The 97,940-nt window shown below is 34.7% G+C and carries 94 protein-coding genes and 2 pseudogenes (1 of these 96 only partly in view); 45 read left to right on the top strand and 51 right to left on the bottom strand.

All coding sequences use genetic code 11. The annotated features are described in order from the left end of the window. Positions 1 to 271 precede the first annotated feature (271 nt). Complete coding sequence (locus tag DRF58_RS01480) at positions 272 to 562, bottom strand: hypothetical protein (protein ID WP_185144525.1); 291 nt, start codon at positions 560 to 562, stop codon at positions 272 to 274. A 463-nt stretch (positions 563 to 1,025) separates the two neighbouring features. Between DRF58_RS01480 and DRF58_RS01475 the strand changes: the two genes are divergently transcribed. The 3 genes from DRF58_RS01475 to DRF58_RS18665 all read left to right on the top strand — a co-directional run bounded on the left by DRF58_RS01475 (position 1,026) and on the right by DRF58_RS18665 (position 3,468). Continuing rightward, the gene (locus DRF58_RS01475; protein ID WP_116031992.1) at positions 1,026 to 2,513 is read left to right on the top strand and encodes a succinate CoA transferase; all 1,488 of its coding nucleotides are present in this window, start codon (positions 1,026 to 1,028) and stop codon (positions 2,511 to 2,513) included. A gap of 161 nt (positions 2,514 to 2,674) precedes the next feature. Beyond that, positions 2,675 to 2,893, top strand: a complete 219-nt coding sequence (locus tag DRF58_RS18670) for a hypothetical protein (RefSeq protein ID WP_245955340.1) — start codon at positions 2,675 to 2,677, stop codon at positions 2,891 to 2,893. A gap of 299 nt (positions 2,894 to 3,192) precedes the next feature. Then, positions 3,193 to 3,468 carry a hypothetical protein gene (locus DRF58_RS18665; RefSeq protein WP_245955339.1) on the top strand — a complete coding sequence of 92 codons (276 nt, stop codon included), beginning with the start codon at positions 3,193 to 3,195 and terminating at the stop codon, positions 3,466 to 3,468. A gap of 73 nt (positions 3,469 to 3,541) precedes the next feature. Here DRF58_RS18665 and fabV read toward each other — a convergent pair whose 3' ends face one another. After that, the gene (gene fabV / locus DRF58_RS01465) at positions 3,542 to 4,744 is read right to left on the bottom strand and encodes an enoyl-ACP reductase FabV (protein ID WP_116031990.1); all 1,203 of its coding nucleotides are present in this window, start codon (positions 4,742 to 4,744) and stop codon (positions 3,542 to 3,544) included. A gap of 304 nt (positions 4,745 to 5,048) precedes the next feature. Here fabV and DRF58_RS01460 point away from each other — a divergent pair, with 304 nt between their 5' ends. Further along, positions 5,049 to 5,435: a glycoside hydrolase family protein gene (locus DRF58_RS01460; protein WP_116031988.1), complete on the top strand. Its 387-nt coding sequence runs from the start codon at positions 5,049 to 5,051 to the stop codon at positions 5,433 to 5,435. Continuing rightward, positions 5,407 to 6,471 carry a glycoside hydrolase family 28 protein gene (locus tag DRF58_RS01455; RefSeq protein ID WP_123902344.1) on the top strand — a complete coding sequence of 355 codons (1,065 nt, stop codon included), beginning with the start codon at positions 5,407 to 5,409 and terminating at the stop codon, positions 6,469 to 6,471. The genes DRF58_RS01460 and DRF58_RS01455 overlap by 29 nt, the downstream gene beginning before the upstream one ends. Before the next feature lie 186 nt (positions 6,472 to 6,657). Here the strand turns inward: DRF58_RS01455 and DRF58_RS01450 are convergent, their stop codons facing one another. The 6 genes from DRF58_RS01450 to DRF58_RS01425 all read right to left on the bottom strand — a co-directional run bounded on the left by DRF58_RS01450 (position 6,658) and on the right by DRF58_RS01425 (position 17,517). Beyond that, on the bottom strand, positions 6,658 to 8,760 hold the full coding sequence (locus DRF58_RS01450; protein WP_116031982.1) for a type IA DNA topoisomerase: 2,103 nt from the start codon (positions 8,758 to 8,760) through the stop codon (positions 6,658 to 6,660). 291 nt (positions 8,761 to 9,051) lie between these two features. Further along, positions 9,052 to 10,341, bottom strand: a complete 1,290-nt coding sequence (locus DRF58_RS01445; RefSeq protein WP_116032023.1) for a TolC family protein — start codon at positions 10,339 to 10,341, stop codon at positions 9,052 to 9,054. Between the two features lie 112 nt (positions 10,342 to 10,453). After that, on the bottom strand, positions 10,454 to 12,883 hold the full coding sequence (locus DRF58_RS01440; RefSeq protein ID WP_116031980.1) for an ABC transporter permease: 2,430 nt from the start codon (positions 12,881 to 12,883) through the stop codon (positions 10,454 to 10,456). Positions 12,884 to 12,945: 62 nt separating this feature from the next. Continuing rightward, on the bottom strand, positions 12,946 to 15,360 hold the full coding sequence (locus DRF58_RS01435) for an ABC transporter permease (protein ID WP_116032021.1): 2,415 nt from the start codon (positions 15,358 to 15,360) through the stop codon (positions 12,946 to 12,948). A gap of 92 nt (positions 15,361 to 15,452) precedes the next feature. After that, a complete protein-coding gene (locus DRF58_RS01430) occupies positions 15,453 to 16,175 on the bottom strand; it encodes an ABC transporter ATP-binding protein (protein ID WP_116031979.1) in 723 nt (240 codons plus the stop codon). A 100-nt stretch (positions 16,176 to 16,275) separates the two neighbouring features. Then, a complete protein-coding gene (locus DRF58_RS01425; RefSeq protein ID WP_116031976.1) occupies positions 16,276 to 17,517 on the bottom strand; it encodes an efflux RND transporter periplasmic adaptor subunit in 1,242 nt (413 codons plus the stop codon). A gap of 259 nt (positions 17,518 to 17,776) precedes the next feature. Between DRF58_RS01425 and DRF58_RS01420 the strand changes: the two genes are divergently transcribed. Both DRF58_RS01420 and DRF58_RS01415 read left to right on the top strand, forming a co-directional pair. Beyond that, positions 17,777 to 19,120: a sigma-54-dependent transcriptional regulator gene (locus DRF58_RS01420; RefSeq protein WP_116031974.1), complete on the top strand. Its 1,344-nt coding sequence runs from the start codon at positions 17,777 to 17,779 to the stop codon at positions 19,118 to 19,120. A gap of 52 nt (positions 19,121 to 19,172) precedes the next feature. Further along, the gene (locus DRF58_RS01415) at positions 19,173 to 20,489 is read left to right on the top strand and encodes a sensor histidine kinase (protein ID WP_116031972.1); all 1,317 of its coding nucleotides are present in this window, start codon (positions 19,173 to 19,175) and stop codon (positions 20,487 to 20,489) included. 4 nt (positions 20,490 to 20,493) lie between these two features. Here DRF58_RS01415 and DRF58_RS01410 read toward each other — a convergent pair whose 3' ends face one another. The 5 genes from DRF58_RS01410 to DRF58_RS01390 all read right to left on the bottom strand — a co-directional run bounded on the left by DRF58_RS01410 (position 20,494) and on the right by DRF58_RS01390 (position 24,610). Further along, positions 20,494 to 21,237, bottom strand: coding sequence for a DUF2490 domain-containing protein (locus tag DRF58_RS01410; RefSeq protein ID WP_157966693.1), 744 nt, complete (start codon positions 21,235 to 21,237; stop codon positions 20,494 to 20,496). Positions 21,238 to 21,250: 13 nt separating this feature from the next. After that, positions 21,251 to 21,697 carry a PepSY-like domain-containing protein gene (locus tag DRF58_RS01405; RefSeq protein ID WP_116031967.1) on the bottom strand — a complete coding sequence of 149 codons (447 nt, stop codon included), beginning with the start codon at positions 21,695 to 21,697 and terminating at the stop codon, positions 21,251 to 21,253. 53 nt (positions 21,698 to 21,750) lie between these two features. Further along, entirely contained in the window at positions 21,751 to 22,560 is an 810-nt protein-coding gene (locus tag DRF58_RS01400; RefSeq protein ID WP_116031964.1) for an HAEPLYID family protein, read from the bottom strand. Between the two features lie 98 nt (positions 22,561 to 22,658). Beyond that, positions 22,659 to 23,936 (bottom strand): sensor histidine kinase, encoded by a 1,278-nt coding sequence (locus tag DRF58_RS01395; RefSeq protein ID WP_116031961.1) that lies wholly within the window; start codon positions 23,934 to 23,936, stop codon positions 22,659 to 22,661. Continuing rightward, a complete protein-coding gene (locus tag DRF58_RS01390) occupies positions 23,933 to 24,610 on the bottom strand; it encodes a response regulator transcription factor (RefSeq protein WP_116031960.1) in 678 nt (225 codons plus the stop codon). Before DRF58_RS01390 ends, DRF58_RS01395 begins: the two co-directional genes overlap by 4 nt. 133 nt (positions 24,611 to 24,743) lie before the next feature. On the opposite strand from DRF58_RS01390, the gene DRF58_RS01385 reads away from it, so the two are divergent. After that, complete coding sequence (locus tag DRF58_RS01385) at positions 24,744 to 25,583, top strand: restriction endonuclease (protein ID WP_116031957.1); 840 nt, start codon at positions 24,744 to 24,746, stop codon at positions 25,581 to 25,583. 59 nt (positions 25,584 to 25,642) lie between these two features. Here the strand turns inward: DRF58_RS01385 and DRF58_RS01380 are convergent, their stop codons facing one another. Together DRF58_RS01380 and DRF58_RS18325 are read right to left on the bottom strand one after the other, a co-directional pair. Further along, on the bottom strand, positions 25,643 to 26,176 hold the full coding sequence (locus DRF58_RS01380; RefSeq protein ID WP_116031956.1) for a DUF4136 domain-containing protein: 534 nt from the start codon (positions 26,174 to 26,176) through the stop codon (positions 25,643 to 25,645). A gap of 57 nt (positions 26,177 to 26,233) precedes the next feature. Continuing rightward, on the bottom strand, positions 26,234 to 26,410 hold the full coding sequence (locus DRF58_RS18325) for a DUF5522 domain-containing protein (protein WP_157966692.1): 177 nt from the start codon (positions 26,408 to 26,410) through the stop codon (positions 26,234 to 26,236). 40 nt (positions 26,411 to 26,450) lie between these two features. On the opposite strand from DRF58_RS18325, the gene DRF58_RS01375 reads away from it, so the two are divergent. The 15 genes from DRF58_RS01375 to hisIE all read left to right on the top strand — a co-directional run bounded on the left by DRF58_RS01375 (position 26,451) and on the right by hisIE (position 41,725). Further along, complete coding sequence (locus DRF58_RS01375; RefSeq protein WP_116032019.1) at positions 26,451 to 26,777, top strand: hypothetical protein; 327 nt, start codon at positions 26,451 to 26,453, stop codon at positions 26,775 to 26,777. A gap of 136 nt (positions 26,778 to 26,913) precedes the next feature. Beyond that, positions 26,914 to 28,893 (top strand): KUP/HAK/KT family potassium transporter, encoded by a 1,980-nt coding sequence (locus DRF58_RS01370; protein WP_116031953.1) that lies wholly within the window; start codon positions 26,914 to 26,916, stop codon positions 28,891 to 28,893. A 27-nt stretch (positions 28,894 to 28,920) separates the two neighbouring features. After that, positions 28,921 to 29,400: a Fur family transcriptional regulator gene (locus DRF58_RS01365; RefSeq protein WP_116031951.1), complete on the top strand. Its 480-nt coding sequence runs from the start codon at positions 28,921 to 28,923 to the stop codon at positions 29,398 to 29,400. Further along, positions 29,400 to 31,148, top strand: coding sequence for an OstA-like protein (locus DRF58_RS01360; RefSeq protein ID WP_116031949.1), 1,749 nt, complete (start codon positions 29,400 to 29,402; stop codon positions 31,146 to 31,148). The genes DRF58_RS01365 and DRF58_RS01360 overlap by 1 nt, the downstream gene beginning before the upstream one ends. A gap of 264 nt (positions 31,149 to 31,412) precedes the next feature. Beyond that, entirely contained in the window at positions 31,413 to 32,597 is a 1,185-nt protein-coding gene (locus tag DRF58_RS01355) for an aspartate aminotransferase family protein (protein ID WP_116031947.1), read from the top strand. A 444-nt stretch (positions 32,598 to 33,041) separates the two neighbouring features. Continuing rightward, positions 33,042 to 33,428 carry an START-like domain-containing protein gene (locus DRF58_RS01345; RefSeq protein WP_072997762.1) on the top strand — a complete coding sequence of 129 codons (387 nt, stop codon included), beginning with the start codon at positions 33,042 to 33,044 and terminating at the stop codon, positions 33,426 to 33,428. Positions 33,429 to 33,475: 47 nt separating this feature from the next. After that, the gene (locus tag DRF58_RS01340) at positions 33,476 to 34,282 is read left to right on the top strand and encodes an aminotransferase class IV (RefSeq protein WP_116031943.1); all 807 of its coding nucleotides are present in this window, start codon (positions 33,476 to 33,478) and stop codon (positions 34,280 to 34,282) included. Positions 34,283 to 34,512: 230 nt separating this feature from the next. Beyond that, positions 34,513 to 35,370 carry an ATP phosphoribosyltransferase gene (gene hisG / locus DRF58_RS01335; RefSeq protein WP_116031942.1) on the top strand — a complete coding sequence of 286 codons (858 nt, stop codon included), beginning with the start codon at positions 34,513 to 34,515 and terminating at the stop codon, positions 35,368 to 35,370. Further along, positions 35,370 to 36,662 carry a histidinol dehydrogenase gene (gene hisD / locus DRF58_RS01330; RefSeq protein ID WP_116032016.1) on the top strand — a complete coding sequence of 431 codons (1,293 nt, stop codon included), beginning with the start codon at positions 35,370 to 35,372 and terminating at the stop codon, positions 36,660 to 36,662. The genes hisG and hisD overlap by 1 nt, the downstream gene beginning before the upstream one ends. Next, positions 36,652 to 37,686: a histidinol-phosphate transaminase gene (hisC, locus tag DRF58_RS01325; protein ID WP_116031939.1), complete on the top strand. Its 1,035-nt coding sequence runs from the start codon at positions 36,652 to 36,654 to the stop codon at positions 37,684 to 37,686. The genes hisD and hisC overlap by 11 nt, the downstream gene beginning before the upstream one ends. Before the next feature lie 2 nt (positions 37,687 to 37,688). Continuing rightward, on the top strand, positions 37,689 to 38,822 hold the full coding sequence (gene hisB, locus DRF58_RS01320; RefSeq protein WP_116031936.1) for a bifunctional histidinol-phosphatase/imidazoleglycerol-phosphate dehydratase HisB: 1,134 nt from the start codon (positions 37,689 to 37,691) through the stop codon (positions 38,820 to 38,822). 97 nt (positions 38,823 to 38,919) lie between these two features. Next, a complete protein-coding gene (gene hisH / locus DRF58_RS01315) occupies positions 38,920 to 39,501 on the top strand; it encodes an imidazole glycerol phosphate synthase subunit HisH (protein ID WP_116031933.1) in 582 nt (193 codons plus the stop codon). A 171-nt stretch (positions 39,502 to 39,672) separates the two neighbouring features. After that, positions 39,673 to 40,389: a 1-(5-phosphoribosyl)-5-[(5-phosphoribosylamino)methylideneamino]imidazole-4-carboxamide isomerase gene (hisA, locus tag DRF58_RS01310; RefSeq protein WP_116031931.1), complete on the top strand. Its 717-nt coding sequence runs from the start codon at positions 39,673 to 39,675 to the stop codon at positions 40,387 to 40,389. Next, positions 40,389 to 41,141: an imidazole glycerol phosphate synthase subunit HisF gene (gene hisF, locus DRF58_RS01305; RefSeq protein WP_116031928.1), complete on the top strand. Its 753-nt coding sequence runs from the start codon at positions 40,389 to 40,391 to the stop codon at positions 41,139 to 41,141. Before hisA ends, hisF begins: the two co-directional genes overlap by 1 nt. Further along, entirely contained in the window at positions 41,138 to 41,725 is a 588-nt protein-coding gene (hisIE, locus tag DRF58_RS01300) for a bifunctional phosphoribosyl-AMP cyclohydrolase/phosphoribosyl-ATP diphosphatase HisIE (RefSeq protein ID WP_116031926.1), read from the top strand. Before hisF ends, hisIE begins: the two co-directional genes overlap by 4 nt. 45 nt (positions 41,726 to 41,770) lie before the next feature. Here the strand turns inward: hisIE and DRF58_RS01295 are convergent, their stop codons facing one another. Both DRF58_RS01295 and pdxH read right to left on the bottom strand, forming a co-directional pair. Next, a complete protein-coding gene (locus tag DRF58_RS01295) occupies positions 41,771 to 42,352 on the bottom strand; it encodes an N-acetylmuramoyl-L-alanine amidase family protein (RefSeq protein ID WP_116031923.1) in 582 nt (193 codons plus the stop codon). A gap of 88 nt (positions 42,353 to 42,440) precedes the next feature. Next, positions 42,441 to 43,091 carry a pyridoxamine 5'-phosphate oxidase gene (gene pdxH / locus DRF58_RS01290; protein ID WP_116032014.1) on the bottom strand — a complete coding sequence of 217 codons (651 nt, stop codon included), beginning with the start codon at positions 43,089 to 43,091 and terminating at the stop codon, positions 42,441 to 42,443. Between the two features lie 330 nt (positions 43,092 to 43,421). On the opposite strand from pdxH, the gene DRF58_RS01285 reads away from it, so the two are divergent. Continuing rightward, entirely contained in the window at positions 43,422 to 43,970 is a 549-nt protein-coding gene (locus DRF58_RS01285; RefSeq protein ID WP_116031920.1) for a YqgE/AlgH family protein, read from the top strand. Positions 43,971 to 44,022: 52 nt separating this feature from the next. On the opposite strand, the gene DRF58_RS01280 is transcribed toward DRF58_RS01285, so the two are convergent. From DRF58_RS01280 to DRF58_RS01265, 4 genes are all read right to left on the bottom strand, one after another. Next, positions 44,023 to 44,202, bottom strand: coding sequence for a hypothetical protein (locus DRF58_RS01280; protein WP_116031918.1), 180 nt, complete (start codon positions 44,200 to 44,202; stop codon positions 44,023 to 44,025). Positions 44,203 to 44,211: 9 nt separating this feature from the next. Then, positions 44,212 to 44,706 (bottom strand): Smr/MutS family protein, encoded by a 495-nt coding sequence (locus DRF58_RS01275; protein WP_116031916.1) that lies wholly within the window; start codon positions 44,704 to 44,706, stop codon positions 44,212 to 44,214. Positions 44,707 to 44,779: 73 nt separating this feature from the next. Continuing rightward, positions 44,780 to 45,277 (bottom strand): metallophosphoesterase family protein, encoded by a 498-nt coding sequence (locus DRF58_RS01270; protein WP_116031914.1) that lies wholly within the window; start codon positions 45,275 to 45,277, stop codon positions 44,780 to 44,782. 19 nt (positions 45,278 to 45,296) lie between these two features. Next, a complete protein-coding gene (locus DRF58_RS01265) occupies positions 45,297 to 45,599 on the bottom strand; it encodes a hypothetical protein (RefSeq protein ID WP_116031911.1) in 303 nt (100 codons plus the stop codon). A gap of 81 nt (positions 45,600 to 45,680) precedes the next feature. Between DRF58_RS01265 and truA the strand changes: the two genes are divergently transcribed. From truA to DRF58_RS19080, 4 genes and pseudogenes are all read left to right on the top strand, one after another. Further along, positions 45,681 to 46,415, top strand: a complete 735-nt coding sequence (gene truA, locus DRF58_RS01260) for a tRNA pseudouridine(38-40) synthase TruA (RefSeq protein ID WP_116031910.1) — start codon at positions 45,681 to 45,683, stop codon at positions 46,413 to 46,415. A gap of 98 nt (positions 46,416 to 46,513) precedes the next feature. After that, a complete protein-coding gene (locus DRF58_RS01255) occupies positions 46,514 to 48,256 on the top strand; it encodes an ABC transporter ATP-binding protein (protein WP_116031907.1) in 1,743 nt (580 codons plus the stop codon). 54 nt (positions 48,257 to 48,310) lie between these two features. Next, positions 48,311 to 48,547 carry a hypothetical protein gene (locus DRF58_RS01250; RefSeq protein ID WP_116031906.1) on the top strand — a complete coding sequence of 79 codons (237 nt, stop codon included), beginning with the start codon at positions 48,311 to 48,313 and terminating at the stop codon, positions 48,545 to 48,547. 32 nt (positions 48,548 to 48,579) lie between these two features. Continuing rightward, a pseudogene (locus tag DRF58_RS19080) lies at positions 48,580 to 48,855 on the top strand (type II toxin-antitoxin system RelE/ParE family toxin); the annotation flags it as partial. A 3-nt stretch (positions 48,856 to 48,858) separates the two neighbouring features. Here the strand turns inward: DRF58_RS19080 and DRF58_RS01240 are convergent. From DRF58_RS01240 to DRF58_RS01175, 13 genes and pseudogenes are all read right to left on the bottom strand, one after another. Further along, positions 48,859 to 49,683, bottom strand: a complete 825-nt coding sequence (locus DRF58_RS01240) for a flavin reductase family protein (protein ID WP_116031903.1) — start codon at positions 49,681 to 49,683, stop codon at positions 48,859 to 48,861. Between the two features lie 85 nt (positions 49,684 to 49,768). Beyond that, a complete protein-coding gene (locus tag DRF58_RS01235; RefSeq protein ID WP_089769025.1) occupies positions 49,769 to 50,182 on the bottom strand; it encodes a GxxExxY protein in 414 nt (137 codons plus the stop codon). Positions 50,183 to 50,351: 169 nt separating this feature from the next. Continuing rightward, positions 50,352 to 51,605: a fumarylacetoacetase gene (gene fahA, locus DRF58_RS01230; RefSeq protein ID WP_116031902.1), complete on the bottom strand. Its 1,254-nt coding sequence runs from the start codon at positions 51,603 to 51,605 to the stop codon at positions 50,352 to 50,354. Positions 51,606 to 51,756: 151 nt separating this feature from the next. Continuing rightward, a pseudogene (locus DRF58_RS01225) lies at positions 51,757 to 53,205 on the bottom strand (IS1182 family transposase). Between the two features lie 35 nt (positions 53,206 to 53,240). Continuing rightward, complete coding sequence (locus DRF58_RS01220) at positions 53,241 to 54,041, bottom strand: lysophospholipid acyltransferase family protein (protein WP_116031899.1); 801 nt, start codon at positions 54,039 to 54,041, stop codon at positions 53,241 to 53,243. A gap of 43 nt (positions 54,042 to 54,084) precedes the next feature. Then, positions 54,085 to 54,714: an NUDIX hydrolase gene (locus DRF58_RS01215; protein ID WP_116031898.1), complete on the bottom strand. Its 630-nt coding sequence runs from the start codon at positions 54,712 to 54,714 to the stop codon at positions 54,085 to 54,087. Between the two features lie 384 nt (positions 54,715 to 55,098). After that, positions 55,099 to 55,950 (bottom strand): carboxypeptidase-like regulatory domain-containing protein, encoded by an 852-nt coding sequence (locus DRF58_RS01210; protein WP_116031895.1) that lies wholly within the window; start codon positions 55,948 to 55,950, stop codon positions 55,099 to 55,101. A gap of 88 nt (positions 55,951 to 56,038) precedes the next feature. Then, a complete protein-coding gene (locus DRF58_RS01205) occupies positions 56,039 to 57,400 on the bottom strand; it encodes a TolC family protein (protein ID WP_116031893.1) in 1,362 nt (453 codons plus the stop codon). 51 nt (positions 57,401 to 57,451) lie between these two features. Beyond that, the gene (locus DRF58_RS01200; RefSeq protein ID WP_116031891.1) at positions 57,452 to 59,611 is read right to left on the bottom strand and encodes a peptidase domain-containing ABC transporter; all 2,160 of its coding nucleotides are present in this window, start codon (positions 59,609 to 59,611) and stop codon (positions 57,452 to 57,454) included. Further along, positions 59,611 to 60,690, bottom strand: a complete 1,080-nt coding sequence (locus tag DRF58_RS01195) for an HlyD family secretion protein (protein WP_116031889.1) — start codon at positions 60,688 to 60,690, stop codon at positions 59,611 to 59,613. Before DRF58_RS01195 ends, DRF58_RS01200 begins: the two co-directional genes overlap by 1 nt. Before the next feature lie 213 nt (positions 60,691 to 60,903). Next, positions 60,904 to 61,242 carry a CPBP family glutamic-type intramembrane protease gene (locus DRF58_RS19075; protein WP_394338491.1) on the bottom strand — a complete coding sequence of 113 codons (339 nt, stop codon included), beginning with the start codon at positions 61,240 to 61,242 and terminating at the stop codon, positions 60,904 to 60,906. Positions 61,243 to 61,443: 201 nt separating this feature from the next. Continuing rightward, positions 61,444 to 61,593 (bottom strand): bacteriocin, encoded by a 150-nt coding sequence (locus tag DRF58_RS01180; protein WP_116031883.1) that lies wholly within the window; start codon positions 61,591 to 61,593, stop codon positions 61,444 to 61,446. A gap of 12 nt (positions 61,594 to 61,605) precedes the next feature. Then, positions 61,606 to 61,767 (bottom strand): lactobin A/cerein 7B family class IIb bacteriocin, encoded by a 162-nt coding sequence (locus tag DRF58_RS01175; protein ID WP_116031881.1) that lies wholly within the window; start codon positions 61,765 to 61,767, stop codon positions 61,606 to 61,608. Between the two features lie 247 nt (positions 61,768 to 62,014). On the opposite strand from DRF58_RS01175, the gene DRF58_RS01170 reads away from it, so the two are divergent. The 6 genes from DRF58_RS01170 (at position 62,015) to DRF58_RS01145 (ending at position 67,622) form a co-directional block, all read left to right on the top strand. After that, positions 62,015 to 62,353 carry a helix-turn-helix transcriptional regulator gene (locus DRF58_RS01170; protein ID WP_157966691.1) on the top strand — a complete coding sequence of 113 codons (339 nt, stop codon included), beginning with the start codon at positions 62,015 to 62,017 and terminating at the stop codon, positions 62,351 to 62,353. A 79-nt stretch (positions 62,354 to 62,432) separates the two neighbouring features. Next, on the top strand, positions 62,433 to 62,816 hold the full coding sequence (locus DRF58_RS01165; protein WP_116031876.1) for an HU family DNA-binding protein: 384 nt from the start codon (positions 62,433 to 62,435) through the stop codon (positions 62,814 to 62,816). 226 nt (positions 62,817 to 63,042) lie between these two features. Next, on the top strand, positions 63,043 to 63,732 hold the full coding sequence (locus DRF58_RS01160; protein ID WP_116032012.1) for an ABC transporter ATP-binding protein: 690 nt from the start codon (positions 63,043 to 63,045) through the stop codon (positions 63,730 to 63,732). A gap of 95 nt (positions 63,733 to 63,827) precedes the next feature. Beyond that, positions 63,828 to 65,057: an ABC transporter permease gene (locus DRF58_RS01155; protein ID WP_116031874.1), complete on the top strand. Its 1,230-nt coding sequence runs from the start codon at positions 63,828 to 63,830 to the stop codon at positions 65,055 to 65,057. A 66-nt stretch (positions 65,058 to 65,123) separates the two neighbouring features. Continuing rightward, positions 65,124 to 66,392, top strand: coding sequence for an ABC transporter permease (locus tag DRF58_RS01150; protein WP_185144524.1), 1,269 nt, complete (start codon positions 65,124 to 65,126; stop codon positions 66,390 to 66,392). Positions 66,393 to 66,425: 33 nt separating this feature from the next. Continuing rightward, positions 66,426 to 67,622: an efflux RND transporter periplasmic adaptor subunit gene (locus DRF58_RS01145; protein ID WP_116031870.1), complete on the top strand. Its 1,197-nt coding sequence runs from the start codon at positions 66,426 to 66,428 to the stop codon at positions 67,620 to 67,622. Between the two features lie 165 nt (positions 67,623 to 67,787). Here the strand turns inward: DRF58_RS01145 and DRF58_RS01140 are convergent, their stop codons facing one another. From DRF58_RS01140 to dapF, 3 genes are read right to left on the bottom strand one after another with little or no spacing between them, the layout of a single operon-like run. After that, positions 67,788 to 70,373, bottom strand: coding sequence for a TonB-dependent receptor domain-containing protein (locus DRF58_RS01140; protein ID WP_116031867.1), 2,586 nt, complete (start codon positions 70,371 to 70,373; stop codon positions 67,788 to 67,790). Between the two features lie 30 nt (positions 70,374 to 70,403). Beyond that, positions 70,404 to 71,429, bottom strand: coding sequence for an endolytic transglycosylase MltG (gene mltG / locus DRF58_RS01135; RefSeq protein WP_116031865.1), 1,026 nt, complete (start codon positions 71,427 to 71,429; stop codon positions 70,404 to 70,406). Between the two features lie 12 nt (positions 71,430 to 71,441). Continuing rightward, positions 71,442 to 72,215, bottom strand: a complete 774-nt coding sequence (dapF, locus tag DRF58_RS01130; protein WP_116031863.1) for a diaminopimelate epimerase — start codon at positions 72,213 to 72,215, stop codon at positions 71,442 to 71,444. Between the two features lie 213 nt (positions 72,216 to 72,428). On the opposite strand from dapF, the gene DRF58_RS01125 reads away from it, so the two are divergent. Further along, complete coding sequence (locus DRF58_RS01125; RefSeq protein WP_116031861.1) at positions 72,429 to 72,986, top strand: RNA polymerase sigma factor; 558 nt, start codon at positions 72,429 to 72,431, stop codon at positions 72,984 to 72,986. Between the two features lie 15 nt (positions 72,987 to 73,001). Next, positions 73,002 to 73,856, top strand: coding sequence for a lipoyl synthase (lipA, locus tag DRF58_RS01120; RefSeq protein WP_116031858.1), 855 nt, complete (start codon positions 73,002 to 73,004; stop codon positions 73,854 to 73,856). Positions 73,857 to 73,891: 35 nt separating this feature from the next. Here lipA and DRF58_RS01115 read toward each other — a convergent pair whose 3' ends face one another. Further along, positions 73,892 to 74,080: a hypothetical protein gene (locus DRF58_RS01115; protein ID WP_116031857.1), complete on the bottom strand. Its 189-nt coding sequence runs from the start codon at positions 74,078 to 74,080 to the stop codon at positions 73,892 to 73,894. A gap of 176 nt (positions 74,081 to 74,256) precedes the next feature. Between DRF58_RS01115 and DRF58_RS01110 the strand changes: the two genes are divergently transcribed. Then, positions 74,257 to 75,600, top strand: coding sequence for an ammonium transporter (locus DRF58_RS01110; protein WP_116031854.1), 1,344 nt, complete (start codon positions 74,257 to 74,259; stop codon positions 75,598 to 75,600). A 318-nt stretch (positions 75,601 to 75,918) separates the two neighbouring features. After that, positions 75,919 to 77,250 (top strand): hydroxymethylglutaryl-CoA synthase family protein, encoded by a 1,332-nt coding sequence (locus DRF58_RS01105; RefSeq protein ID WP_116031853.1) that lies wholly within the window; start codon positions 75,919 to 75,921, stop codon positions 77,248 to 77,250. A gap of 202 nt (positions 77,251 to 77,452) precedes the next feature. Here the strand turns inward: DRF58_RS01105 and DRF58_RS01100 are convergent, their stop codons facing one another. Then, the gene (locus DRF58_RS01100) at positions 77,453 to 78,370 is read right to left on the bottom strand and encodes a helix-turn-helix domain-containing protein (RefSeq protein ID WP_116031851.1); all 918 of its coding nucleotides are present in this window, start codon (positions 78,368 to 78,370) and stop codon (positions 77,453 to 77,455) included. A 211-nt stretch (positions 78,371 to 78,581) separates the two neighbouring features. Between DRF58_RS01100 and DRF58_RS01095 the strand changes: the two genes are divergently transcribed. From DRF58_RS01095 to DRF58_RS01085, 3 genes are all read left to right on the top strand, one after another. Continuing rightward, positions 78,582 to 80,111 carry an aldehyde dehydrogenase family protein gene (locus tag DRF58_RS01095; protein WP_116031849.1) on the top strand — a complete coding sequence of 510 codons (1,530 nt, stop codon included), beginning with the start codon at positions 78,582 to 78,584 and terminating at the stop codon, positions 80,109 to 80,111. A gap of 76 nt (positions 80,112 to 80,187) precedes the next feature. Next, positions 80,188 to 81,222, top strand: a complete 1,035-nt coding sequence (gene adhP / locus DRF58_RS01090) for an alcohol dehydrogenase AdhP (protein WP_116031846.1) — start codon at positions 80,188 to 80,190, stop codon at positions 81,220 to 81,222. A 341-nt stretch (positions 81,223 to 81,563) separates the two neighbouring features. After that, positions 81,564 to 81,953 carry a DUF779 domain-containing protein gene (locus DRF58_RS01085; protein ID WP_116031844.1) on the top strand — a complete coding sequence of 130 codons (390 nt, stop codon included), beginning with the start codon at positions 81,564 to 81,566 and terminating at the stop codon, positions 81,951 to 81,953. A 24-nt stretch (positions 81,954 to 81,977) separates the two neighbouring features. Here DRF58_RS01085 and DRF58_RS01080 read toward each other — a convergent pair whose 3' ends face one another. Continuing rightward, on the bottom strand, positions 81,978 to 83,192 hold the full coding sequence (locus DRF58_RS01080; protein ID WP_116031842.1) for a dicarboxylate/amino acid:cation symporter: 1,215 nt from the start codon (positions 83,190 to 83,192) through the stop codon (positions 81,978 to 81,980). Between the two features lie 156 nt (positions 83,193 to 83,348). Here DRF58_RS01080 and DRF58_RS01075 point away from each other — a divergent pair, with 156 nt between their 5' ends. Then, a complete protein-coding gene (locus DRF58_RS01075) occupies positions 83,349 to 84,599 on the top strand; it encodes a CinA family nicotinamide mononucleotide deamidase-related protein (protein WP_116031840.1) in 1,251 nt (416 codons plus the stop codon). A gap of 55 nt (positions 84,600 to 84,654) precedes the next feature. Here DRF58_RS01075 and DRF58_RS01070 read toward each other — a convergent pair whose 3' ends face one another. Genes DRF58_RS01070 through DRF58_RS01040 form a run of 7 tightly spaced genes read right to left on the bottom strand, consistent with a single transcriptional unit; the run spans position 84,655 to position 90,225 of the window. Beyond that, positions 84,655 to 85,398: a dienelactone hydrolase family protein gene (locus DRF58_RS01070; protein WP_116031837.1), complete on the bottom strand. Its 744-nt coding sequence runs from the start codon at positions 85,396 to 85,398 to the stop codon at positions 84,655 to 84,657. A gap of 12 nt (positions 85,399 to 85,410) precedes the next feature. Then, entirely contained in the window at positions 85,411 to 86,583 is a 1,173-nt protein-coding gene (locus tag DRF58_RS01065) for an MFS transporter (protein ID WP_206605207.1), read from the bottom strand. Between the two features lie 3 nt (positions 86,584 to 86,586). Further along, positions 86,587 to 87,531, bottom strand: coding sequence for an aldo/keto reductase (locus DRF58_RS01060; RefSeq protein ID WP_116031834.1), 945 nt, complete (start codon positions 87,529 to 87,531; stop codon positions 86,587 to 86,589). A gap of 15 nt (positions 87,532 to 87,546) precedes the next feature. After that, complete coding sequence (locus tag DRF58_RS01055) at positions 87,547 to 88,542, bottom strand: alpha/beta fold hydrolase (RefSeq protein WP_116031832.1); 996 nt, start codon at positions 88,540 to 88,542, stop codon at positions 87,547 to 87,549. A gap of 17 nt (positions 88,543 to 88,559) precedes the next feature. Further along, the gene (locus DRF58_RS01050; RefSeq protein WP_116031830.1) at positions 88,560 to 88,946 is read right to left on the bottom strand and encodes a DoxX family protein; all 387 of its coding nucleotides are present in this window, start codon (positions 88,944 to 88,946) and stop codon (positions 88,560 to 88,562) included. Between the two features lie 2 nt (positions 88,947 to 88,948). Next, complete coding sequence (locus DRF58_RS01045) at positions 88,949 to 89,242, bottom strand: DUF3861 domain-containing protein (RefSeq protein WP_245955337.1); 294 nt, start codon at positions 89,240 to 89,242, stop codon at positions 88,949 to 88,951. Continuing rightward, positions 89,242 to 90,225, bottom strand: a complete 984-nt coding sequence (locus DRF58_RS01040) for an aldo/keto reductase (protein ID WP_116031828.1) — start codon at positions 90,223 to 90,225, stop codon at positions 89,242 to 89,244. The genes DRF58_RS01045 and DRF58_RS01040 overlap by 1 nt, the downstream gene beginning before the upstream one ends. Before the next feature lie 118 nt (positions 90,226 to 90,343). On the opposite strand from DRF58_RS01040, the gene DRF58_RS01035 reads away from it, so the two are divergent. Then, positions 90,344 to 91,204: an AraC family transcriptional regulator gene (locus tag DRF58_RS01035; RefSeq protein WP_116031825.1), complete on the top strand. Its 861-nt coding sequence runs from the start codon at positions 90,344 to 90,346 to the stop codon at positions 91,202 to 91,204. Between the two features lie 140 nt (positions 91,205 to 91,344). Here the strand turns inward: DRF58_RS01035 and DRF58_RS01030 are convergent, their stop codons facing one another. Beyond that, positions 91,345 to 92,022 carry a DUF4304 domain-containing protein gene (locus DRF58_RS01030; RefSeq protein WP_116031823.1) on the bottom strand — a complete coding sequence of 226 codons (678 nt, stop codon included), beginning with the start codon at positions 92,020 to 92,022 and terminating at the stop codon, positions 91,345 to 91,347. Positions 92,023 to 92,038: 16 nt separating this feature from the next. Beyond that, a complete protein-coding gene (locus DRF58_RS01025; RefSeq protein WP_116031821.1) occupies positions 92,039 to 93,619 on the bottom strand; it encodes a sodium:solute symporter in 1,581 nt (526 codons plus the stop codon). Positions 93,620 to 93,741: 122 nt separating this feature from the next. Here DRF58_RS01025 and DRF58_RS01020 point away from each other — a divergent pair, with 122 nt between their 5' ends. Beyond that, a complete protein-coding gene (locus DRF58_RS01020) occupies positions 93,742 to 94,314 on the top strand; it encodes a YceI family protein (protein ID WP_116031818.1) in 573 nt (190 codons plus the stop codon). A gap of 50 nt (positions 94,315 to 94,364) precedes the next feature. Here DRF58_RS01020 and DRF58_RS01015 read toward each other — a convergent pair whose 3' ends face one another. Together DRF58_RS01015 and DRF58_RS01010 are read right to left on the bottom strand one after the other, a co-directional pair. Next, a complete protein-coding gene (locus DRF58_RS01015; protein ID WP_379883728.1) occupies positions 94,365 to 95,576 on the bottom strand; it encodes an MFS transporter in 1,212 nt (403 codons plus the stop codon). A gap of 117 nt (positions 95,577 to 95,693) precedes the next feature. Next, a complete protein-coding gene (locus DRF58_RS01010; RefSeq protein WP_116032001.1) occupies positions 95,694 to 97,220 on the bottom strand; it encodes a trypsin-like peptidase domain-containing protein in 1,527 nt (508 codons plus the stop codon). A 246-nt stretch (positions 97,221 to 97,466) separates the two neighbouring features. Between DRF58_RS01010 and DRF58_RS01005 the strand changes: the two genes are divergently transcribed. Further along, on the top strand, positions 97,467 to 97,940 hold the 5' portion of the coding sequence (locus DRF58_RS01005) for a hypothetical protein (protein ID WP_116031817.1). The gene runs 6 nt beyond the window's last position; only the first 474 of its 480 coding nucleotides appear in the window; its start codon is at positions 97,467 to 97,469; the stop codon falls past the right edge of the window.

Below are 97,940 nucleotides of genomic sequence, written 5' to 3'. Positions count from 1 at the left end.
ATAACAGCATTAACTTTCATTCAGTTTGTAAATGTTTTTGTTTTCAATAGAAAAATGAATAGACTTAAAATTGAATTAATTTAATAATGCACTACGAGTTAATATGTATAAAACTAGCTTAGAATTACTGAAATATTTTTCTTTTAGATTATATCTTTTTCTAATGTATTTTAAAATGAAAAAGGGAATGAGTGATATAATAGAAAAAAACAGAAAAAAAATGAAAAGTAATATAATTACTACAGTATGGTATTCATTTAAGCCAGTCATCTTAACTTCCCGCAAACGGACTTCCAAAAATTCCAACTGCTAATTCTATCCAAGTTAAAACAAGAACAGTTAATGTAATTCCAATCAAAATTAATCTACTTTTTGTTGTTTTGAATTTTTCCAAAATCAAATTAATTATAAATGCTGTTCCGAAAAGTATAACTCCAACAGCAACAAAATCGATTAGTGACCAATTCCAACTTTTAGAAAATTGCATTGCTATCATTGGAATACATAACAAAACTAATGGAATCGAAAATAGAACGATGCTTCTTTGGTTTTTAGTAATCATAATTTTAAATTTCAATAATAAAGAACTTTGAATTGCAAAGTAAAATATAATTTTTCAAATCTCAAAGAAAATCTGTGATTTTTATCATTTTGATTGCAAAATAAAGGATATGTGATAATCATCATTAATTATAAGATTGATTTTTAATTAAATTTGTGTGAGTTAAATAATCAGTCTTAGCACTGTCTTAAAATGGGTTTGTAAGATCGGGAAAGATTGTTGTTATTGGGTTTTTATAGGATTTATGCAACAATTATATTATTGATGAATTCTAAAAGTCTTTTAGTTTTGAGGTTGTAATTGTATTTTCTAAATTTAGATGTGCTAAAATCAGTGTTTAACACGTGTTTTTAAAAGAAAATAAAAACTTTATATCTTCATGAAAATTGAGATTTAGGATTTATGTTATTGCATTCTTGCTAAAGTCCAATTATAAAATTGATATTAAAAAAATTAAAATTAAATGTTAGAAAGAATACGATTAGAAAGTCTACGCCAAAAAGTGACTAGTGTTGAAAATGCTGTTAACATTATAAAGGACGGAATGGTTGTAGGGTCCAGCGGTTTTACAAAAGCTGGGGATAGTAAAGCTATTTTACCTGCTTTGGCTGAGAGAGGAAAAAATGAAAATTTCAAGATCACATTAATGACCGGCGCTTCTTTGGGGCATGGGACAGATGGTAAATTAGCGGAAGCTAATGTTTTGAAAAAAAGGATGCCTTTCCAAGTAGATCCGATTTTACGAAATAAAATAAACACTGGAGAGATTCTATTCATAGACCAGCACTTAAGTGAAAGTGCAGAACTCTTACATACCAAAAACTTGCTTAGTCTGGATGTTGCTGTTATAGAAGCGGCTTATATAGAGCGAGATGGAAGTATAGTTCCTACAACTTCTGTGGGTAACTCCGTTACTTTTGCAACAATGGCAAAAAAAGTCATAATAGAGATCAATACAGAAGTTCCAGAATCTGTTTATGGTATTCATGATATTTACCAGGCAGAAGATTATCCTTTCAGAAATGTAATTCCAATTGTTGCGCCATGGAACAAAATTGGAAGAAAAAGTATTCCTGTAGATCCCAATAAGATAGAAGCAATTGTTTTTACAAATCTAAAAGATAGCCCTGCTGATATTGCTGAGCCAGACGCTAAAACTACAGCAATTGCTGACCATCTTCTTAGGTTCTTTGAAAATGAGGTGCAGCTGGGAAGACTTACAGATCGTTTGTTGCCCTTGCAAGCTGGGATCGGCAAAGTTGCAAATGCTGTTCTTACAGGATTTAAGAAAAGTAATTTTTATGATTTGACAATGTTTTCCGAAGTATTACAAGACAGTACGTTCGATTTGATAGATGCTGGAAAATTAAGTTTTGCTTCTGCATCTTCTATAACAGTGTCTAAAGAATGCTATGATCGGGTTTTTGACAATTTGGCGCATTACAAAGATAAGTTTGTTCTCAGACCTCAGAATATTTCCAATACACCAGGGCTGATAAGACGTCTAGGGGTTATTGCTATTAATACGGCGATAGAATTCGATATTTATGGAAATGTTAATTCAACACATATTTCTGGTACCAAGATTATGAATGGAATTGGAGGTTCGGGAGACTTTGCACGTAATGCTTACCTAAGTATTTTTGTAACGCAGGCAGCTTCCAAAGAAAATAAAATTTCTCATGTTTTACCAATGGTTTCTCATACAGATCATACAGAACATGATGTAGACATTGTGGTTACAGATATTGGGTTGGCAGATTTAAGAGGTCTTGCTCCAAGAGAGAGGGCTCAGAAAATAATAGATAATTGTGTTCATCCGGATTATAGAGAGGAGCTTCAGTCTTATTTTGATAGGGCTTGTGAGAGAGGAGGGCATACTCCACATCTATTAGAAGAGAGTTTTAGCTGGCATTTGAGACTTTCGGAAACTGGAAGTATGAAAAAATAGCTACATTGATTTTGCGACAATGACACAAAAAAACCACTAAATCGAATATGATTAAGTGGTTTTTCTTATGTTTAGCTATTTAAATAGTCATAATTTGGAATTGGAAACTTAAAACTTGTTTAATTTTTGTATATTTGAGATAGTATGAAAATCTTGGTGGTTTGAAATCAATATATAATTTAATCAAGGAAAAAATTCGGCAACATCCAAAGATTCAACTATCTATTTTGGCTGATTCCAATCCTTGGAAAAGGAGTCATTATATTATTCTTGCTGAGATTATCAAAGAAGAATTAGCTCAAAGAGAAGAATTGAAGGCGGAGAGGAAATTTGAGTTAGGAACCAGTATTTCCCACATTACCTTGCAACGTTTTTTTTGAAAGCGATTATGATTATAAACGCATAATGACCTCAGGTTTCTAAAAACCCTAGACAAAATCTGTATTTTTTTAGGTTTTAATAGTCTCAATGCTTTTGTAACAAAAGTTAAAGATGAAGATCTTTATAATGAATCTGTATTTGGAGAAGAATTTACAACAGATATTATTTACAGATATTGCAAGACTAATTTTGAGTTTTTAAAATTTTTTCCAATTTCAAGAATAGATATTTTTGACGAACTTATATTTTCAGAATCTCCCGGAGCAACAATTATAGTTCAGAACTTTGCGATAGAAATTTGAAGCTTCATACAAAAAATAACCGCTCCAATTTTGAGATTTTTGACCTTGACGTTATATCAGATGAGCCTGATAAGATTGTTGTAAAAACACAAGAATTTTGGAATCTTGTTTTTGTAGTTGAAAATTCTGATGAAGAATATTTGGTGAATGAGCTCAATACCCAAATCTATTTCATCAAGAATATCAATAATACGTGGAAAATTTGGGATAATTATAATCCTAACTCTAGATTAGTTAATAACGTAATAGCAAAAAAGAGGCTGCCCTTTTGAGACAGCCTCTTTTGTTATTATTAATGACAGAAAAATCTATCATCTATCAGTCTATTATCTCTTATTCTAAAACCTAAGCTTCAATACTTGTAACTTGTACGTTCTCGTTAGCATCTTTTTCATAATCGATTCCGTCAATTTCGAATCCAAATAAGTTGAAGAACTCTTTTCTGTAACCTTCAATATCACTGATTTCAGAAAGGTTTTCAGTAGTAATCTCATTCCATAACTTCGCCACTTCTGCCTGAACGTCATCTGCCATTTCCCAATCATCCACACGGATTCTGCCAGCTTCATCCAAAGCAACTTCTCCGTTTTCAGTGTATAATCTGTCTGCGAAAAGTCTCTGCATTTGCTCGATAGTTCCTTCGTGAGTTCCTTTCGCTTTCATCACTTTATAAAGTAGAGAAATATATAATGGAACAACAGGAATTGCAGAACTAGACTGTGTTACCAAAGCTTTGTTCACAGAAACATAAGAAACGCCATTAAGGTCTTTCAATAAGTCATTCAAAACAGTAACAGTTGCTTCAAGGTCATTTTTCGCCTGTCCGATTGTTCCGTTTCTGTAGATTGGGAAAGTCAATTCTGGGCCGATGTAAGAATAAGCCACAGTCTTAACACCTTCTGCTAAAACGCCAGCAGCTTTCAATTCTTCTATCCAGAATTTCCAATCTTCACCACCCATTACAGCAATAGTGTTAGGAATATCCACGTCGTTTTCAACCGGAGCAATAGTTACATCGGAAACTACACCTGTATGAAAATCTACAGTTTTGTTGGTATAAGGCTGTCCAATTGGTTTTAAAACAGATGCGTGCGCTACACCAGTTTTTGGATGTGTTCTTCTAGGAGAAGCCAAACTGTAAACCACCAAATCAACCTGACCAAGGTCTTTCTTAATCAACTCGATTGTTTCTTTTTTAACTTCGTCAGAAAATGCATCGCCATTAATACTTTTTGCGTATAAACCGGCAGCGTGGGCTTCTTTTTCAAAAGCTGCAGAATTATACCAGCCTGCAGTTCCCATTTTTCCTTCAGAAGCTGGTTTTTCGAAGAAAACTCCGATTGTGGCGGCATCTGAACCAAAAGCGGCAGTAATTCTAGAAGACAAACCAAAACCTGTAGAAGCACCTATTACTAATACTTTTTTAGGTCCGTTTTTGATTTCGCCTTTCGACTTAACATATTCTATCTGATTTTTAACTGCCTGTAGCGCTCCGTCCGGATGAGCTGTCAAACAAATAAATCCTCTTGTTCTAGGTTGAATAATCATTGTTGAAATTATTTTTAGCATTGCAAATTAAAGAAATTTGAATCAAATATTAAGAATTATCTGTAAAAAAGAGTATTCTGATTTTTAGTTTTCTTAGGATTAATAATACTTTCCGAGAGTAGTTATTTTTATTTTGCGCAATCGATTGCATGATTCATTATTTTGATTAATTTTACCTGCATTCGGAATTGTAATAAGTATGTTTCTATAATGTATTTCTGTAAAATTCTGTTTTTTTTATTAAGCAACAATTTAATTTAACCAATAGATTTAAAATCAATCAAAAGAACTCATATCAATAACAATGAAAAAACTTTTAATAGGTATCGCATTTTCTGTGACAGCAATAGTTTCTTCTCAGAAAAATGACATTAATTACTACATCCAGAAAGCACCCTTCAAATTTGGAGAAATGGTTTTGCCAACAATCTCTCAAAAGGATTATAACTTCAAGGATTTCGGAGGTGTGGGAGACGGAAAAACCTTGAATACAAAAGCATTCGAAAAAGCGATTGCTACGATTGCTCAAAACGGTGGCGGAAGACTGATTGTTCCAGCAGGAACTTGGTTAACTGGATCAATCGAATTAAAAAGTAAAATCGATTTTCACGTTGAGGAAGGTGCGATTGTGCAGTTCAGCAGTGATATCAAACAAATTTCCTTTGAGAGAAACTTCTGCTGGAAAATTTGAAGTGACGGCGCCAATCTGGGGAAATAATTTAAAAGATGTTTCTTTTACAGGAAAAGGAATTTTTGATGGCGCGGGCGAAGCTTGGAGACCTGTGAAAAAATTCAAAATAACGGATGCACAATGGAAGGAATTACTTGCAAAACAAGGCAGCGTCCTAAGTGATGATGGGAAAATCTGGTGGCCAAGTGCAGCTGCAAAAAATGGCGAAGAATTAGCAAAAGTGATTACGAAAACACCAGGCGCAACAATAGATATGTATGAGCAAATTCATCATTTCTTAAGGCCAATGATGTTCACTTTATCTAAAGTGACGAATCTTTTGATTGATGGACCAACTTTCCGAAACTCACCGAAGTTTGTTATCAATCCAAAACAAATCACCAATCTTGTCATCAGAAATACAACGGTTTACAATCCGAAATGGGCTCAAAATGGTGACGGAATTGATATCAGTGCTTCGAAAAACGTGATTATTTACAACACAAAAGTAAACGCAAGCGATGACGGAATTTGTATGAAATCCAGCGGAACTCCGAAAAATGGCGAAGCTAATTTACAAAACGTCATCATCGCAGAATGTACTGTGAATGAAGGTCACGGCGGTTTTGTAATCGGTAGTAATACGGACGGTGGAATGAAAAATATCTACGTTACGAACTGTACTTTTGATGGAACAGATATCGGAATCCGTGTGAAAAGCAACTCGGGAAGAGGTGGCGATGTGAGTCAAATTTTCATCGATAATATCGAGATGAAAAATATTATTAAGGAAGCAGTTTTATTTGATACGTTCTATGCGGATGCGCCTGTTGGAAGCACAAAAGAAAGCGAAGCGGCGCAGCATACGGGAGACAAAGTGCCTTACTTTCACGATTTTTACGTAAGTAATGTGAATTGTTCTTCGTCCGAAACCGCTTTTAATTTCAGTGGACTTCCTGAGAAATTGATTGAAAATCTTTTCTTTAAAAACGTGAATATCACAAGTAAAAAGGAATTGTTGGCAAGAATGCACAGAATATCGTTTTTGAAAATGTGAAAATCAATCAATCTATAGATTATAAAGTTGACAGCAGTTTGAAAAAAGCAATTGTTGTGAAGTAGATTATTTCTCGCTGATTTAGCGAATTTTGCAGATTCATCAGCCTAATCTGTAAAATCTGCGAGAGTAAAACGATTCAACCCTTTCAGAGTTTGAAACTCTGGAAGGGTTTTATTTTATTAGCTATTTTATGCTAATTGAAAAATCTTCATTCATAATCAAAACACCTTCTTCCTGATTTCCAGTAAAACCTTTCAGTTTGGAAGTTTTACTTTTCAGAATCAAATCCTGAAGTTGTTTTTCTGATATTTTTTTTCCGAATATCTCAAACGGAACTTTGAAACCACAACCTTTATAATCGGAACATCCAACTGCGGTTTTACCTTTCATTAGATTATTGGATTTACATTTAGGACATTGGGTTTCTTTCCAAATAATTTCGGTTTTGACTCTCGGTTTTTTTTCTTTTGGAGCAGGTTTTTCTTCTTCGAAATTAATGACTTTTCCTTTTCCGCTGATGACTTTTTGAGTCAAATCCGTCACCATTTCTATCAATTCTTCTTTGAATTGGTTGGCTTCGTATTCGCCTTTTTCAATTTTTCTCAATTTTGATTCCCATTCTCCTGTGAGTTCTGGGCTTTTGAGAACTTCGTCTTCTATTGTATCAATCAAATCTACACCAATGGAAGTAGCAAAAATGTTCTTCTTTTTTCGTTCGATGTATTTTCTTCGGAACAAAGTTTCGATGATGTTTGCTCGTGTTGATGGTCTTCCGATTCCGTTATTTTTCAACATTTCGCGCAATTCTTCATCTTCCACTTGTTTTCCCGCAGTTTCCATTGCTCTTAGCAAAGTCGCTTCTGTGTAAGGTTTTGGAGGCGAAGTTTTTCCTTGATGAATCAAAGGTTCGTGGTCGCCTTTTTCTCCAACAAAGAATTCAGGAATAGTTTGTTCCTCGTCCTTATCTTTTTCGTCTTTCTCCGATTGGTCTTTTTTGTCTTTGGCATAAATAATTCGCCAGCCCGGTTCCAGAATTTGTTTTCCAGAAGCTTTGAAAGGAATCGTTCCAACCTGACCTTCTACCAAGGTATTGGAGATTTTACATTCAGGGTAAAAAACGGCGATGAACCGTCTCGCTACCAAATCGTAAACTAACTTTTCTTCTCTTGTTAAATTAGAGGAAGGCGGAATCTCGGTTGGAATAATCGCGTGGTGGTCGGTTACTTTGGTATCATCAAATACTGCTTTCGTTTTTGGAATCGGCTGCGTCAGCAACGGTGCTGTAAACTCCGAATAAATGGTCATACTTGTAAGGATCCCGGGAATTTTTGGGTAAAGACTTTCGGACAAGTAAGTGGTATCAACTCTTGGGTAAGTTGTATATTTTTTCTCGTAAAGACTTTGGATATAATTCAAAGTTTGCTCTGCAGAGAAACCATATTTTTTGTTAGCTTCTACCTGAAGTCCCGTCAAATCAAACAATCTCGGATTCTTTTCTTTTCCTTCTTTGATCTCGAAAGAGACAATCTCAAACTGATTTTGTTTAAGATATTCTAAACCTTTTTCTGCTTTTTCCAGAGATTTTAACCGGTCAATTGAAGCACTGAAAAGCACTTCCCGATATTTGGTTTTGAGTTCCCAATAGTCTTCCTGCGTAAAAGCATCAATCTCTTTCTGACGTTGAACAAGCATTGCCAAAGTTGGTGTCTGAACGCGTCCAATTGATAAAACGCCTTTGTTTCCTCCAAATCTTTTCGTGAATAATCTCGTTGCATTAATTCCTAAAAGCCAATCTCCAATTGCTCTTGCATTGCCCGCCAAATAAAGATTTTTGTAATCATCTGCAGGTTTCAGATTTTCAAAACCTTCTTTGATCGAATCTTCGGTCAAGGACGAAATCCATAACCTTTTCATTGGTTTGTCGCATTTAGCTTTCTGCAACACCCAACGTTGAATCAATTCTCCTTCTTGCCCAGCATCGCCACAATTAATGACCTCATCACATTCCTGAACCAATTTTTCTATGGTTTGAAATTGTTTCTCAACACCATTGTTATCTATCAGTTTGATTCCGAAGTTTTTGGGAATAATTGGGAGAAAAATTAAATCCCAAGATTTGTAATGCTCGGCGTAATCGTGTGGTTCTTTTAAAGTACAAAGATGACCAAAAGTCCAAGTCACGCAATAACCGTTTCCCTCCATATAACCGCTTTTGGGAGTTGTAGCACCCAAAACTTTGGCTATATCACGGGCAACGCTTGGTTTTTCGGCAATACAAAGTTTCATTGATTCTTTTGCTTTTGAAAGGGGAGCAAAGTTGCGGAAAAATTTAAAATCAGAAAAGTTGTTTTTTTGAAAATAAGTTAATTAATAATTCTAATAAAACGCAAAGAGCGCAAAGTTTTTTTGTCATTATTGGAAATAATTTGAAGGTTCGCAAAGGCGTAAAACTCAGCAAAGAGAAACAAAAATTATAAAAAGTAAGTTTGACAAAGTGGTTTGACTAAACTAAATAAAAAAATCCTTCCGAGCTTTTAAGCTCTAGAAGGATTCGTGAGAAAATAATAATGTATTTTTTTAAAAACCAGCTTCAAAAACTTTGAGTAATTCGGTTTGCTGGACAACGTCGTTTTTGCTGTTGATTAGGTTATAATTTGCTTGTAACCAACCATTTCTAACGACAAAAAAGGTATAAGCGTCCATTAACCCTTCTTTGTATTTTTCTTCGGATTTTTGGAATGATAATTTTTGGTTTTCGAAATTGGCTTCCAAAAGATTGTACTTTTCTTGGGCATTCAGGAATTGTGCTTTGATAGAATTGATGCTTTGAGTCAAATTATTAATCATAATATCTTTGTCGTAATTGGAATTGATGACATTCAGTTTGGCAATCTCAACATTGTTTTTCACCTGTAGTTTGTTGAGAATCGGAATATTGAGACCAAATCCTAACTGTTGGTTTTTGTTGGTTTTGATTTGGTCTGAGAAATTGGCAGTCGCAGGTTGTCCCAAAATCTTGGTGTAAAAACTTGACCAAGTGTAAGAACCGTTCAAGGTAGGCAGATATGCCGATTTTGCAAGCTCAACATTTTTTTGCTGAGCTTTGATTTCTGCCAAAGTCGTTTGATAAGCGGGATTTTTCTCCAAAAGATTTTGGATGAAATTAGCATCATTGAAATTTGAGCTCCCCAAATTTTCCTCGGTCATTGTAAAATCCAAAGTGTCTTTTGTAATCGCCAGCGCATTCAGAAGATTAATTTTGGAAAGGTCTCGTGAATTTTTTGCCGAAACCCATTGTTCCTGCATTGTTCCAAGATTGGCTTTGATGTCATAGATATCACTTTTCGGACGATTCCCAATTTCTACTTCTTTTTCGGTACGTTTGATTTGGTCTTCGATTCCTGAAAGTTGCGTTTCCAAAACTTCCAACCAACTTTTGCTATTCTGATAAGTGAAAAACATTGTGATGACATTCAGTTTGACTTCATTCTGAGCCTGTTTCATTTTGAAAATCGAACTTTCCTTATTGATTTTGGACAACGAAATATTGAGATAATTTCTCCAGTTCATCAACTCCCAATTGGCTTGTGCAAAGAGATTATCAGTTTGTGTATTGATTGCTTCCCGCTGATTATTTTGCTGATTGATACCATTTCCGAAATTATAATTGTGATTGATTCCAGCATCAATAGACGGCAACAACATTCCTTTGGAAGCCGAAATCTGTCTGTCATTTTTCTGAATATTAACCGCAGATTGTTTAATTAGCGGATGATTGGACGATGCATAATCCAGACAATCTTTGAGTGTCCAACTTTGCTGAGCCGGGAAAAGATTGATTAAAAATATAAAGAAGAGTTTTTTCATTTTTTTGAATTTTGTTTGGATGATGGATGTGGGAAGTTGGAAGATTTTAATATTATATTTTAAATAATTTCCGAATTGCAAACCTTCCAGCTTCCTTCACCCAGCTCCCAGCTTACTCGTATTTCAGATATTTAACAAGGTTGATTTTGGTTGCTCGGTAAGCTTTGAAACTCACGACTAAGAATGTTAAAATCAATAATAAAAACAAACTCAAAACGTAAGGCCAAATCGGCATATCGATCCTGTAAGCGAAGTCTTTCAGCCATTCGTTCATCGCATAATAACCAAATGGAATACTGATGAAAACTGCAATTACACAAATCAATAAAAACCTTTTGGTTAAATCCCAGACAATTGTTCTTTCGTCTGCTCCCAAAGTTTTTTTGATGGCAACATCTTTCAATTTTTGTTCGATTAATAAGGATGACAAAGCGAATAATCCTAACAATGCAATGACCAAAACCACAATATTTAAAGTTGTGAAAAGCGTCTGCTGTTTCTGGAATCTTTCATAAGTTTTGGCAAATTGTTTGTTAACAAAATTGCCATTAAAAGGATAACCAGGTTCCACTTCTGTTTCCCAATACTTTTTAATTGTTTCGACATTTTCATTGATATGATCTCCAGATAATTTGATTTGCAGATTCGTCATCTGATTTTTTGCCCAATTTCTACTGTAATTGAAGAAAATAACCGGTTGCACCTTATCTTGAACGCCGGCATAGTAGAAATCTTTCACAACCCCAACAATTTCCATACGTTTATGTTTGTCGTCCATCCCGCTGGAGAGTTCTTTGCCTAATGCCTGTTTAGGATTCCAACCTAATGCTTTAACCAAAGCTTCGTTTACTACGATTGATTTTGCGGTATCGGAAGTTAATTTTGGATTAAGGTCTCTTCCAGCTACAAACTTTATTTTGTAGAAATCAAAATAATTAAAATCAATAGCTCCGACACCTGCGCCTGTACTTTTTGTAGAATCTTTGACATATCTAGCTCCTGATGTACTGCTAACACCATTTCCCATTGTCTGCGCTGAAGATGTGATATCAATAACGCCAGGAAATTGTTTGATCTTAGATTTTTGCAATTCGAATTTTCTGACATTAAAATTTTTATCTATATAATTGGTTTTATTAAAATTGATCTGAAATACTTGATCTCCCTGGAAACCAAGATCTTTCTTCATCATATAGTTAACCTGCGTATTGATAATCAGTGAGCAAATGATAAAAAACGATGAAATAATAAGCTGTAAAGTGAGAATCGAGTTACGCAACCAAACGCCCTGTTTACTTCTTGCAAAATTCCCTTTCAGAGTATTGATAGGTTTAAAATTAGAAAGATAAATCGCCGGAATACTTCCTGAAATCACCGAAAAAATGACTAACAAAAAACCCGTATAGATAAAAACACTGGCATTATCCAAAGTTATTTCTTTACCCAAAAACTTGTTATAAGAAGGCAGGATCATCTCAACAATTGCAAAAGCTAATATGTAAGCCACCAAGCAAAGCAAAAATATTTCTAATAAAAACTGTATAATGAGAGCCATTTTAGAACTTCCTATAACTTTCCTTACTCCAACTTCTTTGGCTCTTTGGGATGATTGTGCAATTTTTAGGTTAATCAAATTGATGCAAGACAAAATCAAAAGTAAGACTGAAAGCGACAATAATATTTGTAATGACTTTTTATCTCCCTTATCAATCCCGCTTGACTTTGCATCCAGTTTTATGTCCTTGATATTTGTAAGCCAGGCTTTGGTGTCATAATCAATGCTCCAACCATATTTTTTAGCACTGATTTTCTCGTGATCAGACTGCATTTTGGACAACTTCGCCTCTAATTGATGGATATCCGTTCCCGGTTTCAGCTTGAAAAAACCTATGTAGCTGTAATTTGTCCACTGTTCTTTATTATCATTGATAAACGGTTGTCTGATAAGATATCCTGGACGAAAAACAGTTTTTTGATCTTTGTTCGGTAATTTGTAAATAGCCTGCACCACAAATTTTTTACCGTCGCTATCGGTAGTAATCGTTTTACCAATCGATTGCAAATAACTATCACCAAAAAGCTGTTTGGCAATATCTTCTGAAATGGCGATGGAATTATCATCAACAAAAATATTTTCATAAGAACCCACTAATTTTTCAAACTGTAAGACCTTAAAAAAATCTTCTGTTACAAAAATGGGATTGGTAAAAGTAGAACGTCCATCAGCTAACAGCTTTTGTTTATAATCCATCCAATTATTGATTACTGAATAGTTTTCTATCTCTGGAAATTTGATTTTAGCATTGATTAAAAATGGATAATTCACGACTGGATTGTATGCATCTTTATCCACCTGAAATTCTACCATATAGATATTTTCCTTATTCGGAATCCATTGTTCGTAAGATTTCTCATCTTGCCAATGAATAAATATCAACAGAAAAACGCACAACCCAACACTCAATCCCAAAATATTGATGATTGTGGAAAGCCAATTTTTTTTATAATTGATGATTGCTATTTTGAGCCAATTCTTTATCATAATGGTTAATTATTAGTTGTAAATGGTTAGCTAATCATTGATAATTAACCATTAATAATTGATTACTCGTATTTGAGATATTTCACAAGATTCACTTTTGTTGCTTGATAAGCTTTAATACTCACAACAGCGAATGTCAAAATCAATAATAAAATCAAACTGAGGACGAATGGAAAAATCGGCATATCAATTCGGTAAGCGAAATCTTTCAGCCATTCATTCATAAGATAGTAACTTATTGGAATACTTATGAGAACCGCAATCGTCGTTATCCAAAGGAATTGTTTCGTTAATCCAACAATCAAAGTTCCGTCTGATGCGCCTAAAGTTTTTCTGATGGCGACATCTTTCAGTTTCTGCTCAATCATCAATGATGATAAAGCGAATAGTCCGAGCAATGCTACCATTAAAACCATTGCATTCAGAATCGTAAACAAAGTCTGCTGTTTCTGATATTTCACAAAACTTTCAGCAAATTTTTTATCTATAAAATAAGAATCAAAAGGATAACCCGGTTCTACATTATTCTGCCAATAGGTTTTGATTCTTTTCAGAGTCCCGTCAATATCATCTGCTTTTAATTTCAACTGGATATTATAAACATCGTATCGTTTCCATTCTGTTTCCCTGTAATGGAAAAACACGATAGGTTCCACAGCTTTTCTGGGATTCAGGATATTAAAATCTTTTACAATTCCTACAATATGATAAGGTTTATTGTCAAATCCCGGACGGAATTCGTTCTTGAAAGCTTGGTCATCTGTCCATCCAAATTTGTTCACAAAAGCCTCATTGACCAAAACATTAGCGATAGTGTCAGATGCGAGATTCGGGTCTAGCCAACGTCCTTTTTTCAATTTGACATTCATAAACTGAAGGTAATTGTAATCCATAGAACCGTGCTGAGCGAAAATACTTTTGTCCATATAATCCATATTGGAATTGCTGAATCTGCCACTTCCCGGAACAGCTTCTCCATAAGAAACCGCCTCAACACCTTGGATTTTTCTCATCTCATTTTTGATACGTTCGTATTTTAACCAAGGTTTTGCATCATTCTCACTGAAATTAATTAACAAAACTTGCTTTCCACTATAACCAAGATCTTTGTCCATCATATATTTCACCTGATTATTGACAATCAAACCTCCAATGATGAAGAATGATGAAATGATGAGTTGTAAAGTCAAAATTCCGTTTCTTAACCAAACGCCGTGTTTGCTTCTGGCGAAATTTCCTTTCAAAGTTTCAATAGCTTTGAAGTTGGCGAGATAAGTTGCCGGAATCAATCCCGAAATCAACGTAACCGCCAAAACCATAGCAAATGAATAATAGTAAATATGCCAGTCATTCATCACGATTTCCTTATTATAGAACTTGTTGAAACTTGGCAAAAGCAATTCTGTTAAAGCTAAAGACAGAAGATAGGAAGCAAAACAAATCACAAAAGTTTCCAATAAAAACTGAAGAACAAGATTTGACTTTGTGCTTCCAATCGCTTTTCTTATGCCTATTTCTTTAGCTCTTTGAGAAGCCTGAGCTGTTTTCAGATTAATAAAATTAATAGCTGACAAAACAACAATCAGAACAGAAAGCGTGAAGAGAATCATCATCGTTTTGAAATCTCCAGTTCCAAACCAAGATGCTTTGGCGTGTAGTTTAATCTCATCAATTGGTGTAAACAAACTTCCTGTTGGACCATATAATTCCAAATATTTTTCAGGAGTTACACCATCATCTTTTGCATCTCTTTTTGCTCTAAATAAAAAGATATTGTCGTAGAATTTCTGTTGTAAAGCTTCCACATCTGTTCCCGGTTTTAGCAAAAAGAAACATCCGTAATTGAAATTTCCCCATTGTTCTCTATCATTTTTCATCTGCTCAAAAGGTGCGATGATAAATTCTGGTTTTATCTGGCTATTTTCGGTCGGCAATTCATAAACTGCGGTTACAACAAAACTTTTATTATTGATTTTCACAGTTTCTCCTGCGACATTGGTTTTCCCGAAGAGATTTTTGGCCGCTTTTGTGGAAAGCGCAATCACTTTATCGCCTTTCAATGCCTCTTTATAACTTCCTGAAACCAATTTGAACGGGAAGAAATTGAAAAAACTTTCAGAAGCGGACATCCCGTCCTGTTGATAAACCGTTTTGTATTTCGTAGTCATTTTATAACCCATTCCTGAGCCGTTGAACAACACATAATCTTTAACTTCGGGAATCACTTTTACAGCGCGTTCCGCCATTGGAACAGAAATATTATTTCCATAAGTATTTTCTGCCTTGTTATGAGTTTGGAAAGCGTAGATATTTTCCTTCTTCGGATTCCATTTTTCGTAGGATTCTTCATCATTCCAATGCATCAGAATGAGCATAAATCCGGTCAAACCAATCGTTAATCCAAACAGATTGATAATCGTGGAAAGCCAGTTTTTTTTATAATTGATGAAGGCAATTTTGAGCCAGTTGTTTAGCATAATTGTTGATTTTGGGTTGATTGTTGTTAGTTGATTGTTGTTAGTTTTGAGAATCTCCATCAACTAACAACCGACAACCATCAACTAAATTTTTACTCAAAGTTTTTTGCGTCTGCTTTTTCGAAGACATCTTTTCTTTGAGAAGAATGTTCCTCGCTGAAAATCTCGCCGTCTTTCATATTCACAATTCTGGAAGCGTAACCCGCATCATAAGAAGAGTGCGTTACCATTGCAATCGTAGAACCTTCTCTGTGAAGTTCTGCCAAAAGATTCATTACTTCGTTTCCGTTGGAACTGTCTAGATTTCCAGTTGGCTCATCGGCAAGAATTAATTTTGGTCTTGTTACCAAAGCTCTTGCAACCGCCGCTCTCTGTTGTTGACCTCCGGAAAGTTGCTGTGGATAATGTTTTGCTCTGTGAGCGATGTTAATTTTCTCCATAATTTCTTCCACTCTTCTTTTTCTTTCCGAGGAAGAAATACCGTTATAAATCAATGGCAATTCGATGTTTTCATAAACCGTTAATTCGTCAATCAAATTAAAATTCTGGAAAATGAAACCGATGTTTTTCTTTCTGATGTCTGATTTTTTCTTCTCAGAAGTTCCGATGGTTTCTGTTGATTCAAATTGATAAGAACCTGAAGAAGCGCTGTCCAGCAAACCAAGAATATTAAGAAAAGTCGATTTCCCACAACCTGAAGGTCCCATTATTGCAACAAATTCGCCTTCTTTGATTTGCAGACTTACATTGTTAAGCGCGTTAGTTTGAACATCTTCGGTTTTATAGATTTTTGAAAGGTTGGTGATGTTTATCATAATTAGTTGATTGTTTTTAGTTGTTGGTTGATAGTTCTTAGCCTATTATAAATTAGTAATTGAATTAAATTTTCTGTCTAATGTCTATTATCTATCCAGTCTATTTTCTAATATCTAAAATTTCATATTTTTTCAATTCAGAATAATCTGAAGTAATGACCGATTCGCCTTGTTTCAATCCAGAAGTCACTTCATAATAAAGAGGATTTTCTCTTCCCAGACTGATGTTTCGTTTTTCAGCTTTGTTATTTTTCACTACAAAAATCCATTTTCCATTGGTGTCTTTGTAGAAATTCCCTTTCGGAATCATCATACTTTGTGTGTCGGCAGACAATTTCAATTTTACCCCGAAAGTCATTCCGATTTTAAGATTTTCAATTTTTGCATCAATGAAATTTAATTCAACTGAAAACTGTCCGTCTTTCACTTCCGGAAGGATTTTCGTGATAATCACTTCGTATTCTTTTCCATTGTTATCCAGACTTCCTTTGATTCCGTTGGTTAATTTATTGATGTAATATTCATCAACTTTTGCAACCAACTTGTAACCGCCCATCAAATCGATTTTTCCGATGCTTTCTCCAGTCGTCAAATTTTGTCCAAGCGAAATATTGAATGATGACAACCTTCCAGAAGCAGGCGACATTATCAGGAAATTATTTTTGTTGGAACGAAGGAAATTCAAACTTTTTTCCATTTGATTAATGGAATTATTAATCGCTGCGAACTGAGAATTTCTAGAAATTTTCTCATTAGAAGCCCCTTTTTCTACGATTTGTTTTCTGTCTTTTTGATAATTCAAATTCTGAAGTGCAATATCATAATCGGTTTTCTTTCCAATTTCCGCATCGTACAATCTTTTTTGAAGATTAAAACTTTGCAACGCCGTATTATAATCATTCTGAGACTGTAACAGTTCTTTATCCTGATTAAATTCTTGATTTTTAAATTCCAAAAGCGAACTTCTCATCTGGCTGATCTGTTGCATAATTCCTGTTTCCTGATTCAGATAATTGAATTCCGTATTTGGATTATAAACTCTTGCGATTGGTTGTCCTTTAGTTAACATTTGTCCATCTTCCGCAAAAATTTCTTTTACAGCACCGCCTTCCAAAACATTTACAAGAGAAGAATTAAGAGATTGCGTCTGCGCAGTTACCATCAACATATCTTCGAATTTTCCATTGGTTACTTCATCAATCGTAATATCTTCCGATTTTACATTATAAGTTTTTTTCTGCTTGAGGAAATACCATCCAAAAACCAAAACTGCTGCCGCGGAAGCAACAATGATTAAGACAAATTTTAGTTTAGATTTCTTTTTTACTATTTTCGTATCCATATTTAGATAACTATTTTACTTACAGACAATTACACAATGCAAGTGCCACAAATTTATAATCTTGTAACTCTCTGTAAATGTGATCAAATATCAATTTATTAATTTTAAAACTGTTCATTATCGGACACTTTTTGTGCGAAAACGAACAAATTTAGTTGATGGTTGTCGGTTGTTAGTTGATTGTTTTTAAATTTTTTCTAAAATGCTACAATCACAACCATCAACCAAAAACTGTCAACCGACAACCAAATAAAAAGAAATGCGAAAAAAAGAAGCTCATATTTTAATTGTGGATGATGACGAGGACATTTTGTTTTCGGCGAGAGTTTGGCTTAAGAAATTTTTCACGGAAGTCAGTTGTCTCAGTCAGCCCAAAAATATTTTGAAATTTTTATCCGAACAACAAGTTGACACGGTTCTTTTGGATATGAATTTCCGAAAAGGTTTTGAAAACGGACAAGACGGTTTGTATTGGATGCAGGAAATCAAAACTTTAGAACCTCAGCTTCCGATTATTCTGATGACTGCTTATGGAGAAGTGGAATTGGCTGTTGAGGCGTTAAAAAATGGCGCTTCCGATTTTATTCTAAAACCTTGGAATAACGAAAAATTATATGCTTCCGTCAATCTCGCAGTTGATGTTTCGAGGAAAAACAAAAAGCTGAATCAGTGGGAAAATGTCAGTATCAAAACCAATCAATATCAGCTTGAAACAAAATCTCCTGCAATGCAGGAAGTGATGGACCAAATTGAACGAGTTTCCGCCACCGACGCTAATGTTCTGCTTTTGGGAGAAAACGGAACCGGAAAATATGTTTTAGCAGAAAACATTCACGAACTGTCTGAAAGGAAAAACCAACCTTTTGTTCATATCGATTTGGGAAGTCTTTCGGAAAATCTTTTTGAAGCTGAATTATTTGGTTATAAAAAAGGAGCATTTACAGATGCACATCAGGATTATGCCGGAAAAATCGAAAACGCTGAAAACGGAACGGTTTTCCTTGACGAAATCGGGAATCTTCCGCTTCATCTTCAAACCAAATTATTGAGTTTGATTCAAAATAGAAAATTGTCCAGAATTGGAGAAAGCAAAGAGCGACTATTGGATGTGAGATTTATTTTTGCAACCAATGAAAACCTTAAAAAAGCCGTTTCTGAAAACCGTTTCCGAAAAGATTTATACTATAGAATCAATACGGTTGAGTTGAATATTCCAAGTTTGAGAGAACGAATTGAAGATATTTCAAATTTAGCTGATTATTTTTTGGAAAAATACAAACAGAAATATCACAAACCTGATTTGGTTTTAAATGAAGTTTTAATTTCAGAATTAACACATTATTCTTGGCCGGGAAATATCCGTGAACTTGACCATTGCATCGAAAGAAGCGTGATTCTTTCCAACGAGAAAAATCTTAAATTGCTGATGCCTCAGGATGAAGAATCCGAGAAAACAATCGTCAATCTAAACATCGAAGAAATGGAAGAAATCCTGATTAAAAAAGCATTGAAAAAACATCGAGGAAATATTTCTTTGGCAGCGGAAGATTTGGGATTATCGAGAGCAGCATTGTACAGAAGAATGGAAAAATTTGAATTATGATTTGGTTGTTCGTTGATAGTTTTTGGTTGATGGATTTTTAAATAATTAATTGATGAATTCGAGTCGTTTTGTTTGGTTGATTTTTATTTTGCTTGCGATTGTCAGTGGAATTTTTGCGTTTGATTTTTATTCTCAAAACAAATGGATTAATTGCACTTTATTTTCATTGGTAAGTTTGGTGTGCATTATTTTGGCGCAAACTTCGGCTTTATCATACATTCAGAAAACGGAAAAACTGCTTTTGGCGATTCAGAAAAAGGATTTTTCATTATTTCCTAAAACTGAAGAAAATACGTTGGTCGATAATGCGGTAAAACTTTATTATCAAAGCAAAGAAGAACATCTTTCGCTGTCTTCCTACAAACTTTTGTATGAGGAAATCCTGAATCAATTAGAAATCGGATTGATGATTTTGACAGAAAAAAATAATCATTGGGACGTTTTTTACGTGAATCCTGTTTTCTTAGAAATTCTAGAAATTCCAAAATATAACTCTTGGAATCTCTACGAAAATAAAGCGCCAGATTTTTACAAAATCATCGAACAGACAAACTACGAAAACTCTCAGGAATTTTTTGATATTTCAATTAATGAAAATGCGAAACAATCGTTTTCTCTCAGAACGAAAAAAGTTCAGAATGCGAAACATCGTTTCTGCATCATCAGTTTAGAATCGGTTCAGAAAATTATCGAACAAAAAGAAAAACTAGCTTGGAACAATCTGATGAAAGTGATTTCTCACGAACTTCTGAATACTTTAACGCCTGTCAATAGTTTGATTCAGAATCTAGAATACATTGCAAATCAGGAAATTATCGAAAAAGAAGACCAACAGGATATGAAGGAAAGTCTGATGATTATCAATTCAAAATCGAAACAACTGCTGAATTTTGTGGATGATTACAGACAAGTTGCCGAACTTCCAAAACCAGTTTTCAAAACCATTTCTTTGACGAATATTGTAGAATCTGCTCTTAATTTCCTCAAACCAGAATTTGAAAAAAATCATATTACGATTATCAACTCTTTGGAAAATCATATAATTTCTGCTGATGAAAAGATGATTGAACGTTGTTTAATCAATCTTTATCTCAACGCCATTTATGCCGTTTCTGACAATGTGGAAAGAACGATTAAAACCGAAATTAAAACTCAAAACAAACGAATTGTTTTGATTGTAGAAGACAACGGAGTCGGCATCCAAAAGGAAATTCAGGATAAGATTTTTCTTCCGTTTTTTACGACGAGAAGTAATGGCTCTGGAATTGGCTTGACATTGAGTAAAAGTATCATCGAAGCGCATAAGGGTTATCTCAATTATAAACCTTTGGAACAAGGAAGTCGATTTGAAATTTGGTTTGTGGAATGAATTACTAATCTTTATGTTTCCCAATAAAAACTATGTCCAAAGCAAGATAACTCACATCGTATGGATGATTTCTACCCACTAGATTATTCATATAACCAATATCAAAAGTGACAGACGAGTTTTTGGGAGTCACCGAATAATAGGCTAAAAACCGACTTTCGTGGTATTGCATGTCACTCCATTCTTTTGAAACTGCACCTTTTTCTGTTGAAAATAATTGTTCCGAACTCAAAATCAATTTTTTGGATGCGTCTTGATTTAAATCTATACTTAATTGCAACCGAAACCTACTTCTAAATGCAAAAGACTCTGCATCTTCCAAACTTTTTGGGGCGAAAAACTTTCTAAATTCTTGTCTAAAAGTTGGTGTGATTTTGAATTTCTCACCTTTAAAAGCATAAGACAATCTACCGTACAACCTTATTTCCTGCTGATCAATAGTTTTTCTATTTTCAGAATTTTGTACTTTTTGATCTCTTAAACTTAAAGCAAATGAATATTGCAAATTGTTTTTCAACTGATGATAAAATTCTTGATTGAGGACCAAAATCGCAGGTTTTCCTATAAAATCAAGAGCATTTTCACTCGTTCTTCCCATTCCGAAATAAGTCATAGACTCCCAATTTTCATTCATTTTTTGTTTAAACCCTGCAGCAAACCAGCTCGCCGTTTTGGCGTGTCCCAAACCTGGCGCACTGATCTGTGCAGAAAGGTTGAAGTCAAAAAATAGTAAAATTATAACACTCAAAAAACATCTCATCTTAATCTTCTTTTTTCTGTAAAATTCTTCCTTGACTGTCAAAAACAATTTTCCATTCGATTGAATGATTTTTCAGTTCGGCTTTGTAAATCGTTTTCCCGTTTTTGAAAATTCTTTTTACGTCATCTACTTTGTAACCCGCATAATACTTGTTAATAGTTGCTAAAACAGTTTTTGGAAGTTTATTTTTGGAGATTTCTTCATCATGCCTAACCATTTTTCCATCTCTGGAATAGAGAATCTTGTGGTCATCACCTAAGAATCTAGTTTCAAATTCCACTTCATAAAGGTTACCTTTGATCTCCCAATCGATATCCGAAGCTTTTGGGAAGTTTTTTTGGAACTGGTTTAAAATAACCGATGGAACTTCATTCTGATGAATATCCTGCGCTGAAATGTGATTAAAACTTAAACATAAAACACTGATTGTTAAAATTAAATTTTTCATAATTTAAATTTTATATTGCTAATATCTAAAACGATTTGGGAAACATTTGGGAATCAAGGTTCATAAATCAATCTAAAGAAAGAAGAATTATTCTGTTGATCATGATTCATAGGAATTCCTGTGACTACTCCAACTGCAAAATGAGAATTCATCTTGATTTTAACTTGCGGTCGTAAAGTCACCACCATTTTCCCGTGACTGATTTCTTTATTTACTTCCACACCAATAAAATGACTTGTATTGGGAAGTGTGTACATCACAGAACTGTTGATTTCCCAATCCACAGGAGTTCCACTTTCGCCAAATTGATGTTGGATTTTTGGATATGCGTACACCAAAGTATGAATACTAGAACCCCATCTTTTTGCCGCAACAAAAAACGGACTGTACGTTAATCCCGTAATAAATTTCCCTTTCCCATAATTTTTAAAATCATTAAACTCCAAAACCTGTGTATAACCGATTGCTAAAGAAGTTTTGGCCTTTTCTGAAACAAAAAAAGAATACTGCGCCGAAAATCTGATTCCATCCAAACGGTTTCCGGGAATTTGTTCTTTTGCAGTCCCGTTTTTCGGACTGAAAAATGAAAAATCGGTTTCCACTTCCAGACCTAATCGATTGATGGGAGCAAATTCATATTCCGCCAAATATCCGTTTTCTCTGTAATTTTTAGTGCTTGCAAAATCGGCTCCGATGTTGAATTCTTTTTCACCTTTTCTCGCACCGAGATCTCTCACCAAATCTTGAAAAATAGGTTCTGCGTGAGAAACTTTTACGGGTTTAGATGAAGTTTGTGACATTGCTAAAAAGCATCCCAAAAATTGAATGGTTCCGAATATTAAAATCTGTTTCAGTGTTTTCATACTGCAAATCAACAGTACGAATCGGGAAAATTTTGGGAAGAAATCTGGAAAGAGGTGGGAATTCGGTTTTTGAACTAAAAAGTAATTTTTCCTAACTTCTAAAACTTCACTTTAAACTCGTGCATCTCTCCTTTAAATTCATACGAAACAGAAAATTCATACAACTCGGCAATCGCTTTTACAATCGCCAGTCCTAAACCTGTTCCTGACTGATTTTCTTTATTTTTCTGGAACCTAGTAAAAATTTTTTCCTGTGCTAAAGATTGAAGATTTCCTGTGTTTTTTACCGTTAAATAATGTTCAGAAATTTCAACTACCACTTTTCCGTTTTTGATGTTGTGGAAAATAGCGTTTCGCAAAAGATTAGAAACGATGATATTCATTAACACTGAATCGGCATTGACAGAAAGTTGGGCATTTTCTTGCGATGAAATTTTAACTTCTTTAAAATCAGCAATATCTTCAAGATCGTTGATGTTTTTTGCAACGATTTCGTTTAGCGAAATTTCCTTATTGTCAAAAAACTGCTTGTTTTCAATCTTGGTTAATAGTAAAAGTGATTTATTAAGTCGAACCAGCCTTTCGATAATTTCCAGAATTTCCGCAATTTTTTCTGCCTGATTTTCGCTAAAATTTTCCCTTTCCATCAACAGTTCAAGCTTACTGATGGCGATGGCTAAAGGAGTCTGAAGTTCGTGTGAAGCGTTTCCGATGAATTCTTTTTGTTGCTCGTACGTCTTTTCGCTGTAATTCAAAAGTGTGGTCACGGCTTCCTGTAAATCTGCAAATTCTTTGGTTTTTGTTTCTGCTTTCGGGAACGTTTTTCCTGCTCCGAGTCGGTAATTTTTTAATTCATGAAGCAATTCATAGAACGGTTTCCATAATTTTTGAAGTACCAAATTGTTAATCACTAAAATACTGAAAATCAAAAGCACATACAATCCTGCGGCGTCCCAGAGAAGTTCTTTCACAAGATCGTCTTCTTCAACCATATTGTTGAAAATTTTCAGTTCGTAAAAATTTCCATTCTGCTCAAAAACGGTTGTTAAAACCCGTACAGGTTCCAGTTCAGGAGCTTCGTCATCGGCATCCTGGGCATAAATTTCGGTGTCTTCGTAGGTGTCTTTAAAATTCAGCGCTTCATTTTTGCTGATAGGATTTACCGAAAAAAAACCTTCATCAAATGTTTTCTGCTGCAAAATCGTGGAATCTTTTTCCGCTCTGGAAACAATCTGCCGCTTGTAATTTTCGAGCTCTTCATCTACGCTGTCCTTAATTTCGTCGAGCATATTAAAATAAAACACGACCGACCAAAGACTTACGATAAGCAATAGCCACGACATGAGGTGGAGAAGAGATCGGTTGAGGAGTTTCATTTTTCTTTCAGTTTGTAGCCGATTCCGTAGATGGCTTCGATTTCGATTTCAGCGTCGCTTTGCTGAAGTTTTTTTCTTAAATTTTTAATCTGATAATAAATAAAATCAAAATTATCTGCCTGATCGATATTGTCGCCCCAAACATGCTCCGCCAAAGCAGTTTTCGTTACCAAACGGTTTTTGTTGAGCAGGAAATAATTCAAAATATCAAACTCTTTTCTGTTGAGTGCAAGATTTTCTCCGTTTACCGTCAATCTACGTTCTGTAAGATCCATTTCAAGATTGGAAATGATGATTGAATCTTTCCCATCGAGATTTTTTCTGCGCAGAACGGCTTTTATTCTGGCGTTGAGTTCGGCATTATGAAAGGGCTTTGTTAAATAATCATCGGCTCCTAGTTCAAGACCTTTCAATTTGTCATCCAGAGAATCTTTTGCGGAAATAATAATGACGTTTTCAGATTTGCCCAAATCTTTCAATTGCTGTAAAAGCTGAAGCCCGTTTCCGCCGGGAAGCATGATGTCGAGTAGGATACAGTCGTAATTATACATCCCGATTTTTTCGCTTGCAGAAACAAAATCTTCGGCAGTTTCAATAAGATACTGCTCTTGAACCAGCGAATCACAAATCGATTTTAAAAGCTCTTTTTCGTCTTCAACAACAAGGATTTTCATGCAACAAATGTAGAGAATGATTCTGGAAAGAGGTGGGAATCTATTAATAAGTTAACTAGTAATAAAACTTTTTTTATTTTTACTAAGTCCCTTAAGCTATAATTAGGACATAGAGTAAAATTTCACATATCATATGAAAATCAAAAATAATGCTGGCGAAACGGTAGAATTTGAAATTGGAAAACTAGAAAGTTCTCTTAGAAATTCTGGTGCGAACAATCATTCTATCAAAAAAGTACTCCAAAATATTTTACCAAATTGCTTTGACGGAATCACGACGAGAGAGTTGTATAAAATGGCGTTTGATGAGTTGAAAAAAATATCAAATTCTGCCGCTGCAAGATACAGCCTAAAAAAAGCTTTGCTGGAATTGGGACCTGCGGGATTTTATTTTGAGCAATGGATTTCGAGAGTTTTTCAAAACATCGGTTACAAAACAGAAACGGGACAATTGATAAAAGGACATTCGGTGACTCACGAAGCGGATGTTATTGCTAAAAAAGATGATAAAACTTATTGGGTAGAATGCAAATTCCGAAATGCAGAAGACACGAAAATCTCCGTCACAACGCCAATGTATGTTCTATCGAGAATCAAAGATATTTCTAATATTCAGTATAATCTTTTCGGAACAAAAACCGAATTTACAGACGGTTGGCTGATTACTAATACTTATTTTACTAAAGATTCTGTTGCTTTTTCAGAATATTATGGATTAAGATTATTGTCTTGGGATTTTCCTGTGAATAAGTCGATTAAAAATCTGGTTGACCAAAATGCACTATATCCGATTACTTGTCTTACAACTTTGGACGGAAAACAAAAACAAAAATTATTGGAGAACAAATGTGTATTGGTAAAAGAATTATTTAATAATCAGAATTTATTGAATGTTTTGGAACTCAATCAAGAAAAGAAATCAGAAGTTATGAAAGAAGCAAAAGAACTGATGACAACGAAAATATCAGAATAAAAAAACCGCAGAAAATTCTACGGTTTTATCTTTTTTCTATCAGTCTATTAGTCTAAAAACTATTTCCCTTTTTGCGGTGGATAATTAGCCATTATCTCAGCCACAACTTGCGGGATTTGTTTTTGTTTTGACTTTGGAGAATCTACAGAAATTCCACTTCCTGTACCTTGCCAAACCAATTTTTGAGTTTTTGCATCGATGATGTCAATCACGATTGTTCCGCTGTTATAGTTGTTGGTCCAAGTATTTCCCATACCGAAGCCTCCACCCCAGCCCCAAGGTCTTCCCCAGCCGAAACCGCCTCCGTAAGAAGTGGTAATGTCCTGAACTTTTTTGTGAGATGCTTTTACATTGATAATCAAATCAGGATTCTGAGCAGAAGTTAAACCTTTTGCCTGAACTTGTTTTGACAATTCATTCAAAACTCTGTCTTTGTCAAGGTCGTTCATTTTCAAATCGTCGGTTCTTAGCAAATACGTTTTGTAGTTTGCAAAATTTGCTGTTGCAGAATAATCCGATTTCACTTGGAAAGGGCTACAAGAAGTCATTCCCAAAGAAACTGCCGCTAGTAATATGAAGAAATATTTTTTCATAATGTAGATTTTAATATTTTTAAAGAACTATGGAATCGCAATGCGATTTCATTTTATTTAATTTTTTGATTTTTTAATAAAAGTATCCGTCTTTTTATCATAACCATAAGGGCAATGTCTGCATCCGCTTTTACAGCAATAACCACGTTTCAAATGGAATTTTTCTGTAAAAACTTTATAACCTTGTTCGTTATAATAAAAGTCTTCATTCTCTTTGATGTCATTTAGTTTCATAAGTTAAAAACTATACCAAAATTTTTATCTTTGATTTATGATAATTATTGTTTGTCAAAGATTACTCAAAAATACTAAAATTTCGGGGATAACACTATTTCCGTTTATATTGCTGAGAGAAAAAGATTACAGACAAAATAGAATCTTAATCAATCACGAAAAAATCCATATCCGTCAGCAAATGGAATTGTTGATTATTCCTTTTTACATTTGGTATCTTTCAGAATATTATATCAAATATTTGAAATACAAAAATCCACATCTCGCTTACCGGAATATCAGCTTTGAACGAGAAGCTTACGATAATGACCAAAACTTGGATTATTTGAAAAAAAGAAAATTTTGGAGCTTCATCAATTATCTCTAAAATCAATATGAGAAACGATTACGAAGATGAATTCCAGAATTACTATTTTCTCGAATATTACATTTTCATCAAAAAAATTTCTCAATCTGTAAAATAATCTAAATTTGCAGAATTATTTTCACAATAAGACTTTATTATGTCGCAAGATAGCAGCGGTCATTTTGACCTCAAAAAACTTTCCGCAGTTGGCGTTTTAGTTTCATTAGGAATCGTTTTCGGAGACATCGGAACCTCACCGTTGTACGTAATGAAAGCCATCATCAACGCAGGAAGAGAAGGAGGAATTATTTCTGAAGAATACATAGAAGGTTCATTGTCTTGTATCATTTGGACATTGACTCTACAAACTACAATCAAATATGTTATTATCGCTCTCAGAGCTGATAACAAAGGTGAAGGTGGAATCTTGTCGCTTTATTCTTTGGTCAAACGATTCAAGAAAAAATGGCTTTATATTGTTGCCATAATCGGAGCTGCAACTTTGGTTGCTGACAGTATCATCACACCATCAATGACCGTTATTTCTGCGATTGAAGGTTTAGAATTGGTAACACATAAACCACCTGTTGTTCCTATAACATTGATTATACTAATTATCATTTTTGTCGTTCAGCAATTTGGAACCAGTTTTATCGGAAAGTTTTTCGGCCCCATTATGGTACTTTGGTTTCTTGTTTTAGGTGGATTTGGATTGGTTCATTTGATAGATCATCCTTTGGTTTTAAAAGCTTTCAATCCTTATTATGCAGTTAAATTAATTTATAGTTCGCCTAGCGCAATCATTATTCTTGGTGCGGTGTTCCTTTGTACAACAGGTGCGGAAGCATTGTATTCTGATCTTGGACATTGCGGAATCAAGAATATCCGAGTGAGCTGGATTTTTGTAAAAGCAATGCTGATTCTTAATTACTTAGGTCAGGGTGCTTGGCTTTTGAATAATTATCACGAAGTTTTCCAAGGAAAAAATCCATTCTTCGGTATTATGCCAGAATGGTTTATAATTCCTGCTGTTGTTTTGGCGACCGCTGCGGCAATCATTGCAAGTCAGGCTGTAATCACAGGAGCTTTCACAATGTTCTCAGAAGCAATGTCGCTCAACTTCTGGCCCAATCAAGAAATCGAATATCCTTCAGGAATCAAAGGTCAAATGTACATTCCGAAAATTAACTGGGGACTTTTGTTACTTTGTTTCATCGTCGTTATTTACTTTAAAGAATCGAGCAAAATGGAAGCTGCTTATGGACTTTCCATTACAGTTACGATGTTGATGACAACCATTCTTTTGATTTTCTGGTTCTTAAAATCTAGAACAAAAAAAATCTACATTGCATTATTCGCTTTGATTTATCTCGTGATAGAAGGTGGGTTTTTCAGTGCCAACATTATCAAATTCTTTGATGGTGGTTGGATGTCTGTTTTATTAGCCGGCTTTATCGGAGTTTGTATGTACGCCTGGTACAACGGTAGAATCATCAAAACGACTTTCATCAAGTTTGTAAAACTGGAAAAATATATTTCTACGATTAAGGATATGAAGTTGGATGAAACGATTCCGAAGTATGCGACCAATCTTGCTTTCATCAGTCGTGCAAAGAGAGACGACGAAGTGGAATCGAAAATTATTTATTCAATAATTCGTGCACAACCTAAAAGAGCCGATCATTATTTTATTTTAAATATTGTCAATCAGGAAGATCCTTACAGTTTCAAATATCATGTGGAAGAGGTTTTGCCTGGAACAATTTATAAAATCAGTTTCTTACTTGGATTCAAGAGAGATAGAAGAATCAATGATTATTTCCAGCAGATTCTAAACGAAATGATGGAAGAAGGTACTATCCCGTCAAGAAGTTCACATCCATCTTTGAGAGCACACAACATTCCGCCAGATTTGAAATTTGTGATTATTGATAATGTTTATATTAATGACTTCTTGTTGACAATCCGAGACAAAATCATTCTTAATATTTATAATTTTGTTAAAAAACTGGGAAGTAATGATTTCACCGCTTATGGTGTTGCAAGTCATAACGTTGTTGTAGAGTCGGCTCCGTTGCTTGACCAAAAAATTAAAATAGAGAAGATAGAAAAAGTGGAAAATCATCATCACGATTAATCCCAAAAAAATCGCTATTTTTGTACTATGGATACGAAACAAAAAGAGTTGAATATCGCAACTATAAAAGACGTTTTAAGACAATATCTTCAGGATAAAGGTTTCCGCAACACGCCGGAACGTTACACTATTCTTGAAGAAATTTATAATATGGAGCACCACTTCAATGTGGATGACCTTTATCTATTGATGATGCAAAAAAAATATCACGTAAGTAAGGCAACGATTTACAATACGATTGAGATTTTCTTGGATGCAGGCTTAATTAGAAAGCACCAATTCGGGGAAAAAACTTTGAGTACATCTTCTTATGAAAAGTCTTATTTTGATAAGCAGCACGACCATTTGGTAATTTACAAAACTGATTCTGACAAAGAAATTGAAGAAATTATAGAATTTTGCGATCCCAGAATCCAAGGTATCAAAGACTCAATAGAAAAAGCATTTGGCGTAAGTATTGATACGCACTCTTTGTACTTCTACGGACACAAGAAGTCTGAAAATTAATGAAGAAATCCTTTTTTGTAGTTCTACTTCTAATTTTTGTTAGACTATTTTCTCAGGTCACACCGCCAGCCCAAAATCCGGGATTGGTAAAAGACCCTTTTTTCAAAAATCAAAATACTCAAACACAGCCTTCTAAAAAAGTAATTAATAAACATGCTGATACTTTCGGTATCAAAGAAGATAAATATGAAGGTAATCCGGTGTTCTCTGGAAATGTTGTTTTTGAACATCAAGGTTCTGTTCTTACAGCCAATGAAGTTGTTTTTTATCAAAAAGAAAATTTCTTGAAAGCCATCGGAAATGTTGTTCTTACAACTGCCGACGGAAACAGAATCACCGCCGAAGAAATGGAATACGATGGAAATACAGAACGTGGAATCGCAAGAAAAAATGTAGTCCTCACCGATCCGAAACAAACCATCAAAACAGAAACTCTTTATTACGACAAGATCCCAAATACTGCTTATTTCAACAGTGGAGGAACGATTTATAGTAATGACGGAAGTGTGATGTACACCAAATCGGCGACTTATTATCTCAATACAAAAATGATTGATTTCATTGGCCGCTCCAATATCGAAACGGATAAGTACACCATCGTCAGCGACAATATCAAAACCAATCAAAACACCAATGTTTCAGATTTCTTTGGGCCAACAACAATCCGAAGTAAAGAAAATCCAAGAAACTATGTTTACACAGAATTAGGAACTCATAATTCCAAAACTGGCGAATCTTTCCTTAACAAAAACTCCAGAATCCATTATAACGACAAAGTTCTTACTGGCGATAAATTGTACTACAACCGAAATACAGGCTTCGGAAAAGGAACAGGCAATGTAATGTTGGACGACCCGAGGCAGAATCGTTTCATAAAAGGTGGTTACGGCGAAATCTACGAGAAAAAAGATTCTGCCATGATTACAGACAAACCTTATGCTGTAAAAATCCTAAGCAAAGATTCGGCTTATATCTCGGCAGAAAAATTCTTGACATTTCAGAAACCCGATTCTATTGATAAGCTCAAAAAAAAGAGTTTTTTACGCGCTTTCAGAAAAGTGAGGATTTTCAAAACAAACATGCAAGGTCGTGCAGATTCTCTCAGTTTTAACGAGACCGATGGTGAGATGCACTTGATGAGAAAACCAATTCTCTGGATGGGCGTAAAACAGATAACCGGAGACGAAATAAGAGTTTACAGCAATCCCGAAAAAGAAGTTACAGACTCTATAAGAGTCATCGGAAATGCCTTCGCCATCAGCAAAGCAGACTCTCTGAATTTGAAAGACGAGTTCAATCAAATCAAAGGAAAATTAATGATTGTTTATCTAACGAATAATGCTATAGACAGCGCCAAAACCGTTGGTAATGCACAAGCCATTACATATGCAGATGATACCAATCAAAAAACGAAAGAAGTCACCAGAATTGGCGTTGCACTTTCCACGTGTGGTGAGATTGTGGCCGATTTTCTAGAACGTCGTTTGGAAATAGTTTCTTGTAACATTGGCGCCAATACAGACACTTATCCAATGAGCAAAATCTCAAAACAAGACCGTTTCTTCAAAGATTTCAATTGGAACACCAAAGACCGTCTACAGAAAATGAGCGACATTTTCCTCGATACACCTAATTATCCCGAAATTGTTTATGATTCGGACAATTCTCTTTTTGATAAAGCTGAAGCCGAACGTAAAAAACTCGAAGAAAAGAACAAACCAAAAACGCCGGTTCGGGTTAAAAAGTAAATTTCTGTCATATTGATCGGAGTAAAATATGGGCGCCTTTATCCGCCTTCCACTCCCGCTTTTTTCTGTCATTGCGAACGAACCGAAGCCATCTGTAGAACTTTTGTTCATCGCAATGTCAGAAAAAGAGCTCCGTTCAAGTCGGGGCGCGCTTCGCCAAGATAGAAATTTTTGTCATTTCATTCAACCGAAAGTCAAAAATTACCGAAATTTGTACTTATAAAGCTCTAACAACGCTACCAAAAATCATTAACAATACTTCTAATGGATTTAAAAAATAATTTTTTCAACTACCAAGCCCAAACAACACCTTTCGCCTCAGGTTTCGAAGTCGAAAAAGCAGAAGGAAGTTACATCTATGGAAAAGACGGAAAAGCTTATCTAGATTTTGTAGCAGGCGTTTCCGCTAACACGCTTGGACATTCTCATCCAAAAGTCGTTAATGCTATCAAAGAGCAAACTGACAAATATCTTCACGTAATGGTTTACGGCGAATATGCGCAGGAAAAACCTGTTGAACTTTGCAGACTTTTGGCAGAAGCTACTCCCGAGCCTTTGGAAGTGACTTATCTTGTGAATTCCGGAGCAGAAGCCATTGACGGAAGTTTGAAACTGGCAAAACGTTACACTGGAAGAGAAGAAATCATCGCATTCAAAGAGGCTTATCACGGGAATACGCACGGCGCACTTTCTGTTGCAGGAAATGAAATTCATAAAAGAGAATTTCGTCCGTTGCTTCCAATGGTCAACTTCATTGAATTCAATAATGAAAATGATTTTGATAAAATTACAGAGAAAACCGCTTGTGTGATTGTAGAAACTATTCAAGGTGCGGCGGGTTTTATTATGCCGAAAGACAATTATTTCATCAATCTAAAAAAACGTTGTGAAGAAGTTGGTGCATTGTTGATTTTGGATGAGATTCAGCCTGGGTTTGGAAGAACCGGAAAACTATTTGCTTTTGAACATTTCGGGATTGCTCCTGACATTCTCGTGATGGGAAAAGGAATGGGCGGCGGTGTTCCAGTTGGCGCATTTATGAGTTCTAAGGAAATTATGTCAAGCCTCTCACACTCGCCGAAGTTGGGACATATTACAACGTTTGGAGGAAATCCATTAATTGCTGCTGCTTCACACGCTACTTTGAAAGAAGTTTTGGAAAGTGGACTGATGAACGAAACAGATAAAAAGGAAAAACTTTTCAAAGAACTACTCGTCCATCCGAAAATCAAAAATATCAATGGAAAAGGATTGATGCTGGCTGTGAATCTTGGAACACCTGACATTACAATAAAAACTATTTCAAAATGTATGGAAAAGGGATTAATTGTTTTTTTACAATTATATAGAAATGAATATCTGAGAATCTCTCCTCCACTTACAATCTCAGAAGACGAAATCCGAAAAGGTTGCGCGATTATTTTAGAAGCTTTGAATGAAGTTGAATAATTTTTGAATACAAAGCGTACTGAAATTTTTTGATAACTAAATGTTTTAAGTTCACAAAGGCGCTTCGCTTAAAGAAGAATTTATTATACACTTTGTCATTCTGTAGGAATCTAAACTTCGTTGTCGAGATTCCTACGGAATGACAAATTTCGTTTTTAGAGTAACCCTTGTTTTTTTTTGCAGAAACTGCAGCCCGACTTGAGCGGAAATCCTTTTTTGCTTGGACTCTAGTTTTATTTTTACTGAAATCGTCTGCAAAAAAGATTGGGAGTGGAAGGTGGATTAAGCTGCCATAATAATTGCAAAGTTTAGTATTCATCAATGGTCTAAAATCAACTAATAAAAATCATATTTATTTTCTATAAAAATTTTGAATTTCCATAGACATTTTCATTTGGAAATAAAAAATTAATTTATATATTGCGCCACAATTAGAATTAGAATATGGCGAAAACGAAAGTGCAGTATGAATACAATATGCATTGTCTCTCGGAGATTTTGTATGAGTATTTGGCAAGTGCAGAAGGATTATCAGAGTGGTTTGCAGACGACGTTGTAGAGCGTGGTGACGATTTCTTTTTCAGCTGGGGCGGTGGTCCTGCTGAGAGAGCTACACTTATCCGTTACAAGCCTGAAAGTTTTGTGAGATTCCGTTGGGAAGAAGACGAAGGAACTAAATATTTCTTCGAGCTTTCTATCGTTATCGACGAAATTACAGACGACCTTTCTCTTAATATTACTGACTTTTGTGAGGATGGTGATGAGGAAGAAAACAGACTCTATTGGGAAAACCTGATAGAAAATTTACAGATAAAATTAGGTGCAGCTTAATATTTTTAGATGAACGATTTTATCGTTCATTATTTTTTTATACTACAATGCAAAAATTAGTTTATACCGAAGATAATCTCCAACTCATCAACCGTTCTTTTCTTTATGGTGATTCGGTTTGGGTTTCGTTCTTTGTCAGAAACGGACAACTCATAATGGCAGAAGAATCCTATTTTTTCCTAATGGCATCGATGAGGAAAATGAGGCTGAATATCCCATTAAGTTACACTCTAGAATTCTTTCAGGAATTGTTCCAAAGAGAAGTTCTTGACCAAGGAATCCAGAACGGAATTATCCAACTGATGGCTTACAGAAAACAGGAAGATAAACCTCTTCCCAAATCTGAAACGGCTTTCTATTTTGAAATCGAAGAATCCAATGACATCCTTGACATCAAAGGAAATATCGAATTGGATTTGATTAAGGAAATCAATGTGAATGCTAATCTTTTAAGTAACATCCGAGTTCATTCCGCGGAGAATATCTATGCGGAAATCTATGCGAAAGAAAATGATTTGGATGACGTCATTCTTCTAAATCCGAACAAGAAAATCGCAAGAAGTATTTTCGGAAATCTTTTATTTCTTCAAGAGAATGTGATTAAAATTCCTAAGCAAACGGAAGGCGCATACATTTCGCCTTTGATGGAAAACTTTGTCACTTTTATTCATAAAAATAAATTGGCAGAAATTGAAGAAGCAGAAATCATCGCTTTCGAATCTCAAAAAGCTGAAGAAATCCTGAGAATCTCTGATGAAAAGGGCGTTCATTCGGTTTCTAAAATCAGAAATAAATCGTTTGAAAATACGAGATTTTCCGAAATGGTTACTCAATGGAAAAATAGTTTTCTGTAATTATTTCAAAAAAAAATCTAAATTATTTAAAAATTAGTTCTACATTTGTCCCAACAAAAAAGCAAGAAATGTCTATACAACTTATGCATCATCATCATCATTTTCACGTCCAGGCGGGAAGGTAGTGATATGTCATAACTTCAAAATAATATTAACCGTCTGAGTAATCAGACGGTTTTTTGTTTTCCAATTTTCCATTGTTTACTCAGGCTTTATCTATAAAATCAAAAATGAGTAAACTAAGATTAGCCATTCAAAAAAACGGAAGACTGAGCGAAAAGTCTCTGAAACTTCTGGAAGAATGTGGCATCAAAATCTCCAACGGAACTAGAAAACTGAAATCTGTCTCCTCTAATTTTCCTTTAGAAATTCTTTTTCTTCGCGATGACGATATTCCGCAATATGTGGAGCAAGGCGTTGCTGACATTGGTATTATAGGTCTTAATGAAGTCTTAGAACAAAAGAAAAACATTGCAGTAGTCCAGAAACTGGGTTTTGCTCAGTGCAGATTGTCTCTGGCAATTCCGAAAGAAGAAACTTATAGCGGAATTCAATATTTCGAAAATAAAAAAGTGGCAACTTCTTATCCCGAGATTCTTTCAAGCTTTTTCAAAGAAAAAAACATCAATGTACAAATCGAAAAAATTGGTGGAAGCGTAGAAATTGCTCCTGGAATTGGTCTTTCAGATGGCATTTTCGACATCATCAGCACTGGTTCTACTCTGCTGACTAATGGTTTGAAAGAAGTAGAAACTGTTTTGGAAAGCGAAGCCGTTTTGATTTCCAGCGAGAATTTGTCGAATGAAAATCAAGAAATTCTAAAGAAACTTTTATTCAGGATTAACGCTGTAAAAGAAGCTTCCGAAAGTAAATATATTCTCTTGAATGCACCAAATGAAAACCTCGAAAAAATCATCAATCTTTTACCTGGGATGAAATCTCCAACTGTTCTTCCTCTAGCTGAAAACGGTTGGTCATCAATCCATTCAGTTATCAAAGAAGATAAATTTTGGGACGTGATTGAGAATCTGAAAAAAGAAGGCGCACAAGGAATCTTGGTTTTAGAAATTGAAAAAATGATATTATGATGAAGCAGTTTAATTATCCTAAAGTTTCTGAATGGAAATCGCTTTGTGAAAGACCTTTGCAAAATCAAGAAAATCTTGAAAGTCAGATTAAAGAAGTTTTTTCTGAAGTTAAAAATAATGGAGACAAAGCGTTGAAGTTTTTCACAGAAAAATTCGACAACGTCATTTTAAATGATTTAAAAGTTTCAGAAATCGAAGTTGATGAAGCAAACAATTTAGTTCCCGATGAATTAAAATCAGCTATAAAATTGGCTTCTGAAAATATTAGAAAATTTCACAGTTCTCAACAAGAAGAGAAAAAAATCATCGAGACAACCGAAGGTGTTTTCTGCTGGCGAGAAAACCGAGCAATTGAAAATATTGGGATTTATATTCCTGGCGGAACGGCGCCTTTGTTTTCTACAGTTTTGATGTTGGGAATTCCCGCGACTATTGCAGGTTGTAAAAACATTTCGCTGTGTTCGCCTCCCGATAAAAACGGAAAAATTAATCCAGCGATTTTGTTCACAGCAAACTTAATTGGAATTAAAAATATTTTCAAAGTTGGTGGAAGTCAAGCGATTGCAGCTTTGACTTTTGGAACAGAAACCATTCCGAAAGTAGATAAGATTTTTGGACCTGGGAATCAATATGTGACAACTGCGAAACAATTGGCTCTTAACTACAATGTTGCTATCGATATTCCAGCTGGCCCAAGTGAAGTTTTGATTATTGCGGATGAAACTTCTGTTCCAGAGTTTGTTGCTTCAGATTTGCTTTCCCAAGCCGAACACGGAACTGATTCTCAGGTGATTTTACTAAGTAATTCTGATAAAATCATTAAAGAATTTAATATTGAAATTGAGAAACAACTTGCAGAATTACCACGAAAAGAAATAGCTAAAATCGCCTTAAAAAACAGCAAATCAATTTTGTTAAGTTCCATCGATGAAGCTATTAATTTTTCAAATTATTACGCACCAGAACATTTGATTTTAGCAATCGAAAATGCTGAAAGTTTCACCAACAAAATCACCAATGCGGGTTCTGTTTTTCTAGGAAATTACAGTCCTGAAAGTGCGGGCGACTATGCTTCCGGAACCAATCACACTTTGCCGACCAATGGTTTTGCCAAAAATTACAGCGGTGTTTCTCTGGACAGTTTTGTTAAGAAAATCACGTTTCAAAATATCACAAAAACTGGAATTAAAAATCTTGGACAAACCATTGAAGTAATGGCAGAAGCCGAAGAATTAATTGCTCATAAAAATGCCGTTTCAATCCGATTAAAATATTTAGAAAATGACAATTAATATAAAAAACTTAGTTCGAAAAAATATTTTGAGCTTGAACCCATATTCTTCCGCTAGAGATGAGTTTGAAGGTGAAAACGGAATTTTTCTAGATGCGAATGAAAATCCTTTCGGAGAACTGAATCGTTATCCTGATCCTTATCAAAGAAAAATAAAACAGAAATTGAGTGAGCTCAATCAAATTCCAACTGAAAATATTTTTCTCGGAAACGGAAGCGACGAAGTGATTGATTTGGCTTTCAGAATATTTTGTGAACCAAAAAAAGATAAGGTTTTGACATTTTTGCCAACTTATGGGATGTACGAAGTTTCTGCCAATATCAATGATGTAGAATTAATCAATCTTGATTTGACCGAGGATTTTCAAATCAATTTGGAAAATTTGAAACCTTATTTTAATGACGAAAATTTGAAAATAATTTTCATTTGTTCGCCCAATAATCCGACGGGAAATTCGATCAAAAATATAAAATACATTCTGGAAAACTTCAACGGAATTGTCTTTATTGATGAAGCCTACATCGATTTTAGTCCAGAAGAAAGTTTCAGAAATCAAATCAAAAATTATCCAAATCTTATTGTCAGCCAAACATTCAGCAAAGCTTGGGGAATGGCTTCTGTGCGAGTTGGAATTGCTTATGCTTCCGAAGAAATCATTAAATTTTACAATAAAGTAAAACCGCCTTACAATATCAGTCAACTTAATCAAGATGCAATTCTAAACACACTTAATGATGAAAATATAAATCAGGTTTCAGAAAATATAAAAATCATTTTAGAGGAGAAAAAAAGCTTAATTCAAAACTTAGAAAAACTGGACTTGGTTAAGAAAATCTTCCCTTCAGATGCCAATTTCATTTTGATTGCAGTTGACAATGCAGATTCAGTTTATCAAGAATTAGTTAAGAAAAAAGTGATTATTAGAAACCGAAATTCGGTTATAAAAAACTGTTTGAGAATTACGGTCGGTTCTCCAGAAGAAAATCAAAAATTGATAGAAACACTCCAAACAATCAAAATTTAAAAATGAAAAAATTACTATTTATAGACCGCGACGGAACTTTGGTTCTTGAGCCCGAAGATTATCAGGTTGATTCTTTTCAAAAACTGAAATTCTATCCACAAGTCTTGACTTATCTTTCAAAAATCGCGAAAGAATTGGATTACGAATTTGTAATGGTGACTAATCAAGACGGTTTGGGAACTGATTCTCATCCTGAAGAAAATTTTTGGCCAATTCAGAATTTCATTATCGAAACGTTTGAAAATGAAGGTGTGAAATTCGAAGATATTTTCATTGATAAAACTTTTGCAAAAGATAATGCGCCAACCAGAAAACCAAATATAGGTTTGCTGACAAAATATTTCGATAAAGACATTTATGATTTAGAAAATTCATTCGTGATTGGTGACAGAATTACTGATGTGAAATTGGCGAAAAACCTTAATTCAAAAGCAATTTTTATTAGTAATGATGAAAATCTGGGCGCAGATGAGATTTTGGAAAATGATGATTTGGATAGTGTAATTGCTCTCGGAACAACTTCTTGGAAAGAAATTTATGAATTCCTGAAACTCGAAAACAGAACTTCAGAAATTATCCGAAATACCAACGAAACCAAAATTAAAATCAATCTGAATCTGGACGGAACAGGAAAATCCAATATTGATACAGGAATTGCATTCTTCGACCATATGCTCGACCAAATTGCGAAACACGGTCAAATGGATTTGGAAATCAAGGTTGACGGAGATTTGGAAGTTGATGAACATCACACGATTGAAGATACAGGAATTGCATTGGGCGAAGCTTTTTATCAGGCTTTAGGAAACAAATTGGGAATCGAGCGTTACGCTTTTGTTTTACCAATGGACGATTGTCTGGCACAGGTTGCTTTGGATTTTGGCGGACGAAATTGGATCGTTTGGGATGCAGAATTCAAACGAGAAATGATTGGAAAAATGCCAACCGAAATGTTCTTTCATTTCTTTAAATCTTTTTCAGATTCAGCGAAAGCAAATCTCAATATCAAAGCCGAAGGCGACAATGAACATCACAAAATAGAATCGATTTTTAAAGCGTTTGCAAAATGTTTAAAATCCGCAGTGAAGAGTGATTCGGAAAAAATGATTTTACCGTCAACAAAAGGAATGTTGTAGGAGACAATTAGATAATAGACGGATAGATGATGGACGTTGAATCTGGCATATATTATCTATCAGTCTATTATCTATCATCTTATTTTAAAAAAAAAATATGAAAACTGTCATTATAGATTATAAAGCAGGAAATGTTCAAAGTCTTCTGTTCGCAATAGAAAGATTGGGATTTTCTGCCAAACTCACCAATAATTTTGATGAAATTTCTAAAGCTGACAAAGTCATTTTCCCCGGAGTTGGAGAAGCTTCTTTTGCAATGAATTCTCTCAAAGAAACAGAATTAGATTTGCTAATTCCCGAACTAAAACAACCGCTTTTGGGCATTTGTCTTGGAATGCAATTGTTGTGCAAAGATTCGGAAGAAGGCAACACAAAAGCTTTGGGAATTTTTGATGTTTCGGTCAAAAAATTTCCAAATTCGGTTTTGGTTCCGCAGATTGGCTGGAATCAGATTTATGATTTGAAGTCGGATTTGTTTAAAGATATTCCCGAACAAAGTTATATGTATCTCGTTCACAGTTATTACGCTGAGAAAAATGAAAATACAATTGCCACAACAGACTATTCCGAGTCTTACAGCACAGCTTTGCAGAAAGATAATTTTTTCGGCGTTCAATTTCACCCGGAAAAAAGTGGTGTTTTCGGAAGTAAAATATTAGAAAACTTTTTAAAATTATGATTGATTTGAACCACAAAAGACACAAAAGGAAAAATTAAAATAAAAGCTTTTCAAAAGAAAACAAAATTTCAAATAAACCTATTTTGAACTTTTGAACAACTAAAAAATATAAAAATATTTTGTGCCTTTTGTGGTTAAAAGCTATTAATTCATTAAAAATAAAAATAGAAAATGAGAATTATCCCTGCAATAGATATCATCAACGGAGAGTGCGTTCGGCTTTCCAAAGGCGATTACAATCAGAAAACGATTTATAATCCCAACGTTTTAGAAGTCGCGAAAAACTTCGAAGATAACGGAGTACAATTTCTGCATTTGGTAGATTTGGACGGTGCAAAACAAAACCGAATCATCAATCATAAAATCTTAGAAAAAATCTCTTCTGAAACCAATTTAATCATAGATTTTGGAGGCGGCTTAAAATCCGAAGAAGATATCAAAATCGCTTTTGAAAGTGGCGCAAAACAAGTGACTTTGGGAAGCGTTGCCATTAAAAATCCAGAATTATTTTTAATAACTTTAGAAAAATATGGTTCAGAAAAAATTATTTTGGGAGCAGATGCAAGGCAAGAAAAAATTGCTGTTTCGGGTTGGCTAGAAGAAAGCGAAACCAATATTTATAATTTCATCAAAGAAAAAACAGAAAACGGAATCCTATATGTTATCTCCACAGATATTGAGAAAGACGGAATGTTGGAAGGCCCTTCTTTCGATTTATATGAAAAAATAATTGGCGAAAATCCTGATATTAAACTAATTGCTTCCGGTGGAATTACTTCTACTAATGATTTGTTTCAATTAAAATCTTTGGGTTGCGAAGGTGCAATTATCGGGAAAGCTTTGTATGAAAACCGAATCACGTTTAACGATTTAAAACCATTTCTCTAATGTTAGCAAAAAGAATCATTCCTTGTCTCGACATCAAAAACGGAGAAACGGTAAAAGGCGTTAATTTTTTGGATTTGAAAGAAGTAGGAAATCCTGTGGAAATGGCTATCAAGTATTCTAATCAAGGTGCAGACGAATTGGTTTTTCTGGACATTTCTGCAACCGAAGAACGTCGGAAAACCTTGATTCCGTTGGTTAGAGATATTGCGAAACACATCAATATTCCGTTTACGGTTGGAGGCGGAATTATTGCGCTTGAAAATGTGGAAGAACTTCTGAAAAACGGCGCTGATAAAATCACGATTAATTCGGCGGCGTTGTCCAATCCCAATCTAGTAACCGAAGTTGCCAAACGTTTTGGTTCGCAATGTATGGTTGTAGCGATTGACACAAAACTGGTTGAAAATCAAAACAAAATTTTCAGTAACGGCGGAAAAATCGAGACTGAAAAAGAATTGTTCTCTTGGGCAAAAGAAGTTGAAAATCTCGGAGCAGGCGAAATCCTCTTAACCTCGATGAATACAGACGGAACGAAAGCTGGATTCGCCATTGAAATCACAAAACAACTTGCAGAATTGGTGAACATTCCTGTGATTGCTTCCGGAGGTGCGGGAACAATGAAACATTTTAAAGATGTTTTTACAGAAACCAAAGCGACCGGAGCTTTGGCGGCGAGTATTTTTCATTTCAATGAAATCGCAATTCCGGAACTTAAAAATTATTTAAAATCTAAAAACTTATCAATACGATGACTATAAAATTTGATAAAAATACAGGCTTAGTTCCCGTTATTATTCAGGATTATCTCAACTTAAAAGTACTTATGTTGGGATATATGAATCAAGACGCTTTTGACAAAACTTTGCAGGAAAAACGAGTCACTTTCTTTTCCCGTTCCAAAAACCGTCTCTGGACAAAAGGTGAAACTTCGGGAAATTTTTTGGAATTAATTGATTGGAAATTAGATTGTGATAACGATACGATTCTCATCAAAGCGAAACCGCTTGGACCAACTTGTCACAAAGGAACGACGACTTGTTTTGCAGAAGAAACGGACAAAGGTTTTTTGTATGAATTACAGCAAACAATTTCTGATAAAATTGATAATAATGATGAGAATTCTTACACCAATTCTCTATTTAAAAGTGGTATCAATAAAGTAGCGCAAAAAGTGGGCGAAGAAGCTGTGGAACTGGTCATTGAAGCGAAAGATAATAATGACGAATTGTTTTTAAATGAAGCCGCAGATTTGCTTTATCATTATTTGATTTTGTTGAAGGCCAAAGGTTTTACAATTGAAGATGTTGAGAAAATTTTAAAATCCAGAAGTAAATAAAAAAACCAGCAAAATTGCTGGTTTTCGTCTATTTTATTTGGATAATTAATGTTCATTAATTACACTTAATATTTTTTCTGCCGTTTCCGTTTGTCCCTTTTCGCTGGCAAGATAATCTCTCTCGTCAGGATTATTGATAAATCCCAATTCCAACAAAACAGTTGGCGTTTTGGACTCTCTCAAAATATGGAGATTTGCCGTTTTCACTTTAGAATTTTGAAATTTTTCTGAAAACTTGTTTGCCAATTTTTTTGAGGATTCATTGTCTTGGAAGAAAACTTCAAATCCTTTCATCTCTGTACTTTGTCTCGGTGAGTTGTTAAGGTGTAGAGAAATAGCATAATCAGGTTTTAACTCATTGATTTTTCCTGTTCTCTGAGATAATGACGGATAACTATCATCATCTCTGGTCAATATGATTTCGAGATTTTGATTTTGGTTTAAGGCTTTGATTTTTTTAGCGATATTAAGAACAATCTCTTTTTCAGAAATCCCATTTCGGTTCGCTCCAAAATCACTTCCGCCGTGACCAGCATCAATGACCACTATTTTTTTCTCTTTTGAAAAGCTGAATGACAATAAAACGACAAGCGCAACAACGCTCATAATTCTCAGTAAATTTTTCATAATTAATTCGCTTATAATGATTTATAAAACAAATAACGAAAAAATAAACCAAAATCTGCGTTAAAGCTATTATAAAAAATGTTAAGATTTAAGGAGCTAATCTGGAAATCTTCCAATCAAAATCTTCTGTCAAAGAATATAAAATCCTGTCGTGAAGACGGTTTGGTCTGCCTTGCCAAAATTCGATTTCGTAGGGTTTTGCGATGTAACCGCCCCAATTTTCCGGTCTTGGGATTTCTTTGTTGTCGTATTCGGTTTCTAAATCTATTAGTTTGTTTTCTAGGAAGCTTCTGTCCGGAATTTCCTGACTTTGCGGCGAAACAACTGCGCCCAGCTGACTTCCTTTCGGCCTGGAATGAAAATAACCGTCGCTCAGGTTTTCTGCTATTCTTTCTACATCGGCTTTGATGATGATTTGACGTTCCAGACTTGGCCAGAAAAAATGAAGACAGGCTTTTTTAGTTTTCTCGAGTGATTTCCCCTTTCGGCTTTCGTAATTGGTATAAAAAATAAAACCTTCCCAATTGTAAGACTTCAGCAAAACCATTCTGGTTCTTGGGCAACCGTCGTCTTCGACTGTAGAAATCGCCATAGCGTTGGCTTCGGAAACTTGTGGGTTTTCTTCGGCTTCCAGAAACCAGTTTCGGAATTGCTCGATTGGATTGGCTTTGATTTCACTTTCGACTAATTGAGACTTATCGTAAACTTTTCTTTTATCGTGGAGGTTTTCGTTGTTCATTTTATGATTGAGATGCTTTATAATATTGATTTTTTTTAAACGCAAAGTTCGCAAAGATTTTATTGATTCAATGTTTTAGGAGTCGCAAAGACGCTTCGCTCATCAAAGAAAAACTAAATAGAAGGTTTATGTTGGATTCTTTGACAAATTTTCCTTTTTTGCGAAGCGCGCCCCGACCTGAGTGGAGCTCTTTTTGTTTTTTCTAAAAAAACAAAAAAGCGGGAACGGAGGGCGGATAAAGGCGCCCAAATTATTCAAATTGCCACAATTTTAGATTAATTTTTGCTTGAATTCTTTTTCAAAAAAAATATTTTTTAATAGCTTTGATAGATGAATTACTCTTACAAAGGTAAAATTTTAATCTCAACGCCTGATATTTCCGGCGATATATTTTCGCGTTCTGTGGTGCTGATTATTGAGCATAATGAAAATGGTGCTTTTGGGCTGATTTTGAACAAAAAGAACAAAAATATTAGTTCACGTCTGCTGAATATTTTCGGATTTCCAGTGGATTTGTATGAAGGCGGACCTGTGGAAAATGATAAGGTTTATTTTATGCTGAAAGGTCAAAAAATTACGGAGGAATATTCTGAAATCAATGATGAATTCTATATTACGGATGATATAGATTCCGTTGTTTCATCAATTATTGAAGGTTCTACTAACATCGAAAATATCAAGGTTTTTTCTGGATATTCGGGTTGGTCTCCATTGCAACTTGAGGGCGAAATCCAGCGTAAAATGTGGACAATTGTAGATGTTTACAACTTAGATTATACGCTTCCAAATGACCAGAATCTTTGGAAAAATATTATGCAAAATCTCGGCGGAGAGTTTCTTCTTTGGGCAAATGCACCGGAAGATGTGAGTTTGAATTAAATTTTACCTCAGAAAAAAGTCGCAAACTATATATCCAGTTTTCGACTTTTTTTTATTTTATATTCTTCTCTGACTTTATTTTTTTAGTCAGATCCTGAACTTCGATGTAAGAATCTGTTCTACTGATTTTTTCAGGATAATAAGAGATGTTGCTTTCGGTTTTATATTGGGTTTGAGCAAAACTCAATGCAAATATTAAAATTAAAATAAGACTGATTTGTTTTCTGCACATAATTACTTTTTATAAAAATTTGACTTCCACATTTCCGGATTGATGATAGAAAAATCCGTCACTGTCGTATTCGATATTTGTAAGACCTTCCAAAACATCATAAACCATTTTTTGCAAAACACCATCGCCGATTCCGTGGATGATTTGTAATGTTTTGATTTTATTCTTTCTACAAAAATCAATGGCTTCCTGCAATTTCTCTCTCTGGATCATCAATCTTTCAAACGCTTCATAATCTGAAGGATTTTTGACTAATAATTCAAAATGCAAATCCAATTTCAAAGGTGCTTTGTTATGCTTTTTCGAGGTAATTTTTGGAGTTTCTTTTTTCTTGATAATTGGAGAATTTTCGTATAAATCGGAATCGATGATTGTTAATTGATCTTTCGAAAAATTATAAGTGAAGCCGTGTTCATCCTCGATTTTCACCTGATTGGCAATAATTTTCAAAACCTTACCTCTAAGATTTTCGTCGATTACAGAAACTAAATCTCCAACTTTCATCCTTAATTATAATTGATAAATGATGATTTATAAATGATTAAAAAACTCACAAACTCTTTAATTCTAAAAATTCTCAAACCCGACTTCCAAGTTCTATAATTTCCAAATCCTTGATTTCATCTTTATGAATGGTAAAACGCATCATTGTTCTCACCTTATGCCAACCTGATTTTCCACAAGCACCGGGATTGAGATGAAGAAGATTATTCTTTTTATCAAACATTGCTTTCAGAATATGAGAATGTCCTGAAATGAATAATTTCGGTTTTTTCTCGGCAATTTCTTTCTTAGCTAAAGGCGAATATTTATCAGGATAACCACCAATATGAATCATCAGAACATCCACTTCTTCGCATTTAAAACTCAAAACTTCTGGGAAAATCGTTCGGATTTTAGCTTCATCAATATTTCCGTAAACTCCTCGCAAAGGTTTTATTTTTTCGAGTTCTTCAATCACTTTCATATTCCCAAAATCTCCGCAATGCCAAACTTCATCAGCATCTTTTGCATAATCAAGAATGCGGTCATCGATGTAAGAATGTGTGTCTGATAAAAGAAGAATACGTTTCATTTTAGATTTAAATTAATTATTAAAGCTGAAAAGAAATCCCATATTTTGCAAAATACCAAATGGCTCCTGCAAGTGATAGTCCCAATAACAGCAAAACTATCAGAATCCAAAATGCTAAAGTCCTAACTCCTTTTTTATACAAAATAACGAATGTGAGTTGTAAAGCAATGAAAAGTATCAGCAATACAACAACGTTGACTATAATCTGGGTTTGAGATAACCCTTGACTGAAAAGAAAGACAGAAACCAGCACAAATATAATAACCATTAGTTTTATAAATTCGGCAGGATTGGAAAGCTTATTTGTTTTGAGAGGTTTCATTCTTTAGGATTTTTCGAATCACGAAATTACGAATTAAGAATTCTTTATAATTAAAAAAAATTCAGGAAATTTACAGCCGAAATGAGATATTTTATAGAGTTTTCTTACAACGGTTCGGCTTACTTTGGTTATCAGATCCAGCCAAATCAGATTTCTGTTCAGGAAGAGTTGGAGAAAGCATTATCCACTATTCTTCGCAAGCCTATCAAAACAACGGGAGCCGGAAGAACGGATACAGGTGTCCACGCAAAAAAGATGTTTGCCCATTTTGAAATCGATGAAAATGTGGATGATAACTTAGTTCATAAACTCAATTCATTTTTGTCAGAAAACATCGCCATAAAAAAAATATTTGAAGTCCCAGCAGATCTACACGCCAGGTTCGATGCTACTTACAGAACGTATGAATATTATATTTCATTAGAAAAAAATCCGTTTTCCAAAGATTCTTCTTGGCAATATTGGCGTCAAAAACCGTTGGATATTAACCTGATGAATGAAGCTTGCAAAATCCTTTTTGAATATGATGATTTTACCAGCTTTGCCAAACTTCACACCGATAACAAAACCAACATTTGCAAAATCTATAAAGCAGAATGGGAACAACTTGGAAATCAATTAAAATTCACGATTTCTGCCGATAGATTTTTGAGGAATATGGTACGAGCGATTGTAGGAACGATGGTAGAAGTTGGAAGCGGAAAAATCGCACCAAACGATTTGCGCCTAATCATTGAAGACAAATTCCGAAATTCTGCGGGTGTTTCTGCGCCTGCGCAAGGTCTTTTTCTGGTAGATGTTGGCTATGATTTTTAATTTTTATTTAAATCATTAAGCTGAGATTTCAATTTTTAATGTCTTATTTTTGCAACGGTTTTTTCAATTCTGAAAAAATTTACCGAATCTAAAAGAAAATGAAGCAACAAACTACTTGGGACATTGTAAAACGATTATTTTTAATCGGAATGAAATTTAGGTCGTGGTTTATTTTTACACTAATTATTTCAATTTTTCTAGCAATCGTTTCCACTTACAGACCGATTCTTACTAAAAATGTTGTTGATATAGACATTGTTCAGCTTAAGGATAAAGCCCAGCTGATGAAGCACATCTATCTGCTGATTGGATTGGTAATTGCTGAAACGGTTCTTAACTTTTTCTTGGTTTACTTTTCAAATTTCATTTCTCAGAATGTAATCCGTGATATCCGTGAAAGATTGTATCACAAGCTGATTTATTTCAAAACGGCATTTTTTGACAAAACCGCGATTGGAAATCTTGTAACAAGAGCTGTCGGCGATGTTGAAACCATTGCAACAGTTTACACAGATGGATTTTTGATGGTTTTTGGTGATATCTTGAGAATTATAATGGTTCTTTTTGCAATGTTTCAGGTGGATACCCATCTCAGTTTGATTTCTCTGGCAATTCTTCCGATAATGGTTGTGATTACGAGAGTTTTCCAAAAGAAATTGAAGGTTGCATTTGGTTCTGAAAGAAGTTGGACTGCTACACAAAACAGTTTTGTTCAGGAACGTTTGGCTGGAATGTCATTAATCCAAGTTTTTAATAGAGAAGAAGCTGAGTTTAAGAAATTTGATACGATTAATATTGAACTGAAAAAAGCTTTACTAAAAACAGTTTTTATCTTTTCATTATTCTTTCCTGTCGTTGAATTGATTTCGTCACTTTTCATTGGATTTATTCTATTTTATGGCGGATTTATCAAATCTACGCCGGGAGTTATCATTGCGTTTATTCAGTTTATCAATATGTTGATTCGTCCGTTGAGACAGATTGCGGATAGATTTAATAATATCCAGAGAGGAATTGTAGGTGCAGAAAGAGTTCTTGGCGTAATGGACGAAGACCAAGCGATGCCCAATAACGGAACAATTGCCAAAGACCATTTTGATGGAAAAATCGAGTTTGAGAAAGTTCATTTTGCTTACGATGAAAAACAGGAAGTTTTGAAAGGCATTGATTTCAAAGTAAATCCAGGTGAAACTGTCGCCATTGTAGGAGCAACCGGAGCTGGAAAATCCACGATTATTAGTCTAATTACCAGATTATACGACATTAATTCCGGAAAAATAATGCTGGATGATGTGGACATCAGAGATTATGAATTGTATAATCTAAGAAGTCATATTGGTGTTGTTCTTCAGGATGTTTTCCTTTTCCACGGCAGTATTTTTGAAAATCTGACTTTGGGTGACGAAGACATTACACTCGAAAAGATCAAAAAAGCAGCACGCGAAATTGAAGTGGATGAGTTTATTGAAAGTTTGCCCAACGGTTATGATTATGTGGTAAGTGAAAGAGGTTCATCAATCTCCCTTGGACAAAGACAATTACTTTCATTCTTAAGAGCATATCTTTCTGACCCGAAAATTCTGATTCTTGACGAAGCCACTTCATCTATAGACCAAGAAAGTGAAAAATTAATCCAACGAGCGACTGAAAAAATCACGAAAAACAGAACTTCAATTATTATTGCTCACAGACTTTCTACAATCGAGAAAGCGGATAAAATCATCGTAATGGACCACGGACTGATTGTAGAAGAAGGAACACACCAGGAGCTTCTGGCGAAGAATGGTTATTATTCAGTTCTTTATAAGGCTCAGGTTGTGAGTGAAATTGATACTCAATAGATTTTCGATTTTCATTAAGAATAAATTTGTAAATTTGATTAAAACCTATTGAAAATGAATATCGAATCGAGAAAAATAGAATTTGTTCAGGCTTTTCTGAATCTTCAAAGTGAGGAGTTGATTTCTCAATTCGAAAAACTCTTGAAAAAAGCTAAACAATCTGAAAGAGAATTGGAACCATTTTCCATTGAAGAATTGAACTCTCGTATAGATTCGTCATTAGAAGATTCTACAAATGATGAAATAACAGAATCAAATGAACTACTTTCTGAAATCAGACAATGGCAATGAAAATATTCTGAACAGCTTTTGCTAAAAGAGAATTAAGGAATATTTTCGATTATTATAAAATAAAAGCAAGTCCGAAAATTGCCCAAAATCTAATCATTGAAATTGTGGAGAAAACTAATGCTTTAGATTTTCAATCTAAAATAGGACAAAAGGAAGAGCTACTTTCTGACAGGAAAGAAAATTTCAGATATTTAGTTTCCAAAAATTACAAAATAATTTATTGGATTAATGAAGAAAAGAACAGGATTGAAATCGTTGACGTTTTCGACACTCGCCAAAATCCTTTAAAAATAGAACGAGAGAAATAATTTTTAATCAATTCTCAAAATTTCCCAAGCTTCCTCAATTTCATTGTTTTTTAAAAAACTTTGTGCTAATAAATGTACATCTTTTTCGGAAGAAAAATTCCCAATCGGTAAAATTTCTACATTCGCTAACATTCCCAAATCGTTACCTGTAAAAACATTGCTTTGTTTGATTTCGTTGGGAAGCTGGTCGTAACCAATTCCTTTTGTAACCAAAGGTTTAGGAACTTCAAAAAGGTTATTTTCATTGTTTCTGGAATAATAATTACTTCCTAGTCGTGCTACCAAATCCAGTTGTTTCTGGTCAAGATTTCCAGCTTCATCTAGATATTTTTCTTTGATATGAATTTTGACAATTTCCGCAATTACAAGATTTCCCGAACCACCAAAATTCCCGAGCGATTTTATTTCGAGAACTTTACATTCGAAATTAACCGGAGATTCAGCAATCAGAGGTGGTTTTACAATATCTGCTGATTTCATTGTCAATCCTGATTTGATAAACTCATTCACACCGTCTTCATATTCTGTACTCGCCAAAGAAACCTGTTGAACCATATCAAAATTCACATTTCCAATCACCAATTCCGGAACTTCTTTCAGGTTCTCCAAAGTATGTTTTGTGGTATTATCACGAACTCTTCTGGAAGGCGAAATAATCACAATCGGCGGAACTGTGCTGAACATATTGAAAAAACTGAAAGGTGAAAGATTGATTTCTCCTTTGCTGTTAATCGTACTTGCCAAAGCAATCGGTCTTGGTGCAATTGCAGTTTGCATTACTTGTTGTAATTGCATTGCAGGAATATCGGAAGGGATGATTGTTTTCATTATTTTTAACACTTAAGTTACTTTTGAGTTTTAAAATTAATTTTGATTAAGTACAATTAAGTTTTGAAAATCAAAGATTTTTGTATTATTCTTTCGGGAGGTATTGAAATGATTTTGCGGCAAAAGTTTCGTAGCCTTCGTGATAAATATTGTTGACATTAAAATTAATCAAAATGGAACGATGAGCTTTCAACAGATTCATATAATTCATTGTTTGAGCTTTATGAATATTATGTAAATCAGTCACAGATTTTAATTCTAATACAATCAAATCTTCGATAAAAAAATCACATTTTAATTTGCAATTAATGTTTTCACCTTTATACAAAAACGGAATTTGAAGTTCACTTTTAAAATTTAATCCTAATATTTTAAATTCCTTTTCCAAACATTGATGATAAACTTCCTCATACAAACCGGGACCTGCTAACTTATGAACCTCAATGCAAGCGCCAACAATTTTGTAAGCTAAATCGTTTAGTTTCTTTTGTGTAATCATTTGTGTTATTTCTATTTATTAAGACTTAAGTTTATATCAAATTACTATAAAATAGTTCACATAAGAACACATAAGTTTTTGAAAATCTTTGATTTTCGACTAAAGTGAACTTTTTTAACAGAATTAATTTACTTTAAAGTAACTTAAGTGTTGAAATTCCAAGTATCTTTTATTGTAAAATTGCTGGTAAAATCTTTCCAGAAACTTCGCCAAAACCAACTCGGATTCCGTCTTTTTCTGACCAAGCTTTCATTGTAATTGTATCGCCGTCTTCTATGAATTTTCTTTCGATTCCGTTTTTGAGCTGCAAAGGTTTTGTTCCTCTCCAAGTCAATTCCAACATAGAACCGTAAGATTTTTCACTTTCTCCGGAAATAGTTCCACTGGCATAAACATCGCCAACTTCCACATTACAGCCATTCACGGTGTGATGAGCCAATTGTTGACACATATTCCAATACATAAATTTATAATTGCTCTCAGAAATTAGATTTTCTTCAGAATTTTCCGGTTTTAAATAAACCTGAAGATTGATGTCATAATTTTTATCGCCTTCGAATTTCAAATAATCTAAAACTTCTGGTTCCTGCTTTGGAGATTCAGTTTTGAATGGTTTTAAAGCTTCCAAAGTCACAATCCAAGGCGAAATAGACGAACCGAAATTTTTCCCTAAAAATGGACCTAAAGGAACATATTCCCAACTTTGAATATCTCTCGCCGACCAATCATTGAAAATCATCATTCCGAAAATTGCATCTTCTGCTTCTGCAACAGAAATCCTATCTCCCAAATCTGTATTTTTATTCACAACAAAAGCCATTTCTAATTCGAAATCGAGTTGTTTCGATGCGCTGAAAATCGGTTTATCTGAATCAGCAGGTTTGATTTGTCCGCAAGGTCTTGTGATATCGATTCCTGACAAAACAATGGACGAAGCGCGACCGTGATAACCAACCGGCAGATGTTTCCAATTTGACAGCAATGCATTTGCAGGGTCACGGAACATCATTCCGACATTGGTTGCGTGTTGAATACTACTGTAGAAATCAGTATAATTCGGAATGTGTAGAGGCATCATCATTTGGATTTCATCCAGATTATAGAAACATTCTTCCAACGCTCTTTCGTCTTTCGACAACAAAGAGTCTTCTAATAACAATTGCTGAATCCTCTCACGAACTTTATTTGTAATTGGTTTACCTAATTCTATAAACTCATTAATCGTGTAACCTTCGAAAACATTTTCTTCAAAACCTTTGATATCTTCAAAATAACCAAGGTCAAATAATGTTGCCAAATCGATGATAATATCGCCAATTCTTGTAGCACAAGCAATAAACTCTCTGTTGAAAACACAAACTCCAAAAGGAATGTTATAAATTGAGAAATCGGAATCTGAAGGATGATTGATGAAGGATTTCATTTTTTGAATTTAGAATTAGATTAAAAAATTAAAGAGGCTGTCTCAAAAGGACAGCCTCTTTTTTGTATTGAGTTGAAAAAAAATATTTTTAGGGGTTTGTATTTTTAAAAACTATGAAAAATGAAGATAAAACTCAAAAAAGGAATCTATATCAAGCTACTTTTGCCATTTTTTTGAGATTATGGGCAATGGCGAGAATGCCGATTTCTACCTCGACCTTAGTTTTTCCTCGAAGCATAAAGCGTTTAAAGTTTTTGTTGTGTTTGAGCTCTGCAAAAACAGGTTCAACATCGTGACATCGCTGTTTTCGGAGTTTGATGCCTTTTTTGGTATTGAGTAGTTTGAAAACCCTTTCCCTGATTTTTGCCAGCTTCGGATTGTTTTGAGAAGTGGTTATTTGTCTCGATTTTTGATCTTTTCTGAAGTAATTGTATTTAACATAAGATTTTATTTTATTGTTTTTCAGTAGGTTATAGTTTTCTTCCGAACCGTAGCCTGCATCGGCAACGAGCTCTTTCGGAACTTTATGATAGCTGTCTTCAAAACCTTTTAAATGCGACTCCAACGTTTTGGTATCCGTAGGATTTGGATGTATGGAATAATGTAAAATAAATTGTTTATTCGTAGAAATCTGTAGATTATAGGCCGCTTTGAGTTGTCCGTTTCGCATATGATCCTCATTGCTCATTATTACATATTTATTGTTTTTTCAATGGAATTCGCGAACCTTCGGTTTCATTCGCATAAAAGTAGTATCTGTATCGGTCTTGGAATAAGAGTTTCTGGCTTGTAAAATCGCCTGTTGTTTTTTATATTTATCCAAATTGTTTGCCCAGTTTTTCTTGGCATAATTCAGTTTCTGACGAACTTTCGAAGGTATTTTTTTATCCTTCAACACCTCGTTGATCTTGTCGATGGTTTGTGTTACTTTTTCGGAATCAATCTCCTTAAAATCGATGTTTTCAGTGTTTTGAAGCTCTTCTTTTGCCACACTTTCTGCATAATTCCATAGCTCTTCCAGTTGATTGGCTATCCTTTCTTGATGCTTCTTGATGGCTCTTCCCCACACAAAAGTATAGCGGTTGGCGTTAGCCTCTATCTTGGTCCCATCTACAAAAGTGGTTTCCAGGCTTACCAAACCTTCCTTTTCCAAAAGCAAAACAATTTGTGTAAAGATGGCTTTTACTTCACCCTTTAATCGTTCGCTTCTAAATCTGTTCAACGTATTATGATCAAGACGGCTCATCGCCGAAAGCCACATAAAATGAATGTTTTCCTTCAATGCCTGTTCCATTTTCCAGCTTGAATAAATGTTACTCAAATAACCATAAATCAATACTTTTAAAAGCATTTTCGGGTGGTAAGATGAAGTTCCTCCCGGTTTGTAGGTTTTGATTAAGTTTTTAATATCCAAACCATCAATAATGTTTGAAACTATTTTCACAGGATGCTTTTCATCAATCAACTCCGACAAATTCGGAGGAAAAAGCAAATTTTGTTTGGGATTGTAATCTTTAAAGACTACTTTTGACTTAGTTAGCACACAGCAAATTACGAAATTTGCAACTATTAGGAAAGCCTCGGCTTTCCTTTTTTGCATAAAAAAGGCTGTCTCGCTTTTGAGACAGCCTTTTTTTATTGTTGTTGAGATTGAGATTTTATCTCTTTCTGTTTTACATCGTATTCGTGGAGAAGATTGTGCTCTGGAGTTTGTCCAATGGCGTGCATTATTTTGTCCAGAATCTCGTTTGCGGATTCGTTATCATAATCGATATCCAAAGCAGGTTGAAACTCCATTGTTGGTTTTACACCGGTTACTTTTATTTTTAATCCTTTTTTATCAAACGCTCTACGGAATCCATTGATTTTAATTGGAATCACAACTGGTCTTTGGTTCTTAATCAATTTCGCAGTTCCTTTTCTACCTTGTGCAAAAGCCGAGGTTGTTCCTTGAGGAAATGTAATGACCCAACCATTATCCAAAGCTGTCATAATATTTTCGATTTCACTCATATCAACCATTCGGTTAACATTTTTACCTTCTGCTCTCCAAGTTCTTTTTACGGTAACAGCACCAGCAATTTTAAAAATTCTTGCCAAAATCCCTTTGTTCATAGTTTCTTCCGCAGCTACGTAATAGAAATCTACTTTTGGATTCAGAAGATAAACTGGATTTTTGATTGTGTTGTGATAACCGTTATTAACAGCGCAAAATGCGTGATACATTGCAGCAACATCTGCAAAATAAGTCTGATGATTGGATACAAAAAGCACATTGCTGTCTGGCAAATCGGTGAGATTTTCTGTTCCGGTGATTTTCAATTTATTAAAACCATTGAATCTTCTGTAAGAAACAACTCCCAGAATGAAAATAATAATCCTTTTCAGAATATAGATATTTCCAAAAGAATCTGTGAAAATGTTTTTTTTCGGCATTGATTGTTAATTATAATTTCTGTGGCTAGAAACTATTGCAAAATTAAACATTTTTTAACAAGTTACTAAACTCGCTTAAAATCATCGATGTAGCACCCCAAATGATATAACCATTGAAATCAATCACGGGAACTTCAGCACCATTAGTTGATGGTAAAACCATATTTTTTGGTCGGTCTGGAAGACTTAGTAATGATGAAATTGGAAATTCTATTAATTCAACGGCTTCGGATTCCTGCAAGAAGAATTCTGGATTCTTTTTGGTGTAAGAAACAAAAGAATGGACGTAGAAATTACTCGGCGGAATATAAATTGGCGACATCTCGCGAATGATTCTCACATAATGCACATCAATTCCTAATTCCTCGGAAGTTTCTCGTTTGGCTGTGTAAGAAAAATCTAGGTCTTCTTTTTCTCTTTTTCCGCCAGGTAAAGAGATTTGTCCACTGTGTCTGTCATTTTCGTTGATGCTTCTTACAATCAATGGAAAATGCCATTCATTATTTTTAAGATAGAGTAGAATATTAACCGCTGCAAACTTCGGATTCTTGGTTAGGATATCTTCATAACTGAAGACGGGACGATAAGGCGGAGAATAAATTTTGTGTGCATTCTCTCCCAACAATTCGGCTTCTTTGATATCTCTGAGTAAATCTTTTCCAAAAATCTGCATATCTCAAAGATAAGTATAATTGCTGTAATATGATGGGGAATAAAGATGAAATTGTTGTAAAGGATTGAAAATTGAGGATTGTTTTTCGGTACAGTTTGTGGGGAGTTTCTTCGCTCTTTCTGTACACTAACTCTAATTTTGGAGCATTATAAGTACATTACAGGTCTATTATTCTATTGGATTCTATTGGACTTGTATTGGACTTGTATTGGAGTTGTTCCCTTTTTGAAAATAGGAATTGTGAGGTGAAGAATGTTCTGTAAAGTTAATCAATTTTGTTGATAGTTTTCTTGAGATTAATTTTTAGTTGTTACTAAAAGAAAACAAAGTCGGGGAGATGATGTCTGCGACTTTGTTTAGATTTATCTTTCGAAAAGAACTTTCTTAAGCTTTGATTTTTTTGTCTTTTGCAATTTTGACATCAATATTAATTGCTGGAGCTCCAGCTGGTATTTTCTGCCATTTGTCGTAATATGACCTGATATAAACAGTACTAAGTAAAGCCGCGCTAAAACCAATTTTTCCTTTGAATCCACTTACGATTTGTACAGATACATAGAAGTCTTCATTGTCAATCCAAATAGCTTTATCACTGATGTCATAAGTAAAAGTTCCATCTTTTATTTGGTCTTTTGTCAGCTCAACGGTCAAGACTTCTGACAAAATGGATTTACTTGGTCTACTTTTTTCTTCGGAATAAATATTGAAGTTTAATAAAACCGGTTTGTTTGTATCGAATTGATTGACGTTCAAGTTGATTTTTTCGATTTTCACCTTCTTTTTGTTAGAAAATGAAATTGCAATCTCTTCTCGCCAGTTTCCATGGCTATCATCATTAGAATTGTACCAGAATCCTACTTTTTTAGCTTTTGTATTGATTCCCCAATTCTTATTCTCATAAGTTTTTGGACTCAGTTTAACTTCGGCAATTTCATTTACTTTTTCTTTTAAAACAATATTATGATTATTAGAATTAATGAAATTTTGAATGTCTTGCTCAAAGGAATTATAACCACCCAATTGAACGGTAACTTTTTTAGATTTATCAACGTTGGTTAAATCGATTTTGTAGTTTCCGTTTTCATCGGTTATAGTACCTATGTTTTCTCCATCAACACCAATTCTTACATAAGGAATGGAATTGTTGTTTTCACCGGAAATTATTCTTCCTGAGATGATTTGCGAATTTGTAATACCGAAAATAGAAAGGAATAAAAAAGTAAATTTTAATCTCATAGTTTTTTTAATTTTTATAAAATTAACTAATTATGTGTTTATTTACTGATTTAAATTAATTTTATTTGCGGTTTTGGTAAAGATTTGTTTAGAGTGTAATTCCACGTCCAGCATAGAAATCCAAAACTTTTATGCTAAACAGGTAATTATATTTTGCTTGAGCTACAGAACCTTGCGCATTCACATAATTGTTTCTGGCAATCGTTACGTCATAGATTGTAGAACGTCCTGCTGCAAAACTTTTCTCGGCAAAATCAAGAGCTAATCTCGTACTTTTCTCAGCTTCGATGGCAGAAATATAAATTTCATAATTAGAATCTGCATTGAACTGCGCTTGCTGAATATCCTGCTTCAATTGAAACTTCTGTTGTTCCAAATTATTTTTAGCAATTACTTCATTGATTTTGGTCTGTTCAACTTGCAATTTTGTAATCCCTTTATTAAAAATCGGAATGTTTGCAGACAAACTCAATTGCTGACCAAAATTGTCGCTGTATTGCTGTGTGAAATTTCGTTCAGTGACTGCAACAGGATTACCAGCTGCATCTACTGTATAGCCAATTGTATTTTTATTCAAAAGATTATTGTAAAAACTTCCGATTCCAGCAGTTGCAGAAATGGTTGGATAAAAATTAGTTTTAACTACTTCTGTCTGTGCTTCGGCTGCTTTTATTCTAGTTTCGGCAGCTTTAACAATAGGTTGATTTTCATAAGCAATATTGATTACCTCTTCTACAGTCTCGGTTTGAGGAGCTAATTCCTCAGGAACAGGAATGTCAACAACATCAAAGTCTTTATAATTTGGAAGTTGAAGAAGCTGAGCCATTGCAAACAAAGCTTTGTCAACATTAATTTGCGCTGTTTTTACATTTTGTTTTTCTCTTGCTAATGAAGCAGTTGCTTCTGCCAAAACTGTTTGAGCAGTAGTTCCTACTTCAGTCGTGATTTTTGCACGGTCGTATAATTTTTGAGCATTATCCATCGCACTTTCAGAGATTTTTTTGATTTCTCTGTTCAACATTACGTTGAGGTATTGCTGAGCGATTTGAAGCGAAATATCATTTTTAATAGTTTCGATATCCTGTAAGCTAGCTTCTACATCAAAACCTGTTTTTCGGATGGTTTTTTCGAGTCTTCCGTTGTTGTATACTAATATATTTGCTCCAACATTAGCTCCATTGTAATAGCTGTCATTTCTAATACTGCTTGTTCCAACTAAGGTTTGACCAAAGTTTGCATTATTAGAAATTGTTCCGGAAACCGAAGGCAAATATTCTCTTTTTGCCATTTCCAGATTTTTTGTCTGTACATCTTTGTTGTAAGCCTGCGCTTGGATTTGCAAGTTGTTTTTAATTGCATAATCCACACATTCCTGAATTGTCCATTTCTTCTGAGAAAATCCCAAAACTCCGATAGACAAAAGCGAAATACAAAAAACTTTTTTAAGCATAAAAGAAAAATTATATACAATAAGACTTCGAAACATTTGATTTGTTACATCTTAATTAAAAAAATAACTCTGTTTTTCCCACATCGATTTGTAAATGGAATTCCTTGAGATAAGGTCTTTATGATTTCCTTGTTCAATGATTTTCCCTTCTTTCATTACCAAAATTTCATCTGAATTGACAATTGTGCTTAATCGATGAGCTATAATAATCATTGTTTTTCCTTTATTTCTAAACTCTTCCAAGGTTTTTTGGATGACTTGCTCGGCTTCGGAATCTAAGGAAGAAGTAGCTTCATCTAAGATTAAAATTTCAGGATTTTTGTACAATGCTCTTGCAATAGCGATTCTCTGCTTTTGTCCGCCAGAAAGTAAGGCTCCATTTTCACCGAGATAAGTTTGAAAACCATTCGGAAGCTTTTCTACAAAATTCATAATTCCTAAGTCTTTTGTAATGTTTAAGATTCTTTGTACAACGGGAAAATCTTCTCCGAGTGCGATGTTTTCAATCACATTTCCCGAAAATAAATCGATTTGTTGGGGAACTACGGAAATTAAATTTCGCAAAGAATAGTTTGAAATATAATTGATGTCGTAATCTCCAATGGCTATTTTTCCCTTCTTTAAAGGATATAAGTTTTGAAGTAAAGAGGCCAAAGTCGTTTTTCCACTACCGCTTTCTCCTACGATAGCGGTAGTTTTTCCCTTTTTAATGGTACAATTGAAGTCTTCAAAAACATCAACTCGGCTTCCATAACTGAAACCCACTTCTTTAAACTGAATATCTCCCAAATTTTCTTTGGCAATATCTATTTTATCGGTGGTTTCTTCTCGTTCAAGATCCATAATTTCAAACAAACGGTCAGCTGCAATTAAGGCGTTTTGAATGGTTTTGTTCATCCCAATTAGTTGGGAGACAGGATTGGTAAAATATCCAATCAAAGCATAAAAAGACAAGAGTTCCCCAGGTGTTATCGTTCTATCAATTACATATCCCGAACCTATCCAAAGTAAAATTATGGTAAATATTCTCGATAAGAACTCAGAAGAATTTCCTGAAAACAAACTGTTAATAACCGATTTGTAAATAGTTTTCAGCAAAGTTGAAAAAGCATTATCCGTTTTATTATTGGCAAAAGTTTCTACCCCAAATTGTTTGATGGTCCTTACCGAAGTGATGGACTCTACCAAATGAGATTCTAGTTCGGCATTTTCTTCCATTAATTTTCGTTCGACTTTTTTGTTGAGTTTATTTGTAATCCAATAAATGACGAAGTAAAATGGAATCACTAATGCCATAATCAACGCCAATTTCCAATAATATGTGAACATCAACACAAACGAGAAAATAACGATGAAAATATTTACAAAAATTTGTATCGCAACATCGTTGATAAAGGTTCTGATTTTCACAGCATCATTCACACGGGAAATGATTTCGCCCACTTTCATAGTGTCGAAAAAACGTTGCGGAAGTTTTAGCAAATGTTTATAGTAACCGAGAATCAAATGTTTATCCATTTTCTGCCCGGTTTGCAAAACCAAAACCGATTTCATTGCACCTATAAAAATTTGAAACAATAGAATCACAATCATACCAATAGAAAGAAGATTGAGAAGCCTTCGGTTTCCGTCTATCAGAACATAATCCGTAATTTTTTCTATGTAGATTGAAGTTGATAATCCTAAAATCGTATAAACTACTGCACCGACTAAGGCTTGTATCAGAATACTTTTGTGAGGTTGTACCAGATTATAGAATCTTTTATAAACGCTGGGTTTTTCGTTTTTTTGCTCAAAATACTCATTGGGTTCCATAAGAATGAGTATTCCAGTCCAGATTTTGGAAAATTCTTCGATAGTATATTCTTCGATTTTTCCGAAAGCGGGATCCATCACTTCAATTTTCTCTTTGGTAACTTTGTAAATGACTACATAATGATGTAATTGCTCTTTTGTAATGATGTGTGCAATGGCAGGAAGTGGAATTTCCGCCAACACATCAGCACCACCTTTTACACCTTTTGCATTAAAGCTCATTTTCTCCAAACCTTGCACCATTCCCAAAACATTAGTACCTCGGGTATCGGTATGGCTAAGCTGTCGGATTTTGGCAATCGGCATTTTCAAACCATAGTGTGCAGAAACAGATGCAAGGCAAGCCGCTCCGCAATCTTTTATATCGTGTTGTTTTATCAGAGTCTCTTTCTTCATTATTTCAGATTTGGGTTGAACCAATCATCTACTCTGTCAAAAAGCAATTGCCAAAGCGTTCTGTCTATTAGATGAAAGCGTGTAGTAAAAGTCATTCCTTTGCCAATGTTACCCCGAAAACCATTTTTAAGTTGCAGGTAATTCTTATCCATCTGGCAACGAACTTTGAAGTATGATTCTCCTGTTTGTTGATTAACTGTTATGTTTTGGTCAACGTCTGTTACTTTTCCATCCACAAGTCCCCATTGGTTGTAGTTGTAGGTATCTATTTGGAATTTCACATTTTGTCCTTTTTGGATAAAGCCAATGTCTTTTGGAGAGACCATACATTCGGCTACTAGAAAATGATCTGGCGATATTTCTCCAATAGGTGTACCTTGAACTAAAAAGTTCCCTTTTTGTATTCCCGAAAAATTAATCAATCTTCCAGAAACTGGTGCTGTAACGATATAGTTTTTCTGCTCTTGGCCGATTCTTTGGATTTCTGAATCTACAGAACGCAATTGTCTTTCTGTTTCTCGTTTTTGTGCTTGCCATTGGGCGATCTGCTGTTCACGAATATTGGCAATCTGATTCTTTAGACCTTGCAGATTATAGTGGAATTTATCATATTCTGCTTTGGGTATTACGCCTTGATTATTTAGTTTTAGAGCTCTATCATAATCTTTCTGAGCTAGAGATAGCTGAGTTTGTACTTCTGCGATTTTTTCCTGCATAGCAGACACCTCTCTCTGGTATTGTCCGGTTTGTAAACCACTGAAGTTACCGTGAGAAATTTTTGTAAGGTCTGATAGTTGAGTAGCATAATCTGAACTTTGGTTGGTTTGTAGCTGCTTTTGTGTGTCTAGCTGCTCTGCGGTTACAATGAGAAGTGTGTCGCCTTTTTGTACGGTTTGGTTATTCTTTTCTAGTTTGCTGTAAACTATTTTGCCCGAAACCACCGCAGAAATTTGAGTGTTTTCTTCCACAGATCGCACTACACCACGTGAAGAGGATGAGATAGGGATTTGTATAAGAGGTAAAGCAAGTAAAGTAGAAATGATTAGAAAAAGAATACCAATATAAATAGTGTTTTTCATTTTTTTCTATTGTACCAATAAAACAAAAGTAAAATTGATGAAGTAAGGAATTGTTTTAATATTTCTTGAGTTTTGGTAAAGGAAAATCCAAAGTGAAAATAATTGCCACTATCAGTAGAAAATAAAGTGAAAAAACCGTCAATTAGATATATGACACCAAAAAAAAGAAAAATGTATTTATATTTTGAATGATTCATTATAAAAAAGCAATTATTACATTCTATTCCAAGTGAATGCAAATAAATTATGTAGGAAATGAATGAGGAAAGTATAGAAAATGGGATAGGTAAATTTTGTTTTAAAAAAATAAAATGAGTAAGCTAGAATTCCACCTGGAATAAACATTAAAAGTATATAGTAAAAAGAATAACTATGACTTATTGAAAAAAGTAAACCAGATGTTATTACGTAAAGTAGCAGAAATGTATTTTTTTTTAAAGTGAAATTTGGAACTTTTTTTTTGATGTAATAAATAAAGTAGTAAACCGTAAACTGGAAAAATAATGTTTCTATAATAGGAGCGAAAATTAAACTTAGCAATATTTCCTGCATTAAATTTTTGAATGGTATAAACTTTACTTTAGAAGCAACTTTTAAATATTCTATAATTTCAGACGAAATAATACTGTAAATAATACTGATAATAGAAAAAAAGATAACATGTATATAGGCGTTTTTCTCAAATTTCATTTGGTAATTCGTATTATATAAGGCTGTTTTAAAATCAAAACAGCCTTATTCTTTTAAGTTTTATTAATAGGGACTTTTAACTATATCCTCTCTATTATTGTACCCAAGGAAATAATAGAAAAAAGCAGTTCCGTAATATCCTACAGCTTCAGCAATTCTTCCACCACCATTAATCGTTTTAAGTTCGGTCTGTGTTAATTCTGTAAATTTCATTTTTTTTAATTTTTAATGTGTGTCTTTAAATCGTTGATTACCTTTTGTAATATCATCCCAGTTGTCGTAAACCCATAAGGCTATTGAAATTTGCCATGGTAAGGCTTTCCCACCTTCTGTTGATTTTAACTCTTGCATGTTCATTTCCTGAACATTTAAATTCTTTAAATTCATTTTTTTAATGTTTAAAAAAATTAATAATTATTTGTTGTTTACACTAAAAATAACATGTCGTGCACTTGTGTTTTCTTGGTTGCTAAATTGTGGTTAAATTTTAAATCATACAACAGAGGGCAGAATTTTTCATGGGATTTTAATATGCGCATATATTAAGCATATGTTAAAAAGGCTTAAAGTCCTTTGTCAGTCGGTGTATTTTTTAATACAATCTTTATCTTTGCAAAAGAAAACATAAATAATATTGATACAAATAAAACTAATTTCCGTAAGAAAAACTAAAGGCTATACACAAGAAAAACTGGCTAAACAAATAGGAGTAGAGCAAACAACATTATCACGAAAAGAAAAAGGACTTTCACCAATTTCTGACGATGAATGGCGACGTATTTCTTCTGTTTTAGAAGTTCCAATAGAAGATATCAAAGAAGATATTGATAATTTGAAATTCCAAGATTCAGTGTTACAAAATCAATCAGACGATAGCCAATATATAACCATTCCTAAAAATGTTTTTGAAGAACTCTTGAAAAGCAAAGACCAACAAATAAGTTTGCTGAAAAATATGCTAGAAAAAAATTAACAATTTGTTTTTGTATATAAATAATTTGTACTTTTAAATTATGTAAATCACTAAATATTAATTTTAAAAAACACAAATTATGAGTGTAAAGTACAAAGTCATTGAAAAAGGTCAACCTGGTGTTGCAGGTGGTGGTGTGAAAAAATATTATGCAACATCTGTCTTCACAGGAGAAAAGAATCTGGAACAACTTACAAAAAGCATAGAAAAGATAAGCACCGTGAGTGGTGCAGACATCCGTGCCGTACTGTATGCTATGGTAGATGTAATCACAGAAGAGTTATCCGATAGCCAGATAGTGCGCTTGGGAGAACTAGGATCCCTAAGGCTCAATGTAAGCAGCGACGGAAAAGATACCAGTAAGGACGTAAGTGCCACAGCTATTAGGAGTACAAAGCTGGTCTTCACACCAGGGAAAAAACTTAAGGAGATGCAACAAACCTTAAAATTCGAAAAAGAATAACATCCCTCTTCTTTTTCCTAAGCAGGAAAATATAATTTCCACGTTAGAAAAATTTGTTTTTCAAGCGTGGAAATTTTTTTTGTTCATTAAACTCTTCAATATAGCATATAATGTAATAAAAGAATTGCCATCTATTCTTCATTTTTTAGCGTTTTTATTTTTTTTGGTGTAACATTTATCAACTCACGATTACTTATCATGTAAAATCCAGACAATGTCTCATCCGATTCTGAAAATAGAAGATGTCAACAAATCTTACGATACAGGTAAGAGCAAACTTCACGTGCTGAAAGGTATTAACCTAAACATTCAACAAGGCGAGTTTGTTTCTATAATGGGAAGTTCCGGTTCCGGAAAATCGACTTTGCTTAATATCATCGGAATATTGGATGAAGCTGATAATGGTGTTTATGAATTGGACGGCGTTCCCATCAAACATCTTACAGAAGTAAAAGCGGCGGAATATAGAAGCCGTTTCATTGGATTTATTTTTCAGTCGTTTAATTTGATTAATTATAAAACTGCGCTGGAAAATGTAGCACTTCCATTATATTATCAAAATGTTTCCAGAAAAGAAAGAACCAAAAAAGCTTTGGAATATCTGGAGAAAGTTGGATTAAAAGAATGGGCAGAACACCTTCCGAGTGAACTTTCCGGAGGACAAAAACAAAGAGTTGCCATTGCAAGAGCCTTAATCTCTGAACCGAAATTAATCCTTGCCGATGAACCAACCGGAGCGTTGGATTCTAAAACGACTCACGACATAATGAAACTGCTTCAGGAAATCAATAACGAAGGAAAAACAATTGTTGTAGTAACTCACGAAAATGATGTTGCAGCACAAACTAAACGGAATGTTGTCCTGAAAGATGGCAGAATAGAAAGTGATGAATTCATCAATCAAATCGTATTATAATAAAGGCTTCGAGAGCCTCAGCCTGACAAATTGGAAGAGAACCTCAGTCTGACAAAAAATAATAATTAACAATTCATCAATAATAATTAAAGAAAATGTTTGATTTAGACCGCTGGCAAGAGATATTTAGTTCTATTCGCAGTAATGTATTGCGGACGGTGCTTTCTGGTTTTACGGTTGCGTTGGGTCTTTTCATTTTCATTGTTTTATTTGGAATTGGAAACGGACTTAATAACTCATTTGCGAAAGCATTTACAAGAGATGCAACCAATCTGATAATGGTTTGGGGTGGGAAAACTACTATTCCTTACGCAGGTTTGCAATCTGATAGAACCATTACTTTTAATAATGATGATTTTGATGCGATTGTGAAAGAAAGCAAAGGTAAATTAGAATATGCTTCGCCAAGATATACAACCAGTCTTACGGTTAAATATGGTAAGGAAAGTGGCAGTTATCAAATCAATGGAGTTTTGGGAGACGAAAAATTTCTTGAAAACAGAACAATGATTGACGGACGTTATATCAACGAAAGAGATAACGAACTGAAACAAAATGTGGCATCCATTGGAAGAATGGTTTGGCGAGATCTAATCCGTGATGGAAATCCTATTGGAAAAGATTTGGAAATCAATGGAACGATGTTCAAAGTTGTTGGCGTTTTCTCTGATCCAGGTGGTGATTGGGACGAGCGACATATTTCTATTCCGCTTCATACATTGCAGCAGATGAAGAAAAGTTCTGACACAATCAGTACAGTAATGCTTTCTTATAATCCAACTATGACGCCGGATGAAGGTGTGAAATACGGAGATCAATTAGAGAAAAATATTAGAGCGAGACATCAGATTTCTCCAGATGACCAACAAGGAATTAGAGTAAGTAATAATGCGAAAAACACGCAAGATTCTTTTGCCTTCTTGTTCGTAATTACTGCTGTTGTTGGGTTTATTGGGCTTGGAACTTTGTTGGCGGGAATCATTGGAATCAGTAATATAATGGTTTACATCATCAAAGAAAGAACTAAGGAAATTGGTGTAAGAAAAGCAATTGGTGCAAAACCAGCAGGAATTGTAGCTTTGATTTTACAAGAAAGTATTGTGATTACTGTGATTTCTGGATTCGTTGGAGTAGGGTTAGGTGTTTTGGCTTTGAAATTAATTGGGAATAACCTAGAAGATTTCTTCATCACAGAGCCATCAGTAGGCTGGGGATTAATTGCTGCTGCATTCTTCTGTTTGGTGCTTTCCGGCGCTATTGCAGGATTTGTTCCGGCTTATAAAGCTTCGAAAATCAAACCAATCGAAGCACTTAGGACAGATTAAAAGAAACAAGAATAAAGATAAAAGAATCCTAAACTATCAACTAAAAACCATCAACTATCAACTAAAATGAATATACTTTTCAAAAGAGATACTTGGCAAGAAATTTATTACTCCCTTCGGAATAATAAGCTCAGAACGTTTCTTACAATGATAGGCGTAGGTTGGGGAATGTTTTTGTATGTGAGTTTATTAGGTGCGGCAAAAGGTATGGAGAATGGTTTTAATAAGTTATTTTCAGGCTTTGCAACCAACTCAATATTTCTTTGGCCACAAAGTACCAATATCCCTTACGAGGGCTTTGCAAAAGGTAGAAAAATGGATCTCCATCTGAAAGATATAGATTACATTACGAAGAAGATTCCGGAAGTAGATTATATCTCTCCTCAGAGTGTGAGAGGTAATTTTGGAACTGCTGGCGAACAGATCTCCAGAAACGGAAAGAAAAATACGTATATGATTACCGGAGATTTTCCTGTAGGTAATCAGATTTCTAAGAAGAAATTATTGTTCGGAAGATTTATCAATGATGCGGATATCCAAGGGAAAAAGAAAGTAATTGTAATAGGAGAGGAGATTTATAAAAATCTATTTGATGCCAAAAAAAATGAAAATCCGATTGGTAAATCAGTCAATCTGAAAGGTATATTTTTCAATGTTATAGGTGTTTTCAGAGTTCCAAGAGGTGGAGGGATGGAAAGTGATAATGGTGCGTATATTCCGTTTTCAACTTATTCTGGGATGTACAATGAAGGAGATAAAATTGGCTTTATGGCTATCGTTGGTAAACCCAATGCAGAAGCTGCAATAATTGAAACAAAAGTGAAAGATGAATTGAAAAAAATCAATCACGTTTCACCAGAAGATACTAATGCTTTTGGGACTTTTAACCTCGCTAAAGAATTCAAAAAGGTAACAGGATTTCTTACAGGAATGCAGTTACTGACAATAGTTGTAGGAACATTGACAATCCTAGCAGGTGTTATCGCTATTTCTAATATTTTATTAATTACAGTAAAAGAAAGAACCAAAGAAATAGGTATCAGAAGAGCTTTGGGTGCAAAACCGGCAGAAGTTAGAAATCAGATTTTGTTGGAAAGTGTGGTGATTACTTTATCATCAGGATTGTTAGGATTTTTATCAGGAATTTTTCTTTTGATCATTCTAAATATTGCAACAATGAACAATGATGCTTTCCCTTTCAGTAATCCAACTGTAGATTACGGGAATGTCTTTTCTGCAATGGGAATAATGATTTTCCTAGGCTTGGTAATCGGATTGATTCCGGCACAACGAGCGGTAAAAATCAAACCAATCGAAGCATTAAGAACTGAATAAAAATTAATAATAAACAAACTATATTTCTATATAATGGAAAAAGAAAAAAAGAAATTTACATTCAAAAAATTGATGACCATCATTTTGGGAATTATTTTTGTGCTGGCTTTTGTTGGCGGAATCGGTTATCTTATCAAGTCCAATTCAGCTGAGAACGAAGTCTTCCTTACTAGAAAACCAAGCATCAAAAACTTGGATGACAAAGTAATGGCGACAGGGAAAATAGAACCTCGTGAAGAAATCGAAATCAAACCAAACATTGCCGGAATCATCCAAAGTATCAATGTAGATGAAGGAGATAAAGTGGAAGCCGGACAATTGTTGGCGACAATCAGAATTGTGCCTAATATTACGGAAGTGAACAACGCAACAATGCAGGTTAATAATACTCAGATTCAGTTAGCTAATGCAAAAGTAAACGTTGATAATCAGCAGAAACAATACGAGATGCAAGCGAAGTTGTACAAGCAAGGTGTGATTTCTAAACAAGAATATATCACAGCTGAGCAACAATTGCAAACTACAATCCAACAACAAAAGCTAGCTGTTCAACAACTGAATGCCGCTCAGAAACAATTACAAATCGTAAGAACAGGAGCAACTCCGGAATTACAAAGTATGGCAACGACTCAGATTCGTGCTAAAGCGGCTGGAACTGTTTTGGAAATTCCTGTGAAAGTGGGTAGTCAGGTAATCGAGGCTAACTCTTTCAATGCGGGAACTACGATTTGTTCTATCGCAGACCTTAATTCATTGATTTTTAAAGGTGATATCGATGAAGCTCAGGCTGGAAAATTGAAGCAAGGGATGGATATGAGCGTCGTAATCGGTGCTCTTCAAAATAAATCTTTCCCAGGAAAATTAACCTTGATTGCGCCAAAAGGAACTGAGGAAAGCGGAACGATAAAATTCGCGGTAGAAGGCGATGTTTTCAACAAAACCGGAGAATACATCAGAGCCGGATTCAGTGCAAATGGAGAAATATTATTGAGTTCTCAGAAAAATGCATTACTTTTGGATGAGTCTCTTATTCAATATGAAAAGGGAAATAACAAAGCTTTTGTAGAAGTAAAACAACCGAATGGTGGTTTCAAAAAAGTATATGTTAAGCTAGGTTCTAGTGATGGAATCAATGTTCAAATCCGTTCCGGGATTGATAAAAATGCTGAGGTTAAAGTTTGGAATCCTTCTGACAAAGACAAAGAAGAGTTGAAAGAACAAAAGAAATAGACCTTTAAAATTATAATTGTTAAAAAAGTCCGTTTCGTTTTTATAGCGAGACGGATTTTTTTATAGAATAACAGTGTTGATCACAATCTATTTATATATCTATGAAAATAAGAGGCTGTCCTTTTGAGACAGCCTCTTTGAATTTTACATTCTTCGGATGAATTATTACATTGGTCCCTGTTGGTCGTCGCCAGATGCATTCGAGTTGATATCTTTTTTACGTTTAGGTTGTTCAACTTTTTCTCCTTGCTTGAATCTGTAGGTTAATGACATTGTGAATTGTCTAGGTTGCCATTGCATATAGGAATCTCTCACGCTGTTCGCGGTATAAGTGGTAGACTGCATTGCTCTGGTATTGAAGACATCCTGGATATTGAAAGCAATGGTACCATTTCCATTCCAAATAGTTTTAGATGCACCAAAGTTAATAGCATACATATCTTTTCTATGTTGATATTCTGTTTTTTGTCCACCTCTGAAAAACCCTTGCACCTGAAAGTTAAGAGTTTTGTCAACTTTGAAAGTAGTGGTCAGCCTTGATCTGGTAGAAACCCCATTACCTGTGAAATTGGCCGTGTCGGTAATTTCATTACCATCTTTATCTAAAGTTTGGTAAAGCGTACTACCTTTGGTATTGTAGCCAAATACATCTACGTTACCCATAAATTTTAACCAGCTTGTTGCATCCCAATTGAAGTTAAGGTCTAAACCAAATCTATCATCAGTCCCCAAATTGATTGGTTTTGTGTGGAAAACAATTCTGTCTTTAAACACATCTGGAGTCACCTCATAACTTTCTTTTGTATTGTAAACCAACATTTTTACATCATCTTCTTGATGTCTGTAATATAGAGTTGGGTTGATAGTGAATTTCTTTTTAGAAATACTGTAACCTACCTCGTAAGAATCTACATAGGAAGGATTAAGGTCTATATTTCCATCAAAGATGTTTTGGTTATCATTGTAGCTAGGATTCGGAATCAAGAAGAAACCTCTTGGTCTGTCAATCCTTCTTGTATAATTAACTAATAGTTGATTGTCTTTGGCAAACTCGTAGCTTAAGAATACACTTGGGAACAGGTTATTATAATTCTTCTTTCTGTCAACAACAGGCTCTGTGTAACCTATGGATCCTGGTGTTAAAAGATTTTGATAATCTATCGTTACGTTGGATATCTCATCTCTCAGGCCTAACTGATAACCTACTTTGCCAATTTTACTTTTAAATTGTACATAAAATGCGTTGAACAATTCTTTGTATTGAGCATCATAAGTATAAAGTCCCAGATTTCTCAAAGTAGGGAATGCAGTTGTGCTTTCCAAAACGTTATTGTCATAACTATTGCTGTTGGAATCTAAACGATAGCCGGCCTCTAATTTTGAAATTTCACCAATTGGTAATTCGTAATCCGCTTTTGCAACAATATTTTTATTGACAGTTCTTTGATTGATGAGGTTTTGTAGAGATGTTACAGTACTATAATCATCATATTCTTTGATGTTTGTATTGTTGTTGGAGCGGTTTCTTTGTAAACTCAGGGATAATGATAGATTCTGCCCTTTGTCATCAAATTTGTGATCTAGGCCAAAATCTCCTTGAAACGCAAGATTATTATTATTTCCGGTAGTATTTCTCAACGTGTAAGTATTTGGCGCATTGAATAACAGATAATTATAATCAATATTACCAACGTTATCACTTTCAAAAGTTCTTACGGTTCCAGATGCATTAACAGATGTTTTCTCAGTTATGTCATAGACAATCCCTGCAGTAGCGTTGTAATTGCTGTTTTTATTCTTTATTTCAGAATTTTGGTGAGATTCTGTTTCGTCCCCAATAGTAGTAACATTGTTGTAGTAATTGTCATTTCTATTGGTATTTTTAGATTCTCTGTAACCGCCGCCACCGTTCAAAAACCAGGAAAAATTTCCTTTTCTCCAACTAAGACTTGTATTAAGATTAGTTTGAGGAAGATATCCTAAAGTGCCAATTACACTACCATTGAAGCCTGTTTTTTTATTTTTCTTAAGAATGATATTAAGGATACCAGCAGTTCCGCTTGCTTCGAATTTCGAAGAAGGATTCGTGATCACTTCTATTTTCTCGATCTGATCTGCCGGGATACTTTGTAAAGCATTGGCGCCATCATCTATTCCAAGAAGTGCAGACGGCTTTCCATTGATCAAAAATCTTACATTAGAACTTCCTCTCATAGAAACTGTTCCATCTGTATCTACCGAAACGGAAGGGACGTTAGATAAAACATCTTGCAAACTTCCACCTTTGCTTACCAAGTCTTGCGAAGGGTCATAAGTTTTTTTGTCAAGTTCTACTTTATAAGGTTTTGTTGAAGTAGCAGTAATTGTAACTCCCTGTATATCTGTTGTGTTGTTCAGATTTGCTTTTCCGTCGGAAACAATAACGAATGGCGCAATTGCACCAGCTTTCTCCACTTGGATTGTTTGGGTGAATTTTTTATAGTCAACCGCTTCAATGTTCACATCGTAGTTTCCTGGAGCTAGATCCACTTTATAGTTCCCGTCCACATCTGCTAATGCGGCATCATCCAATTGTGAATTTTGTTGATTTCTGAAAGTTATCGATGCGTATCCAACTCCGCCATTTGCATCTTTTACGTTTCCAGAAATAGTCACTTTTTGTTGTGCTATTACAAAACTTGCGGCTCCGATAGTTAATGCCAGTCCAAAGATTCGTTTCTGAAATACACTTACAATTTCCGTTCGTTCCATTCTAGTTTATTTTTCGCTTTTTGCTCTTTATTATTTTATTTGTTTGCTGTTCAGCCAGTCCTGATAGGCTTTTGCATTCTTGGCGTGTTCAGCATCATTATCTGTGAATTTATGATAACCGAATCTCGCAGGATCGGCACACATAAAAATGTAATTATGGTTTTCCGCTTCCAAAACCGCATCTATAGAGTTTTTATCAACAATACAAATCGGTCCTGGTGGGATTCCTTTGTTCGCATAAGTATTATATGGAGAAGGCTCTTTCAGATGTTTGTAATAAACTCTCTTGATTTGTTGAGTGAAATTACTCGCTTTGTTCACTGCGTAGATTACCGTTGGGTCACTTTGCAACTTCATTCCTTTTTTATAGCGATTGAGATATAATCCTGCGATTGTTCTTTGTTCGTCAGGTTTTCCGCCAGATTCTTTATAAACAATTGAAGCTAATGCGTAAATCTGGTCTCTTGTTAATCCTGATTTTTTTTCCTTCTCGATTCTGTCAGCAGTCCAAAAATCCTTATAATCATTTTCGAATTTATCAAAGAATTCTTTAGGCGTTACGGTCCAGAAAAAATCATAAGTATTATTGAAGAAATATTTTTTTAGGTCTTCAGCGTTTTTGTAGCCTTTATTAATCGCTATTTCGTTAAGTTTTTTAACAAATTTCAAAGAATCAATTTCTGTTTTCTTGGTCACGCGTCCAATCATTTGATAAACGTCATCAAAGTCTTTAATTCTGAAAGAATTCGGAGTTTGATTTCCAGCGATAATCATATTGGTGATTTCTCGGTTGTTCATTCCTGATTTGATTTCGTAACGTCCGGCTTTGAAATTTTCTTTCAGATTTTTATCGTCAGCAATACTTGTAAAATTGTCTTTGTTTTTGATGAAAGGGGAGATTGAATCCAAAATCTGCTTATAACTCGAATGATGCGGAATCAAGACAAAACCTTCTTTTTCCACATTGTTTCCAAGATATTTATTATAAAATCTCAACCCAAAGAAACCAAGGATTGCGATAATAACAACAAAAATGATAAGAATTGTTTTTTTCATAACTTTAAAATATCAGGCTTTGTCTAGATTAATATCTCCTTTAAAAACCTGAACAGCAGGACCTTCTAACCAAATGTTTTTGAATCCTTCTCCATCTTTCTCAGCATAAACTTTCAGCTGTCCGCCCATAACTTTAATTTCAACAAACTTTTGATTGTTATTTTTCATAAAAGTTAAAGCTGCAGCTGTAACTCCCGTTCCACAGCTGTAAGTTTCATCTTCAACACCACGTTCATAAGTTCTTACAAAAAGTTCTTTATCAGACAATTTCTCAACAAAATTCACATTGATTCCTTCTTTCTTATAAGTTTCAGAATTTCGGATTTCGTTACCAATTTTGTAAACATTATAATTATTTAACATTTCAACGTACTTAACATAATGTGGCGAACCTGTATTCAAAACAAAATCATTTCCGTCTGTATCAATGGATTTTACATCGCCCATTTTCAATTTAACGATTCCATTTTTGATTTCTGCTTCGTGGATTCCGTCAATCGCAGTGAAAGTGGTTTTATCCTCGATAATATCTAAGAAATGAGCAAATGCGACAGAACAACGTGCGCCATTTCCACAGAAACTTTTGGAACCGTCGGAATTGTAATAATCCACTTCAAAATCAACACTTTCTGTCGAATTGATTTTAATTAATCCGTCTGCGCCAATCCCAAATCTGCGGTCACAAAGCTTTTGTATGTTCTCGATAGATAAGTCGTCCCATTCTCCTAAACGGTTGTCGATCATTACAAAATCATTTCCTGTACCTTGATATTTATAAAATTTCATTATTTATTTGTCTGATATTTAATTGTTTATTGTGATTTTTCTATTCCAGAATCAAGCCAGTAAAAATACTTCTTTTAAAATAATTCAGCCTTGATATTTGTTATTTAAATTCACTCTAAATCTCAAAAGAATTCCATTCAAAATAATAGAAATTCTCAATCTCTTGATATTCATATTTTTTAATAATATATAGCTATCTTTGTTCTTTGAAAAATGAAAGAAGACCAGTTACTCGCTCTTATCATAAAGGCTAGAGATAAGAATCAAAAAGCTCAAACACAATTGATTAACCTGTTTTGGGTTGATGTTTTTTCTTTTGTGATGAACAGAGTGAAGGATGAAAATGATGCAGATGAAATCACGGTTTCGGTATTTTCAAAAGTTCTTAACAAGCTGGATTTATTTGACCCTAATTTTCAATTCAAGACTTGGATTTTGACAATTGCTCAAAATACAATCATCGATTTCTGGAGAAGAAAAAGCCGAGAAAACGAAGATGCAAGCGACGGATTGGAAAATGTAAAGAACGAATTTACAAGGTCACCCGAGGAATTATTGATTTCTGAAGAAGACCAGCAAAAGATTATCAAAATCATAGAAACAATGGATGCTAAAAATCAGGATATCATCAGATTGAGATTTTTTGAGGAAAAAAGCATCAAAGAAATAGCGGAAGAACTCAATCTTTCCGTTGCCAACACAAAAGTAAGAATAATGAGAGCTAAGAAAATCTTGGCCGAATTATTAAAAGAAGACGAAACGGATTTTTAATTTTAGAAAATCAGAATGGAAGAAACATTGACTCAAAAACCCAAATGGATTCGTGTAAAATTGCCAACAGGTAAGAATTACCGAGAACTTAGAAATTTGGTTGATAAATATAAACTGAACACAATTTGCCAAAGTGGAAGCTGTCCAAATATGGGTGAATGTTGGGGCGAAGGAACAGCAACCTTTATGATTCTGGGAAATATCTGTACCAGAAGTTGTGGTTTCTGCGGTGTGAAAACCGGAAAACCAATGGATGTGAATTGGGACGAGCCGGAAAAAGTAGCACGTTCTATCAAATTAATGAAAATCAAACACGCGGTTTTGACTTCGGTTGACAGAGATGATTTGAAAGATATGGGTTCGATTCTTTGGGCTGAAACGGTAAATGCGGTTCGTAGAATTTCTCCGGGAACAACGATGGAAACTCTGATTCCAGATTTTCAAGGCGTGACAAAACATCTTGACAGATTGGTAGAAGTAGCTCCGGAAGTGATTTCCCACAATATGGAAACCGTAAAACGTTTGACAAGAGAAGTGAGAATTCAAGCAAAGTACGAACGTAGTTTAGATGTTCTTAGATATCTAAAAGAAGCAGGACAAAACCGTACAAAAACTGGAGTAATGCTTGGCTTGGGAGAAACTAAAGATGAGGTTTTCCAAACAATTGAGGATATCAGAAATGCCAATGTAGATGTGATTACGCTTGGGCAATATCTTCAGCCAACTAAAAAACATCTTCCTGTGAAAAGCTTTATTACGCCGGAAGAATTTGATGAATTCGGAGATTTTGCAAGAAGCTTAGGATTCCGTCACGTGGAAAGCTCACCTTTGGTAAGAAGTTCTTATCACGCTGAGAAACATATTCATTAAGAAAATAATGTTCGATTGATAAATATAAATGACTCCTAGATGGAGTCATTTATTGTTTGTTCAGTAGGCTGTACTTTGTCCGTTTGGTTCATCTGTTCCACTTGTTGTGGGATAAACATCATATAAACAAAATATCCTAAAAGGAATAAAACGACAATAATAATAATTGCCATCATTGGACCTTTGTTGGTTTCGCTGTCTGGTTTTGGAATATCTGGTCTCATAATTTATTTTTATTGATAATATATCAAAACTAATGCCTGATTATTTTCGAACTTTACGAGTTGTTTAATTTGATTAAATTTTATTTTTAATAATAAAAAATTAGGGGTTTGTGTTTTAATTTTTTACAATTAATTCAAATTAACCCTTTATATTTGCAGGGTTAAAATTTTAAAATATGAAAATTGAAAAACGCTGGATAATATCATTCGTGATAATTAGTATGGTTTCAATTGTTGCACTTTTCTGGCCGGAGCAGACTTCTTTACCAAAACCCGGAACTTTTCTTGGAGAAGATAGTATTGTAGGTTCGGATGTCGCTTGGATTCTTGCTTCTTCCGGTTTGGTTTTATTGATGACACCTGGACTTTCCTTTTTTTACGGCGGAATGGTCGGGAAAAAAAATATGATTTCAACAATGTTGCAGAGTTTCATTGCATTGGGTGTGATTAGCATTGTTTGGGTTGTTGTAGGATTCAGTTTGTCATTTGGAGATTCGATTGGGATTACAATTAATGGTGAACATTATGGACTCATTGGAAATCCAACATCATATTTATTTTTTAACAACGTTGGAGTTTTGCCTCACAGTCAAATGGCTTCTACTATTCCGTTTGTTTTGTTTGCGTTGTTTCAAATGAAATTTGCGGTCATTACACCGGCTTTGATAACAGGTTCATTTGCGGAACGAGTAAGGTTTATTTCTTACTTATTATTTATGGTTTTGTTTCATTTAATTATTTACACACCGCTTTGTCATATGGTTTGGCATCCGGACGGATTGTTGAATAAATATTTCGGAGTGAAGGATTTTGCGGGTGGAACTGTGGTTCATATGAGTGCAGGATTCGCTGCTTTGGCCGGAGCAATGATGATTGGAAAAAGAAAGAATCCACATCACGAACCTTCTAATATTCCGTTTGTAATATTGGGAACAGGAATGCTTTGGTTTGGCTGGTTTGGTTTCAATGCTGGTTCAGCTTTGTCGGCTAATGCAACTGCGGCAATGGCATTTGGAACAACTACTATTGCATCAGGAACAGCAATGCTATCTTGGATTTTCTTTGATAGAGTCAATGGGCGCAAAGTTTCTGCTTTAGGCGCTTGTATTGGAGCTGTTGTCGGATTGGTTGCGATTACGCCTGCTGCAGGTTTTGTAACGATTCCTCACGCCGTTTTCATCGGATTTATTTCTGCAATTGTTTCAAACTTGATGTGCAATTGGAAACGACTGAAAAAAGTAGATGATACTTTGGATGTTTTTGCTTGCCACGGTGTTGGCGGAATTATGGGAATGATTCTGACGGCAATCTTAGCTCAAGGCGAAAATGCAAGTCTTCTTCACGGTGGATTCGAAGTATTTGCGCATCATATGATGGCTTTGGTTTTGGTGTCGGCGTTTACATTTTTAGGTGCGTTGATTTTATACAAATTGACGGATATGATAATTCCGTTGAGAGTTACAGAAGATTCGGAAAGTATTGGTCTGGATTTGTCACAGCACGATGAAAGCCTTATTTAATTAGAAATTTGATTTTGTTTTGATATGAAGAGAACCTCGTTTGTTTTTTAACAGCGAGGTTTTTTATTTGACTGTATCGAACCTCTTTGTTAGGTTTGGGCAGCTTAATCCGCCTTCCGTTCCCGCTTTTTTCTTTTTTACAAAAAAAGAAAAAGAGCTCCACTCAAGTCGGGCTGCATAAGATTCCACGTTTTAAAAGTTGATATTAATTTTAGGTTTCAATAATTAAAAACATTTAACAGATTCCAAAATTTTCTCCCTAATTCACACCCAAAATCCGCCAAAAAAGCCCTAAATTCGTGTCTTAAAATTTTTAAAATGACGAAATTTGGAGTTGATGCGGCCAGCTTTTATGTGCCTTCTTTATATTTAGAAATCAAAGACCTTGCTGAGAAAAGAGGAATAGAACCGGCAAAATTGGAAAAAGGTTTGGGCTTACACAAAATGGCTTTGCCCGATGTTCACGAGGATGCAGCGACTTTTGCGGCGGAAGCTTTACTAAAATTGATTCAAGATTATAACATCAATCCGAAAGAGATTTCCAGAGTTTACCTTGGAACTGAAAGTGCTTTGGATGCCGCAAAACCAACAGCAACTTATGCCGTTCAAATGGTAGAAGAATTTCTAAGTGACGAATTTGGGGAAAGAAGTTTTAAAAACTGCGATGTGGTCGATATGACTTTTGCCTGCGTTGGAGCCGTTGATGCGCTTCATAATTCACTAGATTTTGTAAGAGCAAATCCTACTAAAAAAGCGGTTGTGATTGCAAGTGATTATGCAAAATATGAATTGGCTTCTTCTGGAGAATATACGCAAGGTGGAGGTGCAGTGGCTTTATTGGTTTCTGCGAATCCAAAATTGATTGAGATTGATAATAATTGGGGCGTTGCAACAGAAAGTGTTTTCGATTTCTTCAAACCGAGACGTCATCATTCAAAATCTGAATTTAATTCTGCGCCGGAAAATTATCCTGATAAAATCGAAGTGTTTACAGACGAACCTGTTTTCGACGGTCAATATTCTAATGTTTGTTATCAAGATAGAATCCGTGAAGCTTATCAGCATTATAAAGAACAGACTTTCACAATTAGACCTTATGAAGAGTGGAGATATTTGATTTTCCATTTGCCTTATGCGTTTCACGGGAAAAGGGTTTTCACCGAGATTTATAGTTTAGAAAATAATCTTGATTTTTCTGATGCCGAGAAGCAAAAATCCATTGCTAAATCTGAAGATTATATCAAGTTCATTAATGAAAAAATTGAAAAATCTCAAAGGGCTTCTTCTGAAATCGGCAATATGTACACGGCTTCTATTTTTATGGCGCTGTTGTCTGCACTACAAACTTCGTTTAACGAAAATGAAGATTTGACGGAGAAAGAAATTGGTTTCTTGGCTTACGGAAGTGGTTCCAAATCAAAAGTTTTTGTAGGGAAAATCTCTCCTGAATGGAAATCTGTCGTGGAAAAATGGAATCTGTTCGAAAATCTGACAAAGAGATTAGCAATTGATTTCGACACTTATGAAAAATTGCACCGTAAACAGTTGGATTCTTCTGTTAATCCTAATTATAAAGGATTTGGATTGACAAGAGTTGAAAAAGAAAGTCCGGTTCTGAAAGGTGCAAGATATTATTCTTATCAGAAGTAAAAATTGATTAACCACATAGGCACATATTTCTACAATTAAAGAAATAAATAGAAAATATAGACTATTGACTATTTATTCTTTTACATAAAAGTAAATTTTCATTAAATCTTATGTGCCTATGTGGTTCAATATAAAATCAAAGACGAGCAAGTAATTATTTGCTCGTCTTCTTTTTGAAAATATCTATAACTAACTATTTAACTCAAATTAATTTTTTGTTCTGAAAGATTTTCGGCGTTACACCTTCCATTTGTTTGAAAACTCGGATAAAATAATTGGTGTCCGAAAATCCGGTGCTGAAAGCCACTTCATTCACCGAATTATTATGCATCAACATTTCTTTTGCTCTCTTGATTCTTTCTTGAATGATGAATTCATTTGGCGAAATCCCCAATTCTTCTTTAAACATTTTGAAGAAATTTGACTTGCTGACATAAGCCATTTTCGCAATCACATCAATGGATAATTTCTGATGAAGATTTTTCTTGATGTAATCTGCAACAAACCCAATTCTAGATTTGTTTTTCAACGTATTTTTTTCAACAAGATTTCTCGCCTGAGTCTGCATTAATCTTATCAAAAGTTCCTTCAAAGCAAAATCAGCAATCACATCTTTATAAGAATTATCATCCATCGCAATTCTCATAATATTGTTGGTAGCAGAAGCCAAAGCTTTACTATTTAGCAAATAAAATTCTTCCAAAGAAATATTCCATTGCGAAGAATCGTCCACTTTTTTTGCATTGAAATTCAAAAGGTCAAGCGATTCCTGTACAAATTCTGGATTCAAAGTTAACGAAATACATTGCGAAGCATCTTTATCGGCATCAGGAAAATCAATTACCATTGTCTCTCCGGGTGCAACCAAAACACTTTCTCCAGGCAGATATTCGAAGTAATTACTCTTATTCTGGAGTTTCATCCATTTTTTTCCTCTCAACATTCCTGTAAACGCCAAATGTTCAAAGTGCAATTTCACGTTATATGCACTCTGATGTGTTTCATAGATACTGAATTCACAATTATTTAAACTGAATTTGGTTTGATTTTCAACCATAGTGTTCAGCTTGTTTTCCTGCGTCAGATTAGGTTTGTTAAGATGAAAATGATTTGTATTCATTAGTCAAGATTTTTATAACATCTTGTTTCTCAAATATAATAATTTTAGATATATAGCCAAGCATAATTTTTTCTTAATGAAATTATAAAGAATCTTAAAAGTAGGATTTTACTATTTTTTTGGAGAATTGTGCTATTCTGTTCATTAATTATGAAGTTAACTTAGCCTTAAACAAATGTTGACTGATTATTAATAACAAAATAATATTATTATGAGCACAACAGCAGAACTAACACAGAACTCAACGACTTTGGCTTGGCCAGAGTTCAAAGCTAAATATGATAATTACATCGGTGGAAAATTTGTACCATCGGCTGGCGGACAATATTTTGACGTTGTTTCTCCGATTAACGGAAAAGTTTTCACACAGGCAGCACATTCTAACAAAGAAGACTTAGAAGCAGCAGTTAATGCAGCAACAGAAGCCTTTAAAACTTGGAAAGATAATTCTCCAGCAGAAAGAAGTATTATTCTAAACAAAATTGCGGATAGAATGGAGCAAAACCTTGAATATATCGCAACTGTAGAAACTATTGATAACGGAAAAGCGGTAAGAGAAACTCTAGCTGCAGATATTCCTTTGGCGATTGATCATTTCAGATATTTTGCCTCGGTAATCAGAGCAGAGGAAGGTTCGCATAATGAATTGGATAAAGACACCGTTTCATTAATCGTTCACGAGCCACTTGGTGTCATTGCACAAATCATCCCTTGGAATTTTCCGATTCTGATGGCTGTTTGGAAACTCGCTCCAGCTTTGGCAGCTGGTAACTGCGTAGTTTTGAAACCGGCAGAAAGCACACCTATTTCTATTATGATATTAATGGAATTGATTGGAGATTTGCTTCCAGCAGGAGTTATAAACGTAGTGAATGGTTTCGGGGCAGAATTGGGAAGAGCTTTGGTGACCAATCCAAAAGTTAACAAAGCGGCTTTCACAGGATCTACAGCAACTGGCCGTTTGGTAATGCAGTATGCAACAGAAAATATCATTCCTGTAACGTTAGAATTGGGAGGGAAGTCACCAAATATTTTCTTCAATTCAGTAATGGATGCCGACGACGAATTCTTGGATAAAGCAATCGAGGGAGCGGTTCTTTTCGCATTGAATCAAGGTGAGATCTGTACTTGTCCTTCAAGATTGTTGGTTCAAGAAGATATTGCAGACGCATTCATCGCAAAAGTGATTGAAAGAACCGAAGCAATCAAAGTTGGAAATCCATTAGACAAAACGGTGATGATGGGAGCACAGGCTTCTAAAATTCAAAAAGACAAAATCGAAGGTTATTTGAAACTCGGTAAAGAAGAAGGCGCAGAAGTGCTTACAGGAGGAGAAGCTAACCACATCGAAGGCTTGGAAGACGGTTACTACATCAAGCCAACCATTTTTAAAGGAAACAACAAAATGAGAATTTTCCAAGAGGAGATTTTCGGACCTGTGGTGGCGTTCACAACTTTCAAAGATGAGTCAGAAGCTTTAGAAATTGCAAACGACACAATTTATGGTCTTGGCGCTGGCGTTTGGACTAGAGATGCCCATCAGTTGTACCAGATCCCCCGTCATATCGAAGCTGGTAGAGTATGGGTTAACCAATACCACGCTTACCCTGCAGGAGCACCTTTCGGAGGTTACAAACAATCCGGTATCGGTAGAGAAAATCACAAAATGATGCTCGATCATTACCGTCAGACCAAAAATATGTTGATATCCTATAACAAAAACAAATTAGGATTTTTCTAAATCTTTAAACAAACCTCATAGGATTCTAAAACTATGAGGTTTATCTATAAAAATTAACCAATCAAAAAATTAAATTATGATTCCAAAAACAATGAAAGCGGCCGTTGTACAAGGTTACGGACAGCCATTGAAAATTATGGAAGTTCCGGTAAGAGAACCCGGACGCTATGAAGTATTAGTAAAAGTAATTGCGTGTGGCGTTTGTCATACAGACTTACACGCTGTAGATGGAGACTGGCCAGCAAAACCAAAAATGCCATTGATTCCCGGACACGAAGGTGTAGGAATTGTAGTGGCTTGCGGACCTGAAGCTCAGGTAAAAGAAGGCGATGCAGTTGGAGTGCCTTGGTTGTATTCGGCTTGTGGATGCTGTGATTATTGTATCACGGGATGGGAAACATTGTGTGAAGCTCAACAAAATGGAGGTTACAGCGTAGACGGAGGATTTGCAGAATATGTAATTGCAGATTCCAGATATGTAGGACATTTAAAAGATAATGTGAACTTTCTGGAAATCGCTCCGATTCTTTGCGCCGGAGTAACAGTTTATAAAGGACTTAAAGAAACCGAAACAAAACCAGGCGAATGGGTTGCTATTTCAGGAATCGGTGGATTAGGGCACGTTGCAGTTCAATATGCAAAAGCAATGGGAATGCACGTTGCGGCGATAGATGTTGCGGATGACAAATTAGAATTGGCTAAAAAACTAGGTGCGGATTTAGTTGTAAATGCCAAAGAAACCGACCCTGGAACTTATCTTCACAAAGAAGTTGGAGGAATGCACGGTGCATTAATTACCGCTGTTTCTCCAATTGCTTTTAAGCAGGGGATAGACGTTCTGAGAAGAAAAGGTACGATTGCACTCAATGGACTTCCGCCGGGTTCTTTTGAATTACCTATTTTCGAAACTGTTCTTAAGAGAATTACCGTAAGAGGTTCTATTGTTGGAACTAGAAAAGATTTACAGGAAGCACTTGATTTTGCAAACGAAGGTTTGGTAAAAGCAACTGTGACTTCTGCAAAACTGGAAGACATCAACGAAGTATTTGATAAGATGAAAGCCGGACAAATCGATGGGCGTATCGTTTTGGATATTGCTGGACAAAATTAAATTATTGTTATTTTGAGTTTTTTAAGCCCGGCAGATATTGTTTGTCGGGTTTTTTACTAACTTGAGGATATTTGCTTTGAACACTAAGTCCACAAAGTTTTAAATTTATCAAGTTCGCAAAGCCACTTCGTTTAGATAAGATTTGTGTTCTCGTTTAAGTTTTGTGCCTTTATCTCAATATTTTATTTGATTATAGGAATCGATGAATCTTCGATTTGTGAACTTAAAATATGCACAATAATTGTAAATAAATACTTTGTAACCTTTGACTACGTCGAATCTTCGATTTGTGTTCAAAAAGATATTTATGAAAATTAATCATTAATTTTAAAAGAAAAAATATGGAAACCAAAGATAAAATCTCAAGACTTTCCGTAACCGAAAAAGCTTTGGAAGTCATCTGGGAGCTGGAAAAAAAGCACGGTGAACTAATGTTCTATCAGGCCGGTGGCTGTTGCGAAGGGACACAGCCACAATGTTTCGAGAAAGGTGGATATTTCCCAAGAATGAATGATGCAATGATTGGAACCATCAATGGACACGAGTTCTGGATAGACCGCGACTTGTTTGAATATTGGAAATATTCCCACTTCACGTTGGATGTTTTGGATGGTTGGGGACCTGGCGGATTTTCTTTGGAAACGCCTTTGGGTAAAACCTTCAAAGTTCATTATCGATTGTTCACGCCGGATGAACTGGAAAATCTTGAGCCGGTCAAGCGAAGCGAGTAAATAGGAAATTGCTCCTAAAAAAATTTAAACAGCTTCGGTTTTTACAAATTTAGAGACAATCATACTTGCCAAAATATTCCCGACAGAATTGAGAACCGTTGCCAATGGATCTACCAAAGTTCCGATAATGATAACTGCTGGGACAACATCGGGCGGAATTTTGTAAACCGAAATCATCAACATTTCCCCGATATAACCGCCATTGGGGATTCCGCCGGCGACTGCACTTACGAAAACGGTGATTCCCAAAGCCATTATCAGATTCATTGGTTCAAAGAAATTCCAGCCAAGTAACTGAAATGCAACATAAATCTTGATAATCGAAGAAATCGACGAACCGTTTTTATGAATCGTAGTTCCAATCGGAATGACAACATTGGCGATAGAAGCAGGAACGCCCATTCTTTTTGCAGATTCAATAGCGACTGGCATTGTTGCGAGACTACTACAAGTACTGATAGCGGTTGCAGTTGGTAAAAGGCTTTCTTTCCAAAAAGCTTTTACACCATTTCCAGATTTCCAAATGAAAGCATAAAGACTGAAAAATACGATGAAATAAATGGTTCCAGCTATATAATACAATCCCAAAGGTTTGGCATAAAATCCGAAAAGTTGAGGTCCAATCGTTCCGACTTGATAAGCGAAATAAGCGCCTAATCCAATCGGTGCAACTTTCATTATTAATAGTAAAAGCTGTTTCATCACTTCGTTTCCGGAAAGGATGAAGTTTTGGAACAGTTTTCCTTTTTCTCCTGACTTCCTAATGGATATTCCAACTAAAAATGAAAAGACCAACAATGCTAGCATATTCTGTCTCGAGAACAAATGATAAAACTCGCTGACAGTGAAGAATCCTACGATTTGGTCATTAATATTAGCATTATTCTGAAGATTTTCTGATAGGGTTTCGCTGATATTTTTCGGCGTTTCGGTTGGAAAAAAGTAAACCATTATAATGCAAAACGTGGCTGAAATCAAAATGAAACTCAAGAAAGTCAAAGCCATTGTTCCGATGATTTTGCCCAATTGATTTTGTTGTTCAATTCCGGAAATGGCAGAAACAATCGCAAAAAATACCAATGGAATGACTGTTACAAACAACAGATTCAGGAAAATATCTCCCATCGGTTTCAGATAAGTGACGAAATCAGGTGCGAAAATCCCAACCAGACTTCCGATGAAAATCCCGATGAGAAGCAGAATTATGTTGCTATAGTTTTTCCAGAAAGAAGAGTTCATCCGTAAGTTTTAATCAAAGATAAAATAAAACCAAATAGGCACATAGAGATAAATCAATTTTTAGAAAATAACATAGTCATTAACTTCTCTATTTAATCTAAAAAAACTATGTGTCTATGTGGTTGAAAATATAAAATATTTCCGAGATTTGTCTCTATGAAAACAGCAGTTCTGATTACTATCGGTGACGAAATCCTTTCGGGAAATACCGTTGATACCAACTCCAATTTTATTGCGACACAGCTAAAAGAAATTGGTATAAAAGTGCTTTCTATTTTTACAATTCCTGATGAAGAAAGTACAATTGTTTCGACTTTAGCAATGGCTTTTGAGATGGCTGATGTAGTTTTCACAACCGGCGGATTGGGGCCTACAAAAGATGATATTACCAAAAAAGCTTATGCTGATTTCTTCGAAGATGAAATGATTTTCTCTGACGAAATCTATGAACATCTCAGAGCCTATCTCGAAAAAAGAAAACGACTTTGGATTCTAGAACATAACAAAGACCAAGCGATGGTTTTGTCCAAGGCAAAAATTTTTCTTAACTATTTCGGAACTGCTCCTTGTATGATTTTGGAGAAGAACGGAACTTATTGTTTCAGTTTACCCGGTGTTCCTTACGAAGTTAAACCTTTAGTAAAAGATCAGATTATTCCTTTTCTGAAGGAGAAATTATCGCTAGACCACATTGTAACCAGAATTGTTTCAGTCGTTGATATTCCGGAAAGTATTTTGTCAGAAACCATTGAAGAATGGGAATTGGCTTTACCCAAACATATCAGTTTGTCATATTTGCCGGTTGGAACAAGAGTAAAATTAAGACTGACAGCTTCCGGAAGTTCTCAAGAACTACTAAATACAGAACTAGAAAATGAAATCACAAAATTATTTCTATTAATTGGAGAAAACATCATTGCCACTCAAGAAGATAAAATCGAAAAAATTCTTGGCGAATTATTGACAGAAAAAAAACTAACGATCTCGGTTGCAGAAAGTTGTACTGGTGGAGAGTTGGCACATTTGATAACGTCGGTTTCGGGAAGTTCCAATTATTTCTTGGGAAGTGTTGTGACTTACGCGACTCAAAAGAAAATTGACCTTTTAAATGTCAATCCAAAAACTGTAGAAGAATTCACAGTTGTGAGTGAACAAGTTGCTTCGGAAATGGCAATTGGTTGTCAGAATTTATTTAAGACTGATATTTCGGTTTCTACGACGGGAGTTGCCGGTCCTGGAAAAGGTGAAGATGGAAAAGATGTAGGAACGGTTTTCTATACGATTAGAATTGGAAATCAAGAAACAACTTCAAAACTATTTTTGCCACATCTGGAAAGACTTGATTTTATGAATTTTGTTTCTCAAAAAGTCATTCAAGACATCGTTTCTTTATTGATTAAAAAGTAAAAAAAGACAGCTCAAAAGGCTGTCTTTCTAATATCTAAGTTCTAAAAACTAATTTCTATTTTAGAATTTCTTTCAAGAATAATAATGTATGATTCCAAGCACGTTTTGCCATTATTTCATTATAATCCGGAGATTCTGGACTTGTGAAAGTATGTTTCGAATTGGCATAAGTGATGATTTGAAAATCTGTTTTTCCTGTTTTTAATTCTGCGATTAGATTATTCATATCTTCTGGTTTTACACTTTCGTCATCAGCAGGATGTTCTACCAGAACTTTCGTCTTTATCGGAACATTTAATCGATCATTACCTTTTGCCAATCCACCGTGAATGGAAACTACTCCGGAAACTGGAAATCCTGCTCTGGCCGTTTCCAAAGCACCCGTTCCACCGAAACAATAACCAATTACAGCTATTTTTTCAGGATTAGCACCTTGTTTTTTTAATTCTTCTAAGGCTACAGAAATTCTTTGCTGGTAAGCTTTGTAATCCTGTTTGTAGTTTCCTGCAATTTTTGCCGCTGCTGCATTGTCAGCAGGGATATTTCCTTCGCCATAGATGTCAGCAACAAATGCGATGTAACCTTGTTTTTGTAATTCGGTTGCTGCGTTTTTTGCTTCATTATCGATTCCTTTCCAAGCGGGTAAAATCAAAACGCCCGGAAGCTTTTTTCCTGCATTGGACGTCACTAATCCACTTAGTTTTTGTTCACCGTCTTTGTAGGAAACGGGTTTTAAATTTTGAGCTATTGTTAGATTTAATCCTAAAAATAATGTTAATAATGTGATTGAACGTTTCATATTTTCTTTTTATTAATTTGATTTTATTGCTTTAAATAGATTCATCAAAAATACAATTAAACTAAAAGCAACGAGTTGAATTCCAACATAATGCCAGCCACCAGTTTCCCAACATTTTAAGCCGATAAAAGTTCCAATCGCACCGCCTGCAAAATATGAAGTCATATAAATCGTGTTGATTCGGCTGTTCGCTTTTTGGTCTAACCTGTATATTAACGCAACATTAGTCACCTGAATCGATTGAACACCAACATCAATAAAAATCACAGCTAAAATAATTGATATTAAATAATTGGGAAACAGAAAGATAATAACTGAACCTGCTAATAAAATAATACTTGCAATCAACTGTGTTTTTCCAGAACCGCCTTTGTCAGAAGCTTTTCCAATCATTGGTGCGACTAAAGCTCCTGCAATTCCCAGCATTCCGAAAAGTCCAATAGTATCAGAACTATAATTGTAAGGTTTTTCTACCAAAAGAAATGTCAAAGTTGTCCAAAATGAGCAAAATATTGAGAACGCAATTCCGCCCATTAATGCTAATAATCTCAGTTGTGGAAATCGTTTTAATTGATAAAATGAGGATGAAATTAATTTGAAATAAGAGTCTTTGAACGTCGGTTTGACATTAGGTAATTTGAAATAAACAAAAGTCAAAGAAAAAATCGTAAACCCTGCCGAGATGTAATACACCATTTTCCAATTGCTCCATTCGGAAATATAACCACTGAAAACTCTTGCCATCAGGATTCCGACAAGAATCCCCGTGAAGATAATCCCGACGTTTTTTCCTTTTTCGTTACCTGATAATTCGGCTGCCATTGGTAAGATAACTTGCGCTGCAACTGCTGTCAAACCAAGTAATAAACTGAATAGAAAAATGAAATTATAATTGGAAACCATTCCGATTCCTGCCAAAATACAGAATAAAATAGCTAATAAAATCAAGATTAATTTTTTACGGTTGACTTTATCTCCTAATGGAACCAAGGTCAGCAATCCTGCTCCATAACCAACTTGTCCCAAACCGACCATAATTCCCATTTTGCTTTCGGACACGTTGAAAGTTTCTGCAATCTGATGCAGAATTGGCTGTGCGTAATAGATATTTGAAACACAAATTCCTGCTACGACAGCCATTCCGAGAACCTGAACTTTACTCAGTTTCGATTGTTCTTCTATCATTGATTATTTTGAAGCTTGATTAAGAATTTCCAAATCCTCCGAATCTAATTCTAACTTCGGAGCATCGAAAATCGTTTGCAATTGTCTTTCGCTAGTCGCACTTACGATTGGCGCAGTGATTAATGGATTTGCTAACAGCCAAGCCAAAGCAACGGTTGCAGGCTGAGATTGGTGCTTTTCTGAAACTTTATCCAACGCTGCCAAAACCGCTTTTCCTTTATCATCAAAATATTTTTTGATTCCGCCACCTCTTGCTGTTGTTTCAAAATCAGCTTCTGTTCTGTATTTTCCTGTTAGGAAACCTGCTGCCAAAGACCAATAGGGGAATGCACTTAATCCAAATTTTTCTACTAAAGGCGCATATTCTGTTTCGAACTTTTCTCTTTCCACCAAATTATAATGTGGTTGAAGTGCTACATATTTTGGGAAATTATTTTTCTCAGCGACTTCAAAAGATTCAATTAATCTTTTTGGGGAAACATTGGATGCTGCAATATATCTCACTTTTCCTGCTTTTACAATTTCGTCATAAGCTGATAAAGTTTCCTCCACAGGCGTTTTGTTATCATCAAAATGCGTATAGTACAAATCGATATAGTCTGTTCCCAAACGTTGAAGAGATTCATCAACAGATTTCAAAATATGTTTTTTACTGATGTCGAAGCCGTGTTCTTTGGTTTCAGAACCTACTTTTGTTGCGAGCACAATATCCTGGCGATTTTTTCTTTCCTTCATCCATTTACCGATGATTTCTTCGGATTGTCCGCCTTTTCCATTAACCCACCAAGAATAAGTGTCGGCTGTATCGATGAAGTTGAATCCACCTTCTGTGAATTTATTAAGAATGTTGAATGATTCTTTCTCATCCAAAGTCCATCCGAAAACATTACCTCCAAAGTTGATTGGAGCAATTTCTAAATCTGTATTTTTAATTGTTACTTTTTTCATTTTTTTTTTAATATTTTAAGGTTTTAAAAATTCTTTTACTGGTTTGATGAATTGATCAAAAACCTCGATGTGCGGAAGATGTCCTACGTTCTCGATTTCTACCAATTTTGAACCTTTTATTTTTTGTTGAGTAGCTTTTCCCAATAAGTCATATCGTCCCATCGTTTCAGCTATTTTCGGGTCTTTTACGTTGGCTTTTCCTATGGCTGTTCTGTCTCTTGTTCCGATGATTAATAAGGTTGGAACATTCAGATTTTGAAATTCATAAACAACTGGTTGTGTGAAAATCATATCCGAAGTTTTGGCGTTTACCAGAGCGACTTTCGGATAATCTGGAGCTTTTGTCCAGCCTGTTAAAAGATAAACCCATTCGTCATATTCTGGTTTCCATTTGTTGTCATAATAGAATCCGTTTTGATATTTTTTTGTGGATTCGTAATCGGCTTTTAGTTCGGTTTGATAATTTTTGTCGATAGATGCATAAGGCGCAACTAGTTTCCAATCTTCCAGTCCAATTGGATTTTCAAGAATTAATTTTTCAACCTTTTCAGGATACATCAGTGTAAATCTTGTCGCCAACATTCCACCCATCGAATGCCCCAAAAGATAAATTTTATCGAGTTTCAATTCATCCAAAATTGCTTTGGTATTTTGAGCCAATTGCTGAAAACTGAATTGATATTCTGTAGGTTTTGATGATTTTCCGAATCCAATCTGGTCAGGAACAATCAATCGGAATCCTTCTTTTGTCAAAGCCTGAATCGTTGTTTTCCAATAAGCACCATTGAAGTTTTTTCCGTGAAGCAGAACAACTGTTTTTCCATTTGCTTTTTCGGGTTTGATGTCCATATAAGCCATTTTCAAATCCTGATTCTGACTTTTGAAATCAAGAAAATGAACAGGATAAGGATATTCATAATTCGTTAGCATAATGTCCAAAACAGGACGGTTTTGAGCTGATAAATAATTAATGGATAAAATTAAAAATGCTATTATTTTTATAAATTTCATAATTTGATTTTAGAAAATTAATGATTCGAAAGGGGTTTATACTTCTCATAAAACCAAAGCAATCCACCCAAATAAGCTGAATGCAATAACTGCGCTTCAATCGCACTCCAATTCTCGATTGATGCACTTCCTAATATCAATAGGCTCATCAAAACTAATCCTGAATAAATTGTGTATTTGGTTTGAAATCCAATTAGTAATGACAATCCAATCAAGAATTCTACAATCGGTAAAATATAACTGAAAGGTACAATCATAAAACTTGGAATTGCAGATTTTTCCATTGATGTTACCATCCAATTGCCGAACATTTCAAGCTTCGGAATTCTTACCAATCCGTGCCCTAACAAGGAAATGGCGATTGGCAATCTTAAGAAGAAGTAAGTCGTTTTGAAGTCTTTCATAATTACTGACTTTTCAATTTCTTCATAAATTCAAGAATGGCTGGTCTCAGTTCTTCGAATAAAGGATGTTGTTTGTTCTTCAACATTACTTCTGTAAAGAGCTTCAAACCCAAAGCAAACTCCTGTGCTGTATTGTCTTCTTTGAAGATTTTCTTTGATTTTATCACTTCGAAAATATTAAACAAATCATCGTGATTATCAAACTCGAAACTTAAATTTTTTGTGCCTTCAGAACCGTCTTTCAGTTTTATTTCTTTCAAATCTAATTGATAAGAATTATTTCTTTTTTCAATCATTAAAAAGCATTGACTAATTGATTAATACTTTCGATTTCTTCTTTTGAAAGATTGATATCAATCGCTTTTGCATTCTGGACCGCTTGTTCTGCATTTCGAGCGCCAGCTAAAGCAATCTTAATTCCTGCTCTCTCAATTGTCCAACGTAAAACCAACTGTCCTAAAGTTGCGTTGTGTTTCTCTGCTATCGGTTTGATTTTATCTAAAAGCGCATTTGTTTTCTCAATAAATTCAGGCTGAAAATGTTTGTGACTCGCACGATGGTCGCCTTCCTGAAATTGATAACCATTATGAATTTTTCCTGTCAACAAACCTCTTTCCAAAGGACTGTAAGCGAGAATCGATTTGTTATTTTCGATGCAATAAGGAACAGTTTCTTCCTCAATACCACGATTCACCATACTAAACGGAATTTGGTTCGAAACTAATTTTAAAGTCTTTTCAGCTTCCGCCATTTGCTGAGCATTATAATTACAAACACCCGCAAAACGAACTTTTCCTTGTTCAATTAATTTGGAAACTGCTTCGAAAGTTTCATCAATCGGAGTTGTAGAGTCTGGCCAGTGGATTTGATACAAATCGATGTAATCCGTTCCCAGACGTTTCAAACTTTGTTCGCATTCGTAGATGATGCTGTCTTTTCCGGCATATTTGTAAACATCGATATCTTGTCCGTCGTTATTCTTGCTGTGCATCGCAAAATCGCCTTTTGCCAAATCCCAACGCATCCCAAATTTAGTCAAAATCTGAACTTTATCACGGGAAATTCCTTTAATCGCTTCACCCACGATTTCTTCACTTGTTCCTTGTCCGTAGATTGGAGCTGTATCAATAGAAGTTACACCAACGTCATAAGATGCTTTTATCGCTTCGATAGCTTCGTTTCTGTCTGTGCTTCCCCACATCCAGCCGCCCGCAGCCCACGCTCCGAAAGTGATTGCTGAAACGTCTAAATCACTGTTTCCTAATTTTCTATATTCCATTTTGTAGATTGATTTTTATGATTGAATTTTAATTGGCTTTTATCAAGTCTTACAAATTTCGTTTTTTGATATGTGAAAACAGATGTAGTATTTTGATATATTATTGTAAATTTACAATATGAAGAGAAAGCAATTTAATCCGTTAGAAATCGATTGTTTCGAAGTTGAAGAATATCCATTTCCAAAACACAGCCATACTTATTATGAGTTGGTTTACATCTTCAAAGGCTGTGGGAACCATCATTTGAACAAGCTGATAGTTCCTTATAAAGCCGGAGATTTGTTGCTGATTTCTCCTGATGATGAACATTATTTCGATATTAAGAAGCAGACAAAATTTGCTATTATCAAATTCAATGATAGTTTTTTTGAGAGCAACAAACATCTTGCGCCAGACACTTTGATGACGGCTTCACCAATTGATATTATGCGAAATCCAATGTTGAAGGAAATCAAGCTCTGTTTCGATGAACCTTGCAAAACGATTCTCAGAAAAACAGTTGAAAATATTGTGGATTATGATAAAATTTGTGATGTGACAACTTCTCCGATTATGTTTTTCCAAGTCTTGTCATTATTTGGATTGATTCGTGAAGCGTCTGCCAAACTGAATGTCAGAATTGATAACGGCGTTCCTAGTCAGGAAGATTTGATTTCGTACATTCATCAGAATATTTATCGTCCGGAAACGATTAGAATCAAGATGATTGCGTTGCATTTTAATATTTCACCGACTTATTTTAGTGCTTATTTTAAACGGAATTTCGAAATGTCTTATCGCAATTATATCAACAATTACAGAATAGCTCTCATAGAAAAACGAATAGAATCGGGACAAAACACAATTAAACAGATTGCTTATGAATTTGGTTTTACAGATGAAAGTCACCTTTCACATTATTTTAAAAATAAGAAAAGCAAGACTTTGGGTTCTTACAAAACGAAGAGTAAAGTTTTAACTCAAAGCTTGGATGTATAATTTTTGAATTTTAGATAGTTAGTACGAAATCAGGATAATTGATATAAAGAAATCAAAGGCTTCTTTCAGGATAAATCTTCTGAGATTTCTATTAATGTTTTGGTGTGGTTGGTTGTTTAGGTTTTCATTTGAAAAGGAAGTTAATTGGACTTATTAGTATAATTAAAGATAATATTTTCAAAATCTATTTTACCTAAAAATTTATCATTAGTTTCTAGCTTTGAAATTCCAAGTTTTGCATATTCAAACGCTTTTTTTAGATTCCTTTTTTCATAAATTTTTGATAGAGCCCAAATAAGACGAACTTCGGTACCAATAACATTCAGACCTGCTAGTTTTTTTGTAGGATTAGACAAATCAGAAATTTCTAAATTATCAAGAATATAATCTTCGTTTTGAAATGCTTCTATTATTGGAACTGCTTCATTTTTAATACTTAAAATTATATTTTCTGCAGTTTTTATATTAGTCTTCTCCGAGTTAGAATAATCCCACCATTGATTAGCATAATTTTTATTAGAAAAATTCCACCATTTTTTAATCTGAATTTTTGTAACTCTTGTTCGGAATTCACATTCATAATATTTTAAAGTCTTGAAATTTATTTCACTACCAAATAAGTCAGTCATTTCTTTTGGATGAATTCCTATTTCTACACAACACTTTCCGCCATACTGACTTGCCTGAATTCCAATTATAAAAATGAAATTATCAGATTCTTTTCTATAACTAAATCCACTTCCTTTAAATCCTAGTTCTTTTAAACTTTGAGATAAAGTTTTTGAAATATGTTTCTTAAAATCTGCAGAAGTAATCATTAGTTTTAATATCGAATTAATCTAAAATTTCTCGTTCAACATTATTCGACTTCACCAACCACAATCCAACAAAAGTCAAAAATCCATTCAGGATAATCAGTTCCACACCAATTCTGTAATCTGTATTATTAGTTACCAAATAATTAATCAAATATGTTACAACAGGCGCAAAAATCGTCACAGCCAAGATGGAATATTTCTTCGTGATTTGATATTTCGTCAAGATTCCGAAAGCAAATAATCCCAATAATGGGCCATAAGTATAACCTGCGATTTCCATTATCAGATAAACAATCGACTTGTCATTAATAGCTTTGAAAACCATTATCAATACGAAAAAAATCACTGTGAAAGTCAAATGAACTTTCATTCTCAGATGTTTCTTTTGTTTCTCGGTTTTTTGCTGGTCTTCGTTCAGGTTTAAAAGATCCACACAATAAGAACTCGTAACCGCCGTCAAAGCGCCATCAGCAGAAGGAAATAAGGCCGAAATCAAACCGATGATGAAAATCACAGAAAGCGCCATTGGAAAATGACCTTGAAGCGACAGAGCAGGGAACAGGTCGTCGCCCATTATATTTTTGATTTGACCCGCAGAATCCTTGAAGCCAAAAGTATTTGTCATCACTTCTTTTCCGTCAACCATAGTCGAGATTTGTCCATAATCTGCGCCGTGTTGCATTGCAAAAAGATAGAGCAAACCACCCAAAAACAAAAACGCCAGATTCACGAAAAGCAAAGTTCCGGCAAAAGTCAGCATATTCTTTTTCGAGTTTTTCAGGTTGTCGACAGAGATATTTTTCTGCATCATTTCCTGGTCTAGACCCGTCATCGCAATTGTAATGAACATCCCGCCTAGAATCGTTTTCAGGAAAAATGTTTTAGAATTCACATCCGTATTGATAAAATGCGTGTATTGCTTCTGCTCAAGGATAGAGAACGCTTCTCCAAAAGACAGATTAAGATTTGATAAAATATAAACAATGCAGGCAATCAAGCTGATAATCATAAACGATGTTTGCAACGTATCAGTAATCACAATCGTCTTAACACCACCTTCAAACGTATAAAGCAGAATCATCAGAAGCAACACAAAAGCTGTTACCCAAAAAGGAACATCAAGCGCTTCCAAAAGGAAAATCTGAAGAATATTCACCACCAGATACAACCTTGCAGTTGCGCCAATCGCTCTCGAAATAATGAAAAATACAGAACCGATTTTATGCGCTTCAACATTGAAACGTTTCCCCAAATAAGTATAAATCGAGGTCAAATTCATTTTATAATAAAGCGGAAGCAAAATGCCAGCAACTATGAAGTAACCGATAAAAAACCCAATTACCATCATATAATATTCGAAACCACCAAAAGGATTTTCGCCTCCTAAAAATTTTCCAACTGTTCCCGGAACCGAGATAAAAGTTACGCCGGAAAGTGATGTTCCAATCATCCCAAACGCTACCAACCACCATTTGCTTTTCTTATTCCCAATAAAAAAAGACTGGTTGTCTGAGTTGCGGCTTGTAAAATAAGAGATGACCAAAAGCCCGATAAAATAGGCAAAAACGAATAAAAGTAGAATAGTTCCCGGATTCATTGTTCAAAATTGAATTGAACAAAAATAGTTTTTTTTATGAACAAAGCTTTTATTAACTTACATCAATTAATTAAAACTTTTATGATTATACCTTTGTACCATCAATAATAAAAAAATTCATTATGAAAAAGTTATTCTTATCGTTTTTATTTGCAACAATCAGTATTTTAGGATTTTCGCAAACTACTTGGAGTATAGATCCAATGCACTCTTCATTTAATTTTAACATCAAACATATGGGAATCAGTTTTGTACAAGGACGTTTCGATAAGTTTGAAGGAAATGTTGTGACAAAAGCTGAGGATTTGACCAATGCTAAATTTGATTTTGCAGTTAACACAGCTTCTGTAAATACAGGTGTTGAGATGCGTGATAACCACTTGAAAAGTGCAGATTTCTTTGATGCAGAAAGATTTCCTACTATGAAATTTGAAAGTACATCTATCAAAAAATTAAAAGGAAATACATATCAACTGACTGGTAAACTTACAATAAAAGATGTAACAAAACCGGTAACTGTAACGGCTGTTTACGGAGGACAAACCAAAGATCAACAAGGGAATGAAAAACTTGGTTTCCAAACGACTTTTAAAATTAATAGATTAGACTACAACGTAAGCTACGATCCAACAGGAGCTGGTGTTGCAAAAGATGTGGATGTTGCGGTTTATGTAGAGTTTGTTAAAAATAAATAACGGATTTTGCTAAAATAAAGTAAGAGCCTTTTCAGTAATTGAGAAGGCTTTTATTTTATCATTTTTTTAACGACAACAAAAAGCAAAAATGAGGTGATTGTGAGGACAGCAAAAGAACCAAGCCACAAACTATCGAATCCAAATCGACTCACAACATAAGTTCCCAGAAACGGAGTGATAATGAATGAAAAGGAAAACGCAATGCCGTTAACTCCCATATAGGCTCCTTTGTTTCCGTTTTCTGAACGAAGTGCTGTAACTGTTGACATAAATGGAAGTGCCCAAATCTCCGCAATACACAAAACCGTCATCGATAGAACCAACCAAGTGATGTTACTGCCAAATATCAACATCAAATAGGATAATCCCGCCAATACTGCTCCTAAAAATAAAATCTGAGGAATCTTCAAAGTTCTTTCTGCAATGCTTACCAAAGGCATTTCCAATAATACAATGATAAATCCGCTGTAACCTAAAATAAACCCAATCGTACTTTGACTCAACTTAGCAACATCTTTATAAAACAAAGGAATTGTGTTGAAAAACTGAAAAAAGCAGATTGCAAAAATGGTACATAAAAAGCTGAAAACTAGAAAAGGATAATCTTTGTATGGCGATTTTCCTGTTTTCTTTACAACTTCAAAAGTTTCTAATTTCTTTTTCTCGCGGAAGATTTTGTTTCTTTTTCTGAAAAAGATGACATAAATGATTCCGGCAATCAAAGCACCTGTGAAATTGAAAACGAATAGAAAATTATAAGAGATCCCTGATAAAACGCCACCCAAAGCAGGACCAATAGAGAATCCAAGATTGACAGCCATTCGGTTGAGAGAAAAAGCTTTGGTCAGATTTTCCGGTCTTGCATATTTTGTAATCGCTACAGAATTCGCTGGTCGGAAAGTATCACTTATTGTACTTTGAAGAAAAATCAAAACAGCCATCATCTCCACACTCGGGAAAAATGGTATTATTAGAAATATCGGCGCACTGAGAAACAAACTCCAACTTTGAATATAATATTCCCCAAATTTATCTGTCAAATAGCCACCTAACCAAGAACCGAGAACCGAACCAATTCCGTAAAAACTTAAAACAATTCCTGCATTTTCTAAAGAAAACTTCAAATGGTCTGTCATATAAACGCCCAAAAACGGCAAAACCATCGAACCAGAACGATTGATGAGCATCACAATAGACAACATCCAAGCTTCTCTTGAAAGTCCTTTGAAAGTGTTGATATAGGAATTGAAAAGTTTCACGATTGATTTTAAGCGTTGCAAATTTACCCAAAAAAGAAAGCCATCCGTAAAGAATGGCTTTCAAAATTTATAATTTTAGAATTAGTCTAAAATCTAGAGTCTAATATCTAACATTTAATTTTATTGCAATTTAAAACCTCTTGTCGTGATTCTTCCGTAAGCATCTACATATTTTACTTGTACATTTCCTTTGAAATTATTCAGGATTTTTTCAACATCTTTCTGAGAGTTAACAGGTTTTCCATTGATTTCCATTACGATGTAATTATCAACCACACCAATTTTGTCCATTTCGCCGCCTTCAGTCACATTTTTGGCCAAAACACCACTTTCCAATCCGTAGTCAGTTTTCACTCTTTCGCTAAGAGGTTCAAACTCAGAACCGATTTTTTCCGTCACAGTTAGATCATCTTTGCTTCTGGATGATGTTCCGCCTTTTTGGTCTTTCAAAGTAACAGTTACGGTGTTTGGTTTTCCGTTTCTAGTATAAGTTACAGAGACTTTATCGCCAGGTCTTCTGCTTCCGATAGCGAAAGATAGGTCTGCAAAACTGCTGATATCTGTATTATCGATTTTGGTTACAATATCACCGGGTCTAATTCCGGCATCTTCAGCACCACTTTTTGATGTTGTTTCTGTTACATAAACACCGTCGCCAACTTTTAGATTAGCCTTATTTTTCTGATTGTAAGCAGCAACCTGCATATCATTAGATAAATCTAAACTTCCAATTCCAAGGAAACCTCTTTGTACCAAACCAAATTTCTTGATATCCTCAACGATTTTTCTTGCTAAGTTGGATGGAACTGCAAATCCGTAACCTTCATAATATCCGGTTTTAGACTGAATAGCAGTATTGATTCCGATTAAATCTCCGTTTACATTTACCAAAGCACCACCACTGTTTCCAGGGTTGATGGCCGCATCTGTTTGGATAAAACTTTCAATTGGTGTTCTGGATTGCTGGCTAAGGATATCAATACTTCTTCCTTTTGCAGAAACGATTCCCGCAGTTACAGTAGAGTTAAGTCCAAGCGGATTTCCTACAGCCAAAACCCATTGTCCAACTTCTACCATATCAGAGTTAGCAAAGTTGAGGTAAGGCAAACCTTTTTCTTCGATTTTAAGAAGAGAGATGTCTGTGTTTGGGTCAGTTCCAATTAGAGTTGCGATGTAAGATTTTTTGTTGCTCAATACAACTTCTAATTTATTAGCACCAGCCACCACGTGATTGTTGGAAATGATATAACCATCTGGCGAAATAATAACTCCGGAACCTAATCCGGAAGGCATATTTTTAGGTGTCTGCTGTTGTTGTCTTTGTTGACCACCGCCAAAAGGACTGTTGCCAGGTCCGAAGAAAAAATCGAACATATCGTTGTCAGGCATTCTTTGAGAAGATGCACGATCTTGATAATTTTTAATTGTTACAACTGCAGGAACTGTAGTTTTTGAAGCTTTTACAAAATCGTCTCCCATTGCAGAATTCATTCCTACAAAAGATGACTTTTTAGAAGCTGTTGTAAAGTATGAGAAATCTTCTCCATTATTTTCGTTGCTGAAATATTGACTAGCTCCGAAAACCGTTGCACCAGAGATAACTCCAGTCAATGCAAAAGGCATTAGTTTTTTTAATGTATTCTTCATTTTGATATTCATTTCTTTATTCTGAGATTTTTGTTACACAAATTTAATGCTAAATTAGTATGAACTAAAAACTTAGTGTTACACTTTTAACGAAGTTTAACCATTTTTAAAAAAACATTAATAGATGTGATTTTTCATTAATGATTTTATTTGATTGATTATTAATTCTTTATGGATTGATTCTAATCTTTGCTAATTCATCTTGGCAAAGTAATTGTAAGATTGATATTATAAAAAAATAAAATTATGGAAACGGAAAACATTGTCGATAGACTTACAAAATACGAATTCGAAAACAGTAATGTTTATACAGGATTCAAATCGATAGGCGAAGCAAAACAATTTGCAACAGACAGAAACGGAAAACTGATTGAAGTTGGCTTTCTGGATGGAAATGATAACCCGGTTGAAGATAATTCTGCTAATCTTATTAATGAAAATAAATATTTCAAAGCCGATGCCGGAATAGATTATAGAATCATACATTCCGCTGATGAAGGGTTTCAAGAAATTGCAGATAAACTGAAAGAAAGACAAACAGAAATTACAGATAAAAGCCCAGATGAAAAATATTTCTCCGATGCAGATTGGCAAATTAAAGAAGATGCTGTAATTGTTTTATACAAAGGAGAAGTGGAAAGTGTAACTTCCAGAGAACGTTCAAAATATCTGAAACATACCAAAGTTTATGAATTGGCAGTTGAGGTTCCAAAATCAAAA

Source organism: Epilithonimonas hispanica (assembly GCF_003385395.1).
In the GTDB taxonomy this organism is placed as follows: Bacteria; Bacteroidota; Bacteroidia; order Flavobacteriales; family Weeksellaceae; genus Epilithonimonas; species Epilithonimonas hispanica.
Note: the sequence above shows the minus strand (reverse complement) of the source record. Positions and strands in the feature narration are given on the sequence as shown.

What these genes read in the sequence shown, in the direction of transcription:
- DRF58_RS01370 (WP_116031953.1), top strand. Translation starts at nt 26,914, where the DNA reads ATGTCGCAAGATAGCAGCGGTCATTTTGACCTCAAAAAACTTTCCGCA.
- DRF58_RS01060 (WP_116031834.1), bottom strand. Translation starts at nt 87,531, where the DNA reads ATGAAAAAAGTAACAATTAAAAATACAGATTTAGAAATTGCTCCAATC.
- DRF58_RS01425 (WP_116031976.1), bottom strand. Translation starts at nt 17,517, where the DNA reads ATGGATACGAAAATAGTAAAAAAGAAATCTAAACTAAAATTTGTCTTA.
- DRF58_RS01450 (WP_116031982.1), bottom strand. Translation starts at nt 8,760, where the DNA reads ATGAAACTTTGTATTGCCGAAAAACCAAGCGTTGCCCGTGATATAGCC.
- DRF58_RS01065 (WP_206605207.1), bottom strand. Translation starts at nt 86,583, where the DNA reads ATGATAGAAGAACAATCGAAACTGAGTAAAGTTCAGGTTCTCGGAATG.
- DRF58_RS01010 (WP_116032001.1), bottom strand. Translation starts at nt 97,220, where the DNA reads ATGAAGAATACATTAAAAAAACTAATGCCTTTTGCATTGACTGGAGTT.
- DRF58_RS01235 (WP_089769025.1), bottom strand. Translation starts at nt 50,182, where the DNA reads ATGATTACACAAAAGAAACTAAACGATTTAGCTTACAAAATTGTTGGC.
- hisC (WP_116031939.1), top strand. Translation starts at nt 36,652, where the DNA reads ATGACAATTAATATAAAAAACTTAGTTCGAAAAAATATTTTGAGCTTG.
- DRF58_RS01115 (WP_116031857.1), bottom strand. Translation starts at nt 74,080, where the DNA reads ATGAGACCAGATATTCCAAAACCAGACAGCGAAACCAACAAAGGTCCA.
- hisA (WP_116031931.1), top strand. Translation starts at nt 39,673, where the DNA reads ATGAGAATTATCCCTGCAATAGATATCATCAACGGAGAGTGCGTTCGG.
- DRF58_RS01415 (WP_116031972.1), top strand. Translation starts at nt 19,173, where the DNA reads ATGAATTCGAGTCGTTTTGTTTGGTTGATTTTTATTTTGCTTGCGATT.
- DRF58_RS01155 (WP_116031874.1), top strand. Translation starts at nt 63,828, where the DNA reads ATGTTTGATTTAGACCGCTGGCAAGAGATATTTAGTTCTATTCGCAGT.
- DRF58_RS01280 (WP_116031918.1), bottom strand. Translation starts at nt 44,202, where the DNA reads ATGTGCAGAAAACAAATCAGTCTTATTTTAATTTTAATATTTGCATTG.
- hisF (WP_116031928.1), top strand. Translation starts at nt 40,389, where the DNA reads ATGTTAGCAAAAAGAATCATTCCTTGTCTCGACATCAAAAACGGAGAA.
- DRF58_RS01430 (WP_116031979.1), bottom strand. Translation starts at nt 16,175, where the DNA reads ATGATAAACATCACCAACCTTTCAAAAATCTATAAAACCGAAGATGTT.
- DRF58_RS01345 (WP_072997762.1), top strand. Translation starts at nt 33,042, where the DNA reads ATGGCGAAAACGAAAGTGCAGTATGAATACAATATGCATTGTCTCTCG.
- DRF58_RS01475 (WP_116031992.1), top strand. Translation starts at nt 1,026, where the DNA reads ATGTTAGAAAGAATACGATTAGAAAGTCTACGCCAAAAAGTGACTAGT.
- pdxH (WP_116032014.1), bottom strand. Translation starts at nt 43,091, where the DNA reads ATGAACAACGAAAACCTCCACGATAAAAGAAAAGTTTACGATAAGTCT.
- DRF58_RS01180 (WP_116031883.1), bottom strand. Translation starts at nt 61,593, where the DNA reads ATGAAATTTACAGAATTAACACAGACCGAACTTAAAACGATTAATGGT.
- hisH (WP_116031933.1), top strand. Translation starts at nt 38,920, where the DNA reads ATGAAAACTGTCATTATAGATTATAAAGCAGGAAATGTTCAAAGTCTT.
- DRF58_RS01340 (WP_116031943.1), top strand. Translation starts at nt 33,476, where the DNA reads ATGCAAAAATTAGTTTATACCGAAGATAATCTCCAACTCATCAACCGT.
- DRF58_RS01395 (WP_116031961.1), bottom strand. Translation starts at nt 23,936, where the DNA reads ATGAAACTCCTCAACCGATCTCTTCTCCACCTCATGTCGTGGCTATTG.
- fahA (WP_116031902.1), bottom strand. Translation starts at nt 51,605, where the DNA reads ATGAAATCCTTCATCAATCATCCTTCAGATTCCGATTTCTCAATTTAT.
- DRF58_RS01240 (WP_116031903.1), bottom strand. Translation starts at nt 49,683, where the DNA reads ATGAAAACAATCATCCCTTCCGATATTCCTGCAATGCAATTACAACAA.
- DRF58_RS01480 (WP_185144525.1), bottom strand. Translation starts at nt 562, where the DNA reads ATGATTACTAAAAACCAAAGAAGCATCGTTCTATTTTCGATTCCATTA.
- DRF58_RS01360 (WP_116031949.1), top strand. Translation starts at nt 29,400, where the DNA reads ATGAAGAAATCCTTTTTTGTAGTTCTACTTCTAATTTTTGTTAGACTA.
- DRF58_RS01175 (WP_116031881.1), bottom strand. Translation starts at nt 61,767, where the DNA reads ATGAATTTAAAGAATTTAAATGTTCAGGAAATGAACATGCAAGAGTTA.
- DRF58_RS01255 (WP_116031907.1), top strand. Translation starts at nt 46,514, where the DNA reads ATGAAGCAACAAACTACTTGGGACATTGTAAAACGATTATTTTTAATC.
- DRF58_RS01295 (WP_116031923.1), bottom strand. Translation starts at nt 42,352, where the DNA reads ATGAAAAATTTACTGAGAATTATGAGCGTTGTTGCGCTTGTCGTTTTA.
- DRF58_RS01045 (WP_245955337.1), bottom strand. Translation starts at nt 89,242, where the DNA reads ATGATTGAAAAAAGAAATAATTCTTATCAATTAGATTTGAAAGAAATA.
- DRF58_RS18325 (WP_157966692.1), bottom strand. Translation starts at nt 26,410, where the DNA reads ATGAAACTAAATGACATCAAAGAGAATGAAGACTTTTATTATAACGAA.
- DRF58_RS01400 (WP_116031964.1), bottom strand. Translation starts at nt 22,560, where the DNA reads ATGAAAACACTGAAACAGATTTTAATATTCGGAACCATTCAATTTTTG.
- DRF58_RS01075 (WP_116031840.1), top strand. Translation starts at nt 83,349, where the DNA reads ATGAAAACAGCAGTTCTGATTACTATCGGTGACGAAATCCTTTCGGGA.
- fabV (WP_116031990.1), bottom strand. Translation starts at nt 4,744, where the DNA reads ATGATTATTCAACCTAGAACAAGAGGATTTATTTGTTTGACAGCTCAT.
- hisD (WP_116032016.1), top strand. Translation starts at nt 35,370, where the DNA reads ATGAAGCAGTTTAATTATCCTAAAGTTTCTGAATGGAAATCGCTTTGT.
- DRF58_RS01025 (WP_116031821.1), bottom strand. Translation starts at nt 93,619, where the DNA reads ATGAATCCGGGAACTATTCTACTTTTATTCGTTTTTGCCTATTTTATC.
- DRF58_RS01390 (WP_116031960.1), bottom strand. Translation starts at nt 24,610, where the DNA reads ATGAAAATCCTTGTTGTTGAAGACGAAAAAGAGCTTTTAAAATCGATT.
- DRF58_RS01355 (WP_116031947.1), top strand. Translation starts at nt 31,413, where the DNA reads ATGGATTTAAAAAATAATTTTTTCAACTACCAAGCCCAAACAACACCT.
- DRF58_RS01070 (WP_116031837.1), bottom strand. Translation starts at nt 85,398, where the DNA reads ATGAAACGTTCAATCACATTATTAACATTATTTTTAGGATTAAATCTA.
- DRF58_RS01250 (WP_116031906.1), top strand. Translation starts at nt 48,311, where the DNA reads ATGAATATCGAATCGAGAAAAATAGAATTTGTTCAGGCTTTTCTGAAT.
- DRF58_RS01020 (WP_116031818.1), top strand. Translation starts at nt 93,742, where the DNA reads ATGAAAAAGTTATTCTTATCGTTTTTATTTGCAACAATCAGTATTTTA.
- DRF58_RS01285 (WP_116031920.1), top strand. Translation starts at nt 43,422, where the DNA reads ATGAATTACTCTTACAAAGGTAAAATTTTAATCTCAACGCCTGATATT.
- hisB (WP_116031936.1), top strand. Translation starts at nt 37,689, where the DNA reads ATGAAAAAATTACTATTTATAGACCGCGACGGAACTTTGGTTCTTGAG.
- DRF58_RS01195 (WP_116031889.1), bottom strand. Translation starts at nt 60,690, where the DNA reads ATGAAAAACACTATTTATATTGGTATTCTTTTTCTAATCATTTCTACT.
- DRF58_RS01265 (WP_116031911.1), bottom strand. Translation starts at nt 45,599, where the DNA reads ATGAAACCTCTCAAAACAAATAAGCTTTCCAATCCTGCCGAATTTATA.
- DRF58_RS01105 (WP_116031853.1), top strand. Translation starts at nt 75,919, where the DNA reads ATGACGAAATTTGGAGTTGATGCGGCCAGCTTTTATGTGCCTTCTTTA.
- DRF58_RS01440 (WP_116031980.1), bottom strand. Translation starts at nt 12,883, where the DNA reads ATGATAAAGAATTGGCTCAAAATAGCAATCATCAATTATAAAAAAAAT.
- lipA (WP_116031858.1), top strand. Translation starts at nt 73,002, where the DNA reads ATGGAAGAAACATTGACTCAAAAACCCAAATGGATTCGTGTAAAATTG.
- adhP (WP_116031846.1), top strand. Translation starts at nt 80,188, where the DNA reads ATGATTCCAAAAACAATGAAAGCGGCCGTTGTACAAGGTTACGGACAG.
- DRF58_RS01145 (WP_116031870.1), top strand. Translation starts at nt 66,426, where the DNA reads ATGGAAAAAGAAAAAAAGAAATTTACATTCAAAAAATTGATGACCATC.
- DRF58_RS01205 (WP_116031893.1), bottom strand. Translation starts at nt 57,400, where the DNA reads ATGCTTAAAAAAGTTTTTTGTATTTCGCTTTTGTCTATCGGAGTTTTG.
- DRF58_RS01110 (WP_116031854.1), top strand. Translation starts at nt 74,257, where the DNA reads ATGAAAATTGAAAAACGCTGGATAATATCATTCGTGATAATTAGTATG.
- DRF58_RS01270 (WP_116031914.1), bottom strand. Translation starts at nt 45,277, where the DNA reads ATGAAACGTATTCTTCTTTTATCAGACACACATTCTTACATCGATGAC.
- DRF58_RS01150 (WP_185144524.1), top strand. Translation starts at nt 65,124, where the DNA reads ATGAATATACTTTTCAAAAGAGATACTTGGCAAGAAATTTATTACTCC.
- DRF58_RS01050 (WP_116031830.1), bottom strand. Translation starts at nt 88,946, where the DNA reads ATGAAAGACTTCAAAACGACTTACTTCTTCTTAAGATTGCCAATCGCC.
- DRF58_RS01040 (WP_116031828.1), bottom strand. Translation starts at nt 90,225, where the DNA reads ATGGAATATAGAAAATTAGGAAACAGTGATTTAGACGTTTCAGCAATC.
- DRF58_RS01210 (WP_116031895.1), bottom strand. Translation starts at nt 55,950, where the DNA reads ATGAGATTAAAATTTACTTTTTTATTCCTTTCTATTTTCGGTATTACA.
- DRF58_RS01220 (WP_116031899.1), bottom strand. Translation starts at nt 54,041, where the DNA reads ATGCCGAAAAAAAACATTTTCACAGATTCTTTTGGAAATATCTATATT.
- DRF58_RS01215 (WP_116031898.1), bottom strand. Translation starts at nt 54,714, where the DNA reads ATGCAGATTTTTGGAAAAGATTTACTCAGAGATATCAAAGAAGCCGAA.
- hisIE (WP_116031926.1), top strand. Translation starts at nt 41,138, where the DNA reads ATGACTATAAAATTTGATAAAAATACAGGCTTAGTTCCCGTTATTATT.
- DRF58_RS01445 (WP_116032023.1), bottom strand. Translation starts at nt 10,341, where the DNA reads ATGAAAAAACTCTTCTTTATATTTTTAATCAATCTTTTCCCGGCTCAG.
- DRF58_RS01030 (WP_116031823.1), bottom strand. Translation starts at nt 92,022, where the DNA reads ATGATTACTTCTGCAGATTTTAAGAAACATATTTCAAAAACTTTATCT.
- DRF58_RS01405 (WP_116031967.1), bottom strand. Translation starts at nt 21,697, where the DNA reads ATGAAAAATTTAATTTTAACAATCAGTGTTTTATGTTTAAGTTTTAAT.
- hisG (WP_116031942.1), top strand. Translation starts at nt 34,513, where the DNA reads ATGAGTAAACTAAGATTAGCCATTCAAAAAAACGGAAGACTGAGCGAA.
- truA (WP_116031910.1), top strand. Translation starts at nt 45,681, where the DNA reads ATGAGATATTTTATAGAGTTTTCTTACAACGGTTCGGCTTACTTTGGT.
- DRF58_RS01380 (WP_116031956.1), bottom strand. Translation starts at nt 26,176, where the DNA reads ATGAAAAAATATTTCTTCATATTACTAGCGGCAGTTTCTTTGGGAATG.
- DRF58_RS01125 (WP_116031861.1), top strand. Translation starts at nt 72,429, where the DNA reads ATGAAAGAAGACCAGTTACTCGCTCTTATCATAAAGGCTAGAGATAAG.
- DRF58_RS01435 (WP_116032021.1), bottom strand. Translation starts at nt 15,360, where the DNA reads ATGCTAAACAACTGGCTCAAAATTGCCTTCATCAATTATAAAAAAAAC.
- DRF58_RS01095 (WP_116031849.1), top strand. Translation starts at nt 78,582, where the DNA reads ATGAGCACAACAGCAGAACTAACACAGAACTCAACGACTTTGGCTTGG.
- DRF58_RS01035 (WP_116031825.1), top strand. Translation starts at nt 90,344, where the DNA reads ATGAAGAGAAAGCAATTTAATCCGTTAGAAATCGATTGTTTCGAAGTT.
- DRF58_RS01420 (WP_116031974.1), top strand. Translation starts at nt 17,777, where the DNA reads ATGCGAAAAAAAGAAGCTCATATTTTAATTGTGGATGATGACGAGGAC.
- DRF58_RS01275 (WP_116031916.1), bottom strand. Translation starts at nt 44,706, where the DNA reads ATGAAAGTTGGAGATTTAGTTTCTGTAATCGACGAAAATCTTAGAGGT.
- DRF58_RS01055 (WP_116031832.1), bottom strand. Translation starts at nt 88,542, where the DNA reads ATGAAATTTATAAAAATAATAGCATTTTTAATTTTATCCATTAATTAT.
- DRF58_RS01385 (WP_116031957.1), top strand. Translation starts at nt 24,744, where the DNA reads ATGAAAATCAAAAATAATGCTGGCGAAACGGTAGAATTTGAAATTGGA.
- DRF58_RS01100 (WP_116031851.1), bottom strand. Translation starts at nt 78,370, where the DNA reads ATGAATACAAATCATTTTCATCTTAACAAACCTAATCTGACGCAGGAA.
- DRF58_RS19075 (WP_394338491.1), bottom strand. Translation starts at nt 61,242, where the DNA reads ATGCAGGAAATATTGCTAAGTTTAATTTTCGCTCCTATTATAGAAACA.
- DRF58_RS01365 (WP_116031951.1), top strand. Translation starts at nt 28,921, where the DNA reads ATGGATACGAAACAAAAAGAGTTGAATATCGCAACTATAAAAGACGTT.
- DRF58_RS01140 (WP_116031867.1), bottom strand. Translation starts at nt 70,373, where the DNA reads ATGGAACGAACGGAAATTGTAAGTGTATTTCAGAAACGAATCTTTGGA.
- mltG (WP_116031865.1), bottom strand. Translation starts at nt 71,429, where the DNA reads ATGAAAAAAACAATTCTTATCATTTTTGTTGTTATTATCGCAATCCTT.
- DRF58_RS01085 (WP_116031844.1), top strand. Translation starts at nt 81,564, where the DNA reads ATGGAAACCAAAGATAAAATCTCAAGACTTTCCGTAACCGAAAAAGCT.
- DRF58_RS01200 (WP_116031891.1), bottom strand. Translation starts at nt 59,611, where the DNA reads ATGAAGAAAGAGACTCTGATAAAACAACACGATATAAAAGATTGCGGA.
- DRF58_RS01460 (WP_116031988.1), top strand. Translation starts at nt 5,049, where the DNA reads ATGAAAAAACTTTTAATAGGTATCGCATTTTCTGTGACAGCAATAGTT.
- DRF58_RS01165 (WP_116031876.1), top strand. Translation starts at nt 62,433, where the DNA reads ATGAGTGTAAAGTACAAAGTCATTGAAAAAGGTCAACCTGGTGTTGCA.
- dapF (WP_116031863.1), bottom strand. Translation starts at nt 72,215, where the DNA reads ATGAAATTTTATAAATATCAAGGTACAGGAAATGATTTTGTAATGATC.
- DRF58_RS01080 (WP_116031842.1), bottom strand. Translation starts at nt 83,192, where the DNA reads ATGAACTCTTCTTTCTGGAAAAACTATAGCAACATAATTCTGCTTCTC.